Here is a 112,169-nt window from a genome sequence, read left to right on the forward strand (position 1 = left end):
GCCAGGTAGGCAGCAATGTGGTGGTAGTGGCCAGGGCGGCATTGTCCGGTGTGGACGGCTTTGGCGCCCATGTCGGGCAGACGCTGCCGATGTGGCGGGCCGCGGCGGGCAAGGCCATGCTCAGCATGCGCCCGACGGCCTACCGCCAGCAGTATCTGGCGGCCGCCTGCGCGCAGGGCGAGCTGACGGCGGAGCAGGGGGCGCAGCAGGAGCAGGAACTGCAGCGGGTGATGCGGCTGGGCTATGCGGTGACGCATGGCGAGGCGGGACAGCTGAGCTGCCTGGCGGCGCCGGTGTTGAACCTGCTGCAGGAGCCGGTGGCCGCAGTCAGCCTGTGTATCGCGCGGCCCCAGCTGCGGGAGGAAGACGTGCGCGCCTACTCAGCGCCGCTGATCCAGGCTGTGCGGCAGTTGTCGGCGCGGCTGGGTTGATCAGGCCGAGGCGATATAGCCGTCCGGGCCGTCGGCAATGGTGCGCGCCACGATGCGCAGGCCCTGCTCCAGCTGCTCAAGGTTGGCCGCACCGCTCAGGCACAGCCGGATGGCGTGCGGCGATGCTCTGCGGCCAACGGTGAACACATCCCCCGATTTGATGGCCACCTGCTGGCGCCGCAGCATGGTGACCAGCTCCGGCGTATGCCATGGCGCCGGCAGCGGCAGCCACAGGTGCGAGCTGTCCGGGTGGGTGAGATAGGGCAGCGGCGGCAGTATCTGCCGTGCCAGTTGCTGCCGCTGCGCGATCTGGTGGCGCTGGGCGCCCAGCAGCCGCTGCAGCGTGCCGTCCTCCATCCAGCGGCAGGCAATCTCGGTGGTCAGTGGCGTGGCCATCCAGCAATTGGCGCGGATCACCGCCGCCAGCTTGCCGGACCAGGCATGCGGCGCGCGCACCATGCCCAGGCGCAGGCCGGGCGATACCGACTTGGACAGGCTGCAGACAAAGAACACCTGCTCCGGCAGCAGCGAGGCCAGCGCCGGCGGCGGCGCCGACAGGATGGCGGCCGGGGTGGCGTCCTCGATGATCTGCAGGTGGTAGCGGCGGGCAATGTCGACAATGCGCTGGCGCCGCGCCTGGCTCATGGTGGCGGTGGTGGGGTTGTGCAGCGTGGGTACGCAGAACAGCAGCCGACTGTCGAAGGCGCGGCAGGCCTGCTCCAGCGCCTCCGGCAGCAGCCCTTCCTCGTCCACGTCGATGCTGATCAGCTGCAGCCGCATCTGCTGCGCCAGCGCCACGATGCCGGGGTAGCTCAGCGCCTCGCACAGAATGGTGTCGCCGGGCATGGTGAGAATGCGGAACAGGCAGGCCAGCGCGTGCTGCGCACCGTTGGTGATGGCTACCCGGTCGGCATCCGGAGGAAGGCCGAACTGCTGCAGCCACTTGCTGATCACGCTGCGGTGCCAGGGGTGGCCGCATTCCGGCTGGTAGTCGAGCACCCGCAGCCGGGTGGCGGCGTCCTGGCTGATGTCCAGCAGGGTTTCCGCCAGTGCCAGGTCCTGGCCCACCGGCAGGATCACGTTCTGCCCCAGGTCGATCAGCACGCCCTCGCTGGGCTCGTCGCCGAACACCGGGGTATCCAGCGGTACATGTTTGGCCAGTACATAGGTGCCATCGCCCACGCGCGACATCACCTTGCCCTGTTCTTCCAGTCGGGCGTAGGCGCGACTCACGGTGCCCACCGTCACTTTCAGCGCGCCGGCCAGTACGCGGTGCGGCGGCAGTTTTTCGCCTATCACCACCTGGCCGCTGTCGATGATCTCGCAGATGGCGTCGGCGATTGCCTGATAGCGGGGCTGGCTGCTGCCATGCAAGTCGGCAGGCATCCAGCTGCGAATGCGCGTTACCAGATCCATTGTCTCTCCACGGCAGTCTGTGCTGCCTGATGCGTCTCGGGTTACTGCATGTTAGCGCGAGCCCCCGGCGGATTGTATGCATTCAATTACTCAAATTGATCGCATTGTTACCGCACAATTGCGCCGCTTATTCTGAACTCAACCCGACGCCATCGGGGCGGCCACCAAGGCCGCTAATGATCAGGGAGAGTCAGCATGAGCAAGCCAGCGCGCCATTACGGCACTGTCGCCGCCTGCTGCTTCTCCACCAGCGTGCAGCCCGCTTCCACGGCTGTGCATTGCCCCTGGCCCCTGCCGTACCTCAAGTCTGGAGAAACAGTACATGTACATTGGCGAGTCTTTCGTAGGCAGCGGCCCCAACGCCGCCCACATCAACGTGCTGGTCGGCCCGCGCACCGGCCCGGTAGGCCAGGCGCTGGCCAACAGTCTGGCGGCACCGCGCATGGGCTACATCCCGTTCATGACCTGCCTGCAACCCAACGTACCGGTGAAGCCGGCCACCCTGTTCGTGGCCAAGGCCGACCTGCGCGGTGAAACGCACGAGAACATGACCTGGGGCCCGGCACAGGCCGGCGTGGCCAAGGGTGTGCAGGAGTGCCTGCTGGAAGGCGTGCTGCCGGCCGAGGCGGAAAACGACTGGGCGGTGGTGGCCGCGGTGTGGGTGAACTGGAGCGCCGGCGATGCGGAGGAAGTGTTCGCCAACAACTACCGCGCCACCCGCGAGGCCATCGCCCGCGCCATGAGCAACCTGCCAACGCTGGCTCAGGTGGCCGAGGCCAGCAAGCAGCCGTGCAACCCGTTCTACAACCCCGTGCAGTGAGGCCGGCATGAAATACGTGAATCTGGGCAAGAGTGGCCTGAAAGTATCGCAGCTGTGCATGGGCACTATGTCGTTCGGCACTTCCAAGTGGCGCCAGTGGGTGCTGGACGAGCCGGAAAGCCGTCCCATCCTGCACCGTGCGCTGGATCTGGGCATCAACTTCTTCGACATGGCGGATTTCTACTCCATCGGCGTGGGCGAGGAAGTGGTTGGCCGCGCGCTGCTGGACAAGGTGTCGCGCCATGAACTGGTGTTGGCCAGCAAGGCGTTCTACGCCATGGGCCCGGGCCCGAACGATGCCGGCCTGTCGCGCAAGCACCTGATGGACGCCATCGACGCTTCGCTGCAGCGCATCGGCACCGATTACCTGGACCTGTACATCGTGCACGGTTTCGACCCGGACACCCCGATCGAGGAAACCATGGAAGCGCTGCACGACATCGTGAAAAGCGGCAAGGCACGCTACATCGGCGCCTCCACCATGTATGCCTGGCAGTTTGCCAAGATGCAGCATGCGGCCGACCTGCACGGCTGGACCCGCTTCGTATCCATGCAGTGCCAGCTGAATGCCGCCTACCGCGAGGAAGAGCGGGAGATGATTCCCTACTGCATAGACCAGGGCATCGCGGTGACCCCGTTCAGCCCGCTGGCGCGCGGCCTGCTGTCCGGCGCCGCCGATTCGCTGCGCAACCGCACCGACAACTTCACCCAGGAGTTCTACAGCGACGAGGTGTCCTACAACATCGGCAAGGCGGTGGAGCGCGTGGCTGCCGGCCGCGGCGTGCAGCCGGCGCAGGTGGCGCAGGCCTGGGTGCTGCAGCGCCCGGGGGTGACCTCGATGCTGGTGGGCGTGGATGCCATCCCGCAGCTGGAGCTGGCGATGAGCGCGCTGGAGCTCAAGCTCAGCGCCGAGGAGCTGTTCGAGATCGATCGCCACTACACCCCGTGCGACGTGATCAACGATTACAACAACGACAAGCGCATTCCGCGCGTGGCACGCTGAGGAGCGCCGTTGATGGAACTGAAAGACAGCAGCCTGCTGCGACAGCAGGCATACCTGGACGGCGCCTGGTGCGCTGCCGATAACGGCGAGACCCTGCCGGTGAACAATCCTGCCAGCGGCAGCATCATCGGTAGCGTGCCGGCTATGGGCCGCGACGAGACCCGTCGCGCCATCGCCGCCGCCGAACGCGCGCAGCAGGCCTGGCGCGAACAGACCGGCAAGGCGCGCTCGCAGCTGCTGCGCCGCTGGTACGAGCTGATCATGGCCAATCAGGAAGATCTGGCGGTGATTCTCACCAGCGAGCAGGGCAAGTCGCTGACCGAAGCGCGCGGCGAAATCGCCTACGCCGCCAGCTTCGTTGACTGGTTCGCCGACGAGGCCAAGCGCTACTACGGCGACGTGGCGCCCAGCCCGCAGCAGGACAAACGCATCGTGGTGCTCAAGCAGCCGGTGGGCGTTACCGCCGCCATCACGCCGTGGAACTTCCCGGCGGCGATGATCACCCGCAAGGTGGCGCCGGCACTGGCCGCGGGCTGCGCCATGGTGCTCAAGCCGGCCAGCCAGACGCCGTTCACCGCACTGGCACTGGCGGTGCTGGCCGAGCGCGCCGGCCTGCCGGCCGGGCTGTTCAGCGTGTTGACCGGTTCCGCCAGTGTGATTGGCGGCGAGCTTACCGCCAGCCCGGTGGTACGCAAGCTCAGCTTCACCGGTTCCACCGAGGTTGGCCGCAAGCTGATGGCACAGTCCGCCGACACCATCAAGAAGCTGTCGCTGGAGCTGGGTGGCAATGCGCCGTTCATCGTGTTCGACGACGCCGACCTGGATGCGGCGGTGGAAGGCGCCATCGTCTCCAAATTCCGCAACTCCGGGCAGACCTGCGTCTGCGCCAACCGTATCTATGTGCACAGCGCCGTCTACAATGCCTTCGCCGAAAAACTGGTGACCGCGGTGCGTGCGCTGCAGGTGGGCAACGGCCTGGAGGCTGGTACCAGCCAGGGGCCGCTGATCGATGACAAGGCGGTGGCCAAGGTGGAAGAGCACATTGCCGACGCGCTGGCCAAGGGCGGGCGCCTGCTCACCGGTGGCCAGCGCCATGCACTGGGTGGCACTTTCTTCGAGCCGACGGTGATCGCTGATGCCAGTCACGACATGCTGTTCGCCCGCGAGGAGACCTTCGGCCCGCTGGCGCCGTTGTTCCGCTTCAGCGATATCGACGAGGTGATCGCTGCGGCAAACGATACCGAGTTCGGCCTGGCCGGCTACTTCTACAGCCGCGACATGCAGCGCATCTGGAAGGTGGCGGAGCAGCTGGAGTGCGGCATGGTGGGCATCAACACCGGCCTGATCTCCAACGAGGTCGGCCCCTTCGGCGGCATCAAGCAATCCGGCCTGGGCCGTGAAGGTTCGCGCTATGGCATGGACGAGTACCTGGAAACCAAATACCTGTGCTTCGGCGGTATCTAGCCGGCCCGGTGAGCAAGGCAGTGCGTACACAGAAAACAAAGGAGAGAGACATGAAACGAGCAGACTTCCTCAAAGGCGCCGCGGCACTGGTACTGGCCGGCGCGGCCAGCAGCAGCTTTGCTGGTGCCTGGTGCAGTGCCGGCAAGCCGGTGAAGCTGGCGGGCATCACCTGGGAATCCGGTCAGTTCTATTCGGCGGTGATCAGCGAAATCATCAAGTCCGGCTACGGCTGCAAGGTGGAAACCGTGCCCGGCAGCACCGCGGCCACCGAAACCGCGCTGGTGACCGGCGATCTGCAGCTGTGGGTGGAGCAGTGGAACCGCACCGACGTGATCAAGAAGGGCGTGGAGTCCGGCAAGATCAAGCTGATCGGCGACCTGCTGGAGGGTGGTGCCTACGAGGGCTTCTTCGTGCCTGACTTTGTGATTCGCGGCGATGCCAAGCGCGGCATCAAGCCGATGGCGCCGGGCCTGCTGTCCACTGCCGACCTGCCCAAGTACAAGGATCTGTTCAAGGACGAGGAAGACCCGGACAAGGGCCGCTTCCTGAACTGCCCCACCGGCTGGGACTGCGAGCGCATCAACACCCAGAAGATGAAGGCCTACAAGCTGTCCGCCAGCTATACCAACTTCCGCGCCGGCACCGGCTCGGCCATGGATGCGGCCATCTCCTCCGCCTACGAGCGCGGCAAACCGATTCTGTTCTACTACTGGGCGCCGGCCACCCTGATGGGGCGTTACAAGTTCGTGCAGCTGAAGGAGCCGGCATATAACGATAAGTGCTGGCAGACCGAGCAGGCCAACAAGGGCGAGGAGCCGTGCCCGTCGTCCACGCCACCGACCCGCCTGCAGGTAGGTATCGGCAGCGAGTTTGCCAAGGCCGAGCCGACACTGGTGAGCTTCATCAGCAAGGTGAAACTGACGCCGGACGTGATCAACCTGACCATCGCCCAGATGAGCCAGCGCAAGGCCAGCCCGGAAGTGATGGCGCGGGAATTCCTGAAGCAGCGCCCGACGATCTGGAAGAGCTGGGTGCCTGCCGATGTGGCCGGTAAAGTGGTAGCCAGCCTCAAGTAAGGCTTGTGGATGGCCGGGCGGCGCAGGCGGCCCGGCCTGGTGTCAAACCTGGCCTGTGAGAGGTTGTCATGCCTGATTCGATTTTCTTCAGTTTTTCTTTTGCCGACAGCATCAACCAGTTCGTTACCTGGCTGGTGCAGGCCTATGGCGACGGCTTCCACCAGGTGACCGGTGTACTGCTGTCCAATCTGCTGGTGCCGCTGGAGAAGTTCCTGCTGTCCATCCCGCCGCTGCTGATGCTGCTGGCGGTGGGCGCGCTGTGCTACCACGGCACCCGGCGCAAGGGTATTACCGTGCTGATGGTGACAGGCCTGTACCTGATCGGTTGCCTGGGCCTGTGGGACAAGCTGATGCAGACCATGGCGCTGATGATCGTGGCCACGCTGCTGACCATCGCCATCGGCGTGCCGCTGGGCATCATGATGTCGCGCAGCAAGGCGCTGCGCTGGGTACTGGTGCCGGTGCTGGACATCATGCAGACCCTGCCTACCTTCGTGTACCTGATTCCGGTGCTGATGCTGTTCGGCCTGGGCAAGGTGCCGGCCATCTTCGCCACCGTGATCTACGCGCTGCCGCCGCTGGTGCGCCTGACCGACCTGGGTATCCGCCAGGTGGATGGCGATTTACTGGAAGCAGCCAGATCGTTCGGCACCACCTCGTGGCAGTTGCTGCTGGGCGTACAGCTGCCGCTGGCGCGCCCCAGCATCATGGCCGGGGTCAACCAGTCCATCATGATGGCGCTGGCCATGGTGGTGATCGCCTCGATGATCGGCTCGCGTGGTCTGGGTGAAGACGTGCTGGCCGGCATCAACAATATGGATATGGGCAAGGGCATGCAGTCCGGTCTTGCCATCGTGATCCTTGCCATCGTGATCGACCGCATCAGCCAGGCCTACGGGCAGGACGGGCGGCTGAAGAAGGCATTGCGTCGCAAGAAGTTGTCGGGAGCAAAGGCATGAGCAAGATCGAAGTACGCAATGTATTCAAGGTGTTCGGCCCGGATGCGGCCAACGTGCTGCCACTGCTGCGCCAGGGGCGCAGCAAGGCGGATGTGCTGGCGGAAACCGGTGTCAATGTTGGCCTCATCGACGTGAGCCTGTCCATCGCCAAGGGCGAGATCTTCGTGATCATGGGGCTGTCCGGCTCGGGCAAGTCCACCCTGGTGCGCCATTTCAACCGCCTGATCGACCCCACCGCCGGTGAGATCCTGATCGATGGCGAGGACATCCTGCGCTACGACAACAAGCAGCTGATGGAGCTGCGTCGCAGCAAGATCAGCATGGTGTTCCAGAGCTTTGGCCTGTTGCCGCACGTCACCGTGCTGGAAAACGCCGCCTACGCGCTGCTGGTGAAGGGCATCAAGCGTGAAGAAGCGCTGGAGACCGCGCGTGGCTGGCTGGCCAAGGTAGGGTTGGCCGGTTACGAGTCCAAATACCCGGACGAGCTGTCCGGCGGCATGCGCCAGCGCGTGGGGCTGGCGCGGGCACTGGCTGCCGACACCGACATCATCCTGATGGACGAGGCGTTCAGCGCGCTGGATCCGCTGATCCGCACTGAAATGCAGGACCAGTTGCTGTCGCTGCAGGCCACGCTGCACAAGACCATCGTGTTCATCACCCACGATCTGGACGAGGCGCTGCGCATCGGCAACCGCATCGCCATCCTGCGTGACGGCCAGCTGGTGCAGGTGGGCACGCCGGAGGACATCCTGCAACGCCCGGCCGACAGCTATGTGCAACGCTTTGTCGAAAAACGCGCCTGCCAGCCGGCGGCGCTTGGTTGAATCTCCCAGCCTGGTTGATACACCCGCCGCGGCGGGTGTTTTTTTGCGGAGTGCTCATGACAACACAGTCGGTGTCCGGCTGGCGCTCGATCGCAAGGTCGATTGCCGCGCTGATGACGGGTTATCTGGTCCTGATGGCGGCCAACAATATGCTGACCTCTCTGACCTCGCTGCAACTGGTGGCCCACGGCGCCCGTGATGCGCTCAGCGGCCTGGTGCAGTCGGCTTACTACCTGGGCTTTGTCTGTGGTGCGCTGTTCGCACGTGACCTGATCATGCGCATCGGCCACCACCGCGCCTTTGTCGGCATCGTGGCGCTGATCGTGGCGGTGGTGCTGCTGCAGTCGCTGGCGTTCCATCCGCTGCTGTGGATTGCCTGCCGCATGTTCACCGGCATGTCACTGCTGGGGGTGTTCATGATCGTGGAAAGCTGGCTGAACGATGCGGCGCCCAGTGCGCAGCGTGGCCGGGTAATAGCGCTGTACATGATCACTAGCTACCTGGGTGCCGGGGCAGGGCAGGCTGTACTGCTGCTGGTACCGGCTTCGTCGCCGGCGGCGTTCCCGGTGGTGATGGCCATCTTTGCCTGTGCGGCCTTGCCGGTGTGGCTGGGTTCCGCCCGGCGCAGCGGGCATGTGGCGCATCGCCGCACGCTGCGCGCCTCGGTAGGCCAGTTGTGGCGAAGCTTCCGACTGATTGCGCGCCAGACACCGGCAGCAATGATTGCCATCGTGGTGGCCGGCATGCTCAACAGCGCTTACTACACGCTGATGCCGGTTTTCCTGAGCCATAGCGGTTACGGTGAAACCGCGGTAGTGCGTGACATGGCGTGGTCGATGTTGGCCGCATTACTGCTGCAGTGGCCGCTGGGGGCGCTGGCGGATCGCTACGGGCGGGTGCTGGTGTTGCAGCGGCTATGCCTGGCCGCCGCCGCGCTGGCGGGCAGTATTTACTTGCTGCTGGGCCAGTGGCAGATGATCTGGCTGGTGTTCTGCTACGTCAGCGTGGTATTCGGCATGTACGGCATCGCCAATGTAATCGTCAACGACACGGTGGCGCCGGCATTGCGGGTGGAAACCAGCTCGGTGCTGCTGCTGACCTTCGCCGCCGGCGGTGTGGTCGGGCCCGTTCTGGTCTCCGCGGTGATGACCTGGGCCGGTGCCGCAGCCTACTTCCTGTGCCTGATGCTGTTGTGCCTGGTGTTCCCGCTGGCCTCGCTATTGCTGCGCGGCGCAGCCGGTGAGGTGGCCTCCGAGTCGGTCTGACTGGGCGCGGCATTTCTGGCCGGGTTGCCGGGTAGGGTGGGGAGCCGCTGTCCTGAGCGGTTTTACGGTTGTTGCCTGGCGGCAAGTGCTTGTTTTTGCTGATAAACAATGCGCAGAGGTGCTGGTGCATATATCGAATTCAAGCTTGCGGCCAACGTGCAGCTGCAGGCTGACGGTGAGGAGAACTTGCTATGTTCATAAAACTGTCATAAAAAGTTAACTGTCATGGCTGTATTCATGATGTGTAATAAAAGTGAAATCTTGCGATGCAACAGGGTCGCCAGCCTCCCCACATCAGATGTACCGAAATAAAGAGTCAGCCATGAACGCAGCGAAACGCCTAACGAAAATGCTGGATAGCGGTGAAAGCAACAGCCAGCTTGAGGTGCTCAAGATGCTGGCAATTGCACTTCATCATAAGCAGGCGTTCGATCTTGCCTTGCTGTACTCGATTGACTACCCCTATTTCCAGCTTGCGCTGCAGCTGCTGGATGACTGGCGCCTGGGCCAGCATCTGGCTACCCGCAGCAAGCTGATGGAGCGCCTGTTCGGCATGCATCCGGACATGCTGGTGCCAACTGCGCTGCCGGCAGCAAGCCAGCTGCAGACAACTCGCAGCGCGCCGCTGCCGCGTGCGGCCAGCAGTGGCGTGCCCCGCCGGAACAGCAAGCAGCCTGCGCTGACGCCGGCGGTCAAGCTCTGACACGGCACTGCCGCGCGAATACCTTGCAAGAGCCTGCTGTGCAGGCTCTTGTCTTTTTCCGGCGACAGGCCAGGGGCTGATGCGCCGGGCTGTCACAAAACTGTAGAACGAGCTTGCCAGACTGGGTGCTTGCTCCCCGCCAACAATCAACCAGGCTGCCGCCCTTGATGAACCGCCTGAAAAAGCATGTCGGTACGTTTGCTGCAGTCTATGGCTGCGCTGCCGGCATTGCCGCATTCCTGTTCTGCTTCGGCCTGTCCATCATGCTGATCGCTTTTGGCGCGAACGATCAGCTGGTCGGCAGCCACCAGCGCCTGACGGCGCTGATCGAAAACATCACCACGGAAGAAGAGCAGCTGCTGGCCTCGCTTAATCAGGCCGCCGAGCCGGATTGTGCAGAAGGCAATCTGGTGCAGCTGCGCACCCAGATCTTTGCCAGCCGCTTCATTCGCGATCTGGGCATTTACGATGAGCAGAACCGCCTGGTCTGCACCACGACGGATGGTGTATTGCGCAATCCGTTTGTCGACCCGGTACCTGCGCTGCGGGAGATCCGCAACGGCAAGGACCAGTCCATCTGGTTCAACGTCCCCATCCTGCTTGGCAAGGGCAAGTACCACGCCATGGTGATGCGCCAGGGGCGCTTCAATGTGGTGGTCAATCAGAGCAACCTGACGTCCCTGCTGAGCGGCGTGGACGTGGTAGGGCTGCAGCTGGCGGACAACCTGCCCACCCGGGTGTTTGAAAGCACGCGGCTGACGCCGGAGTGGCTGTCATACCTGGATGAGCAGACCGCGTTGAAAGCGCCGCTGAAGGGGTTCGACTGGTACAAGCTGGCCTTCGTCAGGACCGATTACATTGCCGGTACGCCGTGGGTGTTGCAGTCGTACCGGACGCTGCTGGAGGTGTTGGCCGCACAGGCTTCGCTGGTGGGCTTCCTGGCGGCGGCCTCGCTGGTGATCGCGATCCTGGTGTCATCGTTGCTGACGCCGGCGCTGGAAAGGCAAAGAACCATAGGCGCGCGCATCCACGACCTGATCCGCGAAGGGCAGGTGCAGTGCTTCTACCAGCCCATTGTCGACCTTGGCAGCGGCCGCTGGCTGGGCTGCGAGGTGCTGATGCGGCTCAAGGACGGCGGGCAGTACATCCCCCCGGCGGAGGTGCTGCCGGAAATCCTCAGGCAGCACCTTGGCTGGCAGCTGGATGCCCATGTGATGCGAACCGGCATGCAGGAGTTGGGCCGCCATATGCCGGCAACGGCGGGCTTCAAGGTGGCGTTCAATCTGTTTCCGGAAAACCTGGACTTTGCCCGCATCAATGCCCTGATGGCGCCGATACTGCAGGGCCTGCAGCGGAAGGATCTGGCGATAGGCGTGGAGATCGTCGAGCAAAGCTATGGTGAAGGCGCCATCCAGGAAATTGCGCAATTGCGCGAGGCAGGCTACCAGGTTGCGGTGGATGACTTCGGTACCGGCTACTCGAACCTGGCTCGGGTGAAGCGGCTGGCGCCCGATGTGCTCAAGATCGATCGCTCCTTTGTCTACGAGATGGAGGATCTGTCGCTGCGATCCAGCCTGATTCCGGAAATCATCGGCATAGCGCGGGCCATCGGCTCGCAACTGGTTGCCGAGGGTATAGAAAACCAGCTGCAGGCTGCCCAGCTCAGTGCACTCGGCATCGAGTTCGGCCAGGGCTATTACTTTGCCAAACCCATGCCGATCGACGCCTTCGTGGCGGGTTACAACGCCCAGCTTGCCGAGCCGGCACACGCTCCCGATATTGAAACCGCGACGATGGCCTGATCGCCATTCACGCCGGGCCATTCAATGCTGCTGCGCTTTATGCAGGCGCTTGACCGTGTACATGCGCTGATCAGCCACTTCCATGATTTTTTCAGGCTCAACGCCGTCGGTAGGCACCAGGGCGGCGCCAATGCTGGCCTGCAATTGATATTGCAGGTTTTCAAAAACAAATGGCGCCGCAATTTCGGTTTCGATCCTGTGCATGGCTGAAGCCGCCCCTTCGGCCCGCTCCAGCGAATCAAGCACCACGCCGAATTCATCGCCGCCCAGGCGGGCCGCCGTGTCGGACTCCCGGGTGGCAAGCTTGAGCCGGCGGGAAAACTCCATGATCAAGGCATCGCCCGTGCGGTGCCCGTGCTGGTCGTTGATGGCTTTGAGCCCATCGATGTCTATCATCAGCACGCCAGCCGAAGAGTGCGCCCGATGCGTACGCGCCACCACTTCCCGTAGCCGGTCTATGAACAGCGCCCTGTTTGCCAGGCCGGTCATGCCGTCATGCGTGGCCTTGAAATAGAGGCTGTCGCTGTCATAGGTAACGGAGAAATATATTGAGGCGGCCACCACTTCCGAGAGCAGGCCAAGCAGCTTGATATCGCTTTGCTTGAATTTATCGGCTTCCACCGACATGGCTTTCAATATGCCAACGGTCACACCCTTGTGCTTGAGCGGTAATACAATCATTGAGCGCAGGCCAATTGCCTGGCAGATGGCGCAATCCGGGCAGGCACCCGGGTCGGGGCAGGAATATATTTCACCGTGGGTGAGGCATAATTCGGATGACCTGGAGTTGATATTCAATCCCGATTCGAGTTTGTCTTTTGCAATACCCGCTGCGGCGCTAAATACCAGTTCTCCCGCTTCAACCAGTTCTATTGCTGCGCCATCGGCGGCGATCAAGGGCAATATTTGCTCGACCACATGGCGCATGATCCCACCCAGATCCAACCCCAGTTTGGCAATTTCGGTTTGAGTGCGGATTATTCGCACCAGTTGCTTGCTAGTAGGCATTGTTATCAATACTCCAGAAGCCGGTTTTTCTTCGGGGAGTAATTGCCTGGGTATGTGGCAATATCATATTGGAGTTGACTCCCTTTCAGTATACAGCAGGCTATATGGGTGTATGGCAAGATCGCGGATTGAACATGTGGTTTTGGGCTAGATAACCGCGCGGCAATGCTGTTGCATATTTATTTTTGATTAATTATTTGAGCGTGCAAATGCTTGCGGGTCGAAACTCTGGCGCGCAGATTTGCCGTTTTGCATTTGTGATTTTCGTGGTGCTGTTGTGATTCATTCGGCATGTTGTGGCGATGCAATAAGGGTGGGTGATGGTTTTTGGGTAAAGCTGTGGCGAAAAATAATGGCGGCACCTATAAATAGTGCTAAGCGCAAATGTGCGGAAAGTGCTGCGCATTTTTCATGTGCGGCGGTTGTTTGCTGATATTCCCTGCCAGACTTGAATGGGGAGGGATCGTGTTGCCTCGTTTTGTTCTCGCCCGCAGCATCAGCAAGGGCTTTACCTTGCTGGAGCTGCTGGTTGTACTGGTGATCATCGGCTTGCTGGCCGGCTATGTGGCGCCGCGCTATTTCGCCCAGGTGGGCAAGGCCGAGGTGAAGACCGCGCATGCGCAGATCGATGCGCTGGATAAGGCGCTGGACCAGTACCGGCTGGATGTCGGCCACTACCCCAGCAATGAGCAGGGCCTGGCGGCCTTGTTCGAAAATACCGGCAATGAAAGCAAGTGGCAGGGGCCGTATCTGAAAAAGGCCGTGCCGCTGGACCCGTGGGGGAGAAGTTATATCTATCGCCAGCCGGGCGAGCATGGCGAGTTCGATCTGTTCAGTTACGGCAAGGATGGCCAGCCAGGGGGTGAGGACGAAAACGCGGATATCGGTAATTGGTGATGTGCGTGCAATGTGCCGTCAGGATTATCGATGGCAGCAGCAGACGCAGTTGGCGCACGCTACGCGCGGGTTGCGGAAACTATCAGGCCGGCCATGTTGAAGATGGTCGGCCTGTTTGCGTGCCGGGGGCATCAATCGGGGTGCGACAGCCGGTTGTGCTGGTAGTACTCCAGCACGCGGGGAATGTAGCCCTGGGTTTCCCGGTACGGGGGCACGCGGTTATAGAGGGCCACTGCCTGCTCGCCGGCATTGTAGGCGGCCAGGGCGAGCGACAGGTCGTTGGGGAAGCGGTCCAGCAGGTAGCGCAGGTAGCGGGCGCCGGCCTGCACATTCTGTACCGGGTCGAACGGGTCGTGCACGCCGTAGCGGCGTGCGGTGGCCGGCATCAGCTGCATCAGGCCCATGGCGCCGCGTGGTGATACCGCGCGCGGGTTGTAGCCGGATTCCACCGCCACCACCGCATGCAGCAGGGCAGCGTCCATGCGCATGCTCAGCGCGGTCTGGTTGATCAGGCGGCTCCAGCGCTGGCGCGCCAGCTCATTGACCCGCGCCGCACGCGGGGCGGCAGCCGCAGCTGTTGCCGGCGCTGCCGGCTTGTCCTCCGGGGTGTGCAACAGCAACTGGTAGTGTTGATCCTGCGGCACATTGCTCAGGTGCATCACGCCATCGTTGTCGGTGAAGGCATAGATATCCTCGCTTGCGGCCAACGTTGGTGCGGCCGGAGCCAGCATGGCCAGCAGCAGCCATGCTGCGGGTGGCGGGGCGCGGGCAATGGTGGTGGGCATGGCATGGCTCCTTCAGTTCAGGCCGCGGCGGAAGCGGTAGCCCTTGTAGCGCAGTACGAGGCCGTCCGGCCGCACGCTTTCCAGAATCATGCCGGCCAGCACTTCATCACCGGCATGCAGCACGCGGTCGTTGATGATGGCCACCTGCTCGCCATCCTCCGGCGTCAGCGACAGCCCGGAGATCACCACACTGCTTTCCACCTCCCGGCGCAGGGCCGGAGGCAGACTGCCGAAGTCGACAATGCCGCTCGGTATCGGCGTGCTGTTCGCCGCTACGTTGGCCGCAGGCCTGGCGGTAGTGGCCTGGGCTGTGGCAACGGCGGCCGGTGCCGGGCGGGTCTTGTCGCTTGCCGCGGCTTCCACGGGGGTGGCGGCGCGCGGCGTGGTCGATGGCGCCGGCGCGGCGGGTGGTGGCGGCTGGCGATTCTTGTCGCCTGCCAGGGCCACCACGGGTGCGGCTGTGGCGGCACGCGGCGCGGCTGCCGGGGCCGGCGCTGTGCGACTGTCAGCGGGCGGTGCGGCTGCCGGCGCGCGCGCGATGGCGTCATGGGTTTCCGGCGGCACCGTGGTTGCCGGTTTCGGTATGGCTGGTGCGGTGGCTGCCTTGGGTATCACTGGGGGGATGGCCGGGGCGATAGCCACCCGGGCGGCGGGTGGCGGTGGGGCAGGCCGGGTTGGCCGGTATAGCAGGCCGCCGGCCGCCAGTAGCCCCAGCGCGGTGACGCCGGCCAGTACTCCCCAGCGCCGCAGCGGCCGTGCCGGCCGCGCCATCGTGGCAACGTGGCTGGTATACAGCGAGGGTGCGGATTGTTGCTGACGCTCCCGGTCGGCCTTCAGCAAGGCATCAAGAATGTAGGACATGCGGCCTCCTCCTATGCCGGCGGCGCAGTGGCGGGCGGTATGCCGCCGCCCAGCCGCGGGCTGGCGGTCTGCTGCCCGCGCCCGGCAAGCAGGATCAGCGTCAGCGGCCCGGCGATGCCGTCGGCCGGTACACCGGCCTGCTGCTGGAAGTTGCGTACCAGCTGCTCCAGCTGGCTGTCGAACAGCGGGCCCCGCTTGTCGTTGTTGTGGTCAATGCTGGCCGGGCCCAGCCGCTGCCACAGCCAGGCCACGCTCATACCGCGGCTGCCGCGCGCCAGTGGCGTGTGGTAGGCCGGCGGCGGCCGCCACAGCAGCTGGAACTCGCCCTGCCAGGCCGGCGACAGCGCCTGTGCGCTGCTGGCATGGCGCTGCTTGCCGTCGTTCAGGGTCAGCGCATTGCCCGTTATCTGTTCCAGCAGCAGGTAGCCGTTACCGCCAGCAGCTTGCAGCTGCAGCACTACGGGAAGATTCAATTGCCGCAGCCGCGGCAGGTCTGCCTTGCCGCCGAAGCAGGCCAGGCCCGCCAGGGCGGCCTGCGGGCAGAAATCCGCCTCCGCCGTGAAATTGGCTGGCAGCTGCCAGTGTTGCAGCAGCGCCTGCCTGGCCGCGGCCAGGTTCGCCAGCGGTGGCAGGGTGGCCGACAGCCGGGGCACGGTCTGCGACACCGGGTGCGGGGCCGCTGCGGGGCGGGCGCTTGCCGGTACGGCAGTGACGGGTGGAGCGCTTGCGGCCAACTGGCGGTAGAGCAGAGTGGAGGCGATGGCCGTGGCGCTGCAGAGTATGGCGGCGGGTATCGCCAGGCGGCGGACAAGGCTGCGCGGCGCGTGGTCGTCGAATACCTCCTGCGCCGCGGTGCGCAGCATGGTCTTGCTCACTTCGTTGCGGCCGGCGACATAGCAGCCTAGCAGCGCGCGGTCGCACAGCAGGTTGAGCTTGCGCGGTATGCCGCCGCTGTAGCGGTGCAGCAGCGGCAGCAGTTGGGGTGGGAACAGCGTGCGGCTGCAGTTGGCCACCAGCAGCCGGTGGCTGACATAGGCGGTGACTTCCTCCTGCGACAGCGGCCCCAGGTGGTAGCGCGAAACGATGCGCTGCGACAGTTGCTGCAGCGCGGGCTGCGCCAGTTTGTCACGCAACTCGGGCTGGCCCAGCAGAAAGATGTGCAGCAGCTTGCGCTGGTCGGTTTCCAGGTTGGTGAGCAGGCGCACCTGTTCCAGCACCTCGCTGTCCAGGTTCTGCGCTTCGTCGATGATGAGCAGGGTGCTGCGCCCCTGGGCATGGCTGGCCAGCAGGTGGCTGTTGATGCTGTCGATGTAGCTTTTCTGGCCGGCGTCCGCCGGAACGGGAATGGACAGCTCTTCGCAGATGGTCGCCAGCAGCTCCAGCACGCTCAGCTTCGGGTTCAGTACCAGCGCTACATCGTATTCGGCGGGCAGCTGCTGCAGGAAACAGCGGCACAGCGTGGTTTTGCCGGTGCCGATCTCGCCGGTGAGCAAGACGAAGCCACCGTTATCCATGGCGCCATACATCAGATGCGCCAAGGCCTCCCGGTGCTGCTGGCTCATGAACAGGAAGTGTGGATCCGGTGCGATGGAGAACGGTTGATCCGTAAACCCAAAGTGCCGCATGTACATGATGAGTTACCTCAGCATGTGGATGGTTCACTAAGGGAAATTATAGTTGCTCGCGCCGGGAAGGCCACGGCAGCACGCCGGTTGCCGGGCTGCATTCTGCTGCAGCCAGAGCGGGCTACGCTGCCCGCAAACCTTGCCGCACAGCCTGTTCCCGGCCTGGCCTGTCGGCGAAACCCTACAGGATTTTGACTGCATTCCCCTACGCCGTTGCGGCTCTAACCACGATAACGGCGTGCGGCCAACTTGCGCATACTGCCCACTCCATCAAGGTTTCTCCTGCTGGCGGTGATGCTGACTGCCAGCCTTGTTACCTACATGTCAGAAGATAGAGGAGTCAGATCATGCGTATTTTTGACACGGGAATATTGAGCATTCCGACACCGGCCAGCGCACTGCGCCCGGCACGCCTGTTCGTCATCGAGGATTCCGACGCGGTACGGGCAATGTGGCGCTCGGTAGTCGACAGCATTAGCGGCCTGTTTCTTGTTGGCGAGTTCAATTGCGCCGCTGCCGCCATTGCCGCGATCAGACGGGTACCCCCCGACGTGCTGCTGCTGGACATCCATTTCAATGAAAGCGAAGGCATGGATGTGCTGCGCGTGGTCGCTACCGAATACCCGATGACGAAAATCGTGCTGGTCAGCAATTGCGCGGACCAGACGCACAGGCGCTACGCCGCCGAGTTCCCGCGGGCGGAAGTCATCGTGGTCAGCAACTGCACCGACCCAACCCACCGCGATTTCTGCACCAAGGCAGGGGCCTATACCTTCTGCGACAAGGGGCGGGAGCGGGTTGCCACGCGCTGCCTGCGCTGCATGCAGGAAGCGCTGGCCGAGCAGCTGGACCACACCCCGACGCTGTACCGACAGGTCTCGACATGGAGGCGAGCGGTCAATGGATACCATCACTAAAGAACACAATAGCTGGACGCTGCTGCGCCACATCCTGGGGCATGGCGTCATTACCGTGCTGGCCGTGGTGATCGCCTTTGCCACGCCGGATGCCGCACGTTACATCCTGTATGACTGGTGGCCGCGGGTGGAGCTGGACACGCATATGCTGCTGGTGACGGAAATCCTGCTGGCTTCCATCCTCACGGTGGTGTTCAACCTGTGGAAACGCGCGTGGGACAACCGCCACCGCCTGGCCAGCGCCAGGATGGCTTCCCTGGTGTTTGCGCGCCAGCCGCGCAAGAACTGGCTGTCGGGCTTGCAGGAGCGCCTGCTGGTGCGCTCGCTGCCGGCGGCGCGGGACGTCTGCATCCTGTCGCTTACCGGCTACGACACCCTGGTCGCCCCGGAAAGCCTGCTGAAGGAAGCACTGTCCAGCGCCTACGAGATACGGGTGATGCTGCTCAACCCGAACAGCGCGGCGGCGAGTAAACGGGTCGATTCGCTGCCGGACGATATTACGCTGTCGACCTTGCAGGAGGAAATGACTGCCAGCATCGCCTTCCTCGGCGAGTGCCGCAAAGCAGGCAAGAAGGTGTCGCTGAAGTTCTACGACCACGACCCGTTCTGGAAGCTGGTGGTGCTCGACGATTGCGTCTGGGTGCAGCACTGTCACGCCGGACGCGAAATGAAGGACCAGCATGAATACGTGTTCGGCCTGCAGCGCACAGACCCTGGGCAGGGGCTGTTCGTACCGTTCTATACCTACTTTCTGCACAAATGGAACGAAGAAGGCCACTGGGAGTACGACTTCGATGCCGGCGAACTGGTGCAGCGCGATGCCGACAGTGGCGAAACGGGGCGGCAGCCACTGGGCGCTGCCTTCACGGAGGCTGCTGCGCGCCGGCTGATTGACGTGCGGCCCTAGGTCAGCAGGCCGTGCTCCAGCGCATAGCGCGCCAGCTTGGCATTGCTGTCCAGGCCGGTTTTTTCCAGGATGCGGGCGCGGTAGGTGGTAACGGTACTGGGGCTCAGGTGCAATATCTCCGCGATGCGCACCAGTTTTTCGCCCGCTGCCAGCAGCTTCAGCACTTCCAGCTCCCGGTCGGACAAGGCTTCATGCGGCGGCGTTTCCTTGCTGCCGAGCGCATCGGCGAGCTTCTCCGCCAGCTCCGGGCTGATGTGCTTGCCGCCGGCGGCAACCTTGCGCACTGCCGCCACCAGGGTGGCAGCTGCAATGTCCTTGGTGAGATAGCCCGCGGCGCCGTGTTTCATCGCCCGCACCGCATAGGCATCAATCGAATGCATGCTCAACATCAGTACGGCGATATCGGGCTTTTCGGCACGCAGCAGCTTCAGCAGTTGCAGGCCGTTCTTGTCGGGCAGGCTGATATCGACCAGCGCCACGTCGAAATCATGCTCCTGCACCAGCTGCAGCGCCGCTTGCGCCGTTTCCGCCTCGCCGGTCACGTTGATGTCGTCCACGGTCTCCAGCATGCGCCGCACACCGCTGCGGATGATGCTGTAATCGTCAACCAGCAAGACCCTGATGTTTTTGCCGCTCATTTGTGTGTCCTGTCACCCCGGCAGGGGTTGGCCGCAGCGGGCCGCGAGGCCGTGGTGAATACCGTGCCGCCGCCGGGGCGGCACGTGCCTGTTCCATTTCACCATAAGCCCGGCGCCATGCCGGGGCAAGGCAGGAAAAGACCGCGGCCTTCCCGCCGGGAGCAGGCCGGCAGGCTTGCTAATATTCTGAAAATGAAGGCTTTTGTTTTTGCCGCCCGGCCGCGCTTTGCCGCGGCGGCGCGCCTTTGCCAGCGCGGCCACCTGCCGCCTGGGCTGTGTGTTACCCGCCCCGGCAGCATGCCGGGAAGCAGCGCTTTTTTTGATGGGGCAGCACCATGACGACCACCACGGCTGAGACCGACATGCTGGACATGAATACCCTGCTGGCCACGCTGAAGGCGCTGCGCCGCGGGGACTTCACCACGCGCATGCCGGAAGACTGGACCGGCATGCCGGGCAAGATCGCCGATACGCTCAACGAGATCATCGACATGGCGGCCGACACCACCGCCGAGTTCGAACGCGTGGCGCGGCTGGTGGGCAAGCAGGGCAAGGTCGAGGAGCGTATCGGTTTGCCGATGATGAAAGGCTCGTGGCGCAAGATCGTCGATTCCAGCAATGCGCTGGCGGATGACCTGATCAGCCCGATGAACGAGATGACCCGCGTCATCGGCTCGGTGGCGGAGGGCGACCTGAGCCAGCAGCTGCCGATGAACCTGAACGGGCTGCAGCTGCGCGGGCAGTTTCTCCGCTCGGCGCAGATCGTCAACACCATGGTGACGCGGCTCGGCTCCTTCGCCTCCGAAGTGACCCGCGTGGCGCGGGAAGTAGGCACCGAGGGGATACTCGGCGGCCAGGCGAAAGTGGGTGGCGTGTCCGGCACCTGGCGCGACCTCACCGAATCGGTGAATGGCATGGCGGCCAACCTTACCACCCAGGTGCGCAATATCGCGCAGGTCACCACCGCGGTGGCGAACGGCGACCTGGGCAAGAAGATCTCGGTGGAAGCCAAGGGCGAGATCCTGGAGCTGAAGAACACCATCAACACCATGGTGGACCAGCTGTCCACCTTCGCCGACGAGGTGACGCGGGTGGCGCGCGAGGTGGGCACCGAGGGCGAGCTGGGCGGCCAGGCGCGGGTAAGCGGCGTGTCCGGCACCTGGCGCGACCTCACCGACTCGGTGAACAGCATGGCGGCCAACCTGACCAACCAGGTGCGCAATATCGCGGAGGTGACCACGGCGGTGGCCAAGGGCGACCTGGGCAAAAAGATCACCGTGGAGGCCAAGGGCGAAATCGTGGAGCTGAAGAACACCATCAACACCATGGTGGACCAGCTCAACAGCTTTGCTTCGGAAGTCACCCGCGTGGCGCGCGAGGTGGGTACCGAAGGCAAGCTGGGCGGCCAGGCCGAGGTGCGCGGCGTGTCCGGCACCTGGAAGGACCTCACCCAGAGCGTCAACTTCATGGCGGCCAACCTGACCAACCAGGTGCGCGGCATTGCCAGGGTGGTTACCGCGGTGGCCAACGGCGACATGAAGAAAAAGCTGACGGTGGAGGCCAAGGGCGAGATCGCCGAGCTGGCCGACACCATCAACAATATGACCGATACCCTGGCGCTGTTTTCCGACCAGGTGACTTCGGTAGCGCGGGAGGTGGGGGTGGAAGGCAAGCTGGGCGGGCAGGCCAACGTACCCGGCGCGGCCGGCACCTGGCGCGACCTCACCGACAACGTGAACGGCCTTGCGGCCAACCTTACCAACCAGGTGCGCGCCATTGCCGATGTGGCCACCGCGGTCACCAAGGGCGACCTGACGCGCAAGGTGCAGGTGGAGGCCCGGGGTGAAGTGGCGGAGCTGAAGGACAACGTCAACGAGATGATCCGCAACCTGCGTGAAACCACACGGCAGAACGCAGAGCAGGACTGGCTCAAGACCAACCTGGCGCGTTTCACGCGCATGCTGCAGGGCCAGCGCGACCTGCTGACGGTGTCGCGCATGGTGCTGTCGGAACTGGCGCCACTGATCAATGCCCAGCACGGGGTATTCTACATGATGGGCGAGAGCCCGGCGGAGCAGGCCAAGCTCAAGCTGCTGTCGGCGTATGCGTACAAGGACAATATCAACGTCAACGACCAGTGGCGCATCGGCGAGGGCCTGGTCGGGCAGTGCGCTTACGAGAAGCGGCGCATCCTGCTTACCGAGGTGCCCAGCAACTACGTGGCGGTCACCTCCGGGCTGGGGGCGGCGGCGCCGCTGAGCATCATCGTGCTGCCCATCCTGTTCGAGAACCAGGTCAAGGCCGTCATCGAGCTGGCCTCGTTCATGCAGTACAGCACCATTCACCAGACCTTTCTCGACCAGCTGGCCGAGTCCATCGGCATTGTGCTGCACACCATCGAGGCCAATATGCGCACCGAGGAGCTGCTCAAGCAGTCGCAGCAGCTGGCGCTGGAGCTGCAGAGCCAGCAGGAGGAGCTGCGGCAGACCAACGAGGAACTGGCGCACAAGGCCCGCCTGCTGGAAGAGCAGAAGGCGGAAGTGGAGCGCAAGAACCGCGAGGTGGAGATCACCAAGCTGTCACTGGAAGAAAAGGCCGAGCAACTGACGCGCACCTCCAAGTACAAGTCCGAATTCCTCTCCAGCATGTCGCACGAACTGCGCACGCCGCTGAACAGCCTGCTGATCCTGGCGCAGCAGCTCAGCGACAATGCCCAACGCAACCTCACCACCAAGCAGGTCGACTACGCCAGAACCATCTACGGCGCCGGCAAGGACTTGCTGGAGCTGATCGACGAGATTCTCTACCTGTCCAAGATCGAGTCGGGCACCGTCAGCCTGGAGCTGGGCAAGACCGCGTTTGCCGATCTGCAGGAGCAGATCGAGCGCACCTTCCGGCCGGTGGCGGAAAACCGGGCGCTGGGCTTCACCATCGAGCTGGCACCGGACCTGCCGCCGGCGCTGTGGACCGACGAGAAGCGCCTGCTGCAGGTGGTCAAGAACCTGCTGTCCAACGCCTTCAAGTTCACCGAGCAGGGCCGCGTCAGCATCGGCATCGCGCCGGCCATCTTCGGCTGGAGCGCCGACCACAGCGGCCTGAACCGTGCCGACGCGGTGGTGAGCTTCGTGGTCACCGATACCGGTATCGGCGTGCCCATCGACAAGCAGAGCCTGATCTTCGAAGCGTTCCAGCAGGCCGATACCGGCACCTCGCGCAAATATGGCGGCACCGGCCTGGGGTTGTCGATCAGCCGCGAGCTGGCGCGCCAGCTGGGTGGCGAGCTGCGGCTGATTGCCAGCGAAATCGGCAAGGGCAGCACCTTTGCCCTGTTCGTGCCGCTGCGCGGCGCAGATGCTTCGCGGGCCGTGGGCGAAGCTGCGTTGCCACTGCTGGAGGCTGGCCGGCGCGACGCCGGCCTGGCGCTGCCGGTGCAGATATTCGATGACCGCGAGTCCATCCAGGGCAGCGACCAGGTGCTGTTGCTGCTGGAGAACGACGTCGGTTTTGCCGGCACGTTGCTGGATGCCGCGCACAAGAGCGGCTTTCGCGGCGTGGTCACCGCCCGCGGTGCGGAAGTGCCGGAGCTGGTGGCGCGCTTCCAGCCGATGGCCCTGCTGCTGGACCTGGACCTGCCCGACGTTGATGGCTGGTCTACCTTCGAGCAGCTCAAGCGCAATTTCGCCACCCGCCATATCCCGGTGCTGATCATTGTTGCCGACGACGACCGCAGCCGCGGGCTGCGCTATGGCGCACTGGCCTGCCTGGTCAAACCGCTGGCCGCCGACGAGACCCGGCGCGCACTGGCAGGGCTGGTGAAGTTTGCACAGCGCAGGAGCCGGCAGCTGCTGCTGGTGGACAGCGATGACGTTGGCCGCAGCAAGCTGGCCAAGCTGCTGGACGGCGGCGGGCAGGTGGAAGTTGTCACCGGCGGCAGCGCCGCCCTGAAACGGCTGGAGCGCAAACACTACGACTGCCTGGTGCTGCATCTGGGCCTGGCCGACATGCCCGGCATTCGGCTGCTGGAGGTACTGCGCGAGCGCGAGGCAACGCGCGAGCTGCCGGTGGTGGTGCATGGCACGGAAGTGCTGACGCCGCAGGAGCGGGCACGCTTTCGCGAGCTGGCCAGCCAGGGGGTGATCAAGGAAGTGCAGTCGCCGGAACGGCTGTTGGACGAGGCAGTGCTGTTCCTGCACTGCGCGGTGGCTGCGCTGCCGCCGCAGCAGCGCAGCATGCTGGAAAAACTCTATGCCGGCCCGGATGGCCTGGAGGGGAAGAAGGCGCTGGTGGTGGACGACGACGTGCGCAATATCTTTGCGCTGACCAGCGTGCTGGAGTCCCACAATATGCAGGTGAGCTCGGCGGAGAACGGCCGCGCCGCCATCGAACTGCTGCAGCAGCAGCCCGACACCGACATCGTGCTGATGGACATCATGATGCCGGGCATGGATGGCTTTGAAACCATGCGCCAGATACGTTCGCTCAAGCGCTTTGCCGCCTTGCCGATGATTGCGCTGACAGCCAAGGCGATGAAGGGCGACCGGGAAAAGTGCATCGAAGCGGGCGCGTCGGACTACGCCAGCAAGCCGGTGGATACCGAGCAGCTGCTGTCGCTGATGCGCAAGTGGCTGCATCGCTGACAGACGGCGCACACGGCGCAATGGAGTCGATATGGCTACGCAGAGACAGGAACCGTCGGTATTCCGCCAGGGTGTGTCGCCGGGGACGCTGGCCCCGCCGGACGGCGTGCCGGCCCCGGTGCTGCTGGTGGACGACAACCCGGCCAAGCTGACCGCGCTGGCCACGGTGATTGCTGACATGGGCCTGGACATCAGCACCGCGACCTCGGGGCGCGAGACCTTGCGCCTGCTGCTGCAGCGCGACTTCGCCGTGATCCTGCTCGACGTGAAAATGCCGGAGATGGACGGCTTCGAAACCGCGGCGCTGATACATGGCCGGCCGAAATCCGCGCATACCCCCATCATCTTCGTCACCGCCGAGGCCAGCACCGACTCCGAGAGCATCCGTGGCTACACCTCCGGTGCCGTGGACTACATCTTTTCGCCCATCGTGCCCGAGGTGATGCGCGCCAAGGTGCGGGTGTTCGTCGACCTGTTCTACCTGCAGCGCAAGCTGACGCTGCAGGCCGAGGAATTGCTGCAGTCCAAGCGGCAGCTGCGCGAGCTGGCGTCCTACCAGGAGCAGATCAAGGAAGAGGAAAGAAAGCGCATTGCGCGGGAAATCCACGACCAGCTGGGGCAGAGCCTGCTGGCCCTGCGTATCGACATCTCCATGCTGTACGAAAACGGCGGCGATTTGCCCCCGGAACTGCACAAGAGGGCGGGCGACATCCTTAACCATATCGATACCGCGATCCGCAGCGTGCGCGGCATCATCAACGACCTGCGCCCGCCGGTGCTCGACCTGGGGTTGCAGGCGGCTATTGAGTGGCAGCTGGAGGAGTTCCGGCAACGCACCGGGATCATGTGTGCGATACACGCCAAGGAGGAGGATTTCCACTGCGACCTGGACGACAATCGCGCCACCACGCTGTTTCGCATCCTGCAGGAGTCGCTGTCGAACATCACCCGGCACGCCCAGGCAACACGGGTGAGCATCGCGCTGTATCGGCTTGGTCGCGAGCTGCATCTGCAGATCAAGGACAATGGCGTGGGCATGAAGGATGTCCGGAAAACCAGCGCCTTCGGCCTGGTGGGCATGCGAGAGCGCGTCGCCACACTGGGGGGCGAGTTTGCCATTGAGAGCGCGCCAGGGCGTGGCACACTATTGAAGATAGCGATACCGCTGGATTGAAGCGTGCGGCAGCCCGTCCTGAGGAATGGGGAAACCGTCACCACGGGCTTTCAGCTACGCCTCCTTCCTGATCCGGCAGCGGAGAAAGGCTTCGGCGTTCGGCTTGCGCATGTATAGCTGCAACAGCCACGCCGATATTGACGTTGGCCGCAAGCGCGATGAGGGCGAGATCGTCCGGGTGGGGCAGGCCTAAGCTGAGACACCCGGGCAACCCCGGGCCGAGGCCGGGCTCCCGGCGTGCCGTTCGCTATAATCCGGCAACGCCACTTTTTGCCGCAGGAACATCATGCCCCTGTCAGCGCTGCAACAGCAGTTAAGCTTTCTGCGAGAAATCGACCGCCTGAAGAGCGTAGTGCGGCAATCGCCGCTGCTTGATCAAAGCCGCAAGGAAAACTCGGCCGAGCATTCCTGGCACCTGGCAATGTATGCCTTGCTGCTGAACGAGTACGCCAGCGCTGTCGTGGACACGAACCGTGTCATACAGATGCTGTTGCTGCACGATATTGTCGAGATAGATGCTGGCGATTTTCCCATCCATGCCGGCGGTTCAAACGCACTGCAGGCCGAGCAGGAAGCCAGGGCAGCTGCGCGTTTGTTTGGCATGTTGCCCGCGCCGCAAGGCAAGGCCCTTCTTGCCTTGTGGCAGGAGTTCGAGCGCGCAGAAACCGACGATGCAAAATTCGCCAAGGCGCTGGACCGCTTTCAGCCGCTGCTCATCAATGTATTTACCGCTGGCGGCACCTGGACGGAAAACAATGTGACGCTGGAGCAGGTCGTCGCCCGCTATGGCCCGGTTATCCGGCGCGGGGCGCCGCAATTGTGGGAGGTATGCGAGCAATGGATAGACCGGCACTTTGCCGGGCAAACGCCGGCAAGCTAGTACCCTGGCCGCATGGGCGCTTGCCCATCATTCAATGCGGCTGCCGGCGCAGCGTGTCCGGGCTTTGCCCGAAGCGCTTGCGGAATACCTTGCACAGGTAGCTGGCATCCTGCAGCCCGATCTCGTCGGCCAGCAGCGCCAGGCTGTGATCCGAATTCAGTAGCCGCCAGCGTACGTGTTGCAAGCGCATTTCCTGCCAGTAATCGTGTGCCGACAGGCTGAATTCGGCATGGAACAAGCGGTCTAGCTGCCGACGGCTAAGCCCGACCAGGGCGGCCAGTTCGGTGATGCCGGTCTTGTCCGCCAGGCGGCTGCGCATCAGTGCGATGGCGCGACCGACATGCCGCCCGGCGTGCGCGTCCTCATCCAGCGACGACAGCTGATGCCCTTGCGCCCGCGGCGCGTCCACCAGCATGTCGGCCAACCCTTTCAGCGCGCGTATCCGCCCAAGGTGGCGGGCCAGCAGCTCGACCGCCAGATCGATGGCGGCGCTACCGCCGGCGCAGCTGATACGGGGCCCGTCGAAACAGTACAGTTGCTCCTCCACCACGCGGATATGCGGAAAAGCGGCGTGAAACTCCTGCACGTGGCGCCAGTGCAGCGCCACGCGATAGCCGTTCAACAAACCCGCTGCGGCCAACATGAAGCAGGCGTTGTCGACACTGACCAGGGGCACCCCCTGTGCCGCCGCCTCGCGCAACAGCCCGCCATAAGCCTCGCCCAGCGCCTGGCTACCCCGCGCGGTTCGCCCGCCGAATACCACCAGGTAGTCGTAATCCGCCAGGCGGATCTGCCCCGGCGTGACCTGGATCGCCGTGGCCACGCCGCTGCTGGAAACGATATGCCCGGCGCTCAGCCCGAGTACCCGCCACTCGCAATGCCGTTGCCGGCTGTAGTCGGCCTCATCGGCGGAAAACCGCAGCTTGTCGAGAAATCCGCCGAACGGCAGCAGCGAGAATTCCGGCAGGGGTAGCAGCAGGAAACGCACCTCGGGCGCCGCAGCTGTGTTGCTGGCAGGTACGGGTGGGGGCGGGAGAGACGATGACATGGTTGATCCGCTACGGTCGTTGCAACTGTCCAGAAATTATCGCAATACGGCCATATTTTGCCATTGATTCCTGCCGGCCATGCTTAGACTGGAAGCACTCCAGACACGAGGGCACTCCAATGGCTTGGCAGACTTGGCTTCTCTACTTGGCGGCAGCAATCGGCCTGTCTCTTACCCCCGGCCCGAATGGCCTGCTGGCGCTGACCCATGGTGCGCTCTACGGGCACCGTAAAACGCTGTATACCGTGAGCGGTGGTGTTATCGGCTTCGTCGTGCTGATCGGCCTGTCGATGTGCGGCATCGGTGCCTTGCTGCAGGCTTCGGCCCAGGCGCTGACGCTGCTGAAACTGGTCGGCGGCGCCTACCTGGTGTGGCTGGGCATCCAGTTGTGGCGCGCTCCGGCGCTGCGCCTGAGCACCGACGGGCAGGCACCGGCCAGGCGCGGGCGAGCGCTGTTCGGCCAGGGCTTCATCTCCGCGATCTCCAACCCCAAGGCGCTGCTGTTCTACGGCGCGTTCCTGTCGCAGTTCATCGACCCGCAGCGCGGGTTGTGGCCCCAGTTCGTGATCATGGCCGGGACTTTTGCCGTGATCGAGTTCTGTGTGGAATGCCTGCTGGCGCGGTTGGCCCACCGTATCCGCCCGCGACTGGAGCGCAGCGGCAAACGTTTCAACCAGTCATGCGGCGGTCTGTTCATGCTGGCTGGTGCGGTATTGACGATCAGTCATTAAAACAGGGCCGGCTATGTCATCGATGCCCCGGGTACACCAAGATGGAAACCCTGGGCATAGTTTACATTCATGCTCTGCAATGCACTCTGCAATTCCGCCGATTCCACGAACTCTCCGACGGTCAATATCCCCAGGTCCTGGCATAGCTGGCTCAGGTTCTTGACCAGGGAATAGTCGACTTTGGAATTGATGATGTTGCGCACGAATGCGCCATCGATTTTGACAAAATCAAATGCCAGTTCGCGAAGATAGTGGAAGGAGTTATAGCCGCTGCCAAAGTCGTCCAGCGCAAACAGGAAGCCTTTTTTGCGCAGCGTATTCAAAAAGCTTCGCATATGCGTCATGTCGCTGATGGCATCACGCTCGATGATTTCAAATACCAGGTGGCTGGGGGGGATATCAAGTTCGGCGCAAAGTTTTTCGGCATAGCCAATCACGCCGCGGCCCTGAATTTCCTGCATCGAAAGGTTGATGAACAGCAGCACCGGCGGTTTGCCGGCATCCAGGCGCCGTCGCAGCGCATGCAGGCCGTGATATATCACCGCGCGATCCAGGTCGCGTGACAGCCCGTATTTCTCGATGGTTTCAATGAAGGCGCCAGCAGACAGGGTTTCGCCATTGGGCTCGATCAGGCGCGCCAGTGCCTCATAGGCGAACAGTTCGCCGCTGTGGCAATCGTATATCGGCTGGAAATAGGGGATCAGGCGCCCCTCGCCGATGGCGTTGCGCAGGTGCTCCACGAAGTCACGCGTCTGGCGCTTGTGCTGCACCCTGTCCTTGACTGCGGCGACCGAGCCGATGCCATCCTTGCCAAGCTCCTTGGCACGGTAGAGGCCCACATCCACCCCGGTCATCAGGTCGGATACGCTTTGCGCATCCTGCGGGAAGGTTGCGGCTCCGATCGAGGTGGTGACATGGAAATGCTTGCCGTCCGGCGCGGCAAACTGGTTGTTGCGCATCAGGTTGCGCAGTTTTTCCGCCACCACATACGCGGCTTCGGCGCCTGTTTCCGTGAGCAGGATGATGAATTCGTCGCCGCCCAGGCGGGCAATCAGATCGCCCTTGCGGGTTACCACGCGCAGCAGTTCGGCAATCCGCCGCAGCACGGTGTCGCCGCAGGGGTGGCCCCAGGTGTCGTTTACATCCTTGAAGTCGTCCAGGTCCAGCATCAGCAGTGAAAATTCATGCCCATGCCGCTCGGAGCGGTCGACCTCGTATTCGATCATCTCGCTGAAGTAGCGCCGGTTATGCAGGCCGGTAAGCGGGTCGTGATTCGAGTAATACTCCAGCTCATCCAGGGTTCTGCCCAGCGCCTTGCTGGAGCCGACCACCATGACCATCACGGCCAGAATCGAGCGGATGACGGCCAGCTCCTGCTCGCCAGGGTGGCGGGTGCTGGCGTAGGCGATGCCAAGCAGCCCCGCCAGGTTGACCGAGTCCATCTCCGGCACCGCCACCGTGATCATTTCTACATCCAGCGGCATGCCCAGGCGGGTGTCGGATTCGATCTCGAACTCTTCGAAGTCGATAGGCAAGTCATCCGGCAGGTGCAGCCCACTGATCATTTCCTTGGCCAGCCGGGTTCGCACCATCGACTTGGTCGACTCGTCCGGCGTGCCTACATAATAAATATTCAACCCCAGCCCGTGCTCTTCCGCAAAGGCGATAAAAAAGAACTGGAACGGGAAGATGGTATGAAAGCTGCCCAGAATCTCCTGCACAAAGGACTTCCACTGCGTCACCTTTTCGTGCGAGAGAATGATCTGCTCCAGCACCGCGCTTTGCCGTTCCAGCAGGTTTTTTTCAATCAGTGTGCCGGCCAGCCACTGCGTGGCCTGGTCAAAGCGCAGCAGGATGCGTTTCAGATCATCGCAGTTGTTGCCGCCGCGCTTCGTATTGGTCTGCAATAGAAACGGCAGTGCTGCTTCAAGGTTCCGGCAGCGATTTATCGTCGAAGACAGTATGTGATGCAGCTTGTCACGTTCATCTGCGGGAATGCCTCCCTCGGCAATCCTGGTCACGCCTTGCTGCAGGGTAGTGATGACATCCTGGTGTACATCGCTTACCAGCCGCAGGATGGCGCCACGGAAATTCTGGTTGCGGATCTGGTTTTCGAACAGGGCTGCAAAGCGTTCGACCACCTGCAGCCGCATCTCGGCAATATTCTGTGGCAGGTCGTGGAGTTTGGCGGCACTCACGCGTGCTCCTCGCTGATGAACTCTTCCAGCAGGTCCACGCCGCATTCCAGCTGGTTGAACCAGGCCAGGAATTCCTGCACGGCCTTGCCGCGGTATACCGGGCCATGCTGCGGGGCGATCATGTCGATGTCCAGGCGGGAAACACGCTGCACCCAGTTTCTTGCCGCGCGGTTGGAGCACATGTACCGGCGATGGAAACCCTCGATATGCGGGATATGCCTGGAAAAGTCGTCCACGAACGCCTCATCCAGATCGGTCGGCATCATGGCGGCGCCGATATCGCCCGAGAACAGGATTTTGGAGCGGGGGTCGTAAACGTTGATTTGTCCTTCCGAGTGCAGGAAGTGCGCCGGAATAAGCTGCAAGTCAAAGTCTGGCGTGATGCTTAGATGCTGGCCTGCATCAGGCACGCCGGTGAAGCGCTCCATCGCTTCAATGCCATAGTGCGGAATAAACCGCAGCCAGATGCTGGAAATGTATACCGGGGAATGCGTCAATTCGAGCCAGGCAGAAATGCCGCCGACAATGTCCGGGTCCTGATGCGAAAGAATAATGGCCTTGATCTGGTTGGGCGGCAGGTAGCGGAGCATCTCGGTCAGCACTCGCGGCATCACGCCAAAGCCGCCCGGGTCAAGCAATACACCATCTTCGCCATGCTGGATCAGGTACTGATTGGAGCGAATGCCATCTTCTTCCCCGGGTTCACTCTCATTCAGCAAGACAAAGCGGTGTGTTCCGCTGTCAAACAGATCAATATTTTGCATGATTTTTTGAAGATCAGGATATTCAGTTGTTTGCAATATATGGGATGCCCATCGGGCTTCGGTTGATCCAGATCAAATCGAAATGCATGCCACCGCCGCTGTGTCTTGCTGCTTTGCCGGGAATTACATGGCGCTATTTGCGGGCCATGCCGCATGGTGTGCGATAGGGTGATGCCTGTATTTCTGACTGGAGGGCTGGTGTTTTACATGGGCTTGAGCCAGCCATGTAGTGGCATATCTGCTGCTGTTTTGCGCAAAGAAAAGCAAGCAGTAATTTTATGGGGACGAAAATCTGGTGCAGTTTTTCGGGTTTTTAGGCGGGGATTTGGGAATTGATCGAGCGTGGCAAGCAATTGCCATTGCATCGTGTGGAGGGGCTGCGCTGGTATGGCCATCAAGCCCGGCCAGCAAATTATTTGCAGGCCGGCTTTTTTGTGCGGCCAGGTAAGTATTGTGCTGTTTCGCCGTGGCAGAAACAGTGAACACCGTGATGGTACGGTTTTCAGCAGCTGGTGGCGGCGTGGTGATTTTCTGTCGCGTTGTGATTTTCCGCCTTGAAAACCACCACGGTATTCCGCCCGCCTTTCTTGGCCTTGTACATGGCCTCGTCGCCGAATCGCAATAGCTCCTGTGCATTGCCTGCATGGTCGGGGTAGGTCGCCACCCCAATACTGGATGAGATATTGAGTGCCAGACCATCTTCCATCATGAATGGCTGATCCAGCAGGGTTCTGATGTGTTCGGCAACACCCACGGCAGCGTCGGTGGCGTCGATATTCTGCAACAGCACAACAAACTCGTCGCCTCCAATGCGGGCAACGGTGTCCGTCTTGCGCAGGCATCTGCCGATTCGGTTCGCTACCTGTTTCAGCAGCCAGTCGCCGGTGTTGTGGCCATAAACGTCATTCACTGCCTTGAACTTGTCCAGGTCGATAAACAGCACCGCTATCCTGAGCCGTTCCGGACGTGCCTGGGCGATTGACTGCTCCAGGCGCTCATCCAGCAATCTGCGATTGGGGAGGTCGGTGACCTGGTCATGAAACGCCAGGTAGTCAAGCTTGTGTTGAATCTGCTTCTGTTCGGTAAGGTCGTAATTGACGCCGACCATGCGTAGCGGCTTACCCTGCGGGTCATAGGTGGTATGCGCTACTGCCTTGATATAGTGCACCGAGCCATCCGGCCAGATCACGCGGAATTCCGGCGCGTATGTCCGCTCCCCGCGCAGCGCGGCCTGTATTTCTTCCGTGACATAGGCTTTGTCATCCGGGTGGATGGCATTTGACCAGGTCTCGTAGGCTCCCGTGAAATTGTCTTCATGGATGCCGTAGAGCTTGTACATCACTTCATCCCAGATCAGTTGGCCATTTTCAATATCCCAGTCCCAGATACCGACAATGCCGGCCGAGGCGGCAGCCTCCAGGCGCTCCTTGGCATCAACCAGCGCTTTGGTGCGTTCAATAACCTGCTTTTCCACGCTCTCATAGGCGATTCTGGCGCGGTGTTCGGCAATGCTTTGCTGGGCAATCAGGGTGGCAAACCCTACCAGCATTTTCAGAATGGAGGGGAGTTTCTCTTCCGCTACAATCGGCACTTCGGATAGCGCCTTGAAATACCTGTCCGGATCAAAGCCGAACTGGTCGCACTGCGCTTCGAAATACGCCATGCTGGGCGGCTCAAGAAAAAACTGGCCGATAAACAGGTTGGCAATGTGCTGCCCTTCGATGACGATAGGCGATGCACAGTCAGTCAGGCCATTATGGCAGCGGTAAATGGCATAATTCTTGCCGTCACTCATGTGCCGCGACAGGCTTTTGTCGCTTTCCAGGCAGCGCTCAAGGGTTGTCGAATTGACGCGATGAAACTCCATGCACAGGCGCTGCCAGTTCGAGGATGATAAAACCCGGCCATTAAAGTCGATAATCGCAACCGGCAGCCCGACAACCTCCAGATAACTGGCAAATACTTCGTTCATCAGGCTGAAGTCGACCAGCTCTGCAAGGTTGAATGCGGAGTCGGGTGATTTTTCTTCTTGCGCCAAATCCAGATTCCACTTGGCAAATAGTGGATCCCGCATCTGTTTTAATTGGGATGGACGAACAAAGAATATGGGCTGCGGAGTGACTTGGGGCGAATTCGTCATGACTGAAGGCTACCTGACGAGTAAATGCAATTTCTCGGCAACAATAAATGTACGGCCGGCCTGGGGCCCGTTTGCCACACAGGCAAAAACAAGCTGACCGGGGCGCCTGGGCTTGTCCGCCACGCGAACACTTGATATCCGGTTCTTTAAGTGCCCGGCGCCGCCTGTTCAAGCTGATGCGTAGCTGCAAACCGGGCCAGCAAGGGCGAATTTGGCCACCGACAAGATTTGGCTGCAACCAGAATGCCTGCATTCTTGCATGCTTTTCGCTGCCAGGTTGCATAAATAGCGGCTGGTTCTGCTGTCGCCGCGTGCTGGCGCTGTCCGCAAGTGAAGGTGGGTCGAAGGTGGGTGGATAGTGCCAACGCTGTCGGCTGGCGTGGCGTTGCTGGCAGCAGCTTGCCCAGCGACAGGGTGGCGCCGGTGCTGGCTGGCGCTCGGCTCAGCGGGCGTGTTGCTGTGGGCTGTGCACGCCGTAACATGTTCGTAAAATTACATACTTATACTCAGTATCGAACATTTTTGTCGCATTCCTTATGTTGCGGCGCACAACAGTGCTCTACAATGGCACCATCGTTTGGAAATGCAAAACTTCTTGGACTACTGAAAATGAAATACATTATCTCCAGCCTGCTGTCCCTGTTTACCCGTAACGAAGTACAGCCGGAACCGGGTTTCCGCGTGAATTACGCACCGTTTGGCCACGTACAGAAGTTTGACGGCACCGTTGTTGCCTGCGACCAGGCTCGCGGCGTACTGGTTGCCTGGCCGCGTGGCGGCGCTGACTGGCTGCCGAAAAACCATCTGTCGGTTATCTGCTAAGCTTTTTCGCTTTGCAACATGTGGCCCGCCATTGTGCGGGCTTTTGTCGTTTATGGGGCCGGCGCAGTGCCGGGTCCTGGTCGTGCCGGCATCACCGGGGCTGGCGCGACATCCGCACGACCCAAAAAAAAACGCGCACCGAAGTGCGCGCGGAGAGGGTTGAACAGGGTCAACGAATGCTTGCTGCCTTGGGTGGATACCACAGCAGCGGAGCACCGGTCTGGGTGTCGCTTGCGGCCAACTTGAGCGGCTGGCGGCCGGCGACAAAGTAGGGTGCCTGCGAGCGTGCCAGCGGCGCGCGGCCGCGGATACGGTCGGCGATCTTCTCCGCCATCATGATGGTGGGCGCGTTGAGGTTGCCGGTCACCACCTGCGGCATGATGGAGGCGTCCACCACGCGCAGGCCGGACAGACCATGCACGCGGCCTTCGTTGTCCACCACTGCCATCGGGTCGCTGGCATCGCCCATCTTGCAGGTGCAGGACGGATGCAGCGCGGTCTCGGCGTGTTCACGTACGAAGGCGTCGATCTCTGCATCGCTCTTGATCATCATGCCCGGCTTGATTTCCTTGCCGCGGAATTCGTCCATGGCACGCTGGGCGATGATCTCGCGGGTGATGCGCACCCCGGCGCGGAATTCCTGCCAGTCGATATCGTGCGCCATGTAGTTGAAGCGCAGGATGGGATGGTCGCGCGGGTCGCAGCTCTTCAGTTTGATGGTGCCGGTGCTGGGCGAGCGCATGGAGCCGACGTGGCACTGGAAGCCATGCGCCTTCACCGGGTTGCTGCCGTCGTAGTTCATTGCCAGCGGAATGAAGTGGTATTGCAGGTTGGGCCAGGCGAACTGCTCGCTGCTGCGGATGAAGCCGCCGGCCTCAAAGTGGTTGCTGGCGCCGATGCCGGTGCCGCGCAGATACCATTCGATGCCGATCGGCGGCTTGTTCCACCATTGCAGCGATGGGTATAGCGATACCGGCTTGAGGCATTCGTACTGCAGGTACATTTCCAGGTGATCCTGCAGGTTTTCGCCCACGCCGGGCAGGTGCGCCACGCTGTTGATGCCCATGGCGCGCAGCTCGTCGGCATTGCCCACGCCGGAGCGCAGCAGCAGCTGCGGCGAGGCGATGGCGCCATTGCTGACGATCACTTCGCGGCTGGCATAGGCCTCGTGCCAGCTGCCGCCCTGCAGATAGCTCACGCCAATGGCGCGCTTGCCGTCGAACAGGATACGGTCGGCCAGCGCGCGGGTTTTCACCTGCAGGGTCGGCCGCTGGCGCGCGGTGTCCAGGTAGGCCAGCGAGGTGCTGCAGCGGCGGCCGTCGGCGGTGGTGGTACGGTCCATCGGGCCGAAGCCTTCCTGGCGGTAGCCGTTCAGGTCGTCGGTGCGCGGGTAGCCGGCCTGCTCGCTGGAGGCCACGAAGGCAGCGAACAGCGGCGAGATATCGGCTTTGGGCGTGGTGACATGCAGCGGGCCGCTGTCGCCGTGGAAATCGTTGCCGCCCTTGTCATAGGTTTCCGCCTTGCGGAAATAGGGCAGGCAGTCGCGGTAGCTCCAGTCTTCCAGCCCCTTGTTGCTGGCCCAGTTGTCGTAGTCCATGGCATTGCCGCGGATGTAGACCATGCCGTTGATCAGCGATGAGCCGCCCAGGCCCTTGCCGCGGCCCTGGGTCATGATGCGGTTGCCCATGTGCGGCTCGGGCTGGGTGGTGTAGGCCCAGTTATAGGTCTTGCCCTGCAGCGGGTAGGCCAGCGCCGCCGGCATCTGGGTGCGCCAGTCCAGGCGCCAGTCCGGGCCGCCTGCTTCCAGCAGCAGCACGCTGACATCGGCATCTTCCGTCAGGCGTGCGGCCAGCACACAGCCGGCTGAGCCGGCACCGACGATGATGTAGTCGAATTCCTGTTTCATGACCGTTCTCTTGCGGCTGCGCCGCGTTCAGGGTGGGCGGACATTGCGGTAACCGGCACGAGCGCGCCCGCCGCGGAAGGTTGGCCGCAGCGGGCGAGCGGGGCGCCGGGTGTGTGCGTCTTACTCGTACGGGCAGGCTACGCCGCTCAACTCCACGTACACACTCTTGAGCTGGGTGTAGTAGTCCAGCGTGGCCAGGCTGTTCTCGTGGCCGATGCCGGATTCCTTCAGCCCGCCGAACGGCATTTCGATCGGCGTGATGTTGTAGTTGTTGATCCAGCATACGCCGGCCTGCAGTTTTTCCACCATGCGGTGGCCGCGTGCCAGGTCACGGGTGAACACGCCGGCGGCCAGGCCCAGGCGGGTGTCGTTGGCGCGTGCCAGCACCTCGGCCTCGTCCTTGAACTTCAGCACCGACATTACCGGGCCGAAGATTTCCTCGCGCACGATGCTCATCTCGTCGTGGCAACCGGCAAAGATGGTGGGGGCAACGAAGTTGCCGCCCTCGCAGCCCGGTACTTCCACGCGGTGACCACCGGCCAGCAGGCTGGCGCCTTCGGCGATGCCCTGTTCGATGTAGCGCAGTACGGTGGCGGCGTGGTCGCCGGAAATCTGCGCACCCACCTGGGTGTCCGGCAGCAGCGGGTCGCCGATCTTCAGCTTGCGGGTGCGGGCCACCAGTTTTTCCAGGAAGGCATCGTGAATGGCCTCGTGCACGAACACGCGGGTGCCGTTGGTGCAGATTTCGCCCTGGGTGTAGAAGTTGGCCAGCATGGCGGCGGAAACCGCCTGGTCCAGGTCGGCATCATCGAAGATGATCAGCGGCGATTTGCCGCCCAGCTCCATGGTGACGCGCTTCAGCGTCTTGGCGGCATCGGCCATGATGGCCTTGCCGGTTTCCACCGAGCCAGTCACCGATACCTTGGCCACGTCCGGGTGGGCAATCAGCTGGCGCGCCGGTTTGGAGCTGCCCAGGATCACGTTGAACACGCCGTCCGGCACGCCGGCTTCGGTGTAGATCTTGGCCAGTTCGATAGCGCTCATCGGGGTGAGCGAGGCCGGTTTGTAGATCATGGCATTGCCGCAGGCCAGCGCCGGGGCGGATTTCCAGCAGGCGATCTGGATCGGGTAGTTCCAGGCGCCAATGCCCAGGCACACGCCCAGCGGTTCGCGGCGGGTGTAGGCGAAGGCGCCCTTGAGTGCGAACTGCTGGCCATGGATGCTGGCAGCCAGGCCGCCGAAGTATTCCACGCAGTCGGCGCCGGACATTACGTCCACCACCTCGGCCTCCTGGATAGGTTTGCCGTTGTCGCGCACTTCCAGCAGCGCCAGCTCGGCGTTGCGTTCCCGCAGCAGCTGCGCCGCACGGTTGAGGATGCGGCCGCGCTCGGCGCCGCTCATTGCCGACCAGACGGCAAAACCCTGCTTGGCGGCCTCTACGGCCAGCGCCACTTCGTCGTCGCCGGCCTGCTGCACGCGGCACAGCACCTTGCCGGTGGCCGGTTCGATATTGTCGAGCAACGGCAGTGCCGGATTATCGATACTGCGGCCGCCGATATAACTGCACAGAATGGGGGTGTTCACGTCGTCTCCTCGCTTGTCGCCCAGGCTATGCCGGCATTGGGCCATGTTGGCCGCATGGCGTCCTGTCTGTTTCCGACATCTACCCATGTCGGCGCGACCAGCGCTAATGTCCAGAAAAGGCCAGCCCGTGACGGCTGGCGACCAGTCGCGCCGTGGGCTGGGCGCTAAGGTTAGCCGTATCGAGCCTGTTGCTGGTTTTTTTACGTTGTAGCCGGCCCACCGGGCCTGCGCAGCTGCCATAAAGATCATGAACAGGCTCATGGCCCGCATCGGGCGACATGACGCACACAAGAGGAGATCACCCATGAGCGCATCCCACCGCTACACGCTGACCTGCACCTGTCGCAGCGGCCCGGGCCAGGTGGCCCGCATCTCCCAGTTGCTGGATCAGCAGCACTGCTATATCGACGAGCTGGCGGTGTTTGACGACCAGGAAACCGAGCGCTTCTTCGTGCGCAGTACCTTTCATGCGCTGGATGGCGTATTCACCGAAGCCGGCCTGCGCGAGGGCCTGGCCGGCCTGACCGAACAGGGCGTGGTGGAATGGAACCTGCACGACAGCCGCGTGCGCCCGCGCGTGCTGATCATGGTGTCCAAACTGGACCACTGCCTGAACGACCTGCTGTACCGCCGCAAGATGGGCGACCTGGACATGGACGTGGTGGCGGTGGTGTCCAACCATCCGGACCTGGAGCCGATTGCCCGCAGCTACGGCATTCCCTACCACCATCTGCCGCTGACGGCGGACACCAAGCCGCAGCAGGAAGCGGCGCTGCTGGCGCTGGTGGAATCCACCGGTGCCGAGCTGGTGGTGCTGGCGCGCTATATGCAGGTGCTGTCGCAAGAAACCTCGCGCCTGTTCGCCGGCCGCGCCATCAATATCCATCACTCCTTCCTGCCCGGCTTCAAGGGTGCCAAGCCCTACCACCAGGCGCATGCGCGCGGGGTGAAGCTGATCGGCGCCACCGCGCACTACGTTACCGACGATCTGGACGAAGGCCCGATCATTGAACAGGTGGTGGAGCGGGTGGATCACGCGCACAGCGCCGAGCAGCTGCTCACTGTGGGGCGTGACATGGAGTGCCTGGCACTGGCGCGCGCGGTACGCTTCCACCTGGAGCGGCGCGTGTTCCTCAACGGCAACCGCACCGTGGTGCTGCGCTGAGCGGAAGCTTCGGCAGGTAGTAAAAGGTTGGCCGCACGTTTGTGCGGCCAACCTTTATCGACAAGGCCCTTTCGCCAGGCGGAAGGGCCTTGTCGCGTAAACGGCAGGGCGCCGATTCAATCGCGCTGCCAGCAGCCCGGGCGGGCGCTTCGGGTGATCAGGCTGCCGCGGTCTGCCGCGGCTGCAGCGGGCACACCAGTGGCACGAAGGCCTGGCCGGCGGCGTCGTAGCCCCACAGTGCGCCATCGTTGAGGTCGAAGAACCAGCCATCCAGTACCAGCTCGCCGGCCGCCACTTTCTGCGCCAGCCACGGGTAGGACAGCAGATTGTCCAGCGACACCATGATGGCGGCCTGCTCGCAGCGGCGCAGGCGCTGCGCCTCGTCCTCGTGGCCGTAGCGGCGGTAGACGAAATCGCGTGCCGGCGCAGCGATATCCAGCCAGCGGGTGAGGGCGCTGTCCTGTGGCGTACTGCGCTGCATCAGCGCGCGGATGCCGCCGCAGCCAGCGTGACCCATCACGATGATGCGCTCCACCTGCAGGTTGAGCACGGCGAATTCCAGCGCCGCCGCCACGCTGGCGTGCAGGTTGCCGGCATCGTAGGGCGGCACCAGGTTGGCCACGTTGCGCACCACGAACATCTCGCCAGGCTGGCTGCTCATCAGAGCCGGCGGGTGCACGCGCGAATCGCAGCAGCCTATCACCAGCGTGGCCGGGCTCTGGCCGTGGCGCAGCGATTCGTACAGATTGTGTTCCGGGGAAAAATAGTCTTGCTGAAAGCGGCGGAAGCCTTCCAGCAGCGGTTCGACCGAGTTCATGATGCGGCTCGCTTCAAGGTTCTGGTGCAGCCGGTCTCGTGGCGGAGCGAAACCGGCTGCAGCAGAGCCCGACGCCGGCAAGGGTTGGCCGCAGGCTTGCGGCCAACGGGGCGCGTCAGCCGCCGGTCATCGACATGAAACGCACCACCTGTTGCGGGCGTTCGATGAACTCGTGCTTTTCCGGCTTGAGCTCGATGGCCTCGCGGATGGCGGCCTCCAGCTCGGCATCGCTACAGCCGGCGCGCAGCAGCGGGCGCAGTTCGAAGCGCTCTTCCTGCCCCAGACACATGTACAGCGTGCCATCCACCGACAGCCGCACGCGGTTGCAGGTGGCGCAGAAGTGCTGCGACATCGGCGTGATCAGCCCCAGGGTGAAGCGGCCGTCGCGGCTTTCCCAGTAGCGGGCCGGGCCGCCGCCCAGGGTTTTGCAGCTTTCCTGCAGGTCGAAGCGCTGGCTCAGCTGGTGCAGCAGGCGCGACAGGTTGAGCCCCTGGGTGTGCTGGCCGGTGCTGCCCATCGGCATCGCTTCGATGAGACGCAGGATGAAGTTGTTTTCGATACAGAAGGCGATCATCGCTTCGATGTCGCCATCGTTGACGCCCACCATCGGCACCATATTGATCTTGATGGTCTTGAAGCCGGCGTCGCGCGCGGCGGACAGGCCGTGCAGCACCTTGTCCAGGCTGTCGCTGCCGCTGATCTCCTGCACGCAGTCGCGGCGCAGCGAATCCAGGCTTACGTTCAGGCGGTTGAGGCCGGCCTTGAACAGCGCCTGGGCGTGTTTGTCCAGCTGGGTGCCGTTGGTGGTCAGCGACAAATCCTCGACGCCGGGCAGGGCGGACAGCCTTGCGGCCAACTCGGGGAGGTTGCGTCGCAGCAGCGGCTCGCCGCCGGTGAGGCGGATGCGGCGGGTGCCCAGGCGGGCGAAGCTGGCGATCACGCGTTCCATTTCGTCGAAGGTCAGCCAGTTCTCCGGCTCTTCGAAACCCTTGAAGCCCTTGGGGATGCAGTAGCTGCAACGCAGGTCGCAGCGGTCGGTTACCGAGACACGCAGGTATTCGATATTTCTGCCAAAGCGGTCGGACAACATACGACACTTTCCGATACGGGTGAATTGCACACAGTGTAGGTCAAAGCAAACGCCCTGCCAGTTGGCCGGAGGTAGGCGCTGGCCTAGCTCTTTCGGCGTAAGCATCACCGGCATTGGTCGTGTGCCGGGGGCTATTTCTTACAGTATGCCGCGTTTTTTCGTGCACCTGCTTTGCTGATTGCGACATGCCGGCGGTAGGGTTTTTGCCGCGGTAATGCAAAACGGGCCCGCAGGCCCGTTTGCTACCGATATCGCGTATCGCTTACAGCTTGATCAGCGTGGACTTCAGCTCGGTGTACTTCTCCAGCGCGTGCAGCGACTTGTCGCGGCCGTTGCCGGATTGCTTGAAGCCGCCGAACGGGAAGTTCATGTCACCGCCTTCGTCGTAGCAGTTCACCCACACGGTGCCGGCGCGCAGGCGGCGCGATACCTGGTGTGCAGTGGTGACGTTGCTGGTCCACACCGCGGCGGCCAGGCCGTACTCGGTGTCGTTGGCGATGCGGATGGCTTCTTCCACATCCTTGAAGGTGATGATGGACAGTACCGGGCCGAAGATTTCCTCGCGGCAGATGGTCATGTCCGGGCGCTGGCATACGAAGGCGGTCGGCTCAATGAACAGGCCGGTGTCTACGTGGGTGGCCTTGCCGCCGCATACCAGTTCGGCGCCTTCAGACTTGGCCTTGTCGATGTAGGACAGCACCTTGTCGTACTGGGTGCGATCGACGATGGCGCCCATGCCGCTGGACGGGTCCAGCGGGTCGCCGGGGTAGAAGCCGTCGGCGGCCTTCTTGAATTCGGCAACGAAGGCATCCTTGATGTCTTCATGCACCAGCAGGCGCGAGCCGGCGGTACACATTTCACCCATATTGTAGAAGATGGCGCCGGCAGCGGTGCGTGCGGCACGCGCCAGGTCCGGGCAATCCGGCAGCACGATATTGGGCGACTTGCCGCCCAGCTCCAGCCATACACGCTTGAGGTTGGACTGCGCGGCATCGGCGGCGATCAGCTTGCCCACGCCGGTGGAGCCGGTGAAGGCGATGCAGTCGATGTCCATGTGCATGGCCAGGCGCTTGCCCACGTCGCCGGCGCCCGGCAGTACCTGGAAGATGCCGTCCGGGATGCCGGCCTGCTTGGCCAGCGCGGCCAGGCGGATGGCGGTCAGCGGCGATTTTTCCGACGGTTTCAGGATCAGTGCATTACCTGCTGCCAGCGCCGGGCCAAATTTCCAGCTGGCCATCAGAATGGGGAAGTTCCACGGCACCACGGCGGCAACCACGCCAATGGCTTCGCGGGTAACCAGGCCCACCAGTTTCGGGTCCACCGGGGCGACTTCGCCGCCCACCTTGTCGATGGCTTCGGCAAACCATTCCACACAATAGGCTGCGCCCGGTACATCCACCGTGGTGGTGTCGCCAATGGGTTTGCCGGCATCCAGGGTTTCCAGCAGAGCCAGTTCGTCGCGATGTTCGCGGATCAGCGCGGCAAAGCGCTTCAGGATGCGGCCACGGGCCAGCGGCGGCAGGTCGGACCAGCCACCATTTTCAAAGGCGCGACGGGCAGCCTTTACTGTCAGCTCCACTTCGTGCTCACCAGCCCAGGCGATGCTGGCGAGCTTGTCACCAGTGGCCGGGTTGATGCAGTCGAAGCTGCGACCGTCGGCGGCGTCGACGTATTCACCGTCGATAAAGGCGCGGCCTTCGATCTTGATTTCGCTGGAAAGGGCTTTCCACTCAGCGTGGGTGCGAGCCATTGTGTTTCTCCTTTGTTGTGTCTATCCGCCGGTTTCCCGGCGGTCAGAACGTGGGAGGCGAACTTGCGCTGACAATCTCGCAGGTTTCGCCGCCAACGTTGCGAAAGCGGTGTGGCAACTTGCTATCAAAGTAGTAAGAGTCGCCTGGGCCGAGTACGCGCACGTCGTTACCAACGGTGACTTCGATGCGCCCCTTCAGCACCACGCCGCCTTCCTGTCCTTCGTGCATCAGCATTTCCGGGCCGGTATCGGCATCGGGCTGGTACACCTCGCGCAGGATGGCGATGTCGCGACGCTCATGGGACGTCCCGACCAGCATGAGCTGGATCTGGTCGTTGCCCAGGTTGGGGAGCTCGTCCGGGGTGTAGAACACGCGCGGCTGTTGCGGATCGGCGTCGAAGGTAAAGAAGTCCGACAGGGTCATCGGCAAACCTTCCAGTACCTTGCGCAGCGAACTGATCGAGGGGCTGACGCGATTTTGTTCGATCAAGGAGATCGTTCCGTTAGTAACGCCAGCTCGTTTGGCCAGTTCGCGCTGGGAAAGACCCATGCGTTCGCGAACCATCCGTAGTCGTGCTCCGACATCCATGCTTTCTGTCCAATCCGTATGTTAATAATTTTAGACGTTTGATGATAAGGATTTTGACCGCTTTTGCCATGGTTGTTGCGCCGCAATAACAAAATTTCTTGGCAACATGTGCATTTTATAGTCAAAATCAGTGTGTGGTTGCAAGTTTGTTGTAGATTTTTTTAAACAACACCTGTACAACACATCACGACACAGCCAAAGGAGACAGCTATGTTAATAGGCGTTCCGAAGGAGATCAAAAATCACGAGTATCGCGTTGGCCTCACGCCGTCCGGTGTTCGTGAAATCGTGGCCGCCGGCCACAAGGTGGTAGTGCAGACCCAGGCTGGTCTGGCCATCGGTTTTACCGATGAAAACTACCTGCAGGCGGGGGCTTCCATCGCGGCTACGGCCGAGGCGGTGTTTGCTGCAGCCGACATGATCATCAAGGTGAAGGAACCGCAGCCGGTGGAATGCCGCATGCTGCGTCCCGGGCAAGTGTTGTTTACCTATCTGCATCTGGCGCCGGACCCGGAACAGACCCGGTTGCTGGTGGATTCCGGCGCCATCGCCATCGCTTACGAGACGGTGACCGACGAGCGTGGTGGCCTGCCGCTGCTGGCGCCGATGTCGGAAGTGGCTGGCCGCATGGCGGTACAGGCCGGTGCGCATGCGCTGGAAAAGGCGCAGGGCGGTCGCGGCGTGCTGCTGGGCGGTGTGCCGGGCGTGGCGCCGGCCAGGGTGGTGGTAATCGGTGGTGGCGTGGTGGGGCTGAACGCGGCGCGCATGGCGCAGGGTCTGGGCGCGGATGTGACGCTGCTGGACAAGTCGCTGGGCCGGCTGAAGGAAATCGACAACGTATATCAAGGTCGCATCAAGACGCTGATGTCCAATGCGGCCAACATCGAGGAGTCGATCCGCGATGCCGACATGGTGGTCGGCGCGGTGCTGATTCCGGGGGCGGCGGCACCCAAGCTGGTGAGCCGCGCCATGCTGAAGAATATGAAGACCGGCGCGGTGCTGGTGGATGTGGCCATCGACCAGGGTGGCTGCTTCGAGACCAGTCGCGCCACTACACACCAGGACCCGACCTATATCGTGGACGGCATCGTGCACTACTGCGTGGCGAATATGCCGGGCGGCGTGGCTCGCACCTCCACCATGGCGCTGACCAATGCCACGCTGCCGTACGCGCTGGAGCTGGCCGGCAAGGGCTGGGCCGAGGCGCTGGTGGCCAACCCGCACCTGCGCAACGGCCTGAACGTATGCCGCGGCCAGGTGACCTACGCCGCCGTGGCACGCGACCTGGGGTACGAGTACGTAGAACCGTTGGCCGCCATCAAGGCAGCCAGTTGAGCAACTGAGGAAATCATGCAGCAACCGATTATCGGTATTCCCTGTGATGTTAAGCAGATCGGGCTGTTTCCGTTCCACGCGGTAGGTGAGAAGTACATCACCGCCGCCGTGGGCGGGGCGGGCGGTATCGCCATCCTGATCCCTTCGCTGGGTGACGCCACGCAGCTGCGCGCCATCGTCGACATGGTCGATGGTGTGCTGCTGCCGGGTTCGCCCTCCAACGTCGAGCCGCACCACTATCAGGGGGCGCCCAGCCGTGAGGGCACCCAGCACGATGTGGCGCGCGATGCCACCACGCTGCCGCTGATCGACATGCTGATCGAGGAAGGCGTGCCGCTGTTGGGCATCTGCCGCGGTTTCCAGGAGATCAACGTGGTCCTGGGCGGGGAGCTGCACCAGCATGTACAGGAGCAGCCCGGGCTGAACGATCACCGTGAGCCGGACACCACCGACCTGGACGAAATGTACGGGCCGGCCCACCCGGTGAAGTTGGCCGAAGGCAGTCTGCTGCAAGGCTGGCTGGGCTGCGACAGTGTAATGGTGAACTCCATCCACCAGCAGGGCATCAAGCGGCTGGCGCCGGGGCTGGAAGTGGAAGCCGTGGCCGAGGATGGCCTGGTGGAAGCCTACCGGGTGGCGTCTGCCAGGAACTTCGCCTATGCAGTACAGTGGCATCCGGAATGGAAATACTGGGACAACAAAGTATCCCAGGCAATTTTGAAGGCTTTCGGCGATGCCTGCCGAGAGCGCCGTATGCGTCGGAACCAATAGCCGGCGCGTACTCGGCAAACCATCCGCCCCGGGTCTGACTTCCCGCGAGGCTGGAGAAAAGAGGAAAGCATCATGAGTCACCAAATGTTCGAATGGTTGCGTGAGCACAGAATCACCGAAGTGGAGTGCATTGTTCCGGATATGACCGGCGTTGCACGCGGCAAGATCGTGCCGAAGGACAAGTTCGTGTCCGAGGCCGAGATGCGCCTGCCCGAAGCGGTGCTGATCCAGACAGTTACCGGCGATTACCCGGATGACAGCATGCTGGATCTGACCGACCCGGATATGGTCCTGAAGCCGGATCCGGACAGCCTGCGCTTCGTGCCGTGGGCTACCGACCCGACTGCCCAGCTGATCTTCGACGCCTTCCGCGCCGATGGCAGCCCGGTGGAAGTGGCACCGCGCAGCGTGCTGCGCCGCGTGCTGCAGCTGTACAGCGACAAGGGTTGGGCGCCGGTAGTGGCGCCGGAAATGGAGTTCTACCTGCTGTCGCCGAACCCGGATCCGGACATTCCGCTGGCTCCGCCTATCGGCCGTACCGGCCGCGCCGAATTCGGCCGTCGCTCCTATGCCATCGATGCGGTGAACGAATTCGACCCGCTGTTCGAAGACATTTACGACTACTGCCATGCGCAGAATCTGGAAGTCGACACGCTGATTCACGAAATCGGCACCGCGCAGATGGAGATCAACTTCCTGCACGGCAACGCGCTGGATCTGTGTGACCAGGTGTTCCTGTTCAAGCGCACCGTGCGCGAGGCAGCGTTCCGCCACAATATGTACGCCACCTTCATGGCCAAGCCGATGGAAGGCGAGCCGGGCAGCGCGATGCATATTCACCAGAGTGTGACCGACATCAACACCGGCAAGAACCTGTTCAGCAACGCGGATGGCAGTGCGTCCGAGATGTTCCTGCACTTCATCGGCGGCCTGCAGCACTACCTGCCGGAGTGCATGCCGTTCTTCGCACCGTACGTGAACTCCTACCGTCGCCTGTCGCGCTACACCGCGGCACCGACCAACGTGGAGTGGGGCTACGACAACCGTACCGTCGGCCTGCGCGTGCCGCATTCCTCGCCGGCTGCGCGCCGCGTGGAAAACCGCGTGCCGGGCGTGGACGTGAACCCGTACATCGCCATGGCCGCCACCCTGGCCTGCGGCTACCTGGGTATCGTCAACAAGATCCAGCCGCGTGACCCGCTGGCCAGCGATGCCTACGAGCTGCCGTTCCAGTTCCCGCGTGGCACCGAGGAGGCACTGGAGCGCCTGTCGCGCTGCCACGACGTGGCCGAAGTACTGGGCCCGCGTTTCGTGAAGATGTTCATCGGCATGAAAGAGAAGGAATTTGCCGAGTACTTCCGCGTGATCAGCCCGTGGGAACGCCGCTTCCTGCTGCTGCACGTGTAAGCGGTTGACGTAATAACAAGCACCGCAGCCTCCGGGCTGACGATTCCGGTGCAGGAGCCCGCGGCCAACCTTGGTCGCGGGCCTATTACCCAGGAGAGTAGAAATGACGCAGCAACAACGCAGCACCGCCCAGTGGCGCGAACTGGATGCAGCACATCACCTGCATCCGTTTACCGACACCACCTCGCTGAACCAGCAGGGCGTGCGCATGATTACCCACGCCGACGGTATCTATCTGTGGGATAGCGAAGGCAACAAGATCACCGACGGCATGGCCGGCCTGTGGTGCGTGAATCTCGGCTATGGCCGCAAGGACCTGTCTGATGTCGCCAAGCGCCAGATGGACGAGCTGGCCTACTACAACACTTTCTTCAAGACCTCGCACCCGGCCGTGGTAGAGCTGTCGCACCTGCTGGCGCAAGTGGCACCGGCCGGTTTCGACCACGTGTTCTACACCAACTCCGGCTCCGAGTCGGTAGACACCATGATGCGCATGGTGCGCCGTTACTGGGACGTGAAAGGCAAGCCGCAGAAGAAAACCCTGATCGGCCGCTGGAACGGCTATCACGGTTCCACCATCGGCGGTGCTTCGCTGGGTGGCATGAGCTATATGCACGAGCAGGGCGACCTGCCGATTCCGGGCATCGCCCACATCGAACAGCCGTGGTACTACAAGCACGGCAAGGACATGACCCCGGAAGAGTTCGGCCTGGCGGCTGCCCGCTGGCTGGAAGACAAGATTCTGGAAATCGGCGCCGACAAGGTTGCCGCCTTCGTGGGTGAGCCTATCCAGGGCGCCGGCGGCGTGATCATCCCGCCGTCCACCTACTGGCCGGAAGTGGAACGCATCTGCCGCAAGTACGACATCCTGCTGGTTGCCGACGAGGTGATCTGCGGTTTCGGCCGTACCGGCGAGTGGTTCGGCCAGCAGCACTTCGGCTTCAAGCCGGACATCTTCACCACCGCCAAGGGCCTGTCCTCCGGCTACCTGCCGATCGGCGCGGTATTCGTTGGCAATGAAGTGGCGGCAACGTTGGCCGCAGGCGGCGATTTCAACCACGGCTTTACCTATTCCGGCCACCCGGTGGCTGCCGCCGTGGCGCACGCCAACGTCAAGGCGCTGCGCGACGAGGGCATCGTCAAGCGCGTGAAGGAAGAAACCGGCCCTTACATGCAGCAGCGCTGGCGCGAAACCTTCGGCCAGTTCGAGCATGTGGACGACGTTCGTGGCGTCGGGCTGATCCAGGCGTTCACCCTGGTGAAGAACAAGGCCACCCGCGAGCTGTTCGACAACTGGGGCGAGATGGGCACCATGTGCCGTGACATCTTCTTCGGCAACAACCTGATCATGCGTGCCTGCGGCGACCACATGGTATCCGCACCGCCGCTGGTGATCACCAAGGCCGAGATCGACACCATGCTGGGTACTGCCGCCCGCTGCATGGAAACCTTCGAGCAGAAACTGCGCGAGCGCGGCCTGGCCTGATAGTCAGCAAGCGACAAGCAGTAAAAAGCGGGTTTTGATACAATCAAACCCGCTTTTTTTATTCATAATGATCGCAGCGGGCCGTCTGTACATGCGGATGGCGCACGCTGTGGCATCTCTACTCGCGCACAAAGCTGCGGCCAACCCGGCTGGCGCAGCACAACCCGACAAAGGCAGGCAGCATGGCTGACGAATCGCAACGCCCCATCGTCGTCAAGAAAATCAAGAAAGGCGGCCACGGCCACCATGGCGGTGCGTGGAAAATCGCCTACGCCGACTTCGTGACCGCGATGATGGCGTTCTTCCTGCTGATGTGGCTGCTGGGCTCGACTTCAACAGGCATCTTGCAAGGTATTTCCGATTACTTCAGGTCCCCGCTGAAGACTGCGCTGCAGGGTGGCGAGGGCACCGGTGCAGCTACCTCGGTGATCAAGGGTGGCGGCACCGACCTCACCAAGTCCACCGGCGTGGTGTCCAAGGGTAGCCCTCGCCAGCAGACCGACCAGCAGAAAGGCCGTGGCGCACAGGACAAGGAGCGGATGAAGCTGCTGCAGCAGCGCATCCAGCAGCGGCTGGATGCCACGCTGAACAAGAACGATGCGCTCAAGTCGCTGCAGAACCAGATCCGCATGGAGATGACGCCGGATGGCCTGCGCATCATGATCATCGATGAACAGAACCGGCCGATGTTCCAGTCCGGCGGCTTCGTGCCGCTGGATCACACCCGCCTCATCCTGCAGCAGATCGGCCGCGAGCTGAACGGTATGGATAACCACATCAGTATTTCCGGGCATACCGACGCCAACCGCTTCCCGGGTAGTGCCGCTGGCTATACCAACTGGGAGCTGTCGGCCGACCGCGCCAATGCCGCGCGCCGGGAGATGGTGGCCGGTGGCATGCTGGACGAGAAAGTGCTGCGCGTGGTTGGCCTGGGTGCGGCCGACCCCATCAATAAACAGAACGTATTCAGCCCGGAAAACCGGCGCATCGCCATCGTGATTCTCACCAAGGAAGCGGAAGATCGCATCCGCTCCGATGGCGGGCAGTCGGGCGATGCTTCGGCGCCGGCTGGTGACGTGGCAGCCGCATCGCAAGGCAAGCAGTAGTGCGTGTCGGCGTCTTGCTGCGCCCGGTGCTGACCCAGCTGCTGGCGGCATTGCTGGCATGGTTTTTCGTGGCGCCACTGCAGCAGCCCTGGACATGGGCGGGTCTGCAGGCGCTGCTGGTGCTGCTGCTGGCGCGCCTGCAGGGCATGAACGGCCTCGCCTTGCTGCTGCAGGCCTTGCTGGCGCCGGCGGTGCTGCTGGCCTCGCACTGGCAGTTGCCGCCGTGGCTGTATCTTGCCGGCTTGCTGTTGTTGCTGGCGCTGTCACGCAATGCGCTGACCGAGCGCGTGCCACTGTACCTGTCTTCGAGCGAGAGCATTGGCCGCCTGGCCGACATGCTGCCGCAGGGCGCCCGTGTGCTGGACCTGGGCAGTGGCGACGGGCGGGTGGTGTTGCAGTTGGCCGCAAGCCGCCATGATCTACAGTTGCTCGGCATCGAGAACGCCTTGCTGCCCTGGCTGTGGAGCCGTATCCGCTACCTGCTGGCCGGCCGCCCCGCCAATGCCCGGCTGCGCTATGGCAGCTTCTGGCAGCAGAACTGGGCGGATTTCGACGTGGTGCATGCCTTCCTGTCGCCGGCGCCGATGGCGCGGGTATGGCAGCAGTTTCAGCAGCAGTGCCATCCTGATGCCATACTTGTAAGTAACTCCTTTATGATAGAAGGCGTACTACCGGTACATCGCCTCGCCCTGTCCGGGCCCCTGCAAACCGAACTCTTGATCTGGCGTCACCCGCATGGAACTTGCTAACTGGTTGTCATCGCTATCCGAGAACCGCTGGCCCGTACTGGCAGATACGGCGGTGCAGGTGCGGCAGATGATGGCGCGCCATCAGGATGAGCTGGCATTTCCGGAACTGGCCAACCTGATGCTGTCCGACCCGTTCCTGCTGCTGGATCTGCTGCGCATGGTAGGGGGGTCCAGTGCGCTGCAGCGCAGCGAATCCAACCCGACGGTCGAGCAGATGCTGATGCTGATCGGGCTGGAAAGCGTGCAGAAGCGCTTTGGCAACGTGCAGGCGCTGATGGTCAGCCGCGGCAAGCTGGACCCTGAGGTGATCGATGCGCTGGGCCTGTGGCTGGGCAAGAGCCGGGTGGCGGCCTTCCTGATCAAGGACTGGCTGGCGATGATAGGCGAGACGCGGGTGCAGGATTGCTTCATTGCCGCACTGGTGTACAACCTGCCGGCCTGCCTGTACCTGATCTATCGCAACCGCGAGCCGCAGGGGCCGCTGCTGCAGGAAGTGTCGGACGTGTTCGGCATGGACTACCCCAAGCTGCTGGAGCAGTTCATTCAGCATCTGGCCCTGCCCAGCGGCCTGCTGGTTACCCTGGGTGGCGGGGCGACCAGCCGCCGCAAGCAGCTGCTCAAGCTGGCCATTGCCACCGCCAACGGCATCGACCAGGGCTGGTGGCGGCCGCAGTGGCATATCGGCATCGAGGCGGCGGCGCGGCTGATCGGCAGTACGCCGGAAGCGGCGCACGAGGCGGTGCGCGACGCCATCCTGCGGGTGGCGCGCAATCCGCGTGCCCGAGGCTACACCTACCCGGCGCGGGCATTCCTGTGGCGCGAAGGGCCGTTCCCGGTGGCGCCAAGTGCCCAGCCGGTACCGACCCTGAGTGGCGCGGAGCAACTGGAGCAGGCTTTGCGCGAGTCAATCCGCCACTTCGCCAACGATCTCAAGCTGGAGCGCATTTTCTTCCTGCGCTACGACCAGCACAGTCACACCCTGCGCCTGCGCTACCAGGTGGGGCTGGATGACCATGATCCGATTCGCAAGCTGGTGGTGTCGCTGGAGCCGGGGTGCTTCTTCAACCTGCTGGCCAGCAAGCCGCAGAGCTTCCACGCTCCATCCGGGGCGCGTACGCAGCTGGCACATCGCTATGGCGACGATTTTCTGTCCCTGCTGGGCGAGGGCGCGTTTGCCGCCATGTCCGTGTTTACCGGCCACAAGCTGGCAGGCGTGTTCGTGGTGGATAACTACCGCAGCAATAAACCTATCGAAGATGATACTTACCAGCGCTTCAAGGAAACCGTGGCGCGGGTATCGCAGATTGTCCTGTAAATGAATTTTCACAAGCACATTACTTCTGCGGCCAACGACGACATGAAGTTGCTGGCCCGCCTGCTCGACAACGCGCGCGAGCGCCGTAAACACGATGTCCTCGTGCTGGAGGGCATACACCTGCTGCAGTCGGCATTGGCGGCCGGTTGGCGGCCGCATGCGGTGTATGTCAACGAGGCAGCGGCCGGCAAGGTCGAGTTGCTGGCGCTGCTGGCCAGTGTCGACCCGCGGCATTGCCAGCTGGTAAGCACCGCGGTGCTGAGCAAGGTGACGGCGCTGGCCAGCCCGGCCGAGGTGCTGGCCATCTGCCCGCGGCCGGCGGCTGCAAGCGCGGCGCCGGGTGGCGGCTGCGTCATGCTGGACGACATCCAGGACCCGGGCAACCTGGGCACCATACTGCGCTGCGCTGCTGCGGCCAACGTGCGAGAGGTGTTTCTGTCCAGGGGCTGTGTCGATGTCTACTCTCCCAAGGTGTTGCGCGCCGGGATGGGGGCGCACTTTGCGCTGAACATCCACGAAGCGCAGGATCTGCCGGCAAGGTTGGCCGCATGGCCGGGGCGCAAACTGGTGACGCATCTGGAGGGCAGTGTGTCGCTGTATGGCCAGGATCTGCGCGGCCCGGTGGCTTTCGTGTTCGGCAACGAGGGCGCCGGGGTGAGTGAGGCGGTGCTGGCGCAGGCGGATGTGCGGGTGCGCATCCCGATGCCGGGGCATGCCGAGTCACTGAACGTGGCCATGGCGGCCACGGTGTGCCTGTTCGAGCGGGTGCGGCAGCTGGAAGGCTGATTGGCAGCAAAACAGACAAGGCCGCGCTTGCGCGGCCTTGTGCATGGTGCGGCCGCTGGCGCGGCATGGCGAAAATGGTGTTTCGGCGGAGGTGGCGATGTTGAACTGGCAAGCAGCTCAGGCCGACGATTTCGAGGCGTTGCACCAGCTGCGGCTGGCTGCCATGCGTCCAAGTCTGGAAGCGGTGGGACGCTACGATCCGCCGCGCTCGCGTCAGCGCTTTGCAAGTCGCTTTGTGGCTCAGGATACCCGCTGGATATTGCTGGCCGGCGAGCGGGTGGGGTTTGCCGCCATGCGCGTGGCAGAGGGCTACTGCCAGCTGGAGCATCTGTATGTGCACCCGCAGGCACAAGGCCGTGGTGCGGGTAGCTGGGCGCTGCATGCGCTGCAGCAGGAGGCGCGACTGCTGGGGCTGGGCATCCGCCTGGCGGCCTTGCGCGACAGCCCGGCAAATCACTTCTACCAGCACCTGGGCTTTGTGCGCAGCCACGAAGAAGAATGGGATATCTATTACCTGTGGCAGCCATAGCGCCAGCAGGGTCGATGGGCCAGAACTGACGGCGCTGCCAGCGCACGCGATGGCCGGAACGCTTGAGGGCTTGCCGGTAGCCGGCAGGCCCTGATTTATTCCTTGGATTCACGCTCCATGCGGCGCCGTTCTATCTCCCGGCGGGCATTGGCGTTGCGGATGTCTTCCGGCCGGCTGCGTGGCATCGGCTTGCCGGCGAGGATGTTGCTGCGGACTTCTGCACGAACTTCGAAATAGGCGGACTTGGACTGGTAATGCGACATGACGGCAGCTCCTTGGTGAGGAAACGGCGACATCAGTGCCTGTATCTGGCTTGTAGACCGACAGCCCGTAGGCTGGCACTGGGCGCGCAGGCATGCGTGTGAATCTGTATTACGCCTGTGGCTGGTCAAGTGCAAGGTTAAGGGCTGGGTGTGCCGCCATGGGCGGGCGTAGTGGGGTGGCGAGTGTTGTATCAAGGCAAATCCGGCCGCCACCGCCGGCTTGCTGCCCGTTGGCCGCAGCCATGAAAAAGCCGGCATGTGCCGGCTTTGGATGGGGTCATTTGGCCTGGTGCGGGCCGACATCCAGTGCTGCCCAGCCGTCGCGGCCAAGCTGCTGCATGGTTTCGATATTGCGCTCGTAGATGGCCGCCGGGTCGGGGAAGGCTTCGACGGCGCGGGCAATGCTGGCCTCGCGCAGCAGGTGCAGTGTCGGGTATGGTGAGCGGTTGGTGTTGTTGCTCACATCGTTGAGCGTAGTGCCATCAAACTGGAACTTGGGGTGGAACTCCGCTACCTGGAGTTCGCCCTCCAACTGCAGGTCGGCCAGTACGGCATCCACTACGCCCAGGAATTCGTTGAAATCCAGGAAGCGCTGCAGCACGAAAGGGTGCACCAGCAGGGTGGTGTCGATCTCTTCCGGGTCGCTGTCGGCCAGCAGGCGCAGTTCGGTAATCAGGTGCTCCAGCAGGGTTTCCGGCGTGGCGGCATCGCTGACCACGATGCGCACCTGTTCCTTGATGTAGACCGACTTGGCGAACGGGCACAGGTTCAGGCCGATGACGGCCTTTTCCAGCCAGTTGCGGGTGCTGGCGATGATGTCGTCGTGGGAGGTGTCCATGCGCTACTCCGGTAGGTAAAAAGCAAAAACCCGGATGCAAGCATCCGGGTTCTTAAGTTCCAGATTCGAACCGAATTAGATCGGCTGAATGTTGGAGGCTTGCTTGCCCTTCGGGCCTTCAACGATGTCGAAGCTTACGCGCTGGTTTTCAGCCAGGGAGCGGAAGCCTTTGGAGTTGATTTGCGAGAAGTGTGCAAATACGTCGTCACCGCCGTTGTCCGGAGTAATGAAGCCGAAACCTTTAGCGTCGTTGAACCATTTTACGGTACCGGTTGCCATGTTCTATTCCCTTATTGAGAAAGCGTTGAGTATGAGAAAAGCGCATGTCAATCAAGGGAAAAGACAAACTGTGGTACGGCGATAGCCTTTACAACAACTGTACAGATCACGACTTGAAAAACTGCAAGTCGCAGTCTGCCTGCGCTTATCGGGACAAGCAAGTCTTTTTTGGGGTTTGACCCTAAAAAAACCGGTGGCACTTGTCGTATGTCATGTGTTGGCGCGGCAATTTTGCCAATGAGATTTCCTGCAGGCTCTATAGTTCAGTCTGTAATCGCAACGGGAGAACATCTGCATGCCAGAGGCCATCGAGCACTATCGTATTGAGGATGAAGAAAGTTTTGCCGATTTCCTCTATGCGCTGAACGATTACGCCCCGCGCGCGGCGAATCTGCTGCATTTATTGCGACAGCAGCCCATGGACGTGGCGGTACAGGCCGAGCTGATGCGGCTTTTTCACACCATCAAGGGTGATGCCGGCCTGTGCCGGCTGTATTTTGTCGAGCCGCTGGTGCACGCGGTGGAGGACATCCTGGCCCGCATCAAGTCGGGGGAGCTGCTGTTCGGCGCCGCGCTGGAGCAAGTGGTGCTGCTGGCGGTGGACCGGCTGGAGCTGCTGATCGCTGAGCTGGACAGTGGCCGCGCGGTTGCGCTGCGGGATTTCAACCAGCTGACGGAAGCCCTGCACCCGCTGGGGCAGCTGCCGCCCGCGCAGGTGGACGAAGCGGCCTGGCAACTGGTCAAGCAACTGACCGGCTTCGTGCCGCAGGGCCAGGCAGGGCAGCAGTCGGTGGCGACGCCGGCGCAGCAGGCCGATCTTGATTTCTTTCACTCGCTGGGCCTGCAGTTCGAGCAGCGCTCCGCGCTGTTCCAGGGACGCACCGAGCGCAATCTCATTCTGGCCATGGCCTGCAATCGCGTGGCCGGCATGCCCATCGACTCGCTGCAGCTGGAGGCGGCGGTCTACGTGCACGATGTCGGCATGATGTTCCTGCCGCAGGAGCTATGGCTGCGGCAGGGGCGCATGAGCGAGGATGAGCGCGTGCAGTTGGCCGCACACCCCGGCTGGGCAGCCGACCTGCTGGCGCGCATGCCCGGCTGGGATATGGCCGCGCGCATCGTGCGCGAACATCACGAGCGGCCGGATGGCCGCGGCTACCCGGCGGGCAAGCCCGGCGGGCTGATCTGCGATGGTGCCAAGCTGCTGGCGATTATCGATACCTTCGAAGCGGTGATCCTCAAGCATGGCCAGCGGCAACAGGCGCGCTCGCTGTTGCGGGCGGTGGCGGAAGTGAACGCCAGTGAAGCGCAGTTCGATCCGAAATGGATTGCCTGTTTCAACCAGGTGGTGCGCGAGCTGATGCAGCAGGGCGACGCCTTGCCACATGTACGCTGAGGTCGAGTCACGCCATCCTAGCTGTATCGGCTTGCGCCTTGGCATATGATGCTGGTCTGCCAACTTTGCTGGATAGGAACATGGATCTGATTGTATTGCTCCCGCTGTTGATTTTGCTGGCGTTTGCCGGCGTGCGCATTGTCGGCCAGCAGACGCTGGCCATCGTGGAAACCTTCGGCAAGTTCTCGCGGGTGATGTCGCCTGGCCTGAACTGGGTCGTGCCGGGCGTGCAGCGCGTGGCCAAGGTAATGGAATTGCGCGTGCAGGAGCTGTCGGCGCAGGTGGAGGTGAAGACCCGCGACAATATGTTTGTCAGCCTGCCGGTGGCGATTATGGTGCGGGTGTTGCCGCAGCGCGCGGCGGATGCCTACTACCAGTTGGCCGCACCGCAGGAACAGGTCAAGACCTGGGTGCTCAATACCTTGCGTTCGTCCACGGCCACCATGAGCCTGATGAATCTGTATGAAGATCGCGATCAACTGGCGCACCATGTGCAGCTCAACCTGGCCGAGCGCATGGGCGTGTACGGCTACGAAATCGTCAGCGTGCTGATCGACCAGCCCATGGTGTCGGAGGAGGTGCAGCACGCGTTTAACAGCGTGATCGCTTCCGAGCGCAAGCGCGAGGCGGCGGTGCAGGAAGCGGAAGCCAAGCGCGCGCTGATCCTGGGTGAGGCCAGGGCCGAGGCGGAGGCGCAGCAGCTGCGTGCCGAAGGTCTGGCCAAGGCGCGTGCGGTGCTGGCGCAAAGCCTGACCGAGGCGATCGCCCAGGCGCGTGGCAGCGGCATAGACGAGCAGGACATCATGCGCCTGCTGCTGGAAACCAACCGGCTGGATACCATCAAGTACGCTAGCGAGAAGGGCAAGCTGGTGCTGATGGATCTGCGGCAGCAGCCCACGCCACCGGTGCAGATAGGGGTGAATTAGGCTCCGTGTCCAAGGTGGGCATTGACGCTGGAAATGCCGCGCAGGCATGATGCAGTGCAAGAGCCGCAAACGGCCGTGCCCATTCGACAAGGAGAATTCATGGAGCAGTTTGATAATGTAAGCGTGGTAAAACGCGCCAATGTGTATTTCGACGGCAAGTGCGTGAGCCATACCGTGATTCTGCCGGACGGCACCCGCAAATCGGTAGGCGTGATCCTGCCGGCCAAGCTGCTGTTCAGCACCGGCGCGCCGGAGATCATGGAAGTGCTGGCGGGCGAGTGCAAGGTGACTCTGGCCGGCGAGCAGGCTGGCAGCACCTACAAGGGCGGTGATTCGTTCAAGGTGCCGGGCGAGAGCAGCTTCCAGATCGAAGTTACCGACACGCTGCATTACGTTTGCCACTACGGGTAAGCCGTCGCGGCACAAGGTGCAAGGCCGGGCTATAAGCCCGGCCTTGTTGTTTATGCGGCATCCGCCGGCGCGTGGCGGCGGATCACCATCAGCGATTCGTCGCGGTGCAATGAGGTGTCCGGCCCCGGGTTGAACTGCACCTCGCCACCTGGCAGCTCCACCGCAATCACGATCACGCTGCCATCGCTCACCGGCAGGCATTCGCCGATGCTGCGGCCAACCCATTCTTCCTGCACCGGCAGTAACTCCGCGCGAAAGGCGTGCGGGTAGCGGTTGTGCAGCCGTTCAAAGAAATGCATCGCCTGCGGGTTCACCACCAGCGAGGCCATGTTCATGCCGCCCAGGTAGGACGGAATCACCACGTGGTCGGCGCCCACCGCCAGCAGCTTCTTGCGCGCGCTTTCGGTTTCGGCCTTGGAGACAATGGTCAGCCCGGCGTTCAGATTGCGTGCTGTCACGGTCACGAAAGCGTTGTCGGCGTCGGAGGTCAGGCTGGTAATCAGCGCGCGGGCGCGCTCGATGCCGGCCGCCAGCAGGTTGTCGTCCTCGGTGGCATCGCCAATGATGTAGGGGTGGCCGTACGGCGCCAAAAACTGGGCAGCGCGGCTGGCATCCTTTTCGATGACCACGATCTTGTGCCCGGCGCGCTGCAGCTCATCCAGCACATACAGCCCGCTGCGGCTCAGGCCGCAGATCACCACATGTTTTTCCAGGCGGGAAATGATTTTGTCCATTTTCTTCTTGCGCAAATAGGCGGGCAGGTCGCCCTGGAACAGCATCAGGGTCAGTGAAGACAGGCCGTAACCCACCACACCGGTGCCGAACACGATCAGCAGGATGGTAAAGGTACGGCCCAGGGTGTCCAGCGGGTGGGTTTCACCATAGCCGATGGTGGCCAGGGTGATGACGGTCATGTACAGGCTGTCGAATGCCGACCAGCCTTCCAGCAGGTGGTAGCCGAGCGTGCCCGTCACGACGACGGCGAGCACGAGGCCAAGCAGGGACAGCAGTTTGAGGGCGAGAGTGCGTCCCATGGGCGGCGGTCAGGGTGGAAACCTGTGCATTCTAGAAAAAAGCGTATGCAAAAGGGAAGGGTGACCGCTGCAAAAAAACAGGCGGCCAAATGGCCGCCTGCCGCAATCGTTTAGCCGCCGGAGCAGCCGCAGCCACCGCCGCCACCGCAACCACCCTGCTGCGGAGCCGGCTCCGCTTCAGCCAGGTGGATGGTGAAGTCGATGACAACCTGGCTGGCATCGCGCTGCTGGTAGCTGTAGCGGATCTGCTCGCCGTAGCGTTGCTGGATCTGGCCCAGCAGCGGCAGCGGGTCGTGGTCGTTGATGAAGCGCATGGTTTCGCCGTTGTGCAGCGATTCCAGGGCGCCGAAGATGGCAGCATGGCGGAAGCGCTTGGCAACGCCGCGGGCGTCGAACGGGAAGACGGTATCGGTGAGGACTTGCATGTGGGGTTCTCCTGCTGATGATGACCGCACTGTGCCATGCCACTGGCGGGCTGCTCCTTGAGCGCGGATAAGAAATTGCAGGCATGCGGCCTGGCCGCCCGGCCGGGGTGCCCGGCAGGCGGCAGATCGTGCCAACCGGTGGAGGAATGATGAGGAATCTGCAGCAACAGCTGGTGAACTATGCGTGCTATCACCGTGACCCGCGCAATATCCGCACGCATCTCATCGGGGTTCCGCTGATCGTGCTGGCGGTGGCCACCCTGCTGGCCGGTGTGCCGCTGGCTGGCGTCAGCGTGGCGCATGTCGCGATATTGCTGGTGGTGCTGTACTACCTGCGGCTGAGTCGCGTGCTGGGGGCCTGCATGGCCGTTGTCATGCTGCTGGCGCTGTGGGGTGGCATAAGGTTGGCCGCATTGCCGCCGCCGGGTGGTTTGCTGACCGGTGGCGGCCTGTTCGTGCTGGGCTGGGCATTCCAGTTGTTGGGCCACGTGTATGAGGGGCGCAAGCCGGCGTTTGTCGATGATCTGGTCGGCTTGCTCATCGGCCCGCTGTTCGTGCTGGTGGAATGTCTGTTCCGCCTGGGGCTGCTGCGCGGGCTGCAGACGGAGATCGAACAGCAGGCCGGGCCGGTTGCCGTGCGCAGGGCCGATCACGGGCATAACGGCGGCGGTAGCACGTAATATTTGCCGCCGCGGGCGGCAGCTTCGTTATAATCCCGCTCCTTTTGCGCCAGGAGCGGGAATCATGACAGTAAAAGCCTGTGGCGTGGATTTTGGCACCTCCAATTCCACGGTGGGCTGGTGGCGCCCTGGGCAGCAGACCCTGCTGGCACTGGAAGAAGGCAAGACTACCTTGCCCTCGGTGGTGTTCTTCAACGCCGACGAGGAAAGCGTGGCCTTTGGCCGCGCCGCGCTGGCGGAATACCTGGAAGGCTACGAAGGTCGCCTGATGCGCTCGCTGAAAAGCATTCTCGGTACCGGGCTGATGACCGGGCAGACCGAGGTGCAAGGGCGGCCGCTGCGCTTTCTCGATCTGCTGTCCTATTTCATTTCTGCACTGAAGCAGCGCGCCGAGGTGTCGGCCGGGCGCAGCTTCGAGCAGGTGGTGCTGGGGCGCCCGGTGTTCTTCGTGGATGACGATGCAGAGGCCGATCGCCTGGCCGAGCGCACACTGGGCGAGATCGCCCGCCAGGCCGGGTTTGTCGACGTGGCGTTCCAGTATGAGCCGATTGCTGCCGCCTTTGACTACGAAAGCCGTATCCAGCGTGAAGAGCTGGTGCTGATCGTCGATATCGGCGGCGGTACCTCGGACTTTTCGCTGCTGCGCCTGTCGCCCGATCGCGTGACCAAGGTCGAACGGCTGGGAGACATCCTGGCTAACGGCGGCGTGCATATTGGCGGCACCGATTTCGACAAGCAGCTCAGCCTGCGCGCGGTGATGCCCGAGCTTGGCTACCGCACACGGCTGCGCAACAACGCCGAAGTGCCGTCCAGCTACTACTTCAACCTGGCGACCTGGCACACCATCAACTTCGCCTACAGCCGCAAGGTGTGGTCGGAGCTGCAAGGGGTGTATGCCGATGCGCTGGAGCGCGACAAGCTGGACCGGCTGTTCAACCTGATCAGCAAGCGCGCCGGCCACTGGCTGGCCATCCAGGTGGAAGCGGCCAAGATCGCGCTGAGCGACAGCGACAGTACCTTGCTGTCGTTGCAGGAGATCGAGGACGGCCTGCAGCACGAGGTGTTGCGCGAGACCTTCCATGAGTCCATCGACCAGCTGCTGGGCAATATCGAGCGTACCGTTGGCGGCTTGCTGCAGGATGCGCAATTGCAGGCGGCGCAGGTGGACACCCTGTTCTTTACCGGCGGCTCCAGTGGCGTGCCGCTGCTGCGGCAGCGGGTGGCTGCCATGTTCCCCAACGCCACGGTGGTGGAGGGCGACCGCTACGGCAGTATTGGCAGCGGCCTGGCACTGGATGCAGCGCGGCGTTTTGGCTGAGCGGCAGCAATAAAAAAAGCCCACCTTGCGGTGGGCTTTTTTACTGGCGCTGGCCTTACTGTACCTTGGCCTTGGCTTTCAGGTCCTTGATCAGCGCTTCGATACGCTGACCCTGCACGCGCTGTTCCAGCTGCGGACGCAGTTGTTCCAGCGGCGGTGCGGCTTCAACCTTCACGTCATCCAGCTTGATGATGTGGTAGCCGAACTGGGTCTTCACCGGTACGGCAGTTACCTGGCCTTTGGCCAGTTTCACCATGGCGCCGGAGAATTCCGGTACGAAGGTTGCCGGGTCTTGCCAGCCCAGGTCGCCACCGGTGTTCTTGCTGCCCGGATCAATGGATTTTTCCTTGGCCAGCTGGTTGAACGGCTTGCCCTTCTTCAGCGCCTCCAGCACGGCCTTGGCTTCGGCTTCGGTCTTCACCAGGATATGGCGGGCGTGGTAGCTTTTCTTCTCCGGGAACTCGGCCTTGGCCTTGTCGTATTCGGCCTTGATCTGGGCTTCGGTTACCGGGTTGGCGTGCACGTAGTCCTTGATGTAGCGGTTGGCCAGCGACATGGCCTGGGCGTTTTCCATTTCAGCCTGGAAGTCGGAGGACTTGTCCATGCCCTTCTTCACGGCTTCCTGACGCAGCACCTCGGCGGTCACCAGCTGGTCGGTCACCATTTGTACCATCTGCGGGCTGGACGGCTGACCCTGGGCTTCCATCATCTTCACCACGGCATCGATGCGCTGCTGGCTGATGCTTACGCCGTTAACGGACGGGGTGGCCATGGCGCTGCCGGCGGCGGCAGCCAGGGTGAGGGCAATCAGGGTCTGCTTGAATCGCTTGTTCATTGCTGACTTTCAGTAGGTTTATTGAATGTTGGCCTTCTGGCGGAGTTCGCCAATGGCATCCTGAATGGTTTTGTTCTGCAGTTCCTGCATGATGCGCGGCTTCAGCGCATCCAGCGGTGCCGGCTTGGCGTCACGGACGTCATCCACGCGGAAAACATGCCAGCCCAGCGGGGACTTGAGCGGCTTGGCGCTGACCTGGCCTTTGCCCAGGCCTTTCAGCACGTTGGCCAGCGACGGGTCCATGGTGGACAGGTTGCCCCAGCCCATGTCGCCGTTACGGTCACGGCTGTTGGCATCCACCGACAGCTTCACCAGCGCGTCGAACTTGGCGCCTTTTTTCAGCTCGGCAATCACCTTGTTGGCACCGGCTTCGTCAGCCAGCACGATCTCGCGTACCTGAACTTCCTTGCTGCTCTTGAACTGGGTGGCGTAGCGGTCGTATTCGGCCTGCACCTGGGCGTCGGTCACCGGGTGATTCTTCACGGTGGTGGCAAAGAAAGCCTGCTGCAGCAGCTCCTTACGGGCGTTTTCCAGTGCGGTGGCGAATTCCGGGCTCTTGTCGAGGCCGCCGCGGGTGGCGGCTTGCAGTACCAGCTCACGGCTGATCAGCGACTGGCGCAGCTCTTCGCGCAGGGCCGGGGTGTCTTGTGCGCGGCCATTGCTGTCGCGCACGACTTCCGTTACGGCCTTGTCCAGCAGATCCTTGTCGATGGCTACGCCATTGACGGTGGCAACGGGGGCGGCGGCAGCCAGGTTGGCCGCAGCAGCCAGGACGGCAGCAGCAATCAGTTTACTCGTCGGTTTCATGTTGTCAGATTTCTTCTGGGGTGAGAGTACGCATGGAAAGGGCGTGGATGCCTAGCTGCGTCAGGTCGCCAACGGCATCGTAGACCAGGCGCTGGCGCTGCAGGCGATTCTTGCCGACAAAGGCTGCCGCCACGATGACCAGGTCGAAATGGCCGCCAGACTTGGCACCGGCATGGCCAGCATGTGCGGCGCTGTCATCGGTGATGTGCAGCTGTAAGGGGTTCAGGGCTTGCAGGCGCTGTTCCAGCAGGCGGGCAGTATCACTCATGCCGGAAATACCTTGCGGAACGGTTTGACGCTGACCTGGGCGTAGACGCCGGCGGCCACGTAGGGGTCGGCATCGGCCCAGGACTGGGCGGCTTCCAGGCTGTCGAACTCGGCAACGATCAGGCTGCCGGTGAAGCCGGCCGGGCCGGGGTCGTTGCTGTCGATGGCGGGAAACGGGCCGGCCAGCAGCAGTCTGCCGGCGGCTTGCAGTGCCTGCAGGCGTTCGAGGTGGGCCGGGCGGGCGGCCAGGCGCTGCGCCAGGGAGTCCGGCACATCCTGGCCGGTAATCGCGTACAGCATCAGTGAGTTTCCTCGACGTATTTGGACAGGTACAGGCTTTGGGCGATCACGAACACGATCATCATGCCGAAGCCGCCAAACAGCTTGAAGTTGACCCACACCTGTTCGCTGAAATTGTAGGCCACTACCAGGTTGACGGTGCCAAGCAGCAGAAAAAACACCACCCAGGCGGAGTTGAGCTTCTTCCAGACACTGTCAGGCAGGCTGAGCTGGCTACCCATCAGCGAGCGCATGCCGATGCGGCCGGTGAGCTGGCCGATCAGCAGGCCGCCGCCCATCACCCAGTACAGCACCGTGGGTTTCCACATGATGAAATGCTTGTCGTGCAGCAGCAGGGTGGCGCCGCCCATGACACTGATCAGCGCCAGGCTGATCCACTGCATGGTGTCCACCTTGCGGTGTCGCAGCCAGGTAAGTGCCACGGTGATGACGGTGGCGCCGATTGCTACCCCGGTAGCCAGGAACATGTCCTTGGTCAGCGAGTAGGCACCAAAGAACAGCATGACGGGGAAAAAGTCGGTAAGAAATTTCATGAGGCGGATTATGGCGGCAGGCCCAAGGCAGCACAAGTGTGACCGGGTAACCAAACATTTGTTCACAACTAATAACAATTATGCTGTTCACACCACGCCGACATGACTATTGTCATAGAGATTGCCCTCTGCTGGCGGCAGAATGAGGGCAACTGTTTATTGCCGAATTGAAATGCAACGCCGAAATATTCAAGGGGGAAACATGGCTGGCGAGAAATTCCGACTGGTAACCCGTAGTGACTTCGACGGCCTGGTATGTGCCGTGCTGCTGAATGAACTGGAACTGATCGACGATATCAAGTTCGTGCACCCGAAGGACATGCAGGATGGCAAGGTCGATATCGGCCCGCGCGACATCAGCACCAACCTGCCATATGTGCCGGGCGCGCACCTGGCGTTCGACCACCATTTTTCCGAAACGCTGCGTAACGAGGGCAATCGCAGCAATCATGTGATCGACCCGGCGGCGCCTTCTGCCGCACGCGTGGTGTACAACTACTACGGTGGCAAGGAGCGCTTCCCGAACATTGCCATCGAGATGATGACGGCGGTGGACAAAGCCGACTCCGCCCAGTTTTCGCTGGAGGAAATCCTCAACCCCAAGGGCTGGGTGCTGCTCAACTACCTGATGGATGCCCGCACCGGCCTCGGCCGCTTCCGCGAGTTCCGCATCAGCAACTACGCGCTGATGATGGACCTGATTCAGTACTGCCGTAACCACAATATCGATGAAATCCTGGCGTTGCCGGATGTGCGCGAACGGGTGGAGCTGTATTTCGAGCATGAAATCCAGGCCAAGGAGCAACTGCGCCGCTGCGCTACGCTGCAGGGCCATGTGGTGGTGCTGGATCTGCGCAACGAGGAGGTGATCCACCCGATCAACCGCTTTGCCGTTTATGCGCTGTTCCCGCAGGCCAAGGTCTCCATTCACATGATGTGGGGGCTGAACAAGCAGAACACCGTGCTGGCAACCGGCAAATCCATCGTCGACCGCAGTAGCCGCTGCAATATTGGCGCGCTGATGCTGGAGTTCGGCGGCGGCGGCCACGAGGCCGCCGGCACCTGCCAGGTGGACAACGAGCAGGCGGCCGCGGCGCTGGCGCAGGTGGTGGAGCGCATCAACGCGGCAGGCTGAGCAGGCTCTCCAGCAGTTTTCTGGCTTCGAACAGGTCCTGGCACACCGCCAGGGCCTGTTTTGCTATGTCGGCCGGCGGTTGCTGCATGTCCGGCACGATGATCACCCGCATGTTGGCCGCAAGCGCCGCCTGTGCGCCGTAGGCCGAATCTTCCAGCACGATGCAGTATTCCGGCGCCACGCCCAGCCGGCTGGCCGCCTGCAGGTAGACGTCCGGCGCCGGCTTGGTACGCGCCACTTCGTCGCCGGCGATGGTGTGCTCGAAGTAGCGTGCCAGGCCGGTGCGCGCCAGCTTGATGTCTGCCAGCTGGCGCTGGGTGGCGGTGCCGACAGCGCGGGCAATATCCAGGTGGTGGCACCAGTCCAGCAGCTCGGTAATGCCGGGCTTGAGCGGAATCTCCTGCTGGTGCAGCGCCTGGTGGTATTGCCGGCGGCTCTGCGCTTCCAGTTCGCGCGCCTGCGTCTCGTCCCCCAGCTCGGTAATCAGGTAGCGCAGACACAGCGGCATGGCTAGCCCGACCATGGCGTCGATATGCCGCTGCTGCAGCGGAATGTCCAGCGCGCTTGCCGCCTGCTGCCAGGCGCGGGCCGACAGTGACTCGGTATCGATCATCAGGCCGTCCATGTCGAAAAGCAGGGCGGCGAAAGAAGCGGGCGTGTTACATTGCATGGCGGTGTTCACAATAAGACAAAGAGATATAGAGGCGGGAAGGCAGTATGGCGTATTCGATTCTGATTGCGAATCCCAAGGGGGGGAGCGGTAAATCGACCCTGGCGACGAACCTGGCCGGCTTTTACGCGGCGCAGGGCTCGCGGGTGATGCTGGGCGATGTGGACAAGCAGCAGTCCTCACTGTCCTGGCTTGCCAACCGGCCGTCCCCGTTGCCGTATATCGATGGCTGGCAGGTGGCGCCGGGCGAGCCGGCCAAGCCGCCCAAGGGCACCCAGGTGGTGGTGCTGGACAGCCCGGCCGGCCTGCAGGGCAAGAAGTTGGCCGCATTGCTGAGCAAGGTGGACCGGGTCATCGTACCGATTCAACCCTCCCCATTCGATATGTGGGCGAGCCGGGAGTTTCTTGCCCAGCTGGTGCAGGAAAAAGCGGTGCGCAAGCAACGTGCCTTTGTCGGCGTGGTGGGCATGCGGGTTGATCCGCGTACCAAGTCGGCGCGCGAGCTGCAGCAGTTTCTGACCGAGCTGGAGTTGCCGGTGCTGGGCTGGCTGCGCGACACCCAGCTGTATGTGCAGGCGGCGGCCAGCGGCATGACATTGTTCGATCTGCCGGCCTCGCGCGCGGCGCGCGACCTGGAGGCGTGGCGCGGCATTTTGCAGTGGCTGGACAACTGAACCGGCGTGCGAAATTAGTGCTTGACGCTGCGTTTGGCGCTAAGTAGATTGACAAGGTTTGTGTGCGAGCCCTGCGAGGCAAGCGCAGGAAGGATTGCAAGCGGAAGCCGGGTGGCTTCCGCTTTTTATTTGGGGCCCCCTGTTTTATGTCGCTATTCCGGAACGGCGGCATGCCACCCTGAATGCAATATGGAGCACACATCATGTTCAAGAATGAACTCAATTACGGCGATGTTTATCTGGTTCCCAGAAAAACCGTCGTCGACAGCCGCAAGGAATGCGATACCTCGGTGCAATTCGGGCCGCGCCGCTTCGACATGCCGCTGTATGCCTCCAATATGAAGAGCGTGGTTGATGCCGAAACCTGCGAATACTTCGCCCGCCACGGCTGGTTCTACACCATGCACCGCTTCAACGTGGACACCGTCGGTTTCGTGCGTGATATGCAGGCCAAGGGCCTGTTCGCGTCGATCAGCATCGGTGTGAACGACGACACCCTGGAACAGTTGGCCGCATTGCGCGATGCCGGGCTGACGCCGGAATACATCACGCTGGATGTGGCCAATGGCTGGTGCGTGAAGGCCGAGCGCATGATCCGCCAGGTCAAGCAGCAGTTTCCCGGCAGCTTCCTGATCGGCGGCAATATCGCCACTGCCGAGGCGGCGCGTGATCTGGAAGCCTGGGGCTGCGATGCCATCAAGGCCGGCATTGCCGGCGGTCGCGTGTGCATCACCAAGAACAAGACCGGCTTTCACCGCCCGATGATCGCCACCGTGCGCGATTGCGCCGCCGCGGTGACCGTGCCGGTGATTGCCGATGGCGGCATCGTCGAGCACGGCGACGTGGCCAAGGCGCTGGCCTGCGGCGCCACCATGGTGATGGCCGGCTCACTGTTTGCCGGCTACGACGAGTCGGCCGGCGAAATCGTGGAAATCGGCGGCAAGCATTACAAGGAATACTTCGGCAGCGCCTCGCAGTTCAACAAGGGCGAATACAAGAACGTGGAAGGCAAGAAGATCCTGGTGGAGTACAAGGGCTCCATGGCGCGCGTGCTGGTGGAGTTGAAGGAAGACCTGCAGTCGTCGATCAGCTATGCCGGCGGCAGCACCGTGGCGGCACTGCGCGACGTCGAAATGATTGTCGTGGCGCGCTAGGGGGCGGCGTGTCGTCGGTGCCGGCCCGGCGACGGGCTGCCTGACGCGGGGCGGGGCACGCCGGGTGTGGCGCATCCGCCCCGCTTGTTTTTGCGGGGCAATCGAACCATTTCGTGTGTTAAATCAAGGCGGTTTTTGCTGTTGGCAAGTCGGCGGAGCTTGGCTATACCCAAGCCAAGTTCGGATTTGTGTAGGATGAGTTTGCATTGTTTGATAATCTTGATGCAGATGCCCAGCAATTGATAAGAAATCGTTATGAAAATAAATATGCCGGTAACCGACAACGAGCGTTTTCTTGACCCCGCCCGCCCGATTGTCACCAAAACAGATCTCAAGGGCGCGATTACCTATGCCAACCGCGCTTTCATCGATATCAGTGGCTTTAGCGAAGAAGAATTGCTGGGCCGCAATCACAATGTGGTGCGCCACCCGGATATGCCGCCAGAGGCGTTTGCCGACCTGTGGGACACCATCAAGGTAGGCAAACCATGGCGCGGCCTGGTGAAGAACCGTTCCAAGAATGGCGACTTCTACTGGGTGGAAGCTTACGTTACCCCTATCAGCGAACATGGCAAGCTGGTGGGCTACATCTCGGTGCGCAGCACGCCCAAGCGCGACGAAATCGCCGCCGCCGAGGCGTTCTACAAGCAGCTGCGCGACAAACAGGCCAGCATGCCTTCCACGCTGAAGGCCATACAGAAACGCCCGGACGCCGGACGTGCCGGCTTTGTGCTGACCGGCGTGTTCAGCGGCGGCATGCTGCTGGCTGCCGCGTGGCCGGGGCTGGGCGATCTGGTGCGGCAGATTGCCGGTGTCGGCTGTTTCATCGGCCTGAGCCTGGCGTCGTACTGGTGGCGCCGGCGCGAAAGCCTGGTGATGGCACGCATTCATGAAGGCTTCCTGACGCTGGGCGAAGGCCGGCTTGAGCAGCCGCTGCACACCCATCTTGGTGGCCAGCTGGGCGAGATGATGGATAGCCTCGAAGGCCTGCGCCTGCATCTGCGGGCACTGGTGGCCGACACCCTGTCTGCCGGCGGCATGACGTACGAGCAGGCCAAGCGACTGAGCCAGGAAGTGGAAAGCGTGGTGGCGCGCGCCCGCGAGCAGGGCGCCGGCCTGCAGCAGATCAGCGCCAGCATGGAAGAGATCAGCGGCACGGTGGAGCATGTCAGCACCATGGCCGAGCAGAGCGAGCAGGGGGCCGATGCCACCCGCCAGGCAGCCACTACCGGTCAGGCCGTGATGGGGCTGGCGGCACGGGCGGCGGAGCAGGCGGTGGATTCCGTACATCGCTCCAAGACCGACCTGCAGCAGCTGGAACAGGCGATGGGCAAGATCAGCAATATGACCGAGCTGATTCACGAAATCGCCGAGCAGACCAACCTGCTGGCGCTGAACGCGGCCATCGAGGCGGCGCGCGCCGGCGAAACCGGCCGTGGTTTCGCCGTGGTGGCGGACGAGGTGCGCAAGCTGGCGGAACGCACCGCGCAAGCCACCGACGGTATTACCGAGACCGTGGGGCAGATCGTGTCGATCACCGAGGGGGTTAGCAATACCATGGACCAGTCGGTGACCGAGGTGGGGCACGTCAGCAACGAGATCCGCCAGGCCGCCGAGCACCTGCAGAACCTGCTGTCGGTTGCCGACCGGGCGCGGGAGTTTGCCCACTCGCTGGTGGAGCAGATGAACTCGCAGTCGGCATCCATGCACCAGGTGGCGGCATCGGTGGAACAGTTGGCCGCATTGGGCGAGCAGAGTGTCTCCTCGGCGGATGCGGTGCTGGAAAGCTCGCATCACCTGGAGGGCGCTGCCTTCGACCTGGACAAGCTGACGCGGGACTACCGCAAGTGGCAGACCGCCCGGCGCTGAACCGGCAGGCAGCCTGACTGATGTGACAAAGCCCTTGCGCAGTGCGCAAGGGCTTTGTTGTTTAGGCTGGTGCGAGCCGGTATCAGCTGGCTGCCGGCTGGCGCAGGGGCACCCAGATGGCGGTTTCCAGTGACATCACTTCTTGCTGGTGCTGGTTGTGTGTGGTCCAGCGCAGCTTGACCACGCCGTAGTCCGGCTGCGAGGCGGAGGACTTGCCGGACAGCACTTCGATGCTGGCCCGTAGTATGTCGCCGGCACGGGTTGGCCGCGGCCAGCGCATCTTGTCCACGCCCATGCCCACCAGCCCGCCGGCCACGCTGCGGCCGAATTCGCTTTCCACCACCAGGCGCATGCTCAGGCTGCTGGTATGCCAGCCGCTGGCAGCCAGACCCTGGAAAATGCTGCCCTGCGCCTTGCCGTCGTCCAGGTGGAAGTACTGCGGGTCGAACTGGCTGGCGAAGGCGTGGATGTCGTCAGCCTGTACCGTGGTGCTGTCGGTGGTGAAGCGCAGGCCGGGGGTGAGGTCTTCGAAATAGAGCATGGCGGTTCAGATACGCAGGGTGGTAATCAGGTCGTTTTCCAGGGCCAGCAGGGTCTTGTCGTCGCCCAGGTGCGAGGAAGAAAGCAGGAAGGAGTCTTCCACCCGGCCGCCCAGGGTCATGATCTTGGCCGAATTCACGCTGACATGGTAGTCGGACAGGGTCTTGGCGATGCGAGCCAGCAGGCCGGGATAGTCGGCGGCGGTGATGGACAGCACGTAGTGCTTGCCCTTGTCGTCCGGGCGGATCATCACCTGCGCGCGCACCGGGAAGTGCTTCTGGTGCCGGTTCAGCCGGCCCTTGGGTGGCAGCTGCACCGGGTCGTGGCGCTGCAGGGTGGCGGCCAGCTCGAATTCGATGAAGTTGATCAGGTCGCGGTAGTTGCTGTCGTGGAACTCCGGCAGGAATACGTGGAAGGTGTCCAGCGCATAGTTGTGGCGCGTGGTGTAGATCTTGGCGTCCACGATGCTGTAGTTGTGGCGGCCGAGAAAGGCGCAGATGCGGGCGAACAGTTCCGGCTGGTCCGGGGTGTAGACCAGCAGTTGCAGCCCTTCCTTGTTGTCGTCCAGCAGCCGGGCGCGCACCACCGGCTCAGTGGTGTGCATGCAGCGGTTGAGCAGCCGGGTGTGCCAGGCAATTTCGCGCGGTTCGTGGCGCAGGAAGTACACGGTATCCAGCTGGGTCCAGAATGCCTGCTCGGCGGCTTCCGGCACGGTGTTGAGGCGCAGCAGCCGCCGCGCGGCAGACTTGCGCTCTTCCAGCTCGGAGGCAACGTCGATCTGTCCGCCGCGCGTCAGTGTGCGCAGCGTGGCGTGGTAGAGGTCTTCCAGCAGCTTGGCCTTCCAGGCGTTCCACACCTTGGGGCTGGTGCCGCGGATGTCGGCCACGGTGAGGATGTACAGTGCGGCCAACTTGCGAGGGTTGGCCGCAAGGTCGGCAAACTGCTGGATGGTGGCCGGGTCGTAGATGTCCTGCTTTTGCGCGATGCTGGACATGGTGAGGTGGTGCTGCACCAGCCACACCACCAGCTCGCGATCCTCGTCGGCCATGCCGTGGGTGTCGCAGAACTGCGCGGCATCGGCCATGCCCAGCTGCGAGTGATCGCCGCCGCGGCCCTTGGCGATGTCGTGCAGCATGCCGGCGATGTACAACAGCTCCGGCTTGTCGAAATCGTTGAGCAGCCGCGACAGCAGCGGGTACTCGTGGTTGAACTCCGGCACCGCGAAGCGGCGCAGGTTGCGCACCACCATCAGGATGTGTTCGTCCACGGTGTAGACGTGGAACAGGTCGTGCTGCATCTGGCCGATGATGCGGCCAAAGGCCGGCCAGTACTTGCCCAGCACGCCGTACAGATTCATGCGCCGCAGCGTGCGGGTCAGGCCGCGGCCTTCGCGAAACAGCTGCATGAACAGCGCCAGGTTCTGCGGGTCGTGGCGGAAGCGTTCGTTGATCTGGCGGCGGGCGTGCCACAGCGCGCGCAGGGTGCGCGGTGCCATGCCGTTCAGGCAGTGATGCTGCATGTGCAGGAAAGCCTGCAGGATGGTGGCAGGCTCGCGCTCGAACACATCGTTGTCGTAGATGCCCAGCATGTTGTTGACGCTGTAGAAGTGCTCGTCCAGGCGCTGGGTGACACGCGGCACATCGCACAGCAGGCGCGCGCGCAGGTTGGGCAGCAGGATACCGTTGAGCTGGCTGACGTTCTTGGCCGATTTGTAGTACAGCTGCATCAGCTGCTCGCTGGCGCGCTTGGCCTTGTTGTCGGCGAGGCCGCCCATGGTGGCCACCTGCTGCTGCAGGTCGAAGATCAGCCGGTCTTCGCGGCGGCGCGCGGACAGGTGCAGGTCGATGCGGATCTGCTCCAGCTGGCGCTCGCTGTAGCGGATCAGCCGCGCTTCCGACGGGGTGAGTATCTCGTTGCGGGTCAGTGATTCCCAGTTGTGGCCCACGCCGATCGCCTTGCTGATCCACAGAATGGTGTGCAGGTCGCGCAGGCCGCCGGGGCTTTCCTTGACGTTGGGTTCCAGGTTGCTGGTAACGCCGAAGTGCTTGTTGTGGCGCTGCTGCTGTTCCAGCAGCTTGCCCTCCAGGAAGCGCAGCGGGTCGCGGTGTTTTTCCACCGCGGCGTTCAGCTGGTGGTACAGCGCCGGGTTGCCGGCCAGTAGGCGGTTTTCCAGCAGCGTGGTTTCCACGGTGATGTCCTGGCGCGACTCGCTCAGGCACTCCTGCACCGTACGTACGCTGTGGCCCACTTCCAGGCCGATGTCCCACATCGCACCGATGAATTCCTCGACAAAGCCGGACAGGCTCTGCGAGGTGGCTTCCGGCAGGAGCAGCAGCAGGTCGATGTCTGAGTGCGGGAACAGTTGGCCGCGGCCATAGCCGCCCACCGCCAGCAGCGCAGCGCGCTGGCCCATGCCGAGCACTTCCCAGGCGGAGCGGATGATGCTATCGACCAACTGCCCGTGGCGCAGCAGGTAATCGCGGGCGTTGCGTTGCTGCAGATAGGCTGCGGCCAACGTTTCACGGCCCTGTTGCAGGGCCTGGCGCCAGCGCTTGCAGTGGTCGATACGCTCGTTCATCGTCGTTCCTGTCGCGATATGGCGACCAGACCCAGCCCGAGAAACAACAGCGTGGGCAGAGTGGCCGACACGATGGGATTCCAGTTGTACAGCAAACCCATGTGCCCGAACAGGCGGTTGCTGAAGTGGAAGGCAATGCCGATGCAGATGCCGGTGAACAGCTTGATGCCCAGGTCGTTATGGCGGCCGTTCACCGGGGTGAACGCCAGCGCCACCATGGCCATCGAGATACAGGCCAGCGGGTAGAACAGCTTGCCCCACAGCGCAATCTCGTAGCGCTGGGTCTTCTGGCTGTTGCTGCGCAGGTGGTCGATGTACTGCATCAGGTCCAGTGCCGACATCTGTTCCGGCACTACCAGCAGCACGGACAGCAGTTCCGGCTGCAGGATGGACTGCCAGCGGGTTTCCGTGATGCGGGCAACCTTGACGCCGCTGTCGCTGATGTCGGACTGGCGCACGTTCTGCAGCTGCCACTGTTTTTCCCTGGCCAGGTAGATGGCGCGCTCCGCCACGCGGGTGCGGGTCAGCCGGTAGTCCGGGTCGTGGGTGTAGATGCGCACGCCCAGCAGGGTGTTGTCCGGTAGCATCTCGCTGATGTTGATGAAGTTGTTGTCATCCTTCACCCACAGGCCGGAGCGGAACTCCTGCGCCACCAGCGAGTGGGTGGCGTTGAGCTTGATGCGCTCGGCGGCCTGCTCTGCGGAAGGCGCGCCGTACTCGCCGAGGAACAGTGCGAAGATGGCCATCAGCGCGCCGAACAGCAGCTTGGTGCTGGCGATGTTGCGCAGCGATACGCCGCTGGTGCGGATGGCGGTGTACTCGGAGCTGCTGGACAGCTGCGACATGGCCACCATGGCGCCAATCAATACCGCCAGCGGCATCAGCTCGTAGGCATGCCCCGGTGCCTGCAGCAGCACATACAGCAGCAGGGTGGAGGAATCGAAGCTGCCCTTGCCGAGGCTGGGCAGCTCGCCGATGGCGTCGAAAAAGCCGTACAGCGCCAGCAGGCTCACCAGCACGAACAGGGTGGCGGCGGTAAAGCGGCGCAGCAGATAGTTGCGGATGATGCTCATGTCGACTGTCTTTGCAGCAGGTTCTTCAGGCGTTGCAGCATGGGCCGCGCCGGACGGTTGTAGTAGCGCAGCAGCAGCACTGCCAGTGCCAGCATCACCAGGTGCGCCGGCAGAATGCCCAGCGAGCTGGCGATCTTGCCGCTGTTGATGGCGCTGCGCAGCGACCACAACAGGTTCTGGTACAGCAGGTAGGCGCCCAGCGCGAACACCAGGTTGTAGGCATGGCCCTGGCGCGGGTTGTAGTAGCTCAGCGGCACCGCCAGCAGCGCCAGCACCAGGCCGCCCAGCGGCATGGAAAAGCGCCAGGCCAGCTCGGCCCGGTCGGACGGGTTGTCGCTGTGCAGCAGTTCCAGCGTGGACTTGCCGTCGCTGTTCACCGGCGGGTGGATCAGCCTGGCCGCTTCAACCATCTTCAGGGTGTAGCGCTTGAATTCCATCACCTCGTAGTTGGCGCTGCCCGGCTCGCCGATGTAGCGGCGACCGTCCTTCAGCATCAGCACGCGGTTGCCGTCTTCGTCGTAGCTTACCTGGCCTTCCTTGGCGAAGATCGACGACACTTGGCCACGGGTAGTGATCTGCAGGAACACATTGCGCGTAGCGCCGGACAGCACCGAGTAGCTTTCAATGAAATACACCCGCTCGCCGTTGCCGGATTCCTTGAACACGCCGGGTGCCAGCGCGGTCATGTCCTCGCGCTGCTTCATGGTTTCGGCGTATTCCTTGCTGCGCTGCGCGGCCCACGGGCCGACCATGGTGGTGCCCACCGCCACCAGCACGCACAGCGGCAGGGCGAAGCGCAGCACCGGTGCCACCCAGTCGGTGAGCGACTTGCCGCTGGCCATCCATACCGCCATTTCCTGCTCGCGCCACATGCGGGTCAGCACCACGATGACACTGACAAAAATCGTCAGGATCATCAGCAGCGGAAAGAAGCCGATCGACCAGAAACCGACCATGGCAAAAATCGCGTCACTGGCAATCAGGCCCTGGGCTGCGCGCCCCAGCATGTTGATTGTCTGGGTGGAGAGCAAAATAGCAAATAAAATGGAAAAAACACCGATACTGGTATAAGTCAGCTCTCGGTTGAGGCTTTTTCGAAAAAGCATAAAAAGAGGCCCGTTTTGACAATGTGTCTAGAGGGTAGTGATAATTGGAAAGGTTTCAACGATTGATTGCCGGCCAGGAAACAAGGCATGGCGGGCCGGTTCCGGCTGGGCCACAAGCCTGAGGAATGCGCCTTGCAGAACCCAATACACATGGTGGAGCGTCCTATGGAGTTTAACATTAAAAGCGGAAGCCCGGAGAAGCAGCGCGTAGCGTGCGTTGTGGTCGGCGTTTATGAAACCCGCAAACTGTCTTTTGCCGCCGATCTCCTGGATCGCATCTCCAACGGCTTCATCGCCGACGTGCTCAAACGCGGCGACATGGATGGCAAACTCGGCTCCACGCTGCTGCTGCACTCGGTGCCGCACACCCTGTGCGACCGCGTGATGCTGGTCGGCCTTGGCAAGGAACGCGATTTCCGCGCCAAGGAATACCGCGAGGCGATCCGCGCCTCGGTTAAGGCGCTGAGCAATACCCAGGCCAATGAAGTGGTGAGCTACCTCTCCGAACTGCACGTCAAGAAACACGACGTGGAGTGGATGATCGAGCAGGCCACCGTGGTGACCCAGGACGCGCTGTACCGCTTTGATCGCTTCAAGTCCAAGCAGGAAGAAACCCGCGAGCCGCGCAAGTTCACCCTGGCGGTGCCGCGCCGCAGCGACCTGGCCGACGGCGAGCGCGGCCTGGGCCGCGGCCTGGCCATTGCTGCCGGCATGAAGCTGTGCAAGGACCTGGCCAACACCCCGGGCAATATCTGCACCCCGAGCTACCTGGCGGAAACCGCGCGCGAGATGGCCGTATCCTTCGGTGCCGAGGCCGAGGTAATGGGCCCGGCCGAAATCGCCGAACTGAACATGAACTCCTTCCTGTCGGTAGCCAAGGGCAGCGACGAGGAAGCGCGCTTCGTGGTGCTCAAGCACTTTGGCGCCAAGGACAAGGCCGACCGCCCGCTGGTGCTGGTGGGCAAGGGCCTGACCTTCGACTCCGGCGGCATCTCGCTGAAGCCGGGTGAGGGCATGGATGAGATGAAGTACGACATGGGCGGTGCCGCCGCCGTGATCGGCGCCTTCCGCGCCGCGGTGGAAATGAAGCTGCCGCTGAACCTGATCTGCGTGGTGGCCACCTGCGAAAACATGCCGTCCGGCCGCGCGCTGAAGCCGGGCGACGTTGTTACCACCATGTCCGGCCAGACCGTGGAAGTACTGAACACCGACGCTGAAGGCCGCCTGGTGCTGTGCGATGCGCTGACCTATGTCGAGCGCTTCAGCCCGGCCACCGTGGTGGACGTGGCCACCCTTACCGGCGCCTGCGTGATTGCGCTGGGCCATGTGGCCACCGGCCTGTACAGCAACCAGGATGGCCTGGCCAAGGAACTGTGGCAGGCGGGCGAGGAAGTGGGCGACCGCGCCTGGCACATGCCGCTGTGGGACGAGTACCAGGAACTGCTGAAGAGCCCGTTTGCCGACATGGCCAACATCGGCGGCCGTCCGGGTGGCAGCATCAGCGCAGCCTGCTTCCTGTCACGCTACGCCAAGGCCTACGACTGGGCGCACCTGGACATCGCCGGCACTGCCTGGCGCAGTGGCAAGGACAAGGGCGCCACCGGCCGCCCGGTGCCGATGCTGGTGCAGTTCCTGCAGGACCGTGCCGACATCGCGCTGGGCAACGTGGTGCGCCGTGGCCGTCCGCGTCGTGAAGTGGTCGAAGCGGCCGAAGATGACGCGGATTGATTTCTATACCGATGTCGCCGATGCCCGGCAGTTCGCCTGCCGGGCGGCGCAGACGGTGTTCCGCAAGGGCGAGCCGCTGCTGATCGTGCTGGCGGACAACGCCGCCTTGCAGGCCTTCAGCCAGGCGCTCTGGTCGTTTGGCGACATCTCCTTCATCCCGCATTGCCAGTGGCAGCAGCCGGAAGCGGCGATGACGCCGATCTGGCTGGCCGCCGGGGAGTTTCCGGCTGATGCCGGCCAGCGCGTGCTGCTGAACCTTTCCCCGCAAATGCCGGCGGACCCCGCCGGTTTTTCTCGTATTCTGGAAGTGGTGGGCCAGGATGAGGCATCCAAGACGGTGGCACGCAGCCGTTACCGCCGCTACCTTGACCTGGGCTTTGACATTCACCATCACAACATGAGTGATGCGGCATGACCGACCCGAAACAAAGCGATAACGGCTGGAATCTGCAGGACCTGCCGGTACTGACCGACGTGGTGGCCGAAAGCGACGACGAACTGGAAGTGCCGGCATTCGATTTCAGCGCCGAACTGGATGAACTGGCGCGCAGCCTGCCGCCGAAGGAACCGGAGCTGGAACTGCCGCCGGAGCTTACCCTGGACGATGTGCTGGGCGCGCCGGAGGATGCCGGCGACGCCTCTGCGCTGGATGCCAGCAAGCTGATCGAAAGCCTGCCGTCGCTGGACCTGGAAGTGGACATGCCGGGCGACCTGTCGCTCGACGATGTATTGCCAAGCCCGGCGCCCGCTGCAGCGCCGCCCGCGCCCGCTGCGGAAGGTGAGGATTTCACCTTCGACCTGCCGGCCGGCGCCGCGGGCGAAGCCACGCCGCTGGCCGCCGAGGCCGGGCTTGACGCGCTGTTTGCCCGCGCCCGCTTCGAGCCGCTGCTGGCCGAAGAGGCGCTCGCTGCCGAGCAGCCTGCCGCCCCCGCCGACCATCACGCCGAACTGGCCGCCTTGCACGCGGAGCTGGAGCATTTTGCCGAACCGGTGGAAATGCCGGAGCTGCCTGCCGATGCCTTCCTGACACAGACACCGCCGGAAGCTACGCTGATTCCCGCCGCCGAACCCGACCCGGTATGGGCGGAGAGCTGGCAGCCAGCCGCTGCCGTGGCGGAAGAGGAGGCGCAGCCAGCCTTGCCGCCAGCGTTGGCGGAGCCTGCTGCGGCTGAAGCCGCTGCCGACAGCTTCCATGTATCGCTGGACGACCTGTTGCAATCGCTGCAGCCGGCACAGGAACATGCTGCGCCGTTGTCGGCTGGCGAGCCGCCGCTGCTGGATGCTGTCATCGAGGAGGTTGGCGCTCCGCCTGCTCATCCGCAAGCCGGGGAGCCGCTTGCCGGTACTGTGGCTGACGGCGTGGCTGACGACGTGGCGGCGGCAGCGAGTGCTGATGACTTTGCGGCCAACGTAAGCGACGCCGATTGGCCACTGGCTGACGAGGCCGCTGCTGCGGCATGGTCGCCGGAGCCGCTGGCGGTAGCGGACGCACCAAGCGGGCCGGGCCACAATGCCGCCGAGCCGCACCTTGTCGAGCCTCCGCTTGTTGAAGTTGAGCCTCCCGTTGTTGAAGCCCCTGTTGCCGAAGCAGCTACCGAAGCCGCGGCCGAACTGGCTGACGACGACGGCTGGCCACCGGAGGAGGGCGAGGACACGCTGGTGGCAGTAGAAGGCGCCGACGCGGATGCCTTCGCCGAGCCGGCCGCAGCGCCTGCGGAGCCTGCTGCAGAAGCGGAGATGGCGGCAATGCCGCATAGCATCTCGCTGGACAGCCTGCCCACCGGAGTACTGGGGGGCGGCCTGGGCCTGGCGGCGGCTGCCGCGGCCGCTGCTGCCGCTGCCCATATGGGGGCTTCCGCCAGCAGCCTGCCGGGTGGCGAAGCCTGGCCGTTGCGCAGCCAACTGCGTGGCGACAGCGAGCGCGATGTCGAGCTGGACTGGGCGCGCGATCTGCACACCGAGCCACCGCAGGGCGCCGCGCTGCAGGACGAGCCTGAAGCCATGGTGATGCGTTCGCGCCGCACGGTGGTGGACGATACGCCGGGAGCAGCCGCGCCGCGGCTGGAAGATATTCCGTTTCACCCGGTGGCGGCCAGCGAATCGCCGCTGGTGGTCAGCCCGCCGTTTACCATGGCGCCGGCGGCGGAAGCGCCCGCCATCCGCGTGGAGGCGGTGACGCCGCCACTGGAAGCCGGCCCGGTGCTGGGCGGAGTGGACGAAGGCGCGCTGATCGAGGCGCTGTATCAGCGGGTGCTGCCGCGCATGAAAGTGGAGCTGACGCTGTGGATGCAGGACGCACTGGAGCAGCAGGCCAAGCAGCTGATTTCCGGCGTGATGCAGCAGATGAAAGAAGATTTCGACATGATGCTGGCGCAGTCACTGAAAGAATCGCTGCGCGAAGCGCTGGATGAAGTGGCGCCGCGGCACGGCAAGGACAACTGATGGGACACCGTTTATCACGCATCATCACCCGCACCGGCGATGCCGGTACCACTGGCCTGGGCGATGGCAGCCGCGTTTCCAAGCATTCGCCGCGCATTCACGCGCTGGGCGAGGTGGATGAACTGAACTGCATTGTCGGCCTGATGCGCTGCGAGGCGCTGTCCGCCGAGGTGGATGCCTTGCTGGCCGAGGTGCAGCACGACCTGTTCGACCTGGGTTCGGAATTGGCCGTGCCCGGTTACCAGGCGCTGCAGGAGCCGCAGCTGGCGATGCTGGAGCAGCATGCGGCCAACTGGAACGAGCAACTGCCGATGCTGAAGGAATTCATCCTGCCCGGTGGGTGCAAGGCCGCGGCGCTGGCGCACCAGGCGCGGGCGGTATGCCGCCGCGCCGAGCGCAGCGTGGTGGCGCTGGACGAGGTCGAGCCCGGCCTGCCGGCACTGCCTCGCCAGTATCTGAACCGGCTGTCCGATGTACTGTTCATCCTGTCGCGGGTGCTCAATGCCGCGGCAGGTGTCAGCGATGTGCTGTGGCGCCCGCGGCGGCTGCAGCAGGAAGACTGATTCCAGACGGCCTGCGGGCCGTTTTTCTTTGCCGGCCCGGCGCTCAGGCCTGGGCGCTGTCCGGCTGGTCCATGCCCAGGTGGCGCGCCAGTTCGTCGGCGCTTACCGGCACACTGAGCAGGAAGCCCTGCAGTTCCAGATCCGGGTAGCGCCCCTGCAGGTAGGCCAGGTCGTGGCGGTTGTCCAGCCCTTCGGCCACCATGCGCAGTTTCAGTTCGCGGCCGATACGGATGATGCCGTCCAGGATGCTCTGGCTGCGCGGAGCCTGGTGGATGCCGCGAATCAGGCTGCGGTCCAGCTTGAGTTCGGTCAGCGGCAGCTCCTTGAGTTGCTCCAGGTTGGTGTGGCCGGTGCCGAAATCGTCCAGCGACAGCTCAAAGCCGCGCATGCGCAGCCGCAGCAAGGTCACCAGGGTGTGCCCCAGGTCGCTGAAGGCCATGGTCTCGGTGATTTCCAGCACGATGCGCTGCGGTTGCAGGCCGCGCGACTCCACCTCCTGCACCAGCCAGTCAAAGAACTCGGCGTCTTCCAGCAGGCTGCGCGACAGGTTGATGGACAGCCGCAAATCGTGGGCACACGGGTCGCGCGCCAGCAGATCCAGGCTGGTCTGCACGATGCGCCGGGTAAGCAGCACGATGAAGCCTTCATGTTCCAGCCGGTTGATGAAGCTGGCGGGGCCGATCACGCCGTAGGCCGGGTGCTGCCAGCGTGCCAGCGCTTCCACCTGCACCGCGCGGTGCTCGGTCTGGCTGTAGATGGGCTGGAAGAAGGCGCAGAACTGGTTCTGCGCCAGGCCGCTGAAGATTTCGGCCAGCGGGATGGCGCGCTCCGCGCTGGTCGGGCGCTTGGCGGCCAGCAGCAGGCGCTGCACCTCGGCCTGGAATACGTCCACGTCTATCGGCTTGGCCAGGTAGGCAATGGCGGGGAAGCCCAGCTCCTCGGCAGCGCGCATGCAGCCGGCCAGCAATTCCGGCACGTGGCCGCTGAGCAGCAGCAGGGTGGGCATCTGCACCAGCCGCGACAGCTGCTCGATCAGCTCGATGCCATCCATGCCCGGCATGTTCAGGTCGGTTATCACCAGGTCCAGCTGCTCCAGCTGGCGCGCGGTTTGCAGCGCCCAGCGGCCGTCGGAGGCCTGGTGCACTTCCACATCCGGTAACAGCTGGCACAGTGCGGCCAACATGCTGCGCTGACTGCTGCTGTCTTCCGCGATCAGGATGTGACTGGGCATATCGACTCCATTATTGGGCGTGGACTGTTTCTATAAGATAAGCCGAGTACCATTGCATATCCAGTTGTCCTTGCTGCCAGGCAGGAAATGTCATGGCAAAATGCCGCACCCGAGTTGGAGCATCCCATGCAGAACAAACACCTTTCCGCCCGTATTGCCAGCATGCTGCAGGGCGGGCAGCACAAGCAGTCCATCTATGCCGAACTGCGCGGCAGTGCCGGCAACGACCGGCAGCTGGCCTACCTGCTGGCTGCCAGCGCCAGCCCGGCGCGCCAGACCTTGCTGGCCAACAAGAACCGTGCGCTGATCGTGGTAATGGTGGCGCAGGCGATGCTGGCGCTATTGGTCGGCTACGACAGCGGGCAGTTGCTGGGCGGCAGCGCCGGGCTGTGGCTGGCGCTGTTCTATGCGCTGGTGCCGATTGCCTTTGCCGCCGGCTTCTCGCGCCATCTGGCTGCTGCCTTCAATGTCTACTTGCTGTACAGCCTGGTGCGCCTGCCTGCCTTGTTGCAGCTGGCGCTGGCGGGTGGCCTGCTGGATTGGTGGTTGCTGTCGCTGGCGGCGCTGACGCTGCTGCTGAGCTGGCATGTGCGCCGCGGGCTGTTCCCGGATTTCACCATCACCTTGCAGCCGCGCAAGGATGAGACGGGTAATTTCACCTTCAGCGATTGAGCAGGAAAAGTTGCGGAATGGCGGCGCAGGCGTCTGCCTGTTGCCTGACTATGCGGCCAACCTTGGGAAAGGTTGGCCGCATGCTTTTCAGGCTGGCTGTGGCCAGCGTTGTTTGCAGGCCACCAGCGCCGCCAGCCGCGCGGCGTCCACCGCCTGCGGGATGGCTTTTTTGTCGGCGCAGCCGCGTGCCACCGCGCCGGCATCCACGCTGGCGGCAGCTGCCAGCATGGCGGCCAGGTAGTCGGCCTGCGGGTAGGCACAGTTCTCGAAGTGCAGCCGGCCGCGCGCATCGGCCACGCAGGCGGCCAGCATCTGCGCAAAGCGCTCCGGACGGCGCAGCGCGTCGCAGTCGCGCAGCAGGCGCTGCACGGTATCGGGGCGCAGCTCAAAAGCGGTGTGCACCTTGGTGTGATTCAGCAGGGTGATGCGCGCCAGGTCGCGGCATTCCACCGGCACCCGCAGCCGTTCGCACAGCGCCAGCAGCGGTGCCTCGCCGCGCGGCTCATGGCCGATGTGGCGCGGCAGGATATCCGCCGGCGTCAGCGCCTTGCCCAGGTCGTGCATCAGGCAGGCAAAGCGCACCGCCAGCGGCTGATGGTTGGCCGCAGCGTAGTCCAGTACCCGCATCACATGGTCGCCGGTGTCGATTTCCGGGTGGTAGTCGGCGCGCTGCGGCACGCCGAACAGCGCATCCACTTCCGGCAGCAGCCGCGCCAGCGCGCCGCATTCGCGCAGCACCAGCAGCATGCGCGACGGGGTGTCGGTCATCAGGCCCTTGGCCAGCTCCTGCCATACCCGTTCCGCCACCAGCGCGTCCACTTCGCCGTCGGCCACCATCTGCTGCATCAGCGCCAGGGTTTCCGGCGCTACGGTAAAGCCGAAGCGGGCGGCAAAGCGCGCCAGGCGCAGGATGCGCACCGGGTCCTCGGCAAAAGCCGGGCTGACGTGGCGCAGCACGCCGGCATGCAGGTCGGCCACGCCGCCGTAGGGGTCGATCAGCGTGCCGTCGTCGTCCTCGGCAATGGCATTGATGGTGAGGTCGCGGCGGATCAGGTCTTCTTCCAGCGTCACATCCGGTGCGGCGTGAAAGGTAAAACCGTGGTAGCCGCGGCCAACCTTGCGCTCGGTGCGCGCCAGGGCGTATTCCTCCTGCGTGCGCGGGTGCAGGAATACCGGAAAATCCTTGCCCACCGGGCGATAGCCCTTGGCCAGCATGGCTTGCGGCGTGGCGCCCACCACCACCCAGTCGCGGTCTTTCACCGGCAAGCCCAGCAGGCGGTCGCGCACCGCGCCGCCAACGATATAGCACTTCATTCGCGGGCAGCCCTTTCGCGGTAGCGGTCGAGCAGGCGGTTGCTTTCCTCTGCGCCCAGGTACTGCGGCGCGATGCTTTCCAGCGCTGCCGGCGTGAAGCCCAGTAGCGCGCTGGGGAAAGGCTGGCTACTGATGTTGTCCACGCGCAGCGAGCGCACATTGTCGCGGCTCAGCAGCGTGGGGCCGGGCAGCAGCTCCATCAGCGTGGCCTGCAGCATGGCAATGCCTTCCGGCAGGCCGATGACGCCGCGCGGGTGGCCGGTCAGCCGGGCCGCGTAGCCCGCCAGCTGGCGCAGCGTGTACTCGCGCGGGCCGGTGAGGTCCAGCGACTGACCGATGCTGGCCGGGGTGCGCAGGCAGGCAGCTACCGCCTGGGCCACGTCGCCGGCCCACACCGGGGCGAAGCGGGTGTCGGCGCCGCCCAGCGGCAATACGGGGGCGATGCGCGCGAGGCCGGCGAACATATTGAGAAAGCTGTCGCCGGCGCCGAACACTACCGACGGGCGCAGGATGGTGTAATCGAGGCCGCTGGCCTTCACCAGCGCCTCGCCCTTGCCCTTGGTCTGCTGGTAGTCGCTGGGGGCGTTCGCGGCCGCGCCCAGCGCGCTGATGTGCAGCAGGCGGCGGATGCCCAGTGCCTTGCAGGCATCGATGATGCCGGCCACCAGCGTGACATGCGCTTTTTCGAAGGCGGCCCGGCTGCCGTGCAGGATGCCCACCATGCTGATCACCGCATCGTGGCCGGCGAGAAAGTCGCGCAGCTGGCGGCTGTCGTGCACATTGCACTCCACCAGCTCGGCGGACGGCAGGTGGAGCAGCATGCCCTTGTGACGCTCACGCTGGCGGGTGGCGATGTCCAGGCTGTGGTCGTCGCGGCTCAGGTATTCGGCGATGTAGCTGCCGATGAAGCCGGCGCCGCCGATGATGGCGATTCTCATGTGCTGTTCTCCCTGTCTGCGTCCATCAACGTGGCGGAATCATGCCCAGCCGCTGCTTGAGCGAGCCGCCGTTCTGGCGGAAGGCGCCGGCATAGTACACCGCGTTGGCCATGACCTTCTGCACGTAGTCCCGTGTTTCGTTGAACGGGATGGTTTCAGCATAGATGGCGCCTTCCAGCGGCATTTCCCCCTGCCAGCTGCGGGCACGCGCCGGGCCGGCGTTGTAGGCAGCGGTGGCCAGCACCGGCTGGTCGTCCATGCTGTCCAGCACGTGGCGCAGATACCAGGTGCCCAGGCGGATATTGGTATCGATATCGTTCACCTGGTAGCTGCCCAGGCCGATCTTGTTGGCAACCCAGCGCGCGGTGGCCGGCATCAGCTGCATCAGGCCGCTGGCACCCACGCCGGAGCGCGCCACGTTGTAGAAGCGGCTTTCCTGGCGGATCAGACCATATACCCAGGCTTCGTCGATTTCCAGCTGCTGCGCATAGGGCTTGGTGATCTCGCGGTAGGGGGCGAGGTAGCGCAGGCCGAAATCGTGGCTGGACTTGGTGCGGTCCGCCGAGTAGATCGCCATGTCGTACAGGCCATTGCTGCGCGCCAGCTCGGCGGCGGCCAGCAGCTGCTCGTCGCTGCGGTCACGCATGGCCCAGCGCCACACCCGGCGGCCTTCCTCGCGCCATTCGCCGCGGCCGCTGCGCTCGGACAGCGCAAACAGCGCCAGTGATTGCCGCACCGGCAGCTCTGCGGCCAACTGCTGTTGCAGTGCCGGGTTGGCAGGCACTTTTTCCGGCAGCGCTTCCAGCGCGGTGCCCAGTTCCTCACGCGCCAGCAGGCCGTAGTAGTTGTGCTCGAAGCTGGTTTTTATCAGCAGCGGGTTGGCTTCGGTACCACGGCCCAGCGCGGTCAGCGCCCGTGCGCGCCAGTACTGCCACGCCGGCTTGGCGGCCAGGTCGGCGGGCAGGGCGCGGGTGATCTGTTCCAGCCGTACCCAGTCCTGCCGGCGCAGTGCGGCGCGTAGCCACCATTCCCACTGCTCGTCGGTAAGTTGCGCCGGGTCTGCCTGCGGGAAGGCGTCCAGCGCCATCACCATGTCCAGCCGCTTGGCGGCAGCCAGGGCCAGCTGACCCCAGGCGAAGCCGGTCTGCGCGGTACTCAGGCTGTCTTTGGCGTTCTGCAGGTTGGCGACAGCTGCGCTGTAGTTGCTCTTGCCCAGTTTGACGATGGCCTGCACCCGCTGCTCGTTGCTGCCGGGGTTGAAGAAGTCGCCATCGACCTCGGCCGCCAGCGCCAGACGCCGCGCCACGGTCACGAAGTTGCCAAGCAGCAGCAGCCGCAGCCGCGCTTCCACCTGCGGGCGGGCGAGCAGCTGGCGCGAAGCCTGCTCGTCGATCAGCCGCGCGCAGCCTTCGGACTGACTGGTGTCGAGGTAATCGTAGCTGGGGCGCACGCTCTGGCGCCGCTGCAGCATGGCCAGGCTGATGTAGCAGGCGGTTTCGTCGTCGCGGGCGCTGTCGTTCAGTGCCGGCGACGACTGCAGGATGTCGTCCCACTGGAAACGGCGGCCCATGTCCTTGATCAGCTCGTTCAGCACCCGCTCCACCTGGTAGCCGCTGCGGTAGCGGTTCACGAAGATGCGCGCCGGGTTGCTGTCGCCGGCCTCCAGGCTTTTCAGCGCCTGCCAGTAGGCGGGCCAGGTGTCGAGCACGCCGTTCTCGGCCTGGTTGCCCAGGCTGGTGAGCGTGGCCAGATCGCCCTTGCGGTAGGCCTCGCGGGCATCGAATAGCTGGGTGTCGCTCAGGGCGTGGCTGGTGGTCGGCAGCAAGGCCAGTGCCAGCGCCAGCGGTCGCAGCCAGGCTGCGCGGGTGGGGCGGCGCTGGCGGCCGGTAAGGAGTGTGAAGTGCGGCATGATGGTGTTCGCCTGAAAATAATCGTTTCTTGTCGTGCGCCCGGCGGCTGCTGGCCGGATGTGGCGCTTGTTCGGTTTACAGACGCGTTATGCGGTAATCAGTTCACCTGCTCGTACAGTTCGATAGGCAGCCCGTCCGGGTCGGCCAGAAAGGTGAAGCGCTGCCCGGTGTATTCGTCCACCCGTACCGGCTCGCAGGCCACACCGGCGGCGGCCAGGCGGGCGATGTCGGCGTCCAGCGCGTCCACCCGTAGTGCCAGGTGGCGCAGGCCGCAGGCTTCCGGACGCGTAGGGCGGGCCGGCGATGCCGGAAAGCTGAACAATTCCAGCTGGCTGCCATCGGGCAGGGCCAGGTTCAGCTTCCACGACTGCCGCTCGGTGCGGTAGTGCTCTGACAGCACGGCAAAGCCCATGGTTTCGGTATAGAAGGCGCGCGAGCGGGTGTAATCGGCCGCGATGATGGCCACGTGGTGTATGCCGCGGATTGCCATCAGCGGCCCGCCTGCGTAAGCGGGTGGCGGGAAATGTCTGCCGGGAAGGATGTCAACGGGTGCTGCGCTTGCATGGGGTGCCAGGGGTGTTGCCAGGTGGGTGGCCGCCGCATGTGCGGCGGGCGAGTGGCAAGGGTATGACATTCCGGGGGTAATTGCCATGCCATGCGGCCAACCCTGAAGCTTGGTCGCATGGCCTGATGATGCTTGCCAGGCTTACTCCTGGTCTGGCTGCTGCGGCTTGTCGTCATCCATCAGGATGCGGTGTGCCGGGCCCTCCAGATCGTCGAACTGGCCGGAGTGGGTGGACCACCAGAACACCGCGCCGATCACGAACACCAGCACGATGCTCAGCGGCACCAGCAGGTACAGACTTTCCATTATTTACTCCGTTTGATCAGGCGCAGCGCGTTGCTGACGACCAGCAGGGAACTCAGCGCCATGCCCAGGCTGGCCAGCCACGGCGTGACATGGCCGGCAATGGCCAGCGGCAGGGCGACCAGATTGTACACCGCGGCCCAGGCCAGATTCTGGCGGATGATGCGCATGGTGCGCCGCGCCAGTGTCAGGGCGCGCGGCAGCTGGGCGATGTCGTCGCCCATCAGCACCATGTCACCGCTGGCGCGCGCCACGTCGGTGCCGCCGCCCATGGCCAGCGATACGTCGGCGCGTGCCAGTACCGGCGCATCGTTCACGCCGTCGCCCAGCATCAGCACCCGCGCGCCGCCTTGCTGCAGCTGGCTGACATAGGCCAGCTTGTCTTCCGGCGTGGCGCCGGCGCGGTAATGGGCGATGCCCAGCTCGCCGGCCAGCGCGGCCACCGCCGTTTCGGCATCGCCGGACAGCAGGTGCACACGCAGCCCCTGCTGGCGCAGGCTGGCGATCAGCGGTGGCACGCTGTCACGCAACTGGTCGCCAATGGCGAACCAGGCCTTGATGCCGTGCCGGTTGCCCAGTGCCACCACAGTGGCGGCGGCCGGCAGTGTTGGCGGCGTGGCCGCGCCGGCCAGGTCGGCTACGAATCCGGGTTTGCCCAGTCGCCAGCGGCTGCCGGCGATCACGCCTTCTACGCCCTGGCCCGGCTGGTTGTGCAGTTCCGTTACCTGCGGCAGTGCCTGGGGGTCGCCTGTTTCCGTGGCGGCGGCCAGCAGCGCGCGGGCAATCGGGTGCTCGGAGCCTTGTTCCAGCGCTGCGGCCAACTGTAGTGCCGCCGTGTGCTCCGGGTGCGGGCAATCAGTGCTGGCCAGCAGCCGCATGCGGCCGTGGGTGAGGGTGCCGGTCTTGTCGAATACCACGTCGCTGACCCTGGCCAGGGTTTCCAGCGCATGGCCGCGAGTGGTGAGCACGCCGATCTGCGCCAGGTGGCCGGTGGCGGCGGTGAGTGCCGCCGGCGTGGCCAGGCTCAGTGCGCAGGGGCAGGAAATCACCAGCACCGCCACGGTTACCCACAGCGCGTGCTGCGGGCCGGTGGCCAGGCTCCAGCCGATATAGGTGCCGGCGGCAGCCAGCAGCAGCAGGGCGACGAACCAGGCGGCGAAGCGGTCGGCCAGTTGTGCCAGCCGTGGTTTGTCCGCCAGCGCCTGGTCCAGCAGGCGCACGATGCCGGCCAGCCGGGTGTCGCCGCCGGTGCGGGTGACTTCCATCACCAGCGGGCTGGCCTGGTTGACGCTGCCGGCGATCACCATGTCGCCGCTTTGCTTGCGTATCGGCGTGCTCTCGCCGGTAAGCAGCGATTCATCCACGCTGCTGCTGCCATCGACGATGCGGGCGTCGCAGGGAATGGTTTCGCCGGGGCGCACCAGCAGCATGGCGCCGGGCTCAACGTTGGTCGCAGCCACTTCGCGGCTGTCGCGGCTTTGCGGCCAACCATCCAGCTGGTGGGCAAAGGCCGGCACCAGCTTCACCAGCCGCTCGGTGGCCTCGCCGGTCTTGCGTCGCGCCATGCCTTCCAGGTAGCGCCCGCCCAGCAGCAGGAAGATGAACATCGATACCGAGTCGAAGTACACGCCGTGTTCCACCCTGTTCAGCAGCGCCCACAGGCTGGCAAGGAAGGCGGTGAGAATGCCGATGGTGACCGGGGTGTCCATGCCCACGCGCCGCGTTTTGATGTCGCGCCAGGTGGACTGGTAGAACGGAATCGCCGAGTACAGCACTACCGGCAGTGTCAGCACGAAGCTGGCCCAGTGCAGTATCCACAGCCACTGGATTTCGATTTCGCCGGCCCGCGCCATGTAGACGGGCACCGCGTACATCATCACCTGCATCATCGACAGCCCGGCCACCCACAGCCGGTTCAGTGCGGCCTTGCGCTCCTGCTGCAGCAGGCTTTCCTGCCGTGCGCTGTCATAGGGGTGGGCGCGGTAGCCGATGTCGGCAATGGCATGCAGGATCTGCGACAGCTGCAGCCGGCTGTTGTCCCAGCGCACGCGGGCGCGGTGACTGCTGTAGTTGATGTCCACGCCCAGCACGCCCGGCAGCTGGCGCACATGCTGCTCGTTCAGCCACACGCAGGCGGCGCAGGTGATGCCCTCCAGCATCAGCGTGGCCTCGCGCACCTCTCCGTCCTCGCGGCGAACGAAGCTCTGCTGCAGCTTGTCCGAGTCGTATAGCGCGATCTGTTGCAGCAGCTCCTGCGGCAGCGGCTCGGCCTTGTTGGCGTCCAGGGTGCGGTGCTGGTAGTAGTCGCCCAACCCGCTGTCGATGATGGTCTGCGCCACGGCCTGGCAGCCGGCGCAGCAGGCTTGTTCAGTGTCTTGGCGGTAGCGGATGGGGAAGTCCTGGCCCGCAGCAATGGGCAGGTGGCAGTGAAAACAGGGCTGGCTCATGGCGTGCTATTGTAATGGAAGAAGTTTTAACTGGTTTGTGGAGAGTCAAGCATGGCGATGCAGGCAGTGGTGCAGTCCGGGCCGGGCGGGGTGGACACCCTGCGCCTGGACGTGGTGGAAAAACCGGAGCCGGCGCCCGGCCAGCTGCGGGTGCGGGTGTTGGCCGCAGGGCTGAATCGTGCCGATATCGTGCAGCGCGAGGGCAAGTACCCGCCGCCCAAGGGTGCTTCGCCGATACTGGGCCTGGAGGTGGCCGGCATCGTCGATGCGGTCAATGGTCCGTCGCGCTTCCAGGAGGGAGATGAGGTGTTCGGCCTGATCGCCGGTGGCGGCTATGCCGAATACGCGCTGCTGGACAGCTCGGCGGCGATTCCCAAGCCGGACATGATGAGCTGGGCCGAAGCCGCCAGCCTGCCGGAGGCGTGGATGACCGCCTGGCACAACCTGGTGGACGTGGCCGGCCTGCATGCCGGCGAAACGGTGCTGATCCACGCTGGCGCCAGCGGCGTGGGCGCGGCGGCCATCCAGTTGGCCGGCATGCTCGGCTGCCGGGTGCTTGCCAGCGCCGGCAGCGAGGAAAAGCGCGATTTCTGCCGCCGGCTGGGTGCCGACGAGGTGATCGACAGCCGCAGCCCGGGCTTTGCCGCCAGGCTGAAGGAGCAGGGCGGGGTGGATGTGGTGCTGGACCCGGTGGGTGCGGCGCTGTTCGACGACAATATCGCGGTGTTGAAGCAGGATGGCCGCCTGGTGCTGATCGGCGTGATGAGCGGCGTGCAGGGCAGTCTCAACCTGGGCATGCTGCTGGTGAAGCGGCTGAAGGTGATCGGCTCCACGCTGCGCAGTCAGCCGGAAGAGGTAAAGGCCAGGTTGGCCACGGCGCTGGAGCGCGAAGTGCTGCCGGCGCTGCTGGATGGCCGCGCACAGGTGACGCTGGATTGCACCTACCCGCTGGCCGCGGTGCAGGACGCACACGATTACATGGAAGCCAATCGCAATCTCGGCAAGATCGTGCTGAGCCTGCTGCCTGTCATGCCCGGGTAATACAGGCGGGGTAGAGTGCCGGCACAGCAAGGTACTTCCTGCTGCATGGATATGGATGGGATTAAGGGCGGCCACACGGCCGCCCGTTTTTTTGCGGCCAACGTGGGGGAGGTTGGCCGCATGCCCTGCCTTGGCTGCCTGGGGCGTGTGCACGATCTGGCGAGCTAGGGCGAGACAAGGCGTTTTTAACGCCGTATCGCCGACGCGCAGCTGATCGTGAGCAGGCCCTTAATGCTGTACCGGTGACAGAGCCTCGATCAGCGCCACTTCCTGCGTGTAGCCCAGGGCACGCAGTTTCTCCAGCAATGCCTCGCCATCCACCTTGTACTTGTGGTCCAGCTCGTCGTGCAGCACGCGTGCTTCCACCGCCAGCCACAGGCCGCGGCAGGATTCGGCGCTCTCGAAATGCACGCCGCGCAGCACTTCGGCTACCAGGTGCAGTTCGGCGTCGCTGAAGCGGCGCGACAGCAGCGCCTGTTCGCGGCGGATGATTTCGGCGTAGCGGTCGCACATCTGCTGGATGCGCGCATCCAGCGGCGCCTCTTCCGGTGCGTGCTCCAGTGCCTCGGCGTTGAACCAGGCGGCAGCGTCCAGGGTGGTGTGCTCGGCGGCGTCCTGCCAGGCTTCCTGCAGCGCGGCGGCAAAGCGCGCCTCGTCCTTGAACGGCAGATCGAACTGCATGCGGGGCGGCATGTCCAGGCGCAGGGTTTCGCCGTTCACGCTCAGCGCTCCCTCGTCGTTGCAGTGCACCTCGCCGCGCCAGACGGCTTCCTCGCCGGTGGCCAGGTTGTCCACCAGTACCTCCAGGTAGGGCAGCGCCAGCGCCTGGCCTTCGTCGGCGGTTACCAGCCGTACGCCGATGTCGAACAGGTGGTGCTTGGCCACGCGCAGCATCTGCAGACCGTTGTCGTGACGCAGCAGGGTGTAGTCGTCGCCGGTGTCGTATACCGCCAGGTCGTGCTCGTCGCGCGCCGATTTCAGCAGCTTGCCCTGCAGCTCGTCGGCCAGCTGGTTGATATCGGCATCCGGCGTGCGGTAGCCGCCGCGATGTTTGTCATGCACATGCCACAGCGCATTCCAGTCGTACATGGTTGTCATCCCCCAAAAACGGCGCAGTGTACCTAAAGTTTGCGGGCAGTCCCATGTCAGGGTGCCTGCCAGATCCGGGTGTATGCCTCTTGATAGCCCAGGTCTGCATCGATTTCTGCATTGTTGCCGCCCGATGGCTGGGTGCGCGTCACCAGTATCGGGCGGCTGACGTAGCCACTGGGCGGCTGACCGGCAAAGGCGCGGTTGAGTTCGTCTGCCAGCTGCCAGCCCTGGGCGTTCAGGGGCTCGGCAACGGTGGCAATCTGCTGCGACAGGCCGCTGCGGATGCGGCTGATGGCCTTGTGCGAGCCGTCGCCGGCGGCGATGTTGCGAATGTCGCCGCGACCGGCGCGGCGCAGCGGGAAGTTCATCTCGTCGAAATAGATGTCGTTGATGGCCAGGGTGTGCGTCCATTGCTTGCCGAAGCGTGCGTTCATGCGGGTGATCAGCGAGTCGGTATCCGTGCTGGCGCGGCTGATGGCCACATCCTGGATGGTGAGGCAGCGGCAGCTGGCGCAGTGCGTCAGTGCGGTGCACATGGCGGCGGCCTTGGCGATGGCAATCTCGAAGCGGGTATCGGTAATGATGACCGCGCCAACCTTGCCGCCGCTGCTGCTGATGGCGTAGTTGGCGGCCAGGCGGGCAACATCCATGGCGTCGGTGGTGATGTTCACCAGCAGGTCGCCGGCCGGGCCAGGCTTGGCGCCGGCATGCCAGCCGGCCAGCTGGATGCCGGCCTGGTGTGCCCGCTGCACCAGATCCTTGAAGTCATTGGCCTGAAAACCGCCCAGCACGATGGCGTCGGGTTTGTCCTGCTCGATGGCATGGGTGATGGCGTCCCGGATGATGCTGGCGTCACCCTTGCCGTCCACATTGTTGACCCGCCAGCCCAGGTGGGTGGTGGCGGCATTGTTGAACGCGCGCAGCACGCCGCTGATGCCGCCGTTGCGGTAGTCCTGGGCAATGAAGGTGATGACTTTCGGGCCTTGACCATGAGGCCCGCTGGTTGGCCCGTCCCAGTTGCCGGGCTGGGCCGGGGCGGCGGGCGGGTACAGCATGGCAAGCAGCAAGAGGCTGTGGCGTAGGAGTCTGCTGAGCATGCGGATGGCCGAAATGAGTGATGGTGGGGTGTCGGGCATGGCCTGTGCCGGCAGCGCACGCTTTGCCGGTGCTGCTTGCGCCATGCCCTTTCAATAAACACTAGCATAGCCCGCCGCGACAGCGTTTGTGACGATGCAAACACACAGGATGTCGTTTTCTGTCAGGGGTGTTTGTGCTAGAATCTTCCAGTTTCGCTCATCCAATTTGAGTCACCCATGACCCGACAAATTCGCAATATCGCCATCATCGCCCACGTTGACCACGGCAAGACCACCCTGGTTGACCAGCTGCTGCGCCAGTCCGGCACCTTCCGCGACAACCAGCAGGTTGACGAGCGCGTGATGGACTCCAACGACCTGGAAAAAGAACGCGGCATTACCATTCTGGCCAAGAACACCGCCATCGAATACGAAGGCGTGCACATCAACATCGTGGACACCCCGGGCCACGCCGACTTCGGTGGTGAAGTAGAGCGCGTACTGGGCATGGTTGACGGCGTACTGCTGCTGGTGGATGCCGTTGAAGGCCCGATGCCGCAGACCCGCTTCGTGACCAAGAAGGCACTGGCACTGGGCCTGCGCCCGATCGTGGTGATCAACAAGGTAGACCGTCCGGGCGCACGTCCGGACTGGGTTGTTGACCAGACTTTCGACCTGTTCGACAAGCTGGGCGCTACCGACGAGCAGCTGGACTTCCCGATCATCTACGCTTCCGGCCTGAACGGCTTTGCCAAGCTGGAGCTGGAAGAAGAGTCCGACAACATGCGTCCGCTGTTCGACACCGTGCTCAAGTTCGTGCCGACCCCGGCGGGCAGTGCCGACGAGCCGCTGCAGCTGCAGATTTCTGCACTGGATTACTCCACCTACACCGGCCGCCTGGGCGTTGGCCGCGTGCTGAACGGCCGCATCAAGCCGGGTCAGGCCGTAGTGGTAATGAACCACGACGATCAGGTTGCTTCCGGTCGTATCAACCAGGTTCTGGGTTACAAGGGCCTGGACCGCGTGCCGGTGGAAGAAGCCGAAGCCGGTGACATCATCATCATCTCCGGTATCGAGGATATCGGTATCGGCGTGACCATCTGCGACAAGGATCAGCCGGTAGGCCTGCCGATGCTGTCGGTGGACGAGCCGACCCTGACCATGGACTTCATGGTGAACTCCAGCCCGCTGGCCGGTACCGAAGGCAAGTTCGTGACCAGCCGCCAGATCCGCGACCGTCTGACCAAGGAGCTGCTGACCAACGTGGCCCTGCGCGTGGAAGACACCGAGGACTCCGACGTGTTCCGCGTATCCGGCCGTGGCGAACTGCACCTGACCATCCTGCTGGAAAACATGCGTCGCGAAGGCTTCGAAATGGCTGTGGCCAAGCCGCGCGTGGTATTCAAGGAAATCAACGGTCAGAAGAGCGAGCCGTACGAGAACCTGACCATCGACCTGGAAGATGCTCACCAGGGTGGCGTGATGGAAGAAATCGGCCGTCGTCGTGGCGAGCTGACCAATATGGAATCCGATGGCCAGGGTCGTACCCGTCTGGAATACCACATTCCGGCACGTGGCCTGATCGGCTTCCAGTCCGACTTCATGACCATGACCCGCGGCACCGGCCTGATGAGCCACGTGTTTGACGACTACGCACCGGTGAAAGCCGACCTGCCGGGCCGTCACAACGGCGTGCTGATCTCGCAGGACAACGGCGAAGCCGTAGCCTACGCGCTGTGGAACCTGGAAGACCGCGGCCGCATGTTCGTGTCCCCGGGCGACAAGCTGTACGAAGGCATGATCATCGGCATCCACAGCCGTGACAACGACCTGGTAGTGAACCCGCTGAAGGGCAAGAAGCTGACCAACGTGCGCGCCTCCGGTACCGACGAAGCCGTACGCCTGACCACCCCGATCAAGCTGACGCTGGAATCGGCAGTGGAGTTCATCGACGATGACGAACTGGTGGAAATCACCCCGAAATCCATCCGTATCCGCAAGCGCTGGCTGCAGGAACACGACCGTCGTCGTATGTCCAAGGTTGAAGGCTAAGCCCGCACAAGCTTGTGTGGCTGACAAAAAACCCCGGTTTATGCCGGGGTTTTTTTCTTGCTTGTCTTATCGATAAAGCAGGCTACGCTGAGACTATGCCAGATACGTTTGGTGTGTCCTGAGTAGTAGAGTGTTTCTCCTCCTCTTTTGCGGCCAAGGTTGGCCGCATTTTGTTTGTACCGGCCGTCTCGGGCTCAGCAAGCGGCGCTCAGCAATTCATCCCAGCGCGTGGTGCAACGTGGCGACAGCTTGTCCTGGCGCATATGCCAGCGGCCGTCGCCCAGCAGGCTGCTGCCGGTGCGTATGCTGTCGCGGCCGAAGCGGTGGTTGATGCCGTCTACGGTCTGCATCAGCTGCTGGCTGCGCGCGGATTCGCCGGGCAGGAACAGATCGCCCTGGCGGCTGAATTCATCGGCCACCAGCTCGTCCAGCACCACGCCGCACTTGTGGTAGCGCAGCTCCGGCTGATGCAGCTGCTGCAGCAGCCCCAGTGCGTGATGCGTCAGGGTGCGGGTGTCGGTGCAGGGTTGCAGCAGCGGCAGGCTGGCCCAGTTGCGGCGCTGCAGGCCGCCGCCACGGTCGGGCGGGTCGGTGCGCAGCATCACGTGCAGCAGGCGGGTGGCGCTATGCTGGGCGCGCAGTTTTTCCGCACAGCGTGCCACGTGGTGGCTGACGGCGGCTTGCAGTTCGTCAAGGTCGTTCAGCCGGCGGGCAAAGGAACGGGTGGAGTGGATCTGCTGCCGCGGCGGGGTGACGTCGCAGACATCCAGGCAGGCTTCGCCCTGCAACTCGCGTACCGTACGCTCCACGGCCAGCCCGAAGCGCTGCCGCGCCCAGGCAGGGTTGGCCGCAGCCAGTTGCGCCGCGTTGGCAATGCCAAGGCGCTGCAGCTGTTCGCGCAGGCGGTAGCCTATGCCCCACACCATGCCGACATCCATCGCCCGTAGTTGTGCCTCGTGCTCGGTGGTGCTCAGCATGTGCCAGTCGAACACGCCGCCGAAGCGCGGTTGCTGCTTGGCAACCAGATTGCCGAGCTTGGCCAGGGTCTTGCTGACACCGATGCCGATGGATACCGGCAGGCCGATCTTGCTCTGTACCGCCTGGCGCAGCTGTTGCGCCCGGGTTTGCGGGTCGGGCAGGCCGGCGAAGTCGAGGAAGCATTCATCGATGCTGTAGATTTCCTGGGCGCAGGCGTGCTGCGCAGCCAGGGTCATCATGCGCCGCGACAGCGAGCCGTACAGTTCGTAGTTGGATGACAGTGCTACGCCGCGGTGGCGGTACAGCAGGTTGCGCGCTTCGTGGAATGCCACGCCCATCGGCACGCCTATCGCCTTGGCTTCCGGCGAGCGCGATACGATGCAGCCGTCGTTGTTGGACAGCACAATCACCGGCATGCCTTGCAATGCCGGGTTGAACAGCCGCTCGCAGGAGACATAGAAGTTGTTGCCATCCAGCAGGCCGTAGCAGGGTTCAGGCGGCATGCTCGTCATCCTTGCCCTTGTGGCGGCGCAGCTGGCGCGCCATGCCCACCACCACGCCCCACAGCATGGCGTCGAAATGCGACGGTGGCGGCAGGTCGCGCCAGCGCTGCCGCGCATCACGATGCCCCAGCCAGACCTTGCCGCCACTATGGCGCAGCAGCCGCACCACGAAGCCGCTGTCCTGCCAGTACACCACCAGGTCGCCGTGACGCGGCGTCAGCCCCTTGTTGAGGATCAGCAGGTCGCCATCCTGGATGCCGCAGTCGATCAGCGCATCGCCACGGGCGCGCAGGAAGAATGTTGCCATGCGGTCCGGGCAGAGCAGGGTGTTGAGGTCCAGTTCGTCGGTGGGCAGGTCGGCAGCCGGGGAGGGAAAGCCTGCCAGCGCCGGCCGGGAGATGAGCGCGAGTTTCATGGTGCTGCTTTTGATAATGTACAAAATCAAAATAGCGGAAAAGCCGCGCAATTTCAAGCGGCTGCCCCGGTCTGGCGTCAGCGGCGCATTCAGGCTGGCCGCCACCGTGGCGCTACCGCTATAATGCCCGGCTGCTTTTGACGAGGATGATATTGTGCGTGACCGTTTGGCCGTATTGCCGCAGTACTTGTTGCCTAAACAGGCGCTGACCCGTTTTGCCGGCAGCATTGCCAATGCCCAGGGGGGCAGTGTTACCACGGCGCTGATCCGCCGTTTCGTGCAGCGCTACAACGTCAATATGGCGGAGGCGGCCAACCCGGACCCGGCCAGCTATGCCTCGTTCAACGAATTCTTCACCCGCGCGCTGAAGCCGGGTGCCCGCCCGCTGGCCGACGTGCCCTTTGTGTGCCCGGTGGACGGCGCCATCAGCCAGTTCGGCGCCATTGAGCGCGACCAGCTGTTCCAGGCCAAGGGCCATCATTACTCCACCACTGCGTTACTGGGTGGTGATAGCGCTCTGGCGGCGCAGTTCGCCAACGGCCATTTCGCCACCATCTATCTGAGCCCGCGCGACTACCACCGCATCCACATGCCGTGCGACGGCACGCTCAAGCGCATGATCTATGTGCCGGGCGAACTGTTCTCGGTAAACCCGACTACCGCGCGCGGCGTGCCGGGGCTGTTCGCCCGCAACGAGCGGGTGGTGTGCGAGTTCGATACCGCGCATGGCCCGATGGCGCTGGTGCTGGTGGGGGCGACCATTGTCGGCAGCATGGCCACCGCCTGGCATGGCGTGGTGAATCCGCCGCGCAGCGGCGAGGTGCGCGTATGGCGCTATGACGATGGCCCGGCCATCAAGCTGGCGCGCGGCGAGGAAATGGGGCGTTTCCTGCTGGGCTCCACCGTGGTGCTGCTGTTCCCGCAGCAGGCCGTGCAGTTCAATGCCGACTGGGCGCCTGCGCGGCCGGTACGGCTGGGCGAAAAGATGGCCGATGCGGCCAACTAGTACGCTCGGCAAATAGAAAAAGCCACCGCATGCGGTGGCTTTTTTGTTGCTGCAGGCTGCTTACTGTGCAGCGGAGGCGGCAACGTTGGCCGCAGGGGTAACGCCCTTCCAGGCGCCGTTCTGCAGCTGGTACAGGGTGACGGTGCCGTTCTTCACGTCGCCGTTCGGCTCGAAGGCGATGCTGCCGGTTACGCCCTGCAGCTGGGTCTTGGCGATCTCCGGCAGGAATTTCTTCGGGTCGGCCGAGTTGGCACGCTTCATCGCTTCGATCAGCACGCGGGCGGCATCGTAGGTGTACGGTGCGTAGGCCTGGATCTCGCTGCCGAACTTGGCCTTGTACTTGCTGTTGAAGTCGGCAAAGCCCGGCATCAGTTCCTTGGACGCGCCGGCGCTGGAGGCGTAGGCGCCTTCGGCATCGCTGCCGGCCAGCTTGATGAACTCGGCGGTGTTCACGCCATCGGCACCCATGAAGCGGGCGGTGAGGCCCAGCTTGCGCATCTGCTTCAGCAGCGGGCCGGCCTGGGCGTCCATGCCGCCATAGAATAGCAGTTCCGGCTTGGCTGCCTTCAGCGAGGTGAGGATGGCCATGAAGTCGGTGGCGGTGTTGGTGGTGTATTCACGCTTCACCACCTTGCCGCCGGCGGCTTCCACTGCCTTGGCAAAGTCGTCGGCCAGGCCCTGGCCGTAGGTGGTGCGGTCATCGATGATGGCGATGTTTTTCAGCTTGAGCTCGCCCACGGCGAACTTGGCCAGCGCCTGGCCCTGTTGCAGGTCGTTGGCGATGATGCGGAAGGTGTTGTTGTAGCCCTGCTGGGTGAATTTCGGGCTGGTCACCGAACCGGCCACCATCGGGATGCCGGCGTCGTGGTAGATGCGCGAGGCCGGAATGGCGGCGCCGGAAGTGAGGTGGCCCACCACGGCTACCACGCCAGCGTCGACAAAGCGCTGCGCCACCTGGGTGGCGGCTTTCGGGTCGGCCTGGTCGTCTTCGGACTGCACTTCGAAGCTGACTTTCTTGCCATCCAGGGTCAGCCCGGCGGCATTGGCCTCGTCCACGGCCAGTTTCACGCCGTTGTCGGCATCGTGGCCCCAATGGGCGAACGGGCCGGTCAGCGGGTTGGCCGAGCCGATGCGCACAACGTTACCGTTGCTGGCTTGCTTGGCGGCAGAGGCGGGGGCATTGTTGTCGGCTTGTTGCTGCTGGTTGCAGCCAGCCAGCACGGCAACCGCTGCGGCTGCAGCGGCAATGGTCTTGATTTTCATAGGTAAAGCGAGTCCCTGCTCCTCGACGGGAGCATCAATTTTTAGGTGTCAGGTGATCTATGTCAGCGGTCGGGCGCCCTGTTGAGGCGCGGCGATACTACAGAAGCCGAGGCAGGCCCATGGGTGTAGGGCTGGCCTGGCAGGGAACGTCGAAAGGATACAATCGACATCGCAGTGCAACATGGTAACGGGCAGGGCGCGGTTGCGCAAGCATCGGCCCCAGGCGGGCCCGGCAAAACAAAAACGGCACCCGAAGGTGCCGTTTTGCCGATAAGCGTGAAGCTTAGTTGGCTGCGGAGGCTGCAGCTGCCGGAGCGCCGCCACCAACGGTGGAAACCACTTCCCACTTGCCGCCTTTAACCTGGTACACGGTAACCGCGCCGTTCTTGATGTCACCCTTCTCGTCGAAGGCGATCTGGCCGGTTACGCCGGTGTAGTTGGTTTTGCCAACTTCAGCCAGGTATACCTTCGGATCGGTGGACTTGGCACGCTTCATGGAGTCAACCAGCACCATTACAGCATCGTACTCGTACGGAGCGTAGATCTGGACTTCGGTGTTGAACTGCTTCTTGAACTTGTCGTTGAAAGCAGTGAAGCCCGGCATCTTGTCGCGCGGTACGCCGCAGCTGGAGGCGTACTGGCCTTCGGAAGCATCACCAGCCAGCTTGATGAATTCCGGAGTCTGCCAGCCGTCGCCGCCCATCAGCTTGGCTTTCAGGCCCAGGCGGGTCATCTGCTTGGCCAGCGGGCCGGCTTGTGCGTCCATGCCGCCGTAGAAGATCACGTCCGGCTGGGTGGACTTGATGGAGGTCAGAATGGCGTTGAAGTCGGTAGCGGTGTTGGTGGTGAATTCACGCTTCACAACCGAGGCACCCTTGCCCTTGACTGCCTTTTCGAACTCGTCTGCCAGACCCTGACCGTAAGCGGTGCGGTCATCGATGATGGCCACTTTCTTGGCTTTCAGGCCGTCAACAGCGAACTCGCCCAGTGCCTTGCCCTGCTGCACGTCGTTGGCGATTACGCGGAAGGTGGTCTTGTAGCCCTGCTTGGTGTAGTCCGGGTTGGTTGCGGACGGGGAGATCTGCGGCAGGCCGGCGTCGGAGTAGATCTTGGAAGCCGGGATGGTGGTGCCGGAGTTCAGGTGGCCAACTACGCCAGCCACGCCGGCATCAACCAGGCGCTGGGCAACCTGGGTACCGATTTTCGGGTCAGCCTGGTCGTCTTCGGAAACCAGCTCGAACTTGATCTTCTTGTCGCCGATGGTAACGCCTTGGGCGTTCAGGTCTTCGATGGCCAGTTTGGCGCCAAATTCGTTGTCCTTGCCCAGGTGAGCGATCGGGCCGGTCATCGGAGATACCTGGCCGATTTTCACCACGGTTTCGCCGCCAGCGCTGGCAGCAGCCGCAGGAGCGGAAGCTTCGCCGGCCGGTTTTTCTTCTTTGTTGCCGCAGGCAGTCAGTGCAATGGCGGCAGCTGCGAAAAGGCTCAGACGAGCAAATTTATTCATCTTATGTTTCCCCTGATCTTAAGTCTGTGACTTGATTAAAGCTGCTTGGCATCTTGTGGATGAGCAGTTGCGGCGATTATGCGGAGCGCCTTTTCCGAGTGTCAACGAACTTCGATATACAGTATTTACAGGGCTTGTAATGCCAGTGGTGTGCTGCACCGCCGCATGCACCAAGGAAAACCGGCTTGCGCAAGAAATATGTTCGCATATGAACAATGGCGCCCCATGCTGGTGCGCCATTGCGAAAAAACGGGCCATTTTCTTTAGTGTTTTGCGCCACAGGCGCGCGCTCGCAACTGTCGCATATTTGCATCGCCGGGTGTTGTTATCCAGCCACCAAGGTTGCCAAGGACCAAATCGGCCAGCGCGGCGACCCAGTCCGGTCGCTCGTTGAGGCACGGAATGTAGCGATATTCCTTGCCCCCGGCGGCCAGAAATAGTGTCTTGCCTTCCATGGCGATTTCTTCCAGCGTTTCCAGGCAATCGCCGGCAAAACCGGGGCAAATGATGTCGAGCTTGGCAACACCTTGTTTCGCAAGCGAACTTAGGGTGTCGAAGGTGTAGGGTTTAAGCCACTCCGCCTTGCCGAAGCGGCTCTGGAAGCTCACCACGTAGTCGTTGGCGGACAGTTCCAGCGCCTCGGCCAGCAGGCGTCCGGTCTTCAGGCACTCGCAGTGATACGGGTCGCCCTTGTCCAGGGTGAAGCGCGGCACGCCGTGAAAGCTCATCACCAGCTTGTCGCCGCGGCCATTCAGCCGCCAGTGCTCGCGTACGCTGGCGGCCAGCGCCGCGATGTAGCCGGGGTGGTCGTGATAGTGACGCACGGTACGAACTTCCGGCATGTTGCGCATCTTCATCAGTGTGCGGAACACGTCGTCCAGCGCGGTGCCGCTGGAGGAGGCGGCGTACTGCGGGTACAGCGGCACCACCAGCAGGCGCTCCACGCCCTGGGCGCGCATGCTCTGCAGTACCTCCGCCACCGCCGGCTTGCCGTAGCGCATGGCGTAGTCCACCACCAGCTGATGGCCCTGCATGCCCAGCAGCCCCTTGAGCAGGCTGGCCTGCTTGCGGGTGTGCAGCAGCAGCGGCGAGCCATCCTTGTCCCAGATGCTGGCATATTTCTCGGCGCTTTTCTTTGGCCGCACATTGAGGATCACGCCATTGAGGATCAGCCACCAGATGGCGCTCGGAATCTCCACCACGCGGCGGTCGGACAGAAACTGCTTGAGATAGGGGCGCAGCGCCTTGGCGGTAGGCGCCTCCGGCGTGCCCAGGTTCAGCAGCAGTACGCCGGTCTTGGGTGTGTAGCCGTGGTTGAATGCCGGTTCGGTCAGGTAGTGGGACATGGTGTTTTCGTGACGATGCGGAGCCGGCCAGGGTTGGCCGCAAGTAAAAACGGCAGCGGGCCGGGGCGCGCTGCCGTGCGGGTCATTCTTCGCGCGCGGGGACAAGTACCGAGCGGTTGCCGTTGGTTTCCATCGCCGACACGATGCCGGCGGTTTCCATCTGTTCGATCAGCCGCGCGGCGCGGTTGTAGCCGATGCGCAGCTGGCGCTGTACCGAGGAGATCGATGCCTTGCGTGTCTTGAGCACAATGGCCACCGCTTCGTCGTACAGCGGGTCGGCTTCGCCATCCGGGCTGCCGCCAAGGCCGACTTCGCCGCCGGCCTCGTCACTTTCGGCCGCGCCGCTGAGGATGCCCTCCACGTAGTCCGGCTCGCCGGTGGTCTTGAGGAATTCCACCACCTGGTGCACCTCCTCGTCGGCCACGAAAGCGCCGTGCACGCGCAGCGGGTAGCCGGTGCCTGGCGGCAGGTACAGCATGTCACCCTGGCCAAGCAGGGTTTCCGCGCCCATCTGGTCGAGAATGGTGCGGCTGTCGATCTTGCTCGATACCTGGAAGGCAATGCGGGTAGGGATGTTGGCCTTGATCAGGCCGGTGATCACATCCACCGACGGGCGCTGCGTAGCCAGAATCAGGTGGATGCCGGCGGCGCGCGCCTTCTGTGCCAGGCGCGCAATCAGCTCCTCGATCTTCTTGCCGGCCACCATCATCAGGTCGGCCAGCTCGTCGATCACCACCACGATCAGCGGCAGGGTATCCAGCGGCTCCGGTGTTTCCGGCGACAGGCTGAACGGGTTGGGAATCTTCTCGCCGCTCTTTTCCGCGTCGCGGATCTTCTGGTTGAAGCCGGCGAGGTTGCGCACGCCCAGTTTGGACATCAGCCGGTAGCGGCGCTCCATCTCGCCCACGCACCAGTTCAGCGCGTTGGCGGCCTGCTTCATATCGGTAACCACCGGTGCCAGCAGGTGCGGAATGCCTTCATACACCGACAGTTCCAGCATCTTCGGGTCCACCATGATCAGGCGCGCCTCCTTGGGCGTGGCCTTGTACAGCACCGACAGGATCATGGCGTTGATGGCCACCGATTTACCGGAGCCGGTGGTGCCGGCCACCAGCACGTGCGGCATCTTGGCGAGGTCGGCGGAGACCGGCTGGCCGGCGATGTCCTTGCCCAGCGCCATGGCCAGCCGCGAACCCATGTTCTGGTAGCCGTCGGAGCCGACGATCTCGGACAGGCGCACGATCTGGCGCTTGGGGTTGGGCAGCTCCAGGCCCATATAGGTCTTGCCGGGTATGGTCTCCACCACGCGGATCGACACCAGGCTCAGCGCGCGCGCCAGGTCCTTCATCAGGTTGACGATCTGTGCGCCTTTCACACCGACGGCGGGCTCGATCTCGTAGCGGGTGATCACCGGGCCGGGGTAGGCGGCCACCACTTTCACGTCCACGCCGAAGTCGGCCAGCTTGCGTTCGATCAGCCGCGAGGTGTACTCGACGGTTTCCGCCGATACCGGTTCGGCCTGCTCCTTGGGTGCGGCCAACAGTGCCAGCCCCGGCAGCGCCTCGTCGCCCGGTGCGGCGAACAGCGACTGCTGCACCGGCTTCACGGCCTTGGGCGATACCGGCACTTCCAGTACCGGGGTCTCGATACGCACCGGCGGCTTGTCTTCGATCTTCTTCTTCTCTGTGCTTACCTTTTCTTCGCGCTGCTGCGCCACCTCGCGGCCGATTTCACGGTCGCGGCGCGCCTGCCAGGCTTGCCAGGCATTGACCACGCCGTCTTCCAGCAGGCCGCCGATGCGTTCCATCAGGTTGAGCCAGGACAGCCCGGTAAACAGTGAGACGCCAATGGCGGCCAGCACCAGCAGCAGCAGGCTGGCGCCGGTGGTGCCGAAGGCGTGCGCGCTGCCGGTGCCCAGCGCCTTGCCCAGCAGGCCGCCGGGGCCGGCCGGCAATGCCAGCTGCTTGCCGGCCAGGATCAGGAATTCCAGGCTGGCAAAACCGATCAGCGTGAGCTGGAAGCCGATCAGCGCCGGCCAGGTCAGCGGGCCGTCGTCGAAGTCGGTGTGATCGATGCGGCGGTAGCCCCAGACGATGGCGAACACGCAGAAGCCCACCAGCAGCCAGGCGGAATAGCCGAACAGGTACAGCAGGATGTCGGCCATCCAGGCGCCGAACACGCCGCCATAGTTGCGGATGGTGGGGTCGGCCGAGCTGTGCGACCAGGACGGGTCGTTGGTCGAGTAGCTGAACAGCGTCAGCACCAGGTAGATGGCAGAAACGGCCAGCAGCAGCCACCAGGCTTCGCGCAGCAGGCCGGCGAGTTTGGGTGGCAGGGGCTGGGTATTGCGTACGACTGCTTTACGCTTGAACAGGCGCATTGAATTTGAATAAGAATGGTGTCAGCCGGGCATTATATCGACAAATGCCGGGCTTTCTGTTGCCCGGCAACGTTTGCCCATCATTCGTGTCGCGTTGCCGGCCGAAAAAGGAAAATATCACTGGGCCATCGCGCATCAGTGAGGGTAGAGGGCGCCCAGCACCCGCAGGCCGCTGGCGCCGGTTACCTGCGGCAGATTGCCGGGCGCGCGCTGGCAGAAACGCCAGCCCAGCCAGGCGAACGCCGCGGCCTCCACCTGCTGCGCCGGCAGCCCCAGCGCGTCGGTGGCGGCGATCTGCACGCCCGGCAGTAGCGCGGCCAGCGCCCGGCACAGTGCGCCATTACGCACGCCGCCGCCGCACAGGTACAGCTCGCGCGTGGCCGGAGCAAAGCGGGTGACGGCATCGGCAATGCTGTGTGCGCTCAGTGCCAGCAGGGTGGCCTGCACGTTGGCCGCATCGATGTCGCCGTGCTGCAGGCGGAAGCGCTCCAGTCGCGCTGCCAGCCACTCCAGGCTGAACAGGTCGCGGCCGGTGCTCTTGGGTACGCCGGCGGAGAAATAGGGTTCGGCCAACAGGATTTGCAGCAGGGCGTCGTTGCAGTGCCCGCTCGCCGCCCAGGCGCCGTCGGCGTCGTAGTCCTGGTTGCGGTGGTGGCGAATCCAGGCGTCCAGCAGCATATTGCCGGGGCCGGTATCGAAGCCGATGACCGGCGCATCCGGCTGCAGCCGGGTAAGGTTGGCGATGCCGCCGATATTGAGGATGGCGCGCGGCGTAGCCGGGCTGGCGAACATCGCCTGGTGGAAGGCCGGTACCAGCGGTGCGCCCTGGCCACCGGCGGCCACGTCGCGGCTGCGCAGGTCGCCGATCACGTCGATGCCGGTCAGCTCGGCCAGCAGTGCCAGGTTGCCGATCTGCAGCGTGTAGCCGGCCTGCGGCGCGTGGCGGATGGTCTGGCCGTGGCAGGCCACCGCCTGCACCTGGTCGGCGGCAAGACCGGCGTGCTGCAGTACGGCCTGTACCGCTGCGGCGTACAGCTGCGCCAGCTCGTTGCCGAGGCGGGCGCTGCGGTCCAGTTCATTGTCGGCAACCTGCTGCAGCGCCAGCACCTGTTCGCGCACGGCCAGCGGGTAGGAGACAAAGGCTTCGCCCAGCAGCGCCATGCGCCCGTTGTCGAAGCGCACCGCTACCGCATCGACACCATCCAGACTGGTGCCGGACATCAAACCAATAAAGATATCGGACATGAAAAACCCTGGCAGATTGATAGGCTGCCAGGGTTGTGTCGATCGGGGCGCCGCTTAGTCCAGCTGCGCCACGCTGACCGGAATGTCCCTGAGCAGCTTGAGGTTGGCCGCAAGCTTAACGCTCTGACCGGTGAAGGCCAAGCGTTCACTGCTGCTCAGTTCGCGGGTGGGTAGCGCGGTGGTGGCAGGGTCCACCGGCTGGCCGTTGATGTGCACTTCCATATGCAGGTGCGGGCCGGTGGCGCGGCCGGTGGCGCCGACATAGCCGATCACCTCGCCGGCCTTGACCTGCTCGCCGGGCTTGAGGCCGCTGCGGAAGCGGCTCATGTGTGCATACAGCGTGGAAAGGCGGGCATTGTGGCGCAGGATCACCACGTTGCCATAGCCGTTCTGGCGTGCCACCGTTTCCACCACCGCGTCGGACGGCGCCATGATGGGGGTGCCGGTGCTGGCGGCGTAGTCGATGCCTTCGTGCATGCGCAGCGCGTGCAGGACCGGGTGATAGCGCATGCCGAAGCCGGAACTGATGTGGGAGCCGGCCACCGGAATCTTGCTGAAGCCCTTTTTCAGCGCCTTGCCCTGCGCGTCATAGTAGGAGCCGGATTCGCTGTCGTGGGCAAAGTAATAAGCCTGGTAGTGGCTGCCGCCGCGGTCGATCTCCACCGCCAGGATGTTGCCGGTGGTGAGCGGGGCGCCGTTGTACAGCAGGGTTTCGTACACCAGGTCGATCTTGTCGCCGTGCTTGAGGCTGCTCAGGTCGAACTGGTCGGAGAAGATTTCGCCCAGCTGGGTACGGATTTCGTCCGGAATGCCGGCCTGGCCCAGCGCGCTGGCGGCGGTGCTGTTGATCTGCAGCGCGCGCACGGTCTGCATGGCTTCGGTGTGTGGCGCATCGGCGCTGGCGCGCCAGCCGTTACCGGCCTTTTCGATGTCTACCAGTACCTTCTCGCCGTTTTCGTCATCGTTGAGGAAGCGCAGACCGAATAGCTCGCCCTGATCGTTCAGCTGTACCGACAGCGTAGCGCCGGTTTTCAGCTTGAGCAGGTCCTTGGACAGCGGGCTGGAATAAATGAAGCCGGTGGCGTCGCTGTCGCGCACGCCCAGGCGGTTGAGCAGGCTGGCGATGGTATCGCCGCGCTGCACTGCTTCGTCGCGCCAGTAGCGCACGGTGTTGCTGGCCGGCTGCGGCAGCGGTGGCAGGGTAAGTGCCTCGACAACCTGTTGCTGCACCGGCAGCGCGGCTTCGGGGGCATTGCCCTGGGTAACGGCCACGGCAGTCAGCACGCCCAGGAAGGGCAGGCTGGCGACGGCGCCCAGCCAGGTGGCGTGGCTGTTTACCACGCGATTGGTCCATTTTTGCGGTAGATGCAGCAGTTTGCGATAATCCATATTCTTCACTATCCGGTTGGCATGTAAGTGCTGGTGGGCACCATCTGTCGCCGGTATCTGGCCGCACGCGGCTTGCTTTGCGGCAGAAAATTCCAAAGCGGGTGATGCTAGCAAAAGCACTTGCCGGCTGTAAACAAAAAATGCTGATAAATCAATGATTTACCCATATTGATTAGCGGCAGCAATTTACACTGACCATCCGGTTGGCAGCCTGGTTCTGCGGCCGGAAAAATATTTCACACCAAAAACAAATACGCCATCCATCGATGAAACTGACCCTGATCATTCCCGGCCTGAACTGGCTGGATGCCCACGATGGCAGCGAAGTCAGCAAGGGGCTGGCCTTGCCGGCCCTGAGCCAGATGCTGGGGCGCGGCAGCCTGCAGTCGCAGCCGCTGTCCGCCTCGCAACTCCTGCAGCAGGTGTTCGCACTGCCGGCGCTGGCGCTGGCTGCCGATCTGGCGGCCGCCAGCGGGCTGGATACCGCCGGCCGCCACTGGCTGCTGGCCGACCCGGTAAACCTGCGAGTGGACCGTGACCGCGCGCTGCTGGGCGACGTGGGCATCATGAACCTGTCGCAACAGGAGGCGGACGCGCTGGTGAGCAGCCTCAACCAGCTGTTTGCCGAAGACGGCTTCGTGTTCCACGCCCCCGCGCCGCAGCGCTGGTTCCTGTCGCTGCCGGCCGCCAGCGGCGCCGAGTTCTCCGTGCTGCCGGACGTCATCGGCAACGACATCAACCACCACCTGCCGCGTGGCAGCCAGGGCATGCTGTGGAGCCGTTACCTGAACGAGCTGCAGATGCTGCTGTACACCCACCCGGTAAACGATGCGCGCGAGGCGCGCGGCGAGGTGCCGGTGAACAGCGTGTGGCTGTGGGGCGAACAGACCGACGGCAGCTTGCGGCCAACCTTGCAGCACGATCAGCTGCTGGCCGCCGACCCGCTGTGGCAGCACCTGGCGGCCGCCGCCGGCAAGCCGGCCGAGCTGGCGCCCTATGCCTTCAGCGGTCTGGATGCCAGGGGCGACGTGCTGCTGCAGCTGGATACCGTGGAAGCCGCCGCGCAGTTCCGCGATGCCTGGGGCTGGCGCGAAGGCCTGCAGCAGCTGGAGCGCGACTGGTTTGCACCGCTGCTGGCTGCCCTGCAGCAGCGCCAGGTGCAGCAGCTGACCATCCGTTGCCACGGCGATGCCGGCTTTACCCTCAACCTGCGCCCGGGTGACCTGTGGCGCTTCTGGAAGCGTCCGCGACAGCTTGCGGCGCTGTACCCGCAATGAGCCAGATCCAGACCAGACCCTGCCCGCAGCCCTTGCTGGCGCAACTGGGGCAACAGGGCGTGCCGCCCTTGCTGGCGCGGCTGTATGCTGCGCGCGGCGTGGCCGATGCCGGCGAAGTGGATTACGCCCTGAAGGGCCTGCTGCCGTTCCAGGGCCTGAAAAACGCCGAAGCCATGGCATGCCGCCTGGCCGATGCCATCGCCGCCGGCCAGCGCCTGCTGGTAGTGGCCGACTACGACGCTGACGGCGCCACCGCCTGCGCGGTGGCGGTACGCGGCCTGGCGCTGCTGGGCGCACGCATCGATTTCATCGTGCCCAACCGTTTCGAATACGGTTATGGCCTGACGCCGGAAATCGTCGAGCTGGCCGCACAGCAGCAGCCGGACATCATCATCACTGTCGACAACGGCATTGCCAGCGTGGCCGGGGTGGACGCGGCGCGCGCACGCGGCATCGAGGTGCTGGTCACCGACCACCACCTGCCGGGCGACACGCTGCCGGAAGCGCTGATCGTCAACCCCAACCAGCCGGGCTGCGAGTTCGCCTCCAAGCACCTGGCCGGCGTGGGCGTGATGTTCTACGTGCTGATGGCGCTGCGCGCCGAGATGCGCCAGCGCGGCGTATTCGCCAGCGGCAAGGAACCCAACCTGGGTGAGCTGCTGGACATCGTGGCGCTGGGCACCGTGGCCGACGTGGTGAAGCTGGATCGCAACAACCGCATCCTGGTGGATGCCGGCCTGCGCCGCATGCGCGCCGGGCGCCTGGCGCCGGGCATTGCCGCGCTGTTCCGCGTGGCCGGCCGCGCCGCTTACAAGGCCACCGCCTTCGATCTGGGCTTCACCATCGGCCCGCGGCTGAATGCCGCCGGCCGGCTGGACGACATGAGCCTGGGCATTGCCTGCCTGCTGGCCGGCAGCGAGGAGGTGGCCTCGCCGCTGGCGCAGGAGCTGGACGGCCTCAACCGCGAGCGCCGCGCCATCGAGCACGGCATGCAGGACGAGGCGCTGGCGGTGTTGTCCGGCATCGATGCGGCCAACCATTACACGCTCACCCTGTACCGCGACGACTGGCACCAGGGCGTGGTGGGGCTGGTGGCGTCACGGCTGAAGGAGCGCTACCACCGACCATCCATCGTGTTCGCCCCCGGCGACGAGGGCGAGATCAAGGGCTCCGGGCGTTCGATTCCCGGCTTCCACCTGCGCGATGCGCTGGACATGGTGTCCAAGCGCCATGACGGCCTGCTGCTGAAGTTCGGCGGCCACGCCATGGCCGCCGGCCTGACCATACGCGAGCAGGATTTCGACACCTTCCGCCTGGCCTTCGAGCAGGTGGCGCGCCAGCTGCTGGACGAAGCGGCGCTGACGCGGGTGTGGGAGACCGACGGCAGCCTGAGCGGCCGCGAGCTGTGCCTGGAAATGGCGGAAACGTTGGCCGCAGAAGTGTGGGGCCAGGGCTTTCCGCCGCCGACCTTCAACGACCGCTTCCACATCGTCAGCCAGCGCCTGGTGGGCGCCAAGCACCTCAAGCTGCGGCTGGCCCGCGACGGCGTGGAGTGCGACGGCATGCTGTTCAATCATGCCGACTGGCTGCCGGAGCAGGTGGACGCGGTGTACCAGTTGGCGGCCAACGAGTGGCAGGGGCGCAAGGAACTGCAGATCTATATCCAGCACTGGCAACAGGTGGAGCGCACATGATCGAAACCCTGATCGGCACATTGCTGGGCGCGCTTCTTGGCGGCGGCGCCATCTGGGGCGCGCTGCGCAGCCGCCAGCAGGCAGCCTACCTGCAGGGGCGCAATGAAGTGGGGCTGGAACTGGCTGCGCTGCAGGCGCGCTGGCAGGCTGCCAGCCAGCAGTGGCAGGAGCTGGCCGGGCGCGAGCAGGCGGCGCAGCAGCAACTGGAAGACTGCCGCCAGCAACTGGCCGTTGCCCAGCAGCAGCTGGCTGGCCAAGCCAGCCAGGCGCAGCGCGTGCCGGAGCTGGAGCAACAGTTGGCCGCACGCGAGCAGCGGCTGTTCCAGCAGCAGGACGAAGCACGCGGCCTGACCGCGCGCCTGGCTGCCAGCGAGGAGCAGGGCCGCCAGTTGCAGGCCTTGCAGGCCGAGCGCGGCGGCTGGCTGCAGTTGCAGCAGCAATTGCAGGACGACATCACCCGGCTGAGCGTGCGCGAGCAGGAGCTGGCGACGCTGCTGCAGCAGGAGCGGCAGCAGGGCGCGGAGAAGCTGCGGCTGCTGGCCGAAGCGCGCGAGGCGTTGAGCCACCAGTTCAAGGCGCTGGCCAGCGAGATTCTGGAAGAAAAGAGCCAGCGCTTCACCGAGCAGAACCGGGTGAACCTGGAGCAGATGCTGGGGCCGATGGGCGAGCGGCTGCAGCACTTCGGCAAGCTGGTGCAGGACACCTACGACAAGGATTCCAAGGAGCGGCTGACGCTGGAGCAGGAGCTGCGCCGGCTGCAGGAGCTGAACACCCGGCTGAATGCCGACGCGGTGGCGCTGACCAATGCGCTGACCGGCGGCAACAACAAGGCGCAGGGCACCTGGGGCGAGATGGTACTGGAGAAGGTGTTGGAAACCTCCGGCCTGAGCCGCGACCGCGAATACCGCGTGCAGGTGTCGGACACGCTGGAGCAGGAGGACGGCAGCCAGCGCCGCTACCAGCCGGACGTGGTGATCGACCTGCCGGAAGGCAAGCAGCTGGTGGTGGATTCCAAGGTGTCGCTGAACGCCTACGTGCGCTACACCGCCGCCGGCGACGAGGCGCAGCGCGAGGCGGAGCTGAAGGCGCACATCGCCGCGCTGCGCCAGCACATCCGCACGCTGTCGGAAAAGCGCTACCAGGACCTGTACAAGCTGCACACGCTGGATTTCGTGTTCATGTTCGTGCCGGTGGAGCCGGCCTACCTGCTGGCGGTGCAGCACGACATGAGCCTGTTCAACGAGGCGTTCGAGCGCCGCATCATGATTGTCGGCCCCAGCACGCTGCTGGCCACGCTGCGCACCGTGGCCAGCATCTGGCGCTACGAGTACCAGAACCAGAACGCGCAGGAGATTGCGCGCCAGGGCGGGGCGATGTACGACAAGCTGGTGGGGCTGATCGACACGCTGGAAAAGCTGGGCCGCCAGCTGGGCCAGGTGCAGGAAACCCACGGCAATGCCATGAAGCAGCTATCGAACGGCAGCGGCAACCTGGTTGGCCGTGCCGAGCGGCTGCGCAAGCTGGGCGCACGCACCAGCAAGCATCTGGCGGGGCATCTGTTGCCACAGGGCGAGGAAGAGGACGACGGCGAGGAATGATTTCTTGCCGCCGCGTTACCTGTCATCTATATCGAAATCAGGCAGCAGAAAGGAGGGGAGCAAAATGGTATCGCTGACATTGTTGTGTGTAATAGCAGCAGTAATGTTCTTTGCAAAAGCGTCTCCCCTGAAGCGCACCCGCGTGAGCGTGCGGGTGCAACAGCAACCGGCATCGCGCCGGCACCGCTCCCGCCTTTGATTGATGCCTGCTTTGCCAGTAGTGGGGTAGGTTGGCCGCAAGGAAGCAGTAGACAGTAGTGTCGTAGGTAGTAAAGCCAGCCTGATTCATCGAAGTGCAAGCACAAAGCCGACCAACTGGTCGGCTTTGTTTTTGGGTAAAAATGCTTTTGATTCAGCTGTTTATCCGCAGCCTGGCAGGGTCGGCCAACTGGTCGGCTTGGTTTTGCCTGCCGTTTGCCGGTGCGATCGGGCTACTTGTACCGACCTATTAAAGCCGTAAACAGGCCCCCTTGCTCCACCTGGCTCTCAACACCATGGATACAACTCGTATTCTGGCTAAAGTCGTAAACAAGCCAGCTTCACAGACCAAGTTCGCCCGCTAAGCGTCAATTAAAGTCGAAAACACAAGGCACGGCCCTTTCCTGCCGACAGGAAGGCATCAGCTTGATTTGATTGATGCTTTGCATGATGCCTGCGATCTACCACTCATGCAGCTTGATCGGCAGCAGGTCGGCCAAAGCGGTCTGCCACCCTATCTGCCAGAGGTTCTGCTCAGGGTTACTTACCAGTCACTTCCCTGCCAACTATACGCATACTGCTTGGTACCGCAGGCGACCCGTGCGTGAGAAGTTATAGGCATTGCAGAGGCCTAATCATGCTTGACGTTTAATGGTCGCCCGGTTTCGGGTCCAGTCCCTTGGCGGCGGCCAACTGGGTTATCAGCGCTTCGGACGGCTGCTCTGGCGGCACATTGGCCTTGAAGTCTTCGAGAAGCAGCAGGCAGTACCGGGACTTAGTCATGCTTGACGTTTAATGGTCGCCCGGTTTTCTGGTCCAGTCCCTTGGCTGCGGCCAACTGGGTGATCAGCGCTTCGGACGGCTGCTCTGGTGGCACATTGGCCTTGAAGTCTTCCAGCCACTTCAGCTTGCCATCCCACGGTGGCAGCTTTGCCGGCGGCAGCGGTACGATGTCGTCCAGCTCCGGCACCGTAGGGTGGGCGTAGGAGTAATCGCTCAACACACTCATGATCAGGAGATAACGGCGCTGACGTTCCGGGTCCTGCCGCAGCCCCAGATCATTCCACTGTCTGTTTGCGTCTGTGATCGGGCCAAAACCGTCGCTTAGATTTAGTGCTGCGGTGGAGTCCCCCCACTTGGAGGCTAAATGAAGAACCTGGACTGCTTCAGTAAATTTTTTTTCAAAACGTAGCTGAGTCCCATATTCCAAGGCGGCTTTTGCATGCCCCTGTTCTGCCGCACATTTTTTCATCTGGTTACCAATCGCAAATGGCACCGGATGTATCACCGTCAGGCTGGTCAGCTTGTCGCCCACCAGGTACTGCGCTTCCGGGTTGCCCAGATCGGCAGCCTTGCGGTAGTAGCGATTGGCCAGTTCCTCGTCCTGCTTTACTCCGTAGCCAGCTTTCAGGTAACGGCCCATGTCGTAATAGCCGCCGGGAATGCCGCGATCGATCAGCTCCTGGGTCAGGTCCAGCGTTTCCTTGACCGGGTCGTTGCTCCACGCGGTGCCGCGGCCAATCATGTCGCGCAGCGCCAGGTTGGCCTTGTAGTGGCCGTAGGAGGTGGCAATGCGGTAGTAGCGTTCCATCTGCGGGTAGCGCAACGGTTCCTCCTTTTCCACCTGGTTCTTGTGCAGCCAGCGCGCGTAGCGATACAGCTGCTCGGCCTGCGGGTTAAGCGGTGGCAGGTGGTCTTTTTCGTAGGCACAAGTAAAGGCCAGTTTTTCTTCGACGTGTTTCAAGTCAGGCACGGTACGCTCCTTGGCGCCACAGGCGGCCAGGCACAGAGTGAGAATCAGGGCAAGCAGGCGGGAATTAGTCACTGTAGCTCCGGGCAGGGTCGGTCCGCAGGAATTCGCGTAGAGGTGCAACAGGCGGTAGCGAGTTAGTAAGACAGGCTTTATTGTCATTCAAAATATTCCGCCACTTCTCAAATGCCATCTTTGCATCCAACTCCTTATCCATCCGCGCCGGATTGGCCCCCTCACGATGCTGGGTATGCCGGCCCCACAGTGTCTGGCGCAGCGGCAGGGTAATTTCCGGCCGGTCTAGTGCGACATTCAGCTCGCTATCCACCTGCATGCTGCGGGTGTTGATGTTGGCCGACCCCAGGGTGAGGAAGGCATCGTTGACCAGCATCAGCTTGGCGTGGATGTAAACTTCGGCCCAGGCGCCGGGCGGGGAGTCCATTGCCACCAGCGTGCAGATGTGGGTCTTGAGCCCGGGTTGTTCGACTGCGGTGATGGGGGTGTCCGGCTTCTGCGCCGCTTCGTAGGCTTTTTCTGCTTGCTGGCGTCTGGCGGTGGCCTCTTCCAGCGCTTGCCGGCTCTTCTCCCGCAACTTGGCGGGACTCAGAATGGTGGTGGCATGGATGATGGCGGCCTCCCGTTCGGCCTGTTTGGCTTGCCCCAGTCGGGCCTCCAGGTCGTCTGCCCGCGCATCGCGGGCAATGCCCGGAATGGTGTCTGCCCGGCCCAGGCTATCCAGCATGCGGTAGGTGTTGTCCGTGCCCTTGCCCACGCCGGCATCGCTGCTATTGGTCACCACAAACAGGTAGACGGGAAACGGTCGACCACCCTCCTTTTGCGCCTTGGCCACTTCCTTGATCTTTTCCGCCAAGGGCGGCCAGCGGAAATACTGGTTCTCGATGTAGATGTAGGAGGTAATGTTGTTGACGGCCTGCAGGTACAGCTTCTTGATGTC

The 112,169-nt window shown here is 63.6% G+C and carries 99 protein-coding genes (2 of these 99 running past the window's edge); 48 read left to right on the forward strand and 51 right to left on the reverse strand.

Annotated elements, in window-relative coordinates; genetic code table 11:
* Positions 1-431 carry the 3' portion of an IclR family transcriptional regulator gene (locus PSELUDRAFT_RS14390; RefSeq protein ID WP_088967485.1) on the forward strand. 325 nt of this gene lie to the left of the window's left edge, so only the last 431 of its 756 coding nucleotides appear in the window; its start codon lies beyond the left edge, outside the window; it ends in the stop codon at positions 429-431.
* On the opposite strand, the gene PSELUDRAFT_RS14395 is transcribed toward PSELUDRAFT_RS14390, so the two are convergent.
* The gene (locus tag PSELUDRAFT_RS14395; RefSeq protein ID WP_088967486.1) at positions 432-1,847 is read right to left on the reverse strand and encodes a PLP-dependent aminotransferase family protein; all 1,416 of its coding nucleotides are present in this window, start codon (positions 1,845-1,847) and stop codon (positions 432-434) included.
* Positions 1,848-2,169: 322 nt separating this feature from the next.
* Here PSELUDRAFT_RS14395 and fae point away from each other — a divergent pair, with 322 nt between their 5' ends.
* From fae to PSELUDRAFT_RS14440, 9 genes are all read left to right on the forward strand, one after another.
* Complete coding sequence (gene fae / locus PSELUDRAFT_RS14400) at positions 2,170-2,667, forward strand: formaldehyde-activating enzyme (RefSeq protein ID WP_088967487.1); 498 nt, start codon at positions 2,170-2,172, stop codon at positions 2,665-2,667.
* A gap of 7 nt (positions 2,668-2,674) precedes the next feature.
* The gene (locus PSELUDRAFT_RS14405) at positions 2,675-3,670 is read left to right on the forward strand and encodes an aldo/keto reductase (protein WP_088967488.1); all 996 of its coding nucleotides are present in this window, start codon (positions 2,675-2,677) and stop codon (positions 3,668-3,670) included.
* A 9-nt stretch (positions 3,671-3,679) separates the two neighbouring features.
* Positions 3,680-5,134 carry an NADP-dependent succinate-semialdehyde dehydrogenase gene (gabD, locus tag PSELUDRAFT_RS14410; RefSeq protein ID WP_304440655.1) on the forward strand — a complete coding sequence of 485 codons (1,455 nt, stop codon included), beginning with the start codon at positions 3,680-3,682 and terminating at the stop codon, positions 5,132-5,134.
* Positions 5,135-5,184: 50 nt separating this feature from the next.
* Entirely contained in the window at positions 5,185-6,210 is a 1,026-nt protein-coding gene (locus PSELUDRAFT_RS19845) for an ABC transporter substrate-binding protein (RefSeq protein WP_088967490.1), read from the forward strand.
* Between the two features lie 68 nt (positions 6,211-6,278).
* Complete coding sequence (locus PSELUDRAFT_RS19850) at positions 6,279-7,169, forward strand: proline/glycine betaine ABC transporter permease (RefSeq protein WP_088967491.1); 891 nt, start codon at positions 6,279-6,281, stop codon at positions 7,167-7,169.
* Positions 7,166-7,993 carry a glycine betaine/L-proline ABC transporter ATP-binding protein gene (locus PSELUDRAFT_RS14425; protein WP_088967492.1) on the forward strand — a complete coding sequence of 276 codons (828 nt, stop codon included), beginning with the start codon at positions 7,166-7,168 and terminating at the stop codon, positions 7,991-7,993. The genes PSELUDRAFT_RS19850 and PSELUDRAFT_RS14425 overlap by 4 nt, the downstream gene beginning before the upstream one ends.
* A gap of 56 nt (positions 7,994-8,049) precedes the next feature.
* Positions 8,050-9,258, forward strand: a complete 1,209-nt coding sequence (locus PSELUDRAFT_RS14430) for an MFS transporter (protein ID WP_088967493.1) — start codon at positions 8,050-8,052, stop codon at positions 9,256-9,258.
* A 322-nt stretch (positions 9,259-9,580) separates the two neighbouring features.
* Entirely contained in the window at positions 9,581-9,961 is a 381-nt protein-coding gene (locus PSELUDRAFT_RS14435) for a hypothetical protein (protein WP_157725140.1), read from the forward strand.
* A gap of 167 nt (positions 9,962-10,128) precedes the next feature.
* Positions 10,129-11,763, forward strand: a complete 1,635-nt coding sequence (locus PSELUDRAFT_RS14440) for an EAL domain-containing protein (protein ID WP_088967495.1) — start codon at positions 10,129-10,131, stop codon at positions 11,761-11,763.
* Between the two features lie 21 nt (positions 11,764-11,784).
* On the opposite strand, the gene PSELUDRAFT_RS14445 is transcribed toward PSELUDRAFT_RS14440, so the two are convergent.
* Complete coding sequence (locus PSELUDRAFT_RS14445) at positions 11,785-12,771, reverse strand: sensor domain-containing diguanylate cyclase (protein WP_088967496.1); 987 nt, start codon at positions 12,769-12,771, stop codon at positions 11,785-11,787.
* Between the two features lie 465 nt (positions 12,772-13,236).
* Between PSELUDRAFT_RS14445 and gspG the strand changes: the two genes are divergently transcribed.
* A complete protein-coding gene (gene gspG / locus PSELUDRAFT_RS14450) occupies positions 13,237-13,668 on the forward strand; it encodes a type II secretion system major pseudopilin GspG (RefSeq protein WP_231895225.1) in 432 nt (143 codons plus the stop codon).
* A gap of 131 nt (positions 13,669-13,799) precedes the next feature.
* Here gspG and PSELUDRAFT_RS14455 read toward each other — a convergent pair whose 3' ends face one another.
* Genes PSELUDRAFT_RS14455 through PSELUDRAFT_RS14465 form a run of 3 tightly spaced genes read right to left on the reverse strand, consistent with a single transcriptional unit; the run spans position 13,800 to position 16,876 of the window.
* On the reverse strand, positions 13,800-14,453 hold the full coding sequence (locus PSELUDRAFT_RS14455; RefSeq protein WP_088967498.1) for a lytic transglycosylase domain-containing protein: 654 nt from the start codon (positions 14,451-14,453) through the stop codon (positions 13,800-13,802).
* 12 nt (positions 14,454-14,465) lie between these two features.
* Entirely contained in the window at positions 14,466-15,314 is an 849-nt protein-coding gene (locus PSELUDRAFT_RS14460) for a general secretion pathway protein GspB (RefSeq protein ID WP_088967499.1), read from the reverse strand.
* Positions 15,315-15,325: 11 nt separating this feature from the next.
* On the reverse strand, positions 15,326-16,876 hold the full coding sequence (locus tag PSELUDRAFT_RS14465; RefSeq protein ID WP_231895226.1) for an ExeA family protein: 1,551 nt from the start codon (positions 16,874-16,876) through the stop codon (positions 15,326-15,328).
* Between the two features lie 410 nt (positions 16,877-17,286).
* Here PSELUDRAFT_RS14465 and PSELUDRAFT_RS14470 point away from each other — a divergent pair, with 410 nt between their 5' ends.
* Entirely contained in the window at positions 17,287-17,856 is a 570-nt protein-coding gene (locus PSELUDRAFT_RS14470; protein WP_088967501.1) for a response regulator, read from the forward strand.
* Positions 17,840-18,763, forward strand: a complete 924-nt coding sequence (locus tag PSELUDRAFT_RS14475) for a hypothetical protein (protein WP_088967502.1) — start codon at positions 17,840-17,842, stop codon at positions 18,761-18,763. The genes PSELUDRAFT_RS14470 and PSELUDRAFT_RS14475 overlap by 17 nt, the downstream gene beginning before the upstream one ends.
* Here PSELUDRAFT_RS14475 and PSELUDRAFT_RS14480 read toward each other — a convergent pair.
* Positions 18,760-19,401: a response regulator transcription factor gene (locus PSELUDRAFT_RS14480; protein ID WP_088967503.1), complete on the reverse strand. Its 642-nt coding sequence runs from the start codon at positions 19,399-19,401 to the stop codon at positions 18,760-18,762. The two genes, PSELUDRAFT_RS14475 and PSELUDRAFT_RS14480, sit on opposite strands and share 4 nt — an antisense overlap.
* A 335-nt stretch (positions 19,402-19,736) precedes the next feature.
* Between PSELUDRAFT_RS14480 and PSELUDRAFT_RS14485 the strand changes: the two genes are divergently transcribed.
* From PSELUDRAFT_RS14485 to PSELUDRAFT_RS14495, 3 genes are all read left to right on the forward strand, one after another.
* Positions 19,737-24,038, forward strand: coding sequence for a response regulator (locus tag PSELUDRAFT_RS14485; RefSeq protein WP_088967504.1), 4,302 nt, complete (start codon positions 19,737-19,739; stop codon positions 24,036-24,038).
* 31 nt (positions 24,039-24,069) lie between these two features.
* Positions 24,070-25,212 (forward strand): response regulator, encoded by a 1,143-nt coding sequence (locus PSELUDRAFT_RS14490; RefSeq protein ID WP_088967505.1) that lies wholly within the window; start codon positions 24,070-24,072, stop codon positions 25,210-25,212.
* A 286-nt stretch (positions 25,213-25,498) separates the two neighbouring features.
* Entirely contained in the window at positions 25,499-26,092 is a 594-nt protein-coding gene (locus PSELUDRAFT_RS14495) for an HD family hydrolase (RefSeq protein ID WP_088967506.1), read from the forward strand.
* Positions 26,093-26,123: 31 nt separating this feature from the next.
* Here the strand turns inward: PSELUDRAFT_RS14495 and PSELUDRAFT_RS14500 are convergent, their stop codons facing one another.
* On the reverse strand, positions 26,124-27,140 hold the full coding sequence (locus PSELUDRAFT_RS14500; protein WP_088967507.1) for a GlxA family transcriptional regulator: 1,017 nt from the start codon (positions 27,138-27,140) through the stop codon (positions 26,124-26,126).
* Between the two features lie 146 nt (positions 27,141-27,286).
* Here PSELUDRAFT_RS14500 and PSELUDRAFT_RS14505 point away from each other — a divergent pair, with 146 nt between their 5' ends.
* Positions 27,287-27,871 (forward strand): LysE family translocator, encoded by a 585-nt coding sequence (locus tag PSELUDRAFT_RS14505; RefSeq protein ID WP_231895227.1) that lies wholly within the window; start codon positions 27,287-27,289, stop codon positions 27,869-27,871.
* A gap of 11 nt (positions 27,872-27,882) precedes the next feature.
* Here the strand turns inward: PSELUDRAFT_RS14505 and PSELUDRAFT_RS14510 are convergent, their stop codons facing one another.
* From PSELUDRAFT_RS14510 to PSELUDRAFT_RS14520, 3 genes are all read right to left on the reverse strand, one after another.
* Positions 27,883-30,069, reverse strand: coding sequence for a bifunctional diguanylate cyclase/phosphodiesterase (locus PSELUDRAFT_RS14510; RefSeq protein WP_197693879.1), 2,187 nt, complete (start codon positions 30,067-30,069; stop codon positions 27,883-27,885).
* A complete protein-coding gene (locus PSELUDRAFT_RS14515) occupies positions 30,066-30,833 on the reverse strand; it encodes an MBL fold metallo-hydrolase (protein WP_088967509.1) in 768 nt (255 codons plus the stop codon). Before PSELUDRAFT_RS14515 ends, PSELUDRAFT_RS14510 begins: the two co-directional genes overlap by 4 nt.
* Before the next feature lie 502 nt (positions 30,834-31,335).
* On the reverse strand, positions 31,336-32,973 hold the full coding sequence (locus PSELUDRAFT_RS14520) for a diguanylate cyclase (protein WP_088967510.1): 1,638 nt from the start codon (positions 32,971-32,973) through the stop codon (positions 31,336-31,338).
* 609 nt (positions 32,974-33,582) lie between these two features.
* Here PSELUDRAFT_RS14520 and PSELUDRAFT_RS14525 point away from each other — a divergent pair.
* Positions 33,583-33,795 (forward strand): hypothetical protein, encoded by a 213-nt coding sequence (locus PSELUDRAFT_RS14525; RefSeq protein WP_088967511.1) that lies wholly within the window; start codon positions 33,583-33,585, stop codon positions 33,793-33,795.
* A 169-nt stretch (positions 33,796-33,964) separates the two neighbouring features.
* On the opposite strand, the gene betA is transcribed toward PSELUDRAFT_RS14525, so the two are convergent.
* Entirely contained in the window at positions 33,965-35,701 is a 1,737-nt protein-coding gene (betA, locus tag PSELUDRAFT_RS14530; protein WP_088967512.1) for a choline dehydrogenase, read from the reverse strand.
* A 120-nt stretch (positions 35,702-35,821) separates the two neighbouring features.
* Positions 35,822-37,285, reverse strand: a complete 1,464-nt coding sequence (betB, locus tag PSELUDRAFT_RS14535; protein WP_088967513.1) for a betaine-aldehyde dehydrogenase — start codon at positions 37,283-37,285, stop codon at positions 35,822-35,824.
* A gap of 304 nt (positions 37,286-37,589) precedes the next feature.
* On the opposite strand from betB, the gene purU reads away from it, so the two are divergent.
* Positions 37,590-38,450, forward strand: a complete 861-nt coding sequence (purU, locus tag PSELUDRAFT_RS14540) for a formyltetrahydrofolate deformylase (protein WP_088967514.1) — start codon at positions 37,590-37,592, stop codon at positions 38,448-38,450.
* Between the two features lie 157 nt (positions 38,451-38,607).
* On the opposite strand, the gene PSELUDRAFT_RS14545 is transcribed toward purU, so the two are convergent.
* From PSELUDRAFT_RS14545 to PSELUDRAFT_RS14560, 4 genes are all read right to left on the reverse strand, one after another.
* Entirely contained in the window at positions 38,608-39,267 is a 660-nt protein-coding gene (locus PSELUDRAFT_RS14545) for a carbonic anhydrase (RefSeq protein WP_088967515.1), read from the reverse strand.
* Positions 39,268-39,382: 115 nt separating this feature from the next.
* Complete coding sequence (gene moaA / locus PSELUDRAFT_RS14550; RefSeq protein ID WP_088967516.1) at positions 39,383-40,357, reverse strand: GTP 3',8-cyclase MoaA; 975 nt, start codon at positions 40,355-40,357, stop codon at positions 39,383-39,385.
* Positions 40,358-40,619: 262 nt separating this feature from the next.
* Positions 40,620-42,107 (reverse strand): aldehyde dehydrogenase, encoded by a 1,488-nt coding sequence (locus PSELUDRAFT_RS14555; protein ID WP_088967517.1) that lies wholly within the window; start codon positions 42,105-42,107, stop codon positions 40,620-40,622.
* A gap of 43 nt (positions 42,108-42,150) precedes the next feature.
* Positions 42,151-42,696, reverse strand: coding sequence for a cupin domain-containing protein (locus tag PSELUDRAFT_RS14560; RefSeq protein WP_088967518.1), 546 nt, complete (start codon positions 42,694-42,696; stop codon positions 42,151-42,153).
* A 210-nt stretch (positions 42,697-42,906) separates the two neighbouring features.
* Here PSELUDRAFT_RS14560 and ald point away from each other — a divergent pair, with 210 nt between their 5' ends.
* The 9 genes from ald (at position 42,907) to PSELUDRAFT_RS14605 (ending at position 52,180) form a co-directional block, all read left to right on the forward strand.
* Positions 42,907-44,031, forward strand: coding sequence for an alanine dehydrogenase (gene ald / locus PSELUDRAFT_RS14565; RefSeq protein ID WP_088967519.1), 1,125 nt, complete (start codon positions 42,907-42,909; stop codon positions 44,029-44,031).
* Between the two features lie 15 nt (positions 44,032-44,046).
* Complete coding sequence (locus PSELUDRAFT_RS14570) at positions 44,047-44,802, forward strand: gamma-glutamyl-gamma-aminobutyrate hydrolase family protein (protein ID WP_088967520.1); 756 nt, start codon at positions 44,047-44,049, stop codon at positions 44,800-44,802.
* Between the two features lie 72 nt (positions 44,803-44,874).
* On the forward strand, positions 44,875-46,209 hold the full coding sequence (locus tag PSELUDRAFT_RS14575) for a glutamine synthetase family protein (protein ID WP_088967521.1): 1,335 nt from the start codon (positions 44,875-44,877) through the stop codon (positions 46,207-46,209).
* Positions 46,210-46,312: 103 nt separating this feature from the next.
* Positions 46,313-47,695: an aspartate aminotransferase family protein gene (locus tag PSELUDRAFT_RS14580; RefSeq protein ID WP_088967522.1), complete on the forward strand. Its 1,383-nt coding sequence runs from the start codon at positions 46,313-46,315 to the stop codon at positions 47,693-47,695.
* Between the two features lie 182 nt (positions 47,696-47,877).
* The gene (motB, locus tag PSELUDRAFT_RS14585) at positions 47,878-48,801 is read left to right on the forward strand and encodes a flagellar motor protein MotB (RefSeq protein ID WP_088967523.1); all 924 of its coding nucleotides are present in this window, start codon (positions 47,878-47,880) and stop codon (positions 48,799-48,801) included.
* A complete protein-coding gene (locus tag PSELUDRAFT_RS14590; protein WP_157725141.1) occupies positions 48,801-49,550 on the forward strand; it encodes a class I SAM-dependent methyltransferase in 750 nt (249 codons plus the stop codon). Before motB ends, PSELUDRAFT_RS14590 begins: the two co-directional genes overlap by 1 nt.
* Entirely contained in the window at positions 49,537-50,865 is a 1,329-nt protein-coding gene (locus PSELUDRAFT_RS14595) for an HDOD domain-containing protein (protein WP_088967525.1), read from the forward strand. The genes PSELUDRAFT_RS14590 and PSELUDRAFT_RS14595 overlap by 14 nt, the downstream gene beginning before the upstream one ends.
* Positions 50,866-51,651: an RNA methyltransferase gene (locus PSELUDRAFT_RS14600; protein WP_088967526.1), complete on the forward strand. Its 786-nt coding sequence runs from the start codon at positions 50,866-50,868 to the stop codon at positions 51,649-51,651. It abuts the gene before it with no gap.
* Between the two features lie 97 nt (positions 51,652-51,748).
* On the forward strand, positions 51,749-52,180 hold the full coding sequence (locus PSELUDRAFT_RS14605) for a GNAT family N-acetyltransferase (protein ID WP_157725142.1): 432 nt from the start codon (positions 51,749-51,751) through the stop codon (positions 52,178-52,180).
* A gap of 95 nt (positions 52,181-52,275) precedes the next feature.
* On the opposite strand, the gene PSELUDRAFT_RS19620 is transcribed toward PSELUDRAFT_RS14605, so the two are convergent.
* From PSELUDRAFT_RS19620 to PSELUDRAFT_RS14615, 3 genes are all read right to left on the reverse strand, one after another.
* A complete protein-coding gene (locus tag PSELUDRAFT_RS19620) occupies positions 52,276-52,443 on the reverse strand; it encodes a hypothetical protein (protein ID WP_164497432.1) in 168 nt (55 codons plus the stop codon).
* A 277-nt stretch (positions 52,444-52,720) separates the two neighbouring features.
* Positions 52,721-53,281: a DUF1415 domain-containing protein gene (locus tag PSELUDRAFT_RS14610; RefSeq protein WP_088967528.1), complete on the reverse strand. Its 561-nt coding sequence runs from the start codon at positions 53,279-53,281 to the stop codon at positions 52,721-52,723.
* 75 nt (positions 53,282-53,356) lie between these two features.
* Complete coding sequence (locus tag PSELUDRAFT_RS14615) at positions 53,357-53,560, reverse strand: cold-shock protein (protein WP_088967529.1); 204 nt, start codon at positions 53,558-53,560, stop codon at positions 53,357-53,359.
* A 295-nt stretch (positions 53,561-53,855) separates the two neighbouring features.
* Here PSELUDRAFT_RS14615 and PSELUDRAFT_RS14620 point away from each other — a divergent pair, with 295 nt between their 5' ends.
* From PSELUDRAFT_RS14620 to PSELUDRAFT_RS14630, 3 genes are all read left to right on the forward strand, one after another.
* Positions 53,856-54,956 carry an HD-GYP domain-containing protein gene (locus tag PSELUDRAFT_RS14620; RefSeq protein WP_088967530.1) on the forward strand — a complete coding sequence of 367 codons (1,101 nt, stop codon included), beginning with the start codon at positions 53,856-53,858 and terminating at the stop codon, positions 54,954-54,956.
* Positions 54,957-55,036: 80 nt separating this feature from the next.
* Positions 55,037-55,882, forward strand: coding sequence for an SPFH domain-containing protein (locus PSELUDRAFT_RS14625; RefSeq protein ID WP_157725143.1), 846 nt, complete (start codon positions 55,037-55,039; stop codon positions 55,880-55,882).
* A 99-nt stretch (positions 55,883-55,981) separates the two neighbouring features.
* Positions 55,982-56,293 carry a pyrimidine/purine nucleoside phosphorylase gene (locus PSELUDRAFT_RS14630; protein ID WP_088967532.1) on the forward strand — a complete coding sequence of 104 codons (312 nt, stop codon included), beginning with the start codon at positions 55,982-55,984 and terminating at the stop codon, positions 56,291-56,293.
* A gap of 50 nt (positions 56,294-56,343) precedes the next feature.
* Here PSELUDRAFT_RS14630 and PSELUDRAFT_RS14635 read toward each other — a convergent pair whose 3' ends face one another.
* On the reverse strand, positions 56,344-57,327 hold the full coding sequence (locus PSELUDRAFT_RS14635) for a TrkA family potassium uptake protein (protein ID WP_088967533.1): 984 nt from the start codon (positions 57,325-57,327) through the stop codon (positions 56,344-56,346).
* A gap of 110 nt (positions 57,328-57,437) precedes the next feature.
* Positions 57,438-57,752: a DUF2249 domain-containing protein gene (locus tag PSELUDRAFT_RS14640; protein WP_088967534.1), complete on the reverse strand. Its 315-nt coding sequence runs from the start codon at positions 57,750-57,752 to the stop codon at positions 57,438-57,440.
* 146 nt (positions 57,753-57,898) lie between these two features.
* Between PSELUDRAFT_RS14640 and PSELUDRAFT_RS14645 the strand changes: the two genes are divergently transcribed.
* Positions 57,899-58,432 (forward strand): DUF962 domain-containing protein, encoded by a 534-nt coding sequence (locus PSELUDRAFT_RS14645; RefSeq protein ID WP_197693880.1) that lies wholly within the window; start codon positions 57,899-57,901, stop codon positions 58,430-58,432.
* A 64-nt stretch (positions 58,433-58,496) separates the two neighbouring features.
* A complete protein-coding gene (locus PSELUDRAFT_RS14650; RefSeq protein ID WP_088967536.1) occupies positions 58,497-59,750 on the forward strand; it encodes an Hsp70 family protein in 1,254 nt (417 codons plus the stop codon).
* Between the two features lie 55 nt (positions 59,751-59,805).
* Here the strand turns inward: PSELUDRAFT_RS14650 and PSELUDRAFT_RS14655 are convergent, their stop codons facing one another.
* From PSELUDRAFT_RS14655 to PSELUDRAFT_RS14675, 5 genes are read right to left on the reverse strand one after another with little or no spacing between them, the layout of a single operon-like run.
* Complete coding sequence (locus tag PSELUDRAFT_RS14655) at positions 59,806-60,585, reverse strand: peptidylprolyl isomerase (protein WP_088967537.1); 780 nt, start codon at positions 60,583-60,585, stop codon at positions 59,806-59,808.
* Between the two features lie 18 nt (positions 60,586-60,603).
* Positions 60,604-61,392: a peptidyl-prolyl cis-trans isomerase gene (locus tag PSELUDRAFT_RS14660; RefSeq protein ID WP_088967538.1), complete on the reverse strand. Its 789-nt coding sequence runs from the start codon at positions 61,390-61,392 to the stop codon at positions 60,604-60,606.
* Positions 61,393-61,396: 4 nt separating this feature from the next.
* Positions 61,397-61,660 carry a BolA family transcriptional regulator gene (locus tag PSELUDRAFT_RS14665; RefSeq protein WP_088967539.1) on the reverse strand — a complete coding sequence of 88 codons (264 nt, stop codon included), beginning with the start codon at positions 61,658-61,660 and terminating at the stop codon, positions 61,397-61,399.
* On the reverse strand, positions 61,657-61,959 hold the full coding sequence (locus PSELUDRAFT_RS14670; protein ID WP_088967540.1) for a YciI family protein: 303 nt from the start codon (positions 61,957-61,959) through the stop codon (positions 61,657-61,659). Before PSELUDRAFT_RS14670 ends, PSELUDRAFT_RS14665 begins: the two co-directional genes overlap by 4 nt.
* Positions 61,959-62,492, reverse strand: a complete 534-nt coding sequence (locus PSELUDRAFT_RS14675; protein ID WP_088967541.1) for a septation protein A — start codon at positions 62,490-62,492, stop codon at positions 61,959-61,961. Before PSELUDRAFT_RS14675 ends, PSELUDRAFT_RS14670 begins: the two co-directional genes overlap by 1 nt.
* 202 nt (positions 62,493-62,694) lie before the next feature.
* On the opposite strand from PSELUDRAFT_RS14675, the gene PSELUDRAFT_RS14680 reads away from it, so the two are divergent.
* On the forward strand, positions 62,695-63,627 hold the full coding sequence (locus tag PSELUDRAFT_RS14680; protein ID WP_088967542.1) for an exopolyphosphatase: 933 nt from the start codon (positions 62,695-62,697) through the stop codon (positions 63,625-63,627).
* Here the strand turns inward: PSELUDRAFT_RS14680 and PSELUDRAFT_RS14685 are convergent.
* Positions 63,611-64,297: an HAD family phosphatase gene (locus PSELUDRAFT_RS14685; RefSeq protein WP_088968517.1), complete on the reverse strand. Its 687-nt coding sequence runs from the start codon at positions 64,295-64,297 to the stop codon at positions 63,611-63,613. The two genes, PSELUDRAFT_RS14680 and PSELUDRAFT_RS14685, sit on opposite strands and share 17 nt — an antisense overlap.
* Before the next feature lie 47 nt (positions 64,298-64,344).
* Here PSELUDRAFT_RS14685 and PSELUDRAFT_RS14690 point away from each other — a divergent pair, with 47 nt between their 5' ends.
* The 3 genes from PSELUDRAFT_RS14690 to PSELUDRAFT_RS14700 all read left to right on the forward strand — a co-directional run bounded on the left by PSELUDRAFT_RS14690 (position 64,345) and on the right by PSELUDRAFT_RS14700 (position 67,994).
* Positions 64,345-64,971, forward strand: a complete 627-nt coding sequence (locus PSELUDRAFT_RS14690) for a ParA family protein (RefSeq protein WP_088967543.1) — start codon at positions 64,345-64,347, stop codon at positions 64,969-64,971.
* 203 nt (positions 64,972-65,174) lie between these two features.
* The gene (locus PSELUDRAFT_RS14695) at positions 65,175-66,125 is read left to right on the forward strand and encodes a GMP reductase (RefSeq protein WP_088967544.1); all 951 of its coding nucleotides are present in this window, start codon (positions 65,175-65,177) and stop codon (positions 66,123-66,125) included.
* A 255-nt stretch (positions 66,126-66,380) separates the two neighbouring features.
* A complete protein-coding gene (locus PSELUDRAFT_RS14700) occupies positions 66,381-67,994 on the forward strand; it encodes a PAS domain-containing methyl-accepting chemotaxis protein (RefSeq protein WP_088967545.1) in 1,614 nt (537 codons plus the stop codon).
* An 82-nt stretch (positions 67,995-68,076) separates the two neighbouring features.
* Here the strand turns inward: PSELUDRAFT_RS14700 and PSELUDRAFT_RS14705 are convergent, their stop codons facing one another.
* The 4 genes from PSELUDRAFT_RS14705 to lptF are packed head-to-tail and all read right to left on the reverse strand — an operon-like array spanning position 68,077 to position 73,291.
* Entirely contained in the window at positions 68,077-68,535 is a 459-nt protein-coding gene (locus tag PSELUDRAFT_RS14705) for a MaoC family dehydratase (RefSeq protein WP_088967546.1), read from the reverse strand.
* 6 nt (positions 68,536-68,541) lie between these two features.
* Positions 68,542-71,112: a [protein-PII] uridylyltransferase gene (locus tag PSELUDRAFT_RS14710; protein ID WP_088967547.1), complete on the reverse strand. Its 2,571-nt coding sequence runs from the start codon at positions 71,110-71,112 to the stop codon at positions 68,542-68,544.
* Positions 71,109-72,185 carry an LPS export ABC transporter permease LptG gene (gene lptG / locus PSELUDRAFT_RS14715; protein WP_088967548.1) on the reverse strand — a complete coding sequence of 359 codons (1,077 nt, stop codon included), beginning with the start codon at positions 72,183-72,185 and terminating at the stop codon, positions 71,109-71,111. The genes PSELUDRAFT_RS14710 and lptG overlap by 4 nt, the downstream gene beginning before the upstream one ends.
* Positions 72,182-73,291 (reverse strand): LPS export ABC transporter permease LptF, encoded by a 1,110-nt coding sequence (gene lptF / locus PSELUDRAFT_RS14720; RefSeq protein ID WP_088967549.1) that lies wholly within the window; start codon positions 73,289-73,291, stop codon positions 72,182-72,184. The genes lptG and lptF overlap by 4 nt, the downstream gene beginning before the upstream one ends.
* A gap of 165 nt (positions 73,292-73,456) precedes the next feature.
* On the opposite strand from lptF, the gene PSELUDRAFT_RS14725 reads away from it, so the two are divergent.
* Genes PSELUDRAFT_RS14725 through PSELUDRAFT_RS14740 form a run of 4 tightly spaced genes read left to right on the forward strand, consistent with a single transcriptional unit; the run spans position 73,457 to position 78,024 of the window.
* Entirely contained in the window at positions 73,457-75,019 is a 1,563-nt protein-coding gene (locus PSELUDRAFT_RS14725) for a leucyl aminopeptidase (RefSeq protein WP_088967550.1), read from the forward strand.
* Positions 75,006-75,434: a DNA polymerase III subunit chi gene (locus PSELUDRAFT_RS14730; protein WP_088967551.1), complete on the forward strand. Its 429-nt coding sequence runs from the start codon at positions 75,006-75,008 to the stop codon at positions 75,432-75,434. The genes PSELUDRAFT_RS14725 and PSELUDRAFT_RS14730 overlap by 14 nt, the downstream gene beginning before the upstream one ends.
* A complete protein-coding gene (locus PSELUDRAFT_RS14735; RefSeq protein WP_088967552.1) occupies positions 75,431-77,461 on the forward strand; it encodes a hypothetical protein in 2,031 nt (676 codons plus the stop codon). Before PSELUDRAFT_RS14730 ends, PSELUDRAFT_RS14735 begins: the two co-directional genes overlap by 4 nt.
* The gene (locus tag PSELUDRAFT_RS14740; protein WP_088967553.1) at positions 77,461-78,024 is read left to right on the forward strand and encodes a cob(I)yrinic acid a,c-diamide adenosyltransferase; all 564 of its coding nucleotides are present in this window, start codon (positions 77,461-77,463) and stop codon (positions 78,022-78,024) included. The genes PSELUDRAFT_RS14735 and PSELUDRAFT_RS14740 overlap by 1 nt, the downstream gene beginning before the upstream one ends.
* Before the next feature lie 43 nt (positions 78,025-78,067).
* Here the strand turns inward: PSELUDRAFT_RS14740 and PSELUDRAFT_RS14745 are convergent, their stop codons facing one another.
* Positions 78,068-79,255 (reverse strand): EAL domain-containing protein, encoded by a 1,188-nt coding sequence (locus tag PSELUDRAFT_RS14745; RefSeq protein WP_088967554.1) that lies wholly within the window; start codon positions 79,253-79,255, stop codon positions 78,068-78,070.
* Between the two features lie 126 nt (positions 79,256-79,381).
* Between PSELUDRAFT_RS14745 and PSELUDRAFT_RS14750 the strand changes: the two genes are divergently transcribed.
* Positions 79,382-79,927 carry a hypothetical protein gene (locus PSELUDRAFT_RS14750; RefSeq protein ID WP_088967555.1) on the forward strand — a complete coding sequence of 182 codons (546 nt, stop codon included), beginning with the start codon at positions 79,382-79,384 and terminating at the stop codon, positions 79,925-79,927.
* 87 nt (positions 79,928-80,014) lie between these two features.
* On the opposite strand, the gene PSELUDRAFT_RS14755 is transcribed toward PSELUDRAFT_RS14750, so the two are convergent.
* The 6 genes from PSELUDRAFT_RS14755 to PSELUDRAFT_RS14780 form a co-directional block, all read right to left on the reverse strand.
* On the reverse strand, positions 80,015-81,241 hold the full coding sequence (locus tag PSELUDRAFT_RS14755; protein WP_088967556.1) for a multifunctional CCA addition/repair protein: 1,227 nt from the start codon (positions 81,239-81,241) through the stop codon (positions 80,015-80,017).
* Positions 81,238-82,179 (reverse strand): complex I NDUFA9 subunit family protein, encoded by a 942-nt coding sequence (locus PSELUDRAFT_RS14760; protein WP_088967557.1) that lies wholly within the window; start codon positions 82,177-82,179, stop codon positions 81,238-81,240. Before PSELUDRAFT_RS14760 ends, PSELUDRAFT_RS14755 begins: the two co-directional genes overlap by 4 nt.
* 25 nt (positions 82,180-82,204) lie before the next feature.
* Positions 82,205-84,088: a lytic transglycosylase domain-containing protein gene (locus tag PSELUDRAFT_RS14765; RefSeq protein ID WP_088967558.1), complete on the reverse strand. Its 1,884-nt coding sequence runs from the start codon at positions 84,086-84,088 to the stop codon at positions 82,205-82,207.
* A gap of 98 nt (positions 84,089-84,186) precedes the next feature.
* Positions 84,187-84,579 (reverse strand): VOC family protein, encoded by a 393-nt coding sequence (locus PSELUDRAFT_RS14770; protein WP_088967559.1) that lies wholly within the window; start codon positions 84,577-84,579, stop codon positions 84,187-84,189.
* A gap of 216 nt (positions 84,580-84,795) precedes the next feature.
* A complete protein-coding gene (ccoS, locus tag PSELUDRAFT_RS14775; RefSeq protein ID WP_088967560.1) occupies positions 84,796-84,960 on the reverse strand; it encodes a cbb3-type cytochrome oxidase assembly protein CcoS in 165 nt (54 codons plus the stop codon).
* A complete protein-coding gene (locus PSELUDRAFT_RS14780) occupies positions 84,960-87,404 on the reverse strand; it encodes a heavy metal translocating P-type ATPase (RefSeq protein ID WP_088967561.1) in 2,445 nt (814 codons plus the stop codon). Before PSELUDRAFT_RS14780 ends, ccoS begins: the two co-directional genes overlap by 1 nt.
* Before the next feature lie 51 nt (positions 87,405-87,455).
* On the opposite strand from PSELUDRAFT_RS14780, the gene PSELUDRAFT_RS14785 reads away from it, so the two are divergent.
* Complete coding sequence (locus PSELUDRAFT_RS14785) at positions 87,456-88,445, forward strand: NAD(P)H-quinone oxidoreductase (protein WP_088967562.1); 990 nt, start codon at positions 87,456-87,458, stop codon at positions 88,443-88,445.
* 228 nt (positions 88,446-88,673) lie between these two features.
* On the opposite strand, the gene PSELUDRAFT_RS14790 is transcribed toward PSELUDRAFT_RS14785, so the two are convergent.
* Both PSELUDRAFT_RS14790 and PSELUDRAFT_RS14795 read right to left on the reverse strand, forming a co-directional pair.
* Positions 88,674-89,534 carry a hypothetical protein gene (locus PSELUDRAFT_RS14790; protein ID WP_088968518.1) on the reverse strand — a complete coding sequence of 287 codons (861 nt, stop codon included), beginning with the start codon at positions 89,532-89,534 and terminating at the stop codon, positions 88,674-88,676.
* Positions 89,535-89,590: 56 nt separating this feature from the next.
* Complete coding sequence (locus tag PSELUDRAFT_RS14795) at positions 89,591-90,634, reverse strand: substrate-binding domain-containing protein (RefSeq protein ID WP_157725144.1); 1,044 nt, start codon at positions 90,632-90,634, stop codon at positions 89,591-89,593.
* Between the two features lie 216 nt (positions 90,635-90,850).
* Here PSELUDRAFT_RS14795 and typA point away from each other — a divergent pair, with 216 nt between their 5' ends.
* Positions 90,851-92,665 (forward strand): translational GTPase TypA, encoded by a 1,815-nt coding sequence (gene typA, locus PSELUDRAFT_RS14800; RefSeq protein WP_088967564.1) that lies wholly within the window; start codon positions 90,851-90,853, stop codon positions 92,663-92,665.
* A gap of 194 nt (positions 92,666-92,859) precedes the next feature.
* Here typA and PSELUDRAFT_RS14805 read toward each other — a convergent pair whose 3' ends face one another.
* Positions 92,860-94,146, reverse strand: a complete 1,287-nt coding sequence (locus PSELUDRAFT_RS14805; RefSeq protein WP_162291266.1) for a Y-family DNA polymerase — start codon at positions 94,144-94,146, stop codon at positions 92,860-92,862.
* Positions 94,136-94,561: a LexA family transcriptional regulator gene (locus tag PSELUDRAFT_RS19485; protein ID WP_157725145.1), complete on the reverse strand. Its 426-nt coding sequence runs from the start codon at positions 94,559-94,561 to the stop codon at positions 94,136-94,138. The genes PSELUDRAFT_RS14805 and PSELUDRAFT_RS19485 overlap by 11 nt, the downstream gene beginning before the upstream one ends.
* A 154-nt stretch (positions 94,562-94,715) precedes the next feature.
* On the opposite strand from PSELUDRAFT_RS19485, the gene asd reads away from it, so the two are divergent.
* Positions 94,716-95,567 carry an archaetidylserine decarboxylase gene (asd, locus tag PSELUDRAFT_RS14810; protein ID WP_088967566.1) on the forward strand — a complete coding sequence of 284 codons (852 nt, stop codon included), beginning with the start codon at positions 94,716-94,718 and terminating at the stop codon, positions 95,565-95,567.
* Positions 95,568-95,627: 60 nt separating this feature from the next.
* Here asd and PSELUDRAFT_RS14815 read toward each other — a convergent pair whose 3' ends face one another.
* The 6 genes from PSELUDRAFT_RS14815 to PSELUDRAFT_RS14840 all read right to left on the reverse strand — a co-directional run bounded on the left by PSELUDRAFT_RS14815 (position 95,628) and on the right by PSELUDRAFT_RS14840 (position 104,697).
* On the reverse strand, positions 95,628-96,830 hold the full coding sequence (locus PSELUDRAFT_RS14815; protein ID WP_088967567.1) for a branched-chain amino acid ABC transporter substrate-binding protein: 1,203 nt from the start codon (positions 96,828-96,830) through the stop codon (positions 95,628-95,630).
* Positions 96,831-97,113: 283 nt separating this feature from the next.
* Positions 97,114-98,337, reverse strand: coding sequence for a branched-chain amino acid ABC transporter substrate-binding protein (locus PSELUDRAFT_RS14820; protein ID WP_088967568.1), 1,224 nt, complete (start codon positions 98,335-98,337; stop codon positions 97,114-97,116).
* Between the two features lie 263 nt (positions 98,338-98,600).
* A complete protein-coding gene (gene hemH, locus PSELUDRAFT_RS14825; protein WP_088967569.1) occupies positions 98,601-99,683 on the reverse strand; it encodes a ferrochelatase in 1,083 nt (360 codons plus the stop codon).
* 82 nt (positions 99,684-99,765) lie between these two features.
* Positions 99,766-102,063 (reverse strand): DNA translocase FtsK, encoded by a 2,298-nt coding sequence (locus PSELUDRAFT_RS14830; protein ID WP_088967570.1) that lies wholly within the window; start codon positions 102,061-102,063, stop codon positions 99,766-99,768.
* A 135-nt stretch (positions 102,064-102,198) separates the two neighbouring features.
* A complete protein-coding gene (locus PSELUDRAFT_RS14835) occupies positions 102,199-103,308 on the reverse strand; it encodes an anhydro-N-acetylmuramic acid kinase (RefSeq protein WP_088967571.1) in 1,110 nt (369 codons plus the stop codon).
* Between the two features lie 54 nt (positions 103,309-103,362).
* Positions 103,363-104,697, reverse strand: coding sequence for a peptidoglycan DD-metalloendopeptidase family protein (locus PSELUDRAFT_RS14840; RefSeq protein WP_088967572.1), 1,335 nt, complete (start codon positions 104,695-104,697; stop codon positions 103,363-103,365).
* A 266-nt stretch (positions 104,698-104,963) separates the two neighbouring features.
* Between PSELUDRAFT_RS14840 and PSELUDRAFT_RS14845 the strand changes: the two genes are divergently transcribed.
* The 3 genes from PSELUDRAFT_RS14845 to rmuC are packed head-to-tail and all read left to right on the forward strand — an operon-like array spanning position 104,964 to position 109,266.
* Positions 104,964-105,974, forward strand: coding sequence for a hypothetical protein (locus PSELUDRAFT_RS14845; RefSeq protein ID WP_088967573.1), 1,011 nt, complete (start codon positions 104,964-104,966; stop codon positions 105,972-105,974).
* The gene (gene recJ / locus PSELUDRAFT_RS14850; protein ID WP_088967574.1) at positions 105,971-107,668 is read left to right on the forward strand and encodes a single-stranded-DNA-specific exonuclease RecJ; all 1,698 of its coding nucleotides are present in this window, start codon (positions 105,971-105,973) and stop codon (positions 107,666-107,668) included. Before PSELUDRAFT_RS14845 ends, recJ begins: the two co-directional genes overlap by 4 nt.
* Complete coding sequence (gene rmuC / locus PSELUDRAFT_RS14855; RefSeq protein ID WP_179947549.1) at positions 107,665-109,266, forward strand: DNA recombination protein RmuC; 1,602 nt, start codon at positions 107,665-107,667, stop codon at positions 109,264-109,266. The genes recJ and rmuC overlap by 4 nt, the downstream gene beginning before the upstream one ends.
* A gap of 846 nt (positions 109,267-110,112) precedes the next feature.
* Here rmuC and PSELUDRAFT_RS19855 read toward each other — a convergent pair.
* The 3 genes in view from PSELUDRAFT_RS19855 to PSELUDRAFT_RS14865 are tightly spaced (each overlapping or abutting the next) and all read right to left on the reverse strand, a layout consistent with a single transcriptional unit that may run on beyond the window.
* Positions 110,113-110,247, reverse strand: a complete 135-nt coding sequence (locus PSELUDRAFT_RS19855) for a DUF6396 domain-containing protein (protein ID WP_231895230.1) — start codon at positions 110,245-110,247, stop codon at positions 110,113-110,115.
* The gene (locus tag PSELUDRAFT_RS19675) at positions 110,240-111,289 is read right to left on the reverse strand and encodes a sel1 repeat family protein (RefSeq protein WP_197693881.1); all 1,050 of its coding nucleotides are present in this window, start codon (positions 111,287-111,289) and stop codon (positions 110,240-110,242) included. The genes PSELUDRAFT_RS19855 and PSELUDRAFT_RS19675 overlap by 8 nt, the downstream gene beginning before the upstream one ends.
* Positions 111,282-112,169, reverse strand: partial view of a phosphatidylserine/phosphatidylglycerophosphate/cardiolipin synthase family protein gene (locus PSELUDRAFT_RS14865; protein ID WP_157725146.1) — the 3' end only. Its footprint extends 1,053 nt past the window's final position; the window shows 888 of its 1,941 coding nt (coding positions 1,054-1,941); its start codon lies off the right edge, out of view — the gene reads right to left on this strand; it ends in the stop codon at positions 111,282-111,284. The genes PSELUDRAFT_RS19675 and PSELUDRAFT_RS14865 overlap by 8 nt, the downstream gene beginning before the upstream one ends.

The organism is Vogesella sp. LIG4, from assembly GCF_900090205.1.
Taxonomy (GTDB): Bacteria; Pseudomonadota; Gammaproteobacteria; order Burkholderiales; family Chromobacteriaceae; genus Vogesella.

What these genes read in the sequence shown, in the direction of transcription:
- PSELUDRAFT_RS14395 (WP_088967486.1), bottom strand. Translation starts at nt 1,847, where the DNA reads ATGGATCTGGTAACGCGCATTCGCAGCTGGATGCCTGCCGACTTGCAT.
- fae (WP_088967487.1), top strand. Translation starts at nt 2,170, where the DNA reads ATGTACATTGGCGAGTCTTTCGTAGGCAGCGGCCCCAACGCCGCCCAC.
- PSELUDRAFT_RS14405 (WP_088967488.1), top strand. Translation starts at nt 2,675, where the DNA reads ATGAAATACGTGAATCTGGGCAAGAGTGGCCTGAAAGTATCGCAGCTG.
- PSELUDRAFT_RS19845 (WP_088967490.1), top strand. Translation starts at nt 5,185, where the DNA reads ATGAAACGAGCAGACTTCCTCAAAGGCGCCGCGGCACTGGTACTGGCC.
- PSELUDRAFT_RS19850 (WP_088967491.1), top strand. Translation starts at nt 6,279, where the DNA reads ATGCCTGATTCGATTTTCTTCAGTTTTTCTTTTGCCGACAGCATCAAC.
- PSELUDRAFT_RS14425 (WP_088967492.1), top strand. Translation starts at nt 7,166, where the DNA reads ATGAGCAAGATCGAAGTACGCAATGTATTCAAGGTGTTCGGCCCGGAT.
- PSELUDRAFT_RS14430 (WP_088967493.1), top strand. Translation starts at nt 8,050, where the DNA reads ATGACAACACAGTCGGTGTCCGGCTGGCGCTCGATCGCAAGGTCGATT.
- PSELUDRAFT_RS14435 (WP_157725140.1), top strand. Translation starts at nt 9,581, where the DNA reads ATGAACGCAGCGAAACGCCTAACGAAAATGCTGGATAGCGGTGAAAGC.
- PSELUDRAFT_RS14440 (WP_088967495.1), top strand. Translation starts at nt 10,129, where the DNA reads ATGAACCGCCTGAAAAAGCATGTCGGTACGTTTGCTGCAGTCTATGGC.
- PSELUDRAFT_RS14445 (WP_088967496.1), bottom strand. Translation starts at nt 12,771, where the DNA reads ATGCCTACTAGCAAGCAACTGGTGCGAATAATCCGCACTCAAACCGAA.
- PSELUDRAFT_RS14455 (WP_088967498.1), bottom strand. Translation starts at nt 14,453, where the DNA reads ATGCCCACCACCATTGCCCGCGCCCCGCCACCCGCAGCATGGCTGCTG.
- PSELUDRAFT_RS14460 (WP_088967499.1), bottom strand. Translation starts at nt 15,314, where the DNA reads ATGTCCTACATTCTTGATGCCTTGCTGAAGGCCGACCGGGAGCGTCAG.
- PSELUDRAFT_RS14465 (WP_231895226.1), bottom strand. Translation starts at nt 16,876, where the DNA reads ATGAGCCAGCAGCACCGGGAGGCCTTGGCGCATCTGATGTATGGCGCC.
- PSELUDRAFT_RS14470 (WP_088967501.1), top strand. Translation starts at nt 17,287, where the DNA reads ATGCGTATTTTTGACACGGGAATATTGAGCATTCCGACACCGGCCAGC.
- PSELUDRAFT_RS14475 (WP_088967502.1), top strand. Translation starts at nt 17,840, where the DNA reads ATGGATACCATCACTAAAGAACACAATAGCTGGACGCTGCTGCGCCAC.
- PSELUDRAFT_RS14480 (WP_088967503.1), bottom strand. Translation starts at nt 19,401, where the DNA reads ATGAGCGGCAAAAACATCAGGGTCTTGCTGGTTGACGATTACAGCATC.
- PSELUDRAFT_RS14485 (WP_088967504.1), top strand. Translation starts at nt 19,737, where the DNA reads ATGACGACCACCACGGCTGAGACCGACATGCTGGACATGAATACCCTG.
- PSELUDRAFT_RS14490 (WP_088967505.1), top strand. Translation starts at nt 24,070, where the DNA reads ATGGCTACGCAGAGACAGGAACCGTCGGTATTCCGCCAGGGTGTGTCG.
- PSELUDRAFT_RS14495 (WP_088967506.1), top strand. Translation starts at nt 25,499, where the DNA reads ATGCCCCTGTCAGCGCTGCAACAGCAGTTAAGCTTTCTGCGAGAAATC.
- PSELUDRAFT_RS14500 (WP_088967507.1), bottom strand. Translation starts at nt 27,140, where the DNA reads ATGTCATCGTCTCTCCCGCCCCCACCCGTACCTGCCAGCAACACAGCT.
- PSELUDRAFT_RS14515 (WP_088967509.1), bottom strand. Translation starts at nt 30,833, where the DNA reads ATGCAAAATATTGATCTGTTTGACAGCGGAACACACCGCTTTGTCTTG.
- PSELUDRAFT_RS14520 (WP_088967510.1), bottom strand. Translation starts at nt 32,973, where the DNA reads ATGACGAATTCGCCCCAAGTCACTCCGCAGCCCATATTCTTTGTTCGT.
- PSELUDRAFT_RS14525 (WP_088967511.1), top strand. Translation starts at nt 33,583, where the DNA reads ATGAAATACATTATCTCCAGCCTGCTGTCCCTGTTTACCCGTAACGAA.
- betA (WP_088967512.1), bottom strand. Translation starts at nt 35,701, where the DNA reads ATGAAACAGGAATTCGACTACATCATCGTCGGTGCCGGCTCAGCCGGC.
- purU (WP_088967514.1), top strand. Translation starts at nt 37,590, where the DNA reads ATGAGCGCATCCCACCGCTACACGCTGACCTGCACCTGTCGCAGCGGC.
- PSELUDRAFT_RS14545 (WP_088967515.1), bottom strand. Translation starts at nt 39,267, where the DNA reads ATGAACTCGGTCGAACCGCTGCTGGAAGGCTTCCGCCGCTTTCAGCAA.
- moaA (WP_088967516.1), bottom strand. Translation starts at nt 40,357, where the DNA reads ATGTTGTCCGACCGCTTTGGCAGAAATATCGAATACCTGCGTGTCTCG.
- PSELUDRAFT_RS14555 (WP_088967517.1), bottom strand. Translation starts at nt 42,107, where the DNA reads ATGGCTCGCACCCACGCTGAGTGGAAAGCCCTTTCCAGCGAAATCAAG.
- PSELUDRAFT_RS14560 (WP_088967518.1), bottom strand. Translation starts at nt 42,696, where the DNA reads ATGGATGTCGGAGCACGACTACGGATGGTTCGCGAACGCATGGGTCTT.
- ald (WP_088967519.1), top strand. Translation starts at nt 42,907, where the DNA reads ATGTTAATAGGCGTTCCGAAGGAGATCAAAAATCACGAGTATCGCGTT.
- PSELUDRAFT_RS14570 (WP_088967520.1), top strand. Translation starts at nt 44,047, where the DNA reads ATGCAGCAACCGATTATCGGTATTCCCTGTGATGTTAAGCAGATCGGG.
- PSELUDRAFT_RS14575 (WP_088967521.1), top strand. Translation starts at nt 44,875, where the DNA reads ATGAGTCACCAAATGTTCGAATGGTTGCGTGAGCACAGAATCACCGAA.
- PSELUDRAFT_RS14580 (WP_088967522.1), top strand. Translation starts at nt 46,313, where the DNA reads ATGACGCAGCAACAACGCAGCACCGCCCAGTGGCGCGAACTGGATGCA.
- motB (WP_088967523.1), top strand. Translation starts at nt 47,878, where the DNA reads ATGGCTGACGAATCGCAACGCCCCATCGTCGTCAAGAAAATCAAGAAA.
- PSELUDRAFT_RS14595 (WP_088967525.1), top strand. Translation starts at nt 49,537, where the DNA reads ATGGAACTTGCTAACTGGTTGTCATCGCTATCCGAGAACCGCTGGCCC.
- PSELUDRAFT_RS14600 (WP_088967526.1), top strand. Translation starts at nt 50,866, where the DNA reads ATGAATTTTCACAAGCACATTACTTCTGCGGCCAACGACGACATGAAG.
- PSELUDRAFT_RS14605 (WP_157725142.1), top strand. Translation starts at nt 51,749, where the DNA reads ATGTTGAACTGGCAAGCAGCTCAGGCCGACGATTTCGAGGCGTTGCAC.
- PSELUDRAFT_RS19620 (WP_164497432.1), bottom strand. Translation starts at nt 52,443, where the DNA reads ATGTCGCATTACCAGTCCAAGTCCGCCTATTTCGAAGTTCGTGCAGAA.
- PSELUDRAFT_RS14610 (WP_088967528.1), bottom strand. Translation starts at nt 53,281, where the DNA reads ATGGACACCTCCCACGACGACATCATCGCCAGCACCCGCAACTGGCTG.
- PSELUDRAFT_RS14615 (WP_088967529.1), bottom strand. Translation starts at nt 53,560, where the DNA reads ATGGCAACCGGTACCGTAAAATGGTTCAACGACGCTAAAGGTTTCGGC.
- PSELUDRAFT_RS14620 (WP_088967530.1), top strand. Translation starts at nt 53,856, where the DNA reads ATGCCAGAGGCCATCGAGCACTATCGTATTGAGGATGAAGAAAGTTTT.
- PSELUDRAFT_RS14625 (WP_157725143.1), top strand. Translation starts at nt 55,037, where the DNA reads ATGGATCTGATTGTATTGCTCCCGCTGTTGATTTTGCTGGCGTTTGCC.
- PSELUDRAFT_RS14630 (WP_088967532.1), top strand. Translation starts at nt 55,982, where the DNA reads ATGGAGCAGTTTGATAATGTAAGCGTGGTAAAACGCGCCAATGTGTAT.
- PSELUDRAFT_RS14635 (WP_088967533.1), bottom strand. Translation starts at nt 57,327, where the DNA reads ATGGGACGCACTCTCGCCCTCAAACTGCTGTCCCTGCTTGGCCTCGTG.
- PSELUDRAFT_RS14640 (WP_088967534.1), bottom strand. Translation starts at nt 57,752, where the DNA reads ATGCAAGTCCTCACCGATACCGTCTTCCCGTTCGACGCCCGCGGCGTT.
- PSELUDRAFT_RS14645 (WP_197693880.1), top strand. Translation starts at nt 57,899, where the DNA reads ATGATGAGGAATCTGCAGCAACAGCTGGTGAACTATGCGTGCTATCAC.
- PSELUDRAFT_RS14650 (WP_088967536.1), top strand. Translation starts at nt 58,497, where the DNA reads ATGACAGTAAAAGCCTGTGGCGTGGATTTTGGCACCTCCAATTCCACG.
- PSELUDRAFT_RS14655 (WP_088967537.1), bottom strand. Translation starts at nt 60,585, where the DNA reads ATGAACAAGCGATTCAAGCAGACCCTGATTGCCCTCACCCTGGCTGCC.
- PSELUDRAFT_RS14660 (WP_088967538.1), bottom strand. Translation starts at nt 61,392, where the DNA reads ATGAAACCGACGAGTAAACTGATTGCTGCTGCCGTCCTGGCTGCTGCG.
- PSELUDRAFT_RS14665 (WP_088967539.1), bottom strand. Translation starts at nt 61,660, where the DNA reads ATGAGTGATACTGCCCGCCTGCTGGAACAGCGCCTGCAAGCCCTGAAC.
- PSELUDRAFT_RS14670 (WP_088967540.1), bottom strand. Translation starts at nt 61,959, where the DNA reads ATGCTGTACGCGATTACCGGCCAGGATGTGCCGGACTCCCTGGCGCAG.
- PSELUDRAFT_RS14675 (WP_088967541.1), bottom strand. Translation starts at nt 62,492, where the DNA reads ATGAAATTTCTTACCGACTTTTTCCCCGTCATGCTGTTCTTTGGTGCC.
- PSELUDRAFT_RS14680 (WP_088967542.1), top strand. Translation starts at nt 62,695, where the DNA reads ATGGCTGGCGAGAAATTCCGACTGGTAACCCGTAGTGACTTCGACGGC.
- PSELUDRAFT_RS14685 (WP_088968517.1), bottom strand. Translation starts at nt 64,297, where the DNA reads ATGCAATGTAACACGCCCGCTTCTTTCGCCGCCCTGCTTTTCGACATG.
- PSELUDRAFT_RS14690 (WP_088967543.1), top strand. Translation starts at nt 64,345, where the DNA reads ATGGCGTATTCGATTCTGATTGCGAATCCCAAGGGGGGGAGCGGTAAA.
- PSELUDRAFT_RS14695 (WP_088967544.1), top strand. Translation starts at nt 65,175, where the DNA reads ATGTTCAAGAATGAACTCAATTACGGCGATGTTTATCTGGTTCCCAGA.
- PSELUDRAFT_RS14700 (WP_088967545.1), top strand. Translation starts at nt 66,381, where the DNA reads ATGAAAATAAATATGCCGGTAACCGACAACGAGCGTTTTCTTGACCCC.
- PSELUDRAFT_RS14705 (WP_088967546.1), bottom strand. Translation starts at nt 68,535, where the DNA reads ATGCTCTATTTCGAAGACCTCACCCCCGGCCTGCGCTTCACCACCGAC.
- PSELUDRAFT_RS14710 (WP_088967547.1), bottom strand. Translation starts at nt 71,112, where the DNA reads ATGAACGAGCGTATCGACCACTGCAAGCGCTGGCGCCAGGCCCTGCAA.
- lptG (WP_088967548.1), bottom strand. Translation starts at nt 72,185, where the DNA reads ATGAGCATCATCCGCAACTATCTGCTGCGCCGCTTTACCGCCGCCACC.
- lptF (WP_088967549.1), bottom strand. Translation starts at nt 73,291, where the DNA reads ATGCTTTTTCGAAAAAGCCTCAACCGAGAGCTGACTTATACCAGTATC.
- PSELUDRAFT_RS14725 (WP_088967550.1), top strand. Translation starts at nt 73,457, where the DNA reads ATGGAGTTTAACATTAAAAGCGGAAGCCCGGAGAAGCAGCGCGTAGCG.
- PSELUDRAFT_RS14730 (WP_088967551.1), top strand. Translation starts at nt 75,006, where the DNA reads ATGACGCGGATTGATTTCTATACCGATGTCGCCGATGCCCGGCAGTTC.
- PSELUDRAFT_RS14735 (WP_088967552.1), top strand. Translation starts at nt 75,431, where the DNA reads ATGACCGACCCGAAACAAAGCGATAACGGCTGGAATCTGCAGGACCTG.
- PSELUDRAFT_RS14740 (WP_088967553.1), top strand. Translation starts at nt 77,461, where the DNA reads ATGGGACACCGTTTATCACGCATCATCACCCGCACCGGCGATGCCGGT.
- PSELUDRAFT_RS14745 (WP_088967554.1), bottom strand. Translation starts at nt 79,255, where the DNA reads ATGCCCAGTCACATCCTGATCGCGGAAGACAGCAGCAGTCAGCGCAGC.
- PSELUDRAFT_RS14750 (WP_088967555.1), top strand. Translation starts at nt 79,382, where the DNA reads ATGCAGAACAAACACCTTTCCGCCCGTATTGCCAGCATGCTGCAGGGC.
- PSELUDRAFT_RS14755 (WP_088967556.1), bottom strand. Translation starts at nt 81,241, where the DNA reads ATGAAGTGCTATATCGTTGGCGGCGCGGTGCGCGACCGCCTGCTGGGC.
- PSELUDRAFT_RS14760 (WP_088967557.1), bottom strand. Translation starts at nt 82,179, where the DNA reads ATGAGAATCGCCATCATCGGCGGCGCCGGCTTCATCGGCAGCTACATC.
- PSELUDRAFT_RS14765 (WP_088967558.1), bottom strand. Translation starts at nt 84,088, where the DNA reads ATGCCGCACTTCACACTCCTTACCGGCCGCCAGCGCCGCCCCACCCGC.
- PSELUDRAFT_RS14770 (WP_088967559.1), bottom strand. Translation starts at nt 84,579, where the DNA reads ATGGCAATCCGCGGCATACACCACGTGGCCATCATCGCGGCCGATTAC.
- ccoS (WP_088967560.1), bottom strand. Translation starts at nt 84,960, where the DNA reads ATGGAAAGTCTGTACCTGCTGGTGCCGCTGAGCATCGTGCTGGTGTTC.
- PSELUDRAFT_RS14780 (WP_088967561.1), bottom strand. Translation starts at nt 87,404, where the DNA reads ATGAGCCAGCCCTGTTTTCACTGCCACCTGCCCATTGCTGCGGGCCAG.
- PSELUDRAFT_RS14785 (WP_088967562.1), top strand. Translation starts at nt 87,456, where the DNA reads ATGGCGATGCAGGCAGTGGTGCAGTCCGGGCCGGGCGGGGTGGACACC.
- PSELUDRAFT_RS14790 (WP_088968518.1), bottom strand. Translation starts at nt 89,534, where the DNA reads ATGTACGACTGGAATGCGCTGTGGCATGTGCATGACAAACATCGCGGC.
- PSELUDRAFT_RS14795 (WP_157725144.1), bottom strand. Translation starts at nt 90,634, where the DNA reads ATGCTCAGCAGACTCCTACGCCACAGCCTCTTGCTGCTTGCCATGCTG.
- typA (WP_088967564.1), top strand. Translation starts at nt 90,851, where the DNA reads ATGACCCGACAAATTCGCAATATCGCCATCATCGCCCACGTTGACCAC.
- PSELUDRAFT_RS14805 (WP_162291266.1), bottom strand. Translation starts at nt 94,146, where the DNA reads ATGCCGCCTGAACCCTGCTACGGCCTGCTGGATGGCAACAACTTCTAT.
- PSELUDRAFT_RS19485 (WP_157725145.1), bottom strand. Translation starts at nt 94,561, where the DNA reads ATGAAACTCGCGCTCATCTCCCGGCCGGCGCTGGCAGGCTTTCCCTCC.
- PSELUDRAFT_RS14815 (WP_088967567.1), bottom strand. Translation starts at nt 96,830, where the DNA reads ATGAAAATCAAGACCATTGCCGCTGCAGCCGCAGCGGTTGCCGTGCTG.
- PSELUDRAFT_RS14820 (WP_088967568.1), bottom strand. Translation starts at nt 98,337, where the DNA reads ATGAATAAATTTGCTCGTCTGAGCCTTTTCGCAGCTGCCGCCATTGCA.
- hemH (WP_088967569.1), bottom strand. Translation starts at nt 99,683, where the DNA reads ATGTCCCACTACCTGACCGAACCGGCATTCAACCACGGCTACACACCC.
- PSELUDRAFT_RS14830 (WP_088967570.1), bottom strand. Translation starts at nt 102,063, where the DNA reads ATGCGCCTGTTCAAGCGTAAAGCAGTCGTACGCAATACCCAGCCCCTG.
- PSELUDRAFT_RS14835 (WP_088967571.1), bottom strand. Translation starts at nt 103,308, where the DNA reads ATGTCCGATATCTTTATTGGTTTGATGTCCGGCACCAGTCTGGATGGT.
- PSELUDRAFT_RS14840 (WP_088967572.1), bottom strand. Translation starts at nt 104,697, where the DNA reads ATGGATTATCGCAAACTGCTGCATCTACCGCAAAAATGGACCAATCGC.
- PSELUDRAFT_RS14845 (WP_088967573.1), top strand. Translation starts at nt 104,964, where the DNA reads ATGAAACTGACCCTGATCATTCCCGGCCTGAACTGGCTGGATGCCCAC.
- recJ (WP_088967574.1), top strand. Translation starts at nt 105,971, where the DNA reads ATGAGCCAGATCCAGACCAGACCCTGCCCGCAGCCCTTGCTGGCGCAA.
- rmuC (WP_179947549.1), top strand. Translation starts at nt 107,665, where the DNA reads ATGATCGAAACCCTGATCGGCACATTGCTGGGCGCGCTTCTTGGCGGC.
- PSELUDRAFT_RS19855 (WP_231895230.1), bottom strand. Translation starts at nt 110,247, where the DNA reads ATGACTAAGTCCCGGTACTGCCTGCTGCTTCTCGAAGACTTCAAGGCC.